At 58.5% G+C, this 115,343-nt stretch carries 105 protein-coding genes and 3 tRNA genes (1 of these 108 only partly in view); 31 read left to right on the forward strand and 77 right to left on the reverse strand.

The window, feature by feature from the left end; all coding sequences use genetic code 11:
- Positions 1-157: 157 nt before the first annotated feature.
- The 3 genes from flgA to HGHM_RS09005 all read left to right on the forward strand — a co-directional run bounded on the left by flgA (position 158) and on the right by HGHM_RS09005 (position 1,795).
- Positions 158-862: a flagellar basal body P-ring formation chaperone FlgA gene (gene flgA / locus HGHM_RS08995; RefSeq protein ID WP_019141195.1), complete on the forward strand. Its 705-nt coding sequence runs from the start codon at positions 158-160 to the stop codon at positions 860-862.
- A gap of 130 nt (positions 863-992) precedes the next feature.
- Entirely contained in the window at positions 993-1,295 is a 303-nt protein-coding gene (gene flgM / locus HGHM_RS09000; protein ID WP_019141196.1) for a flagellar biosynthesis anti-sigma factor FlgM, read from the forward strand.
- Between the two features lie 23 nt (positions 1,296-1,318).
- Complete coding sequence (locus HGHM_RS09005; protein ID WP_019141197.1) at positions 1,319-1,795, forward strand: flagella synthesis protein FlgN; 477 nt, start codon at positions 1,319-1,321, stop codon at positions 1,793-1,795.
- Between the two features lie 260 nt (positions 1,796-2,055).
- On the opposite strand, the gene motD is transcribed toward HGHM_RS09005, so the two are convergent.
- The 22 genes from motD to flhD form a co-directional block, all read right to left on the reverse strand.
- Complete coding sequence (motD, locus tag HGHM_RS09010) at positions 2,056-2,829, reverse strand: flagellar motor protein MotD (RefSeq protein WP_019141198.1); 774 nt, start codon at positions 2,827-2,829, stop codon at positions 2,056-2,058.
- An 8-nt stretch (positions 2,830-2,837) separates the two neighbouring features.
- Positions 2,838-3,575: a flagellar motor protein gene (locus HGHM_RS09015; protein ID WP_019141199.1), complete on the reverse strand. Its 738-nt coding sequence runs from the start codon at positions 3,573-3,575 to the stop codon at positions 2,838-2,840.
- On the reverse strand, positions 3,557-4,288 hold the full coding sequence (locus HGHM_RS09020; RefSeq protein WP_019141200.1) for an RNA polymerase sigma factor FliA: 732 nt from the start codon (positions 4,286-4,288) through the stop codon (positions 3,557-3,559). The genes HGHM_RS09015 and HGHM_RS09020 overlap by 19 nt, the downstream gene beginning before the upstream one ends.
- 7 nt (positions 4,289-4,295) lie before the next feature.
- On the reverse strand, positions 4,296-5,117 hold the full coding sequence (locus tag HGHM_RS09025) for a MinD/ParA family ATP-binding protein (protein WP_019141201.1): 822 nt from the start codon (positions 5,115-5,117) through the stop codon (positions 4,296-4,298).
- Positions 5,110-6,375 (reverse strand): flagellar biosynthesis protein FlhF, encoded by a 1,266-nt coding sequence (gene flhF, locus HGHM_RS09030; protein WP_019141202.1) that lies wholly within the window; start codon positions 6,373-6,375, stop codon positions 5,110-5,112. The genes HGHM_RS09025 and flhF overlap by 8 nt, the downstream gene beginning before the upstream one ends.
- Complete coding sequence (gene flhA, locus HGHM_RS09035; protein ID WP_019141203.1) at positions 6,372-8,456, reverse strand: flagellar biosynthesis protein FlhA; 2,085 nt, start codon at positions 8,454-8,456, stop codon at positions 6,372-6,374. The genes flhF and flhA overlap by 4 nt, the downstream gene beginning before the upstream one ends.
- Entirely contained in the window at positions 8,453-9,619 is a 1,167-nt protein-coding gene (flhB, locus tag HGHM_RS09040; protein WP_019141204.1) for a flagellar biosynthesis protein FlhB, read from the reverse strand. Before flhB ends, flhA begins: the two co-directional genes overlap by 4 nt.
- 170 nt (positions 9,620-9,789) lie before the next feature.
- The gene (locus HGHM_RS09045; RefSeq protein WP_019141205.1) at positions 9,790-10,995 is read right to left on the reverse strand and encodes an EAL and HDOD domain-containing protein; all 1,206 of its coding nucleotides are present in this window, start codon (positions 10,993-10,995) and stop codon (positions 9,790-9,792) included.
- Positions 10,996-11,099: 104 nt separating this feature from the next.
- Positions 11,100-11,495, reverse strand: a complete 396-nt coding sequence (cheY, locus tag HGHM_RS09050; RefSeq protein ID WP_019141206.1) for a chemotaxis response regulator CheY — start codon at positions 11,493-11,495, stop codon at positions 11,100-11,102.
- 198 nt (positions 11,496-11,693) lie between these two features.
- Positions 11,694-12,770, reverse strand: a complete 1,077-nt coding sequence (locus tag HGHM_RS09055; protein ID WP_019141207.1) for a protein-glutamate methylesterase/protein-glutamine glutaminase — start codon at positions 12,768-12,770, stop codon at positions 11,694-11,696.
- Between the two features lie 45 nt (positions 12,771-12,815).
- Positions 12,816-13,424 (reverse strand): chemoreceptor glutamine deamidase CheD, encoded by a 609-nt coding sequence (gene cheD, locus HGHM_RS09060; protein ID WP_019141208.1) that lies wholly within the window; start codon positions 13,422-13,424, stop codon positions 12,816-12,818.
- Between the two features lie 3 nt (positions 13,425-13,427).
- On the reverse strand, positions 13,428-14,303 hold the full coding sequence (locus tag HGHM_RS09065) for a CheR family methyltransferase (protein ID WP_034348920.1): 876 nt from the start codon (positions 14,301-14,303) through the stop codon (positions 13,428-13,430).
- A gap of 448 nt (positions 14,304-14,751) precedes the next feature.
- Positions 14,752-16,470 carry a methyl-accepting chemotaxis protein gene (locus HGHM_RS09070; protein ID WP_026075846.1) on the reverse strand — a complete coding sequence of 573 codons (1,719 nt, stop codon included), beginning with the start codon at positions 16,468-16,470 and terminating at the stop codon, positions 14,752-14,754.
- A gap of 88 nt (positions 16,471-16,558) precedes the next feature.
- Complete coding sequence (locus tag HGHM_RS09075) at positions 16,559-17,071, reverse strand: chemotaxis protein CheW (RefSeq protein ID WP_019141211.1); 513 nt, start codon at positions 17,069-17,071, stop codon at positions 16,559-16,561.
- Between the two features lie 9 nt (positions 17,072-17,080).
- The gene (gene cheA, locus HGHM_RS09080) at positions 17,081-19,198 is read right to left on the reverse strand and encodes a chemotaxis protein CheA (RefSeq protein WP_019141212.1); all 2,118 of its coding nucleotides are present in this window, start codon (positions 19,196-19,198) and stop codon (positions 17,081-17,083) included.
- A 46-nt stretch (positions 19,199-19,244) separates the two neighbouring features.
- Positions 19,245-19,610 (reverse strand): response regulator, encoded by a 366-nt coding sequence (locus HGHM_RS09085; protein ID WP_026075848.1) that lies wholly within the window; start codon positions 19,608-19,610, stop codon positions 19,245-19,247.
- A gap of 62 nt (positions 19,611-19,672) precedes the next feature.
- Positions 19,673-20,221 carry a hypothetical protein gene (locus HGHM_RS09090; protein ID WP_019141214.1) on the reverse strand — a complete coding sequence of 183 codons (549 nt, stop codon included), beginning with the start codon at positions 20,219-20,221 and terminating at the stop codon, positions 19,673-19,675.
- Positions 20,222-20,271: 50 nt separating this feature from the next.
- Positions 20,272-21,267 (reverse strand): flagellar motor protein MotB, encoded by a 996-nt coding sequence (gene motB / locus HGHM_RS09095; RefSeq protein WP_019141215.1) that lies wholly within the window; start codon positions 21,265-21,267, stop codon positions 20,272-20,274.
- 36 nt (positions 21,268-21,303) lie between these two features.
- Positions 21,304-22,164 carry a flagellar motor stator protein MotA gene (gene motA / locus HGHM_RS09100; RefSeq protein WP_026075849.1) on the reverse strand — a complete coding sequence of 287 codons (861 nt, stop codon included), beginning with the start codon at positions 22,162-22,164 and terminating at the stop codon, positions 21,304-21,306.
- Between the two features lie 185 nt (positions 22,165-22,349).
- A complete protein-coding gene (locus HGHM_RS09105) occupies positions 22,350-23,102 on the reverse strand; it encodes a class I SAM-dependent methyltransferase (protein WP_019141217.1) in 753 nt (250 codons plus the stop codon).
- An 80-nt stretch (positions 23,103-23,182) separates the two neighbouring features.
- Positions 23,183-23,740, reverse strand: a complete 558-nt coding sequence (gene flhC, locus HGHM_RS09110) for a flagellar transcriptional regulator FlhC (RefSeq protein ID WP_019141218.1) — start codon at positions 23,738-23,740, stop codon at positions 23,183-23,185.
- 48 nt (positions 23,741-23,788) lie between these two features.
- Positions 23,789-24,106 (reverse strand): flagellar transcriptional regulator FlhD, encoded by a 318-nt coding sequence (gene flhD / locus HGHM_RS09115; RefSeq protein ID WP_019141219.1) that lies wholly within the window; start codon positions 24,104-24,106, stop codon positions 23,789-23,791.
- 1,185 nt (positions 24,107-25,291) lie between these two features.
- On the opposite strand from flhD, the gene HGHM_RS09125 reads away from it, so the two are divergent.
- Together HGHM_RS09125 and HGHM_RS09130 are read left to right on the forward strand one after the other, a co-directional pair.
- Entirely contained in the window at positions 25,292-25,786 is a 495-nt protein-coding gene (locus HGHM_RS09125) for an arsenate reductase ArsC (RefSeq protein WP_034348468.1), read from the forward strand.
- Between the two features lie 322 nt (positions 25,787-26,108).
- A complete protein-coding gene (locus tag HGHM_RS09130) occupies positions 26,109-26,369 on the forward strand; it encodes a hypothetical protein (RefSeq protein ID WP_019141222.1) in 261 nt (86 codons plus the stop codon).
- A gap of 360 nt (positions 26,370-26,729) precedes the next feature.
- Here HGHM_RS09130 and HGHM_RS09135 read toward each other — a convergent pair.
- The 6 genes from HGHM_RS09135 to cysS all read right to left on the reverse strand — a co-directional run bounded on the left by HGHM_RS09135 (position 26,730) and on the right by cysS (position 32,853).
- A tRNA-Ser gene (locus tag HGHM_RS09135) sits at positions 26,730-26,824 on the reverse strand.
- Between the two features lie 104 nt (positions 26,825-26,928).
- On the reverse strand, positions 26,929-28,179 hold the full coding sequence (locus HGHM_RS09140) for an aspartate kinase (protein WP_019141223.1): 1,251 nt from the start codon (positions 28,177-28,179) through the stop codon (positions 26,929-26,931).
- Between the two features lie 139 nt (positions 28,180-28,318).
- Positions 28,319-29,782 (reverse strand): tRNA lysidine(34) synthetase TilS, encoded by a 1,464-nt coding sequence (gene tilS, locus HGHM_RS21070; protein WP_245549191.1) that lies wholly within the window; start codon positions 29,780-29,782, stop codon positions 28,319-28,321.
- Positions 29,783-29,785: 3 nt separating this feature from the next.
- Complete coding sequence (locus HGHM_RS09150; protein WP_019141225.1) at positions 29,786-30,760, reverse strand: acetyl-CoA carboxylase carboxyltransferase subunit alpha; 975 nt, start codon at positions 30,758-30,760, stop codon at positions 29,786-29,788.
- Between the two features lie 39 nt (positions 30,761-30,799).
- Positions 30,800-31,450, reverse strand: a complete 651-nt coding sequence (locus tag HGHM_RS09155) for a DNA-3-methyladenine glycosylase family protein (protein WP_026075852.1) — start codon at positions 31,448-31,450, stop codon at positions 30,800-30,802.
- Between the two features lie 5 nt (positions 31,451-31,455).
- Positions 31,456-32,853 (reverse strand): cysteine--tRNA ligase, encoded by a 1,398-nt coding sequence (gene cysS / locus HGHM_RS09160; RefSeq protein WP_019141227.1) that lies wholly within the window; start codon positions 32,851-32,853, stop codon positions 31,456-31,458.
- A 393-nt stretch (positions 32,854-33,246) separates the two neighbouring features.
- On the opposite strand from cysS, the gene HGHM_RS09165 reads away from it, so the two are divergent.
- The 3 genes from HGHM_RS09165 to HGHM_RS09175 are packed head-to-tail and all read left to right on the forward strand — an operon-like array spanning position 33,247 to position 35,180.
- Entirely contained in the window at positions 33,247-33,825 is a 579-nt protein-coding gene (locus tag HGHM_RS09165) for a peptidylprolyl isomerase (RefSeq protein WP_075111704.1), read from the forward strand.
- 30 nt (positions 33,826-33,855) lie between these two features.
- Positions 33,856-34,344 carry a peptidylprolyl isomerase gene (locus HGHM_RS09170; RefSeq protein ID WP_019141229.1) on the forward strand — a complete coding sequence of 163 codons (489 nt, stop codon included), beginning with the start codon at positions 33,856-33,858 and terminating at the stop codon, positions 34,342-34,344.
- A 26-nt stretch (positions 34,345-34,370) separates the two neighbouring features.
- Entirely contained in the window at positions 34,371-35,180 is an 810-nt protein-coding gene (locus HGHM_RS09175) for a UDP-2,3-diacylglucosamine diphosphatase (RefSeq protein WP_019141230.1), read from the forward strand.
- 33 nt (positions 35,181-35,213) lie between these two features.
- On the opposite strand, the gene HGHM_RS09180 is transcribed toward HGHM_RS09175, so the two are convergent.
- The 4 genes from HGHM_RS09180 to rnr all read right to left on the reverse strand — a co-directional run bounded on the left by HGHM_RS09180 (position 35,214) and on the right by rnr (position 39,967).
- Positions 35,214-35,915 carry a YceH family protein gene (locus HGHM_RS09180; RefSeq protein ID WP_019141231.1) on the reverse strand — a complete coding sequence of 234 codons (702 nt, stop codon included), beginning with the start codon at positions 35,913-35,915 and terminating at the stop codon, positions 35,214-35,216.
- A 10-nt stretch (positions 35,916-35,925) separates the two neighbouring features.
- Positions 35,926-36,675, reverse strand: a complete 750-nt coding sequence (gene cysE / locus HGHM_RS09185) for a serine O-acetyltransferase (RefSeq protein ID WP_019141232.1) — start codon at positions 36,673-36,675, stop codon at positions 35,926-35,928.
- 125 nt (positions 36,676-36,800) lie between these two features.
- Positions 36,801-37,541 carry a 23S rRNA (guanosine(2251)-2'-O)-methyltransferase RlmB gene (gene rlmB, locus HGHM_RS09190; protein WP_026075853.1) on the reverse strand — a complete coding sequence of 247 codons (741 nt, stop codon included), beginning with the start codon at positions 37,539-37,541 and terminating at the stop codon, positions 36,801-36,803.
- Positions 37,542-37,543: 2 nt separating this feature from the next.
- Positions 37,544-39,967, reverse strand: a complete 2,424-nt coding sequence (gene rnr, locus HGHM_RS09195) for a ribonuclease R (protein ID WP_019141234.1) — start codon at positions 39,965-39,967, stop codon at positions 37,544-37,546.
- 164 nt (positions 39,968-40,131) lie between these two features.
- Here rnr and HGHM_RS09200 point away from each other — a divergent pair.
- A tRNA-Leu gene (locus HGHM_RS09200) sits at positions 40,132-40,218 on the forward strand.
- Between the two features lie 214 nt (positions 40,219-40,432).
- Here the strand turns inward: HGHM_RS09200 and HGHM_RS09205 are convergent.
- The 17 genes from HGHM_RS09205 to ndk form a co-directional block, all read right to left on the reverse strand.
- Entirely contained in the window at positions 40,433-40,969 is a 537-nt protein-coding gene (locus HGHM_RS09205; RefSeq protein WP_019141235.1) for a phosphoribosyltransferase, read from the reverse strand.
- A gap of 23 nt (positions 40,970-40,992) precedes the next feature.
- Positions 40,993-42,306, reverse strand: coding sequence for an adenylosuccinate synthase (locus HGHM_RS09210; RefSeq protein WP_026075854.1), 1,314 nt, complete (start codon positions 42,304-42,306; stop codon positions 40,993-40,995).
- 3 nt (positions 42,307-42,309) lie between these two features.
- Positions 42,310-43,461, reverse strand: a complete 1,152-nt coding sequence (locus HGHM_RS09215; RefSeq protein ID WP_019141237.1) for an ATP phosphoribosyltransferase regulatory subunit — start codon at positions 43,459-43,461, stop codon at positions 42,310-42,312.
- A gap of 18 nt (positions 43,462-43,479) precedes the next feature.
- Complete coding sequence (locus HGHM_RS22635; RefSeq protein ID WP_075111705.1) at positions 43,480-43,674, reverse strand: DUF2065 domain-containing protein; 195 nt, start codon at positions 43,672-43,674, stop codon at positions 43,480-43,482.
- A 12-nt stretch (positions 43,675-43,686) separates the two neighbouring features.
- Complete coding sequence (gene hflC, locus HGHM_RS09220; protein WP_019141238.1) at positions 43,687-44,577, reverse strand: protease modulator HflC; 891 nt, start codon at positions 44,575-44,577, stop codon at positions 43,687-43,689.
- Positions 44,577-45,860, reverse strand: a complete 1,284-nt coding sequence (hflK, locus tag HGHM_RS09225) for an FtsH protease activity modulator HflK (RefSeq protein ID WP_020693835.1) — start codon at positions 45,858-45,860, stop codon at positions 44,577-44,579. Before hflK ends, hflC begins: the two co-directional genes overlap by 1 nt.
- A 49-nt stretch (positions 45,861-45,909) precedes the next feature.
- A complete protein-coding gene (gene hflX, locus HGHM_RS09230) occupies positions 45,910-47,031 on the reverse strand; it encodes a GTPase HflX (protein WP_019141240.1) in 1,122 nt (373 codons plus the stop codon).
- Between the two features lie 27 nt (positions 47,032-47,058).
- Positions 47,059-47,295, reverse strand: coding sequence for an RNA chaperone Hfq (hfq, locus tag HGHM_RS09235; RefSeq protein ID WP_019141241.1), 237 nt, complete (start codon positions 47,293-47,295; stop codon positions 47,059-47,061).
- A 116-nt stretch (positions 47,296-47,411) separates the two neighbouring features.
- Complete coding sequence (gene der, locus HGHM_RS09240) at positions 47,412-48,758, reverse strand: ribosome biogenesis GTPase Der (protein WP_019141242.1); 1,347 nt, start codon at positions 48,756-48,758, stop codon at positions 47,412-47,414.
- A gap of 7 nt (positions 48,759-48,765) precedes the next feature.
- Positions 48,766-49,920 (reverse strand): outer membrane protein assembly factor BamB, encoded by a 1,155-nt coding sequence (bamB, locus tag HGHM_RS09245; RefSeq protein WP_019141243.1) that lies wholly within the window; start codon positions 49,918-49,920, stop codon positions 48,766-48,768.
- Positions 49,921-49,940: 20 nt separating this feature from the next.
- Positions 49,941-50,591 carry a YfgM family protein gene (locus tag HGHM_RS09250; RefSeq protein ID WP_019141244.1) on the reverse strand — a complete coding sequence of 217 codons (651 nt, stop codon included), beginning with the start codon at positions 50,589-50,591 and terminating at the stop codon, positions 49,941-49,943.
- A gap of 10 nt (positions 50,592-50,601) precedes the next feature.
- Positions 50,602-51,942: a histidine--tRNA ligase gene (hisS, locus tag HGHM_RS09255; RefSeq protein WP_019141245.1), complete on the reverse strand. Its 1,341-nt coding sequence runs from the start codon at positions 51,940-51,942 to the stop codon at positions 50,602-50,604.
- A 30-nt stretch (positions 51,943-51,972) separates the two neighbouring features.
- On the reverse strand, positions 51,973-53,250 hold the full coding sequence (gene ispG, locus HGHM_RS09260; RefSeq protein ID WP_019141246.1) for a flavodoxin-dependent (E)-4-hydroxy-3-methylbut-2-enyl-diphosphate synthase: 1,278 nt from the start codon (positions 53,248-53,250) through the stop codon (positions 51,973-51,975).
- Positions 53,251-53,252: 2 nt separating this feature from the next.
- Positions 53,253-54,251: a RodZ domain-containing protein gene (locus tag HGHM_RS09265; protein WP_026075855.1), complete on the reverse strand. Its 999-nt coding sequence runs from the start codon at positions 54,249-54,251 to the stop codon at positions 53,253-53,255.
- On the reverse strand, positions 54,244-55,020 hold the full coding sequence (gene pilW, locus HGHM_RS09270; RefSeq protein WP_019141248.1) for a type IV pilus biogenesis/stability protein PilW: 777 nt from the start codon (positions 55,018-55,020) through the stop codon (positions 54,244-54,246). The genes HGHM_RS09265 and pilW overlap by 8 nt, the downstream gene beginning before the upstream one ends.
- A 17-nt stretch (positions 55,021-55,037) precedes the next feature.
- A complete protein-coding gene (gene rlmN / locus HGHM_RS09275) occupies positions 55,038-56,207 on the reverse strand; it encodes a 23S rRNA (adenine(2503)-C(2))-methyltransferase RlmN (RefSeq protein WP_019141249.1) in 1,170 nt (389 codons plus the stop codon).
- A gap of 67 nt (positions 56,208-56,274) precedes the next feature.
- Complete coding sequence (gene ndk / locus HGHM_RS09280; RefSeq protein ID WP_019141250.1) at positions 56,275-56,700, reverse strand: nucleoside-diphosphate kinase; 426 nt, start codon at positions 56,698-56,700, stop codon at positions 56,275-56,277.
- A 219-nt stretch (positions 56,701-56,919) separates the two neighbouring features.
- Here ndk and HGHM_RS09285 point away from each other — a divergent pair, with 219 nt between their 5' ends.
- Entirely contained in the window at positions 56,920-57,612 is a 693-nt protein-coding gene (locus HGHM_RS09285) for a Bax inhibitor-1/YccA family protein (protein WP_019141251.1), read from the forward strand.
- Between the two features lie 68 nt (positions 57,613-57,680).
- Here the strand turns inward: HGHM_RS09285 and rlmD are convergent, their stop codons facing one another.
- The 6 genes from rlmD to surE all read right to left on the reverse strand — a co-directional run bounded on the left by rlmD (position 57,681) and on the right by surE (position 63,526).
- Positions 57,681-59,024: a 23S rRNA (uracil(1939)-C(5))-methyltransferase RlmD gene (gene rlmD, locus HGHM_RS09290; RefSeq protein ID WP_019141252.1), complete on the reverse strand. Its 1,344-nt coding sequence runs from the start codon at positions 59,022-59,024 to the stop codon at positions 57,681-57,683.
- A gap of 69 nt (positions 59,025-59,093) precedes the next feature.
- Positions 59,094-59,882: a 3'-5' exonuclease gene (locus HGHM_RS09295; RefSeq protein WP_019141253.1), complete on the reverse strand. Its 789-nt coding sequence runs from the start codon at positions 59,880-59,882 to the stop codon at positions 59,094-59,096.
- Positions 59,879-60,907, reverse strand: coding sequence for an RNA polymerase sigma factor RpoS (gene rpoS, locus HGHM_RS09300; RefSeq protein ID WP_019141254.1), 1,029 nt, complete (start codon positions 60,905-60,907; stop codon positions 59,879-59,881). Before rpoS ends, HGHM_RS09295 begins: the two co-directional genes overlap by 4 nt.
- Positions 60,908-61,864 (reverse strand): peptidoglycan DD-metalloendopeptidase family protein, encoded by a 957-nt coding sequence (locus HGHM_RS09305; protein ID WP_026075856.1) that lies wholly within the window; start codon positions 61,862-61,864, stop codon positions 60,908-60,910.
- Positions 61,865-61,922: 58 nt separating this feature from the next.
- Positions 61,923-62,792: a protein-L-isoaspartate(D-aspartate) O-methyltransferase gene (locus tag HGHM_RS09310; protein ID WP_019141256.1), complete on the reverse strand. Its 870-nt coding sequence runs from the start codon at positions 62,790-62,792 to the stop codon at positions 61,923-61,925.
- Positions 62,789-63,526, reverse strand: coding sequence for a 5'/3'-nucleotidase SurE (surE, locus tag HGHM_RS09315; RefSeq protein WP_019141257.1), 738 nt, complete (start codon positions 63,524-63,526; stop codon positions 62,789-62,791). The genes HGHM_RS09310 and surE overlap by 4 nt, the downstream gene beginning before the upstream one ends.
- A gap of 112 nt (positions 63,527-63,638) precedes the next feature.
- Here surE and HGHM_RS09320 point away from each other — a divergent pair, with 112 nt between their 5' ends.
- Positions 63,639-64,619 carry an NADPH:quinone oxidoreductase family protein gene (locus tag HGHM_RS09320; protein ID WP_019141258.1) on the forward strand — a complete coding sequence of 327 codons (981 nt, stop codon included), beginning with the start codon at positions 63,639-63,641 and terminating at the stop codon, positions 64,617-64,619.
- Between the two features lie 55 nt (positions 64,620-64,674).
- On the opposite strand, the gene HGHM_RS09325 is transcribed toward HGHM_RS09320, so the two are convergent.
- Together HGHM_RS09325 and HGHM_RS09330 are read right to left on the reverse strand one after the other, a co-directional pair.
- A complete protein-coding gene (locus HGHM_RS09325; RefSeq protein WP_026075857.1) occupies positions 64,675-66,672 on the reverse strand; it encodes an ATP-dependent DNA helicase in 1,998 nt (665 codons plus the stop codon).
- Between the two features lie 50 nt (positions 66,673-66,722).
- Positions 66,723-66,923: a YdcH family protein gene (locus tag HGHM_RS09330; RefSeq protein ID WP_019141260.1), complete on the reverse strand. Its 201-nt coding sequence runs from the start codon at positions 66,921-66,923 to the stop codon at positions 66,723-66,725.
- A 301-nt stretch (positions 66,924-67,224) separates the two neighbouring features.
- On the opposite strand from HGHM_RS09330, the gene HGHM_RS09335 reads away from it, so the two are divergent.
- Positions 67,225-68,031 carry a PP2C family protein-serine/threonine phosphatase gene (locus HGHM_RS09335; protein ID WP_019141261.1) on the forward strand — a complete coding sequence of 269 codons (807 nt, stop codon included), beginning with the start codon at positions 67,225-67,227 and terminating at the stop codon, positions 68,029-68,031.
- 50 nt (positions 68,032-68,081) lie between these two features.
- Here the strand turns inward: HGHM_RS09335 and HGHM_RS21075 are convergent, their stop codons facing one another.
- The 13 genes from HGHM_RS21075 to HGHM_RS09405 form a co-directional block, all read right to left on the reverse strand.
- Positions 68,082-68,831, reverse strand: a complete 750-nt coding sequence (locus HGHM_RS21075) for a hypothetical protein (protein WP_019141262.1) — start codon at positions 68,829-68,831, stop codon at positions 68,082-68,084.
- On the reverse strand, positions 68,828-69,925 hold the full coding sequence (zapE, locus tag HGHM_RS09345; RefSeq protein ID WP_019141263.1) for a cell division protein ZapE: 1,098 nt from the start codon (positions 69,923-69,925) through the stop codon (positions 68,828-68,830). Before zapE ends, HGHM_RS21075 begins: the two co-directional genes overlap by 4 nt.
- Before the next feature lie 190 nt (positions 69,926-70,115).
- The gene (locus HGHM_RS09355; protein ID WP_019141265.1) at positions 70,116-70,511 is read right to left on the reverse strand and encodes a hypothetical protein; all 396 of its coding nucleotides are present in this window, start codon (positions 70,509-70,511) and stop codon (positions 70,116-70,118) included.
- A 10-nt stretch (positions 70,512-70,521) separates the two neighbouring features.
- Positions 70,522-71,949 (reverse strand): dihydrolipoyl dehydrogenase, encoded by a 1,428-nt coding sequence (gene lpdA, locus HGHM_RS09360; protein WP_019141266.1) that lies wholly within the window; start codon positions 71,947-71,949, stop codon positions 70,522-70,524.
- Between the two features lie 76 nt (positions 71,950-72,025).
- Positions 72,026-73,285, reverse strand: coding sequence for a 2-oxoglutarate dehydrogenase complex dihydrolipoyllysine-residue succinyltransferase (gene odhB / locus HGHM_RS09365; RefSeq protein ID WP_026075858.1), 1,260 nt, complete (start codon positions 73,283-73,285; stop codon positions 72,026-72,028).
- A 60-nt stretch (positions 73,286-73,345) separates the two neighbouring features.
- Positions 73,346-76,201, reverse strand: coding sequence for a 2-oxoglutarate dehydrogenase E1 component (locus HGHM_RS09370; protein WP_019141268.1), 2,856 nt, complete (start codon positions 76,199-76,201; stop codon positions 73,346-73,348).
- A gap of 222 nt (positions 76,202-76,423) precedes the next feature.
- Complete coding sequence (gltA, locus tag HGHM_RS09375) at positions 76,424-77,737, reverse strand: citrate synthase (protein WP_019141269.1); 1,314 nt, start codon at positions 77,735-77,737, stop codon at positions 76,424-76,426.
- Positions 77,738-77,807: 70 nt separating this feature from the next.
- Positions 77,808-78,077: an FAD assembly factor SdhE gene (locus HGHM_RS09380; protein WP_019141270.1), complete on the reverse strand. Its 270-nt coding sequence runs from the start codon at positions 78,075-78,077 to the stop codon at positions 77,808-77,810.
- 161 nt (positions 78,078-78,238) lie between these two features.
- Entirely contained in the window at positions 78,239-78,949 is a 711-nt protein-coding gene (locus HGHM_RS09385; RefSeq protein ID WP_019141271.1) for a succinate dehydrogenase iron-sulfur subunit, read from the reverse strand.
- Positions 78,950-78,960: 11 nt separating this feature from the next.
- Positions 78,961-80,739, reverse strand: a complete 1,779-nt coding sequence (gene sdhA, locus HGHM_RS09390) for a succinate dehydrogenase flavoprotein subunit (RefSeq protein WP_019141272.1) — start codon at positions 80,737-80,739, stop codon at positions 78,961-78,963.
- Positions 80,740-80,741: 2 nt separating this feature from the next.
- A complete protein-coding gene (gene sdhD / locus HGHM_RS09395; RefSeq protein ID WP_019141273.1) occupies positions 80,742-81,107 on the reverse strand; it encodes a succinate dehydrogenase, hydrophobic membrane anchor protein in 366 nt (121 codons plus the stop codon).
- Positions 81,108-81,518 carry a succinate dehydrogenase, cytochrome b556 subunit gene (gene sdhC, locus HGHM_RS09400; RefSeq protein WP_019141274.1) on the reverse strand — a complete coding sequence of 137 codons (411 nt, stop codon included), beginning with the start codon at positions 81,516-81,518 and terminating at the stop codon, positions 81,108-81,110. It lies immediately after the preceding gene.
- 139 nt (positions 81,519-81,657) lie between these two features.
- Positions 81,658-82,449, reverse strand: coding sequence for a GntR family transcriptional regulator (locus tag HGHM_RS09405; RefSeq protein WP_019141275.1), 792 nt, complete (start codon positions 82,447-82,449; stop codon positions 81,658-81,660).
- Between the two features lie 289 nt (positions 82,450-82,738).
- Between HGHM_RS09405 and HGHM_RS09410 the strand changes: the two genes are divergently transcribed.
- The 5 genes from HGHM_RS09410 to HGHM_RS09430 all read left to right on the forward strand — a co-directional run bounded on the left by HGHM_RS09410 (position 82,739) and on the right by HGHM_RS09430 (position 89,640).
- A complete protein-coding gene (locus tag HGHM_RS09410) occupies positions 82,739-83,728 on the forward strand; it encodes a malate dehydrogenase (protein WP_026075860.1) in 990 nt (329 codons plus the stop codon).
- A 94-nt stretch (positions 83,729-83,822) separates the two neighbouring features.
- Positions 83,823-84,791 (forward strand): HpcH/HpaI aldolase/citrate lyase family protein, encoded by a 969-nt coding sequence (locus HGHM_RS09415; protein ID WP_026075861.1) that lies wholly within the window; start codon positions 83,823-83,825, stop codon positions 84,789-84,791.
- A gap of 47 nt (positions 84,792-84,838) precedes the next feature.
- Positions 84,839-85,300: a hypothetical protein gene (locus tag HGHM_RS09420; RefSeq protein WP_034348927.1), complete on the forward strand. Its 462-nt coding sequence runs from the start codon at positions 84,839-84,841 to the stop codon at positions 85,298-85,300.
- 106 nt (positions 85,301-85,406) lie between these two features.
- Positions 85,407-88,118, forward strand: coding sequence for an aconitate hydratase AcnA (gene acnA, locus HGHM_RS09425; protein ID WP_019141279.1), 2,712 nt, complete (start codon positions 85,407-85,409; stop codon positions 88,116-88,118).
- A 271-nt stretch (positions 88,119-88,389) separates the two neighbouring features.
- A complete protein-coding gene (locus HGHM_RS09430; RefSeq protein WP_019141280.1) occupies positions 88,390-89,640 on the forward strand; it encodes a DUF2863 family protein in 1,251 nt (416 codons plus the stop codon).
- A gap of 15 nt (positions 89,641-89,655) precedes the next feature.
- On the opposite strand, the gene HGHM_RS09435 is transcribed toward HGHM_RS09430, so the two are convergent.
- Together HGHM_RS09435 and HGHM_RS09440 are read right to left on the reverse strand one after the other, a co-directional pair.
- The gene (locus tag HGHM_RS09435; RefSeq protein ID WP_019141281.1) at positions 89,656-90,120 is read right to left on the reverse strand and encodes a CYTH domain-containing protein; all 465 of its coding nucleotides are present in this window, start codon (positions 90,118-90,120) and stop codon (positions 89,656-89,658) included.
- Positions 90,117-91,250 carry a M14 family metallopeptidase gene (locus HGHM_RS09440; RefSeq protein ID WP_019141282.1) on the reverse strand — a complete coding sequence of 378 codons (1,134 nt, stop codon included), beginning with the start codon at positions 91,248-91,250 and terminating at the stop codon, positions 90,117-90,119. Before HGHM_RS09440 ends, HGHM_RS09435 begins: the two co-directional genes overlap by 4 nt.
- A 120-nt stretch (positions 91,251-91,370) precedes the next feature.
- Here HGHM_RS09440 and HGHM_RS09445 point away from each other — a divergent pair, with 120 nt between their 5' ends.
- The 6 genes from HGHM_RS09445 (at position 91,371) to HGHM_RS09470 (ending at position 100,113) form a co-directional block, all read left to right on the forward strand.
- Positions 91,371-92,333 carry a Bug family tripartite tricarboxylate transporter substrate binding protein gene (locus tag HGHM_RS09445; RefSeq protein ID WP_019141283.1) on the forward strand — a complete coding sequence of 321 codons (963 nt, stop codon included), beginning with the start codon at positions 91,371-91,373 and terminating at the stop codon, positions 92,331-92,333.
- A gap of 61 nt (positions 92,334-92,394) precedes the next feature.
- Positions 92,395-92,471: transfer RNA gene (locus HGHM_RS09450), tRNA-Pro, on the forward strand.
- Between the two features lie 1,199 nt (positions 92,472-93,670).
- Positions 93,671-94,819, forward strand: a complete 1,149-nt coding sequence (locus HGHM_RS21080; protein WP_281004496.1) for a patatin-like phospholipase family protein — start codon at positions 93,671-93,673, stop codon at positions 94,817-94,819.
- Positions 94,820-94,912: 93 nt separating this feature from the next.
- Entirely contained in the window at positions 94,913-96,862 is a 1,950-nt protein-coding gene (locus HGHM_RS09460; protein ID WP_019141285.1) for a gluzincin family metallopeptidase, read from the forward strand.
- A gap of 9 nt (positions 96,863-96,871) precedes the next feature.
- Entirely contained in the window at positions 96,872-98,473 is a 1,602-nt protein-coding gene (locus HGHM_RS09465) for a ComEC/Rec2 family competence protein (protein ID WP_148415455.1), read from the forward strand.
- A gap of 461 nt (positions 98,474-98,934) precedes the next feature.
- Positions 98,935-100,113, forward strand: coding sequence for a glycosyltransferase (locus HGHM_RS09470; protein WP_019141287.1), 1,179 nt, complete (start codon positions 98,935-98,937; stop codon positions 100,111-100,113).
- Here HGHM_RS09470 and hpnA read toward each other — a convergent pair.
- Complete coding sequence (gene hpnA, locus HGHM_RS09475; protein ID WP_019141288.1) at positions 100,101-101,096, reverse strand: hopanoid-associated sugar epimerase; 996 nt, start codon at positions 101,094-101,096, stop codon at positions 100,101-100,103. The genes HGHM_RS09470 and hpnA overlap by 13 nt on opposite strands.
- 344 nt (positions 101,097-101,440) lie before the next feature.
- On the opposite strand from hpnA, the gene ispH reads away from it, so the two are divergent.
- The 6 genes from ispH (at position 101,441) to HGHM_RS09505 (ending at position 108,240) form a co-directional block, all read left to right on the forward strand.
- A complete protein-coding gene (gene ispH / locus HGHM_RS09480; protein ID WP_026075864.1) occupies positions 101,441-102,391 on the forward strand; it encodes a 4-hydroxy-3-methylbut-2-enyl diphosphate reductase in 951 nt (316 codons plus the stop codon).
- A 16-nt stretch (positions 102,392-102,407) separates the two neighbouring features.
- Positions 102,408-103,562: an adenosyl-hopene transferase HpnH gene (hpnH, locus tag HGHM_RS09485; RefSeq protein WP_026075865.1), complete on the forward strand. Its 1,155-nt coding sequence runs from the start codon at positions 102,408-102,410 to the stop codon at positions 103,560-103,562.
- A gap of 100 nt (positions 103,563-103,662) precedes the next feature.
- A complete protein-coding gene (gene hpnI, locus HGHM_RS09490; protein WP_019141291.1) occupies positions 103,663-104,799 on the forward strand; it encodes a bacteriohopanetetrol glucosamine biosynthesis glycosyltransferase HpnI in 1,137 nt (378 codons plus the stop codon).
- A gap of 81 nt (positions 104,800-104,880) precedes the next feature.
- A complete protein-coding gene (gene hpnJ, locus HGHM_RS09495) occupies positions 104,881-106,302 on the forward strand; it encodes a hopanoid biosynthesis associated radical SAM protein HpnJ (protein WP_019141292.1) in 1,422 nt (473 codons plus the stop codon).
- Between the two features lie 106 nt (positions 106,303-106,408).
- On the forward strand, positions 106,409-107,227 hold the full coding sequence (gene hpnK / locus HGHM_RS09500; RefSeq protein WP_075111742.1) for a hopanoid biosynthesis-associated protein HpnK: 819 nt from the start codon (positions 106,409-106,411) through the stop codon (positions 107,225-107,227).
- The gene (locus HGHM_RS09505; protein ID WP_019141294.1) at positions 107,224-108,240 is read left to right on the forward strand and encodes a lysylphosphatidylglycerol synthase domain-containing protein; all 1,017 of its coding nucleotides are present in this window, start codon (positions 107,224-107,226) and stop codon (positions 108,238-108,240) included. Before hpnK ends, HGHM_RS09505 begins: the two co-directional genes overlap by 4 nt.
- 81 nt (positions 108,241-108,321) lie before the next feature.
- Here HGHM_RS09505 and HGHM_RS09510 read toward each other — a convergent pair whose 3' ends face one another.
- Positions 108,322-108,933, reverse strand: a complete 612-nt coding sequence (locus HGHM_RS09510) for an MlaC/ttg2D family ABC transporter substrate-binding protein (RefSeq protein WP_019141295.1) — start codon at positions 108,931-108,933, stop codon at positions 108,322-108,324.
- Between the two features lie 218 nt (positions 108,934-109,151).
- On the opposite strand from HGHM_RS09510, the gene hpnN reads away from it, so the two are divergent.
- Together hpnN and HGHM_RS09520 are read left to right on the forward strand one after the other, a co-directional pair.
- Positions 109,152-111,764, forward strand: a complete 2,613-nt coding sequence (hpnN, locus tag HGHM_RS09515; protein ID WP_019141296.1) for a hopanoid transporter HpnN — start codon at positions 109,152-109,154, stop codon at positions 111,762-111,764.
- 67 nt (positions 111,765-111,831) lie between these two features.
- Positions 111,832-112,665: an MlaA family lipoprotein gene (locus HGHM_RS09520; RefSeq protein ID WP_161603776.1), complete on the forward strand. Its 834-nt coding sequence runs from the start codon at positions 111,832-111,834 to the stop codon at positions 112,663-112,665.
- Positions 112,666-112,711: 46 nt separating this feature from the next.
- On the opposite strand, the gene HGHM_RS09525 is transcribed toward HGHM_RS09520, so the two are convergent.
- The 3 genes from HGHM_RS09525 to shc form a co-directional block, all read right to left on the reverse strand.
- On the reverse strand, positions 112,712-113,653 hold the full coding sequence (locus HGHM_RS09525) for a hypothetical protein (RefSeq protein WP_148415459.1): 942 nt from the start codon (positions 113,651-113,653) through the stop codon (positions 112,712-112,714).
- A gap of 318 nt (positions 113,654-113,971) precedes the next feature.
- Complete coding sequence (locus tag HGHM_RS09530) at positions 113,972-114,700, reverse strand: phosphorylase (protein ID WP_075111706.1); 729 nt, start codon at positions 114,698-114,700, stop codon at positions 113,972-113,974.
- Positions 114,700-115,343, reverse strand: the 3' portion of a protein-coding gene (gene shc / locus HGHM_RS09535; protein ID WP_245549197.1) for a squalene--hopene cyclase. 1,309 nt of this gene lie beyond the right edge of the window; only the last 644 of its 1,953 coding nucleotides appear in the window; its start codon lies beyond the right edge, outside the window; the stop codon is at positions 114,700-114,702. The genes HGHM_RS09530 and shc overlap by 1 nt, the downstream gene beginning before the upstream one ends.

A 115,343-nucleotide genomic window follows, 5' to 3' on the forward strand; every position in this document is an offset into this window, starting at 1 on the left:
GAGGCCGGGCCTCATGCCGATAAGGGATTCATCCGGATCATAGCGAAGCCCCCTTCCCCGGCATCGCATGATAAGAACGCGATTCCCGGGCCTGTTTGCTGGTTTGGATTGACGGCCGCCGTTTAGGATTCATCCTGGCGTCAATCCATCTGTGACCATGAAAACATTTTCCCGAGCCCTGTTTTCCCTCCTCCTTCTGGCCGTCGCGCATGGCGCGGCTGCACAGGAGTCGAGCGCACGCCAGGAGCATGACGCGCTGCGCCGGGTCGCGGAACAGTTCCTGCGCACCCAGTCGGCGGGCCTCCCGGGACAGGTCAACATCCGGGTCGGACAAATCGACAGCCGCCTGCAGCTCGCGGCCTGCGCGGCGCCGGAAGCCTTCCTGCCGCCCGGCAGCAAGGTCTGGGGCAAGACCACCATCGGCCTGCGCTGCGCGGCACCTTCTCCATGGACCGTGTATGTCGGGGCTACTGTCCAGGTGATCGGCGAATATCTCGTGACTGCCGCTCCGCTCGTCCAGGGGCAGCAGATCGGCAATGAACATCTGGCGAAGGTCAAGGGCGACCTGACCGCCCTGCCCCCCGGCATCGTCACCGATGCATCACAGGCGCTCGGCCGCTCGCCCGTGATGTCGCTGCGCGCCGGCATGCCCTTGCGCCAGGACATCCTGCGCAGTCCTTCCGTGGTACAGCAGGGACAGGTGATCCGCGTGGTGTCCGGCGGCCCCGGATTCCAGGTGACAGCCGAGGCGCGGTCATTGACGAATGCGGCGGCAGGACAGGTGGCGCAGGCCCGCACGGCTTCCGGGCAGGTGGTCAGCGGCATCGCCAGGGCGGGTGGCGTGGTCGAGGTTACATATTGAAACCCTGAGCCCCCTGCTTTTACAATTGAAGCTTCTAAAGTTTCCGGCAATTGCGTCGATAACGAGCATGACAAGTGGCAAAAACCGACGCAAAACCAACGTAAACTGATGACCAGACAAGGAAAATGCCGTGAAAATTGACGATTCGATCAAAAAAGCTGCCGGCCTGAGCGTCGGAACCACCTCGACCCGTTCCAGCAAGAGTGCCGACAAGGCCGGCGCTGTCAGCCAGCCGGCATCCGACAGCGTCAAGCTGTCACCCCAGCTGCAAGCCCTGTCCGGCCAGCTCGCCGATACCACGGTGTTCGACTCGAAGAAAGTGGAAGAAATCAAGGCCGCGATTGCGGAAGGCCGCTTCCAGGTCGATCCCGAAAAAGTCGCGAATGGCTTGCTCGACACCGTGACCGATCTGCTGCGCTCCCGCAAATCCTGAACCACCCTAAGAGTTCCACCGCCATGTCATCACGCACCCCAAGCCCGGCAAGCCATCTGAGCGAAGAGCAGCAGGCCGCACGCGCCCTGCTGCAACTGCTGCAACAGGAAGAGGCTTGCCTAGTGGAGTCGGACGCTGATGGTTTGGCAAAACTGACCGGGGAAAAGGCCCAGGCGGTTGCGCGCATGGCGGAACTTGCGGCACGCCGCTACGATCTGCTCGAAGCCGCCGGCTTCGAAGGCAAGGAAGCCGGCATGGAAGCCTGGCTGGAAATTGCCGCCTCCGGCGAAGCGGCCAGGAATGCCTGGGCGGACCTGCTGGCAGTGGCAAGATCGGCCAAGGAACTCAACCGTACCAATGGCCTGATGATCGGCCAGCAGCTGGCGCGCAACCAGAGCGCGCTCAACATCCTGCAAGGCGGCGGGCAAGGCGCCAGCCTCTACGGCCCGAATGGCCAGACCACCACCAGGACATCCAGCCGCGGCCTGGCCGTCGGCTGATTTTTTCTGCCCCATCTCCAGAAAGTAGGGTGCGCCATGCGCACCGTGCAATTTTGGTGCGCGCGGCGCACCCTACTTCCCGCGAAAAATGCTGCGGCGCTGAACAACTTCGGCGTCTGTATTCCAGTGACAGGCTGAGCACGCAATTCTGGCAGCATGCTGCCCGCCTGCGAAGCGGATTGCGCCTTCAAGGGGAGCGTCGGATGTGGGGTGCGCCGTGCGCACCATGCAATTCCGGGGCGCACCGCACCCTGCTCCCCTTATTGAATTGACGGCGCCTCCACCGGAACTTCCCTCACCACATCCGGCAGGCTGGACATGATGGTGACCGTGACGCGCCGGTTGCGTTGCCGTCCTTCCGCGGTATCGTTGGTTTCGGCAGGCTGGGTCGGTCCGTGGCCGACTGCAGTGAGGCGGGTTTCCGCCACGCCGCTGTCGACGAACAATCTCACTACGCTGCTCGCACGCACCGCCGACAATTCCCAGTTCGAGGGAAAGGCGGCATTGTTGATCGGAATGCTGTCTGTATGGCCTTCGACCTGGATCGCATGCCCGTCATCCTTCAGCACCTCGGCCACTGCCTTCAGCGCCGCGCTGCTCTCTTCCGTCAGCTTCGCTTCGGCGGGCGCGAACAGCACGCTCGCATTGATCTCGACGCTGACACCGCGGCTGGTCTGGGTCACGCGCACCTTGCCCTGGCTGACCAGCGGCGCCAGCGCCTTCATGATGTCGCGCGCGATGCCGGTCATCCGTTCCTTTTCGCGGCGCAGAGCTTCTAGGGCGCGCCGCTGTTGCATAGGTATCAGCTTCGGCTGCTGCAACTGCATGGGCGGCGGCTCCTCGCTGCGAATGGCGGGGGCATTGCCGAAGGCTGCGCCCAGGGACTCGGACAATGCCTTGTATTTGCTTTCATTGAGCGACGACAGCGCATACATCACGACGAAGAAGGCAAACAGCAGCGTGATGAAGTCGGCGTAGGAAACGATCCAGCGCTCGTGGTTCTCTGGTTCTTCCTCGTAGCGCTTGCGAGCCATGGGCTGCCTTATCGGTATGCAGACATCTTTTCCTGGATCACGCGGGCATTGTCGCCACCTGCGATCGAGAAAAATATGTCGGCCAGCATTTCGCGCCGGGAGACTTCCTCGGCCACGATGGCCTTGAGCTTGTTGGCGATCGGCAGGAATACCAGGTTGGCGAGGCCAACGCCGTAGATCGTCGCCACGAAGGCCACGGCGATGCCGCTGCCGAGCCTGGCCGGCTCCGACAGGTTCTCCATGACATGGATCAGGCCGAGCACGGCGCCGAGGATGCCTATCGTCGGCGCATAGCCGCCGGCGGCTTCCCAGATCTTCACCGCCTGCCTTTCCTTACGCTCATAGGAAGAGATGTCGACTTCGAGGATTTCGCGGATCTTGCCCTGCTCGGCACCGTCGACGATGAGGCGCAGGCCCTTTGCAACGAAGGGGTCGCGCGCGCTTTCCTGGAAGCGTTCCAGGCTGAGCAAGCCTTCGCGCCGGGCGGTCGCGCTCCAGGCCTGGATTTGCAGGCTGGCGGCGGCAAAGCCATCCTTCGGGGGCGCAATGATCCAGCGCGCCATGGCCACCCCGCGCAGGAAATTTCCCATGCCGCTTTGCAGCAGGACCGCGCCGACAGTGCCGGCGAAGACGACCACGAAGGCGGCGGGCTGCAGCAGCGAGCCGACATGACCGCCCTCCAGGTGCTGCCCGAGCAGAAGCGCGGACAGCCCGAGGAAAAGACCGCCTAGGCTAGCCCAGTCCATGCCTTCTCCTTCAGCCTGGTGCGCAGGCGCGCGATCGCCTGGCTGTGCAGCTGGCAGACCCGCGATTCGGACACGCCCATGACGGCGCCGATTTCCTTCAGGTTCAGCTCCTGTTCATAATACAAGCCCATCAGGATCTTTTCCCGTTCCGGCAGGTTCTCGATCGCCTCGATCACGGCGGCGCGGAAACCGCCGGCCAGCAGGCTTTGCAAGGGATCGCTCTTGTCGTCGACGCAGTAACGGTCGAGGAAGTGGTCGTCGCCTTCGCCGCCGTGGAAATCCTCGTAGTAGATCAGCTGGTGGCCGCTGCCATCGGTGAGCATTTCCTGGTATTCCTTCAGCGAGACCTTGAGTTCCTTCGCGATCTCCGCTTCCATCGGCATCCTGCCCAGGCGCTGCTGCAAGTTGTTCATGGCCTCCTCCACCTTGCGCATGTTCTGGCGGATACTGCGCGGCAGCCAGTCGCTGCTGCGCAATTCATCCAGCATCGCACCCTTGATGCGCTGAACCGCATAGGTTTCGAACTGCGCCCCGTGATGGTCTTCGTAACGATTGGCCGCATCCAGCAGCCCGATCATGCCGGCCTGGATCAGGTCGTCCACTTCCACGCTGGGCGGGAGCTTGGCCTTCATCTGGTGCGCCAGCCGCTTGACGAGCGGTGCATGCTCTTCCAGAAGGTTCTTCTTTTCCGATTTTCCGCTGACGGTATACATAAAAAACTTAGATTCCGAGATTCGCGCGCTGCACAGGCATTCCGGGCAGCGCAAACCGTCCGGCCAGCTGGCGGAAGGCGACGGAGGCATTTGCCAGCGGGAAGGCATCGATCACCGAGCGGCCCAGATGCGCCGCCCGCTTCAGGTGGTCGTCGGCCGGCACCGATCCCAGCGAATGCAGCTTGACGGCAAGGTAGCGGTTGGCAGCCAGCGCCATGTTGCGAAACACCTGCTGCGCCTCCTTGTCCGATGTGCCGGTGACGAGGATGCCGAAGGGCCTGCGGCCGAGCCTGCCGTTCAGACGCTTGATGAGGGAGTAGGCGGCGGTGATGGACTGCGGATTGTTCGCGACTTGCACCACGATTTCACCCTCGGCAACCGAAGGAAGCGCAAAGGCGTCCTGCCGGTCGAGTTCCGCATCCACGATCAGGATGTCGGCGCGTACGGCCAGCGCGGAAAATGCCGTCTCCACCCGGCGCTGCTCCTGCGGATCATCCGCGCCGGCACGCGGGCCGCGCGAGACCGTGACCACGCCGAAACCCTGCGACATCGGCTGGATTGCTTCATCGAGGGCGCGCTCCTGGCGCGCCACCTGCAGCAGTGTCGCACCGCGCACCATGTCCATCCGCGAAGCGATGCCTTGCGTTTCCATGCAGGCGTCCACCAGCAGCACATCGCTGCCCGAACGGGCGAGCGATGCCCCGAGATTCACCAGCATGGCCGCCTTTTCCTCGCCGGAAGTCGCGGACAGGATGGTGAACACGCGCGGCTTGGGGCCGGCGACCATGCGCCGCAAACCTTCGGCCTGGTCGAAATCGAAACTAGCCAAGGCTCACCTCGCGCAGCGACTTGTCATTCATGGTGCGCGCCGTGTTGGCGATCACCACGGGCAATTCATCTTCCTGGAAGCGGAACGGCGCGGTTTCGCGCTTGAGCTTGAAGGCACGGTCGATCAGGTAATGGCGGTTGGCCAGGTGCAGGTCTTCCGGCACGCGCTGGCCGTTCGCGACGTAATACAGGTTCAGTTTCTGACGGATCACGACATCGAGCGCGCTGCCGATGGTAGCGGCTTCATCGAGCTTGGTGATGATGGCGCCGGCCAGGCCGTCGCCCTGATAGGCGCGCACCACTTCATTCAACGTCTCGCCAGTGGAGGTCGCGGAGAGGCACAGGAGGCGCTTGACCTTCGTTCCGGCGCCCTGCAGCATCGCGACCTGCTCGGCCACCATCCTGTCGCGCTGGCCGACGCCGACGGTGTCGATCAGGACCGTGTGCTTGTTTTTCAGTTCGTCGAGGGCGATACGCAGGTCGGTTTCGTCCTTCACCGAATGCACCATCACGCCGAGGATCTTGCCGTAGATGCGCAACTGCTCATAGCCGCCGATACGGTAGCCGTCGGTGGTAATCAGTGCCAGCTTGCCCGCGCCGTGGCGCATCACGCAACGCGCCGCCAGCTTGGCGGTGGTGGTGGTCTTGCCGACGCCTGTCGGGCCGACCAGGGCATACACACCGCCCTTGTCGAGGATCTCGTTCTCGTTCTCCATCACGCCGATGTTGCGCGACAACACCGACTTGACCCACTTGATGCTGTTTTCCGGCTTCTCGTTGGCAGGCAGTTTTTCCAGCAGGTAGCGCGCCAGGCTGGCGGAGAATCCGGCGGCGAGCATCTCGCGCAGGATCACTGCCTTGAACGGCTCGCGTTTCTGCTGCGTCCCCCAGGCGATCTCGGCGAGCTGCGACTCCAGCATCCCGCGCATGGAGCGGATCTCGCCCATCATGGCGTTAAGTTCCTGCAGCGAGATTTCCCTTTCCCTCGCCTGTACTGCATCGAACTTTTCAGCCTGGGCCGCTGCCGGCACGTTGTGAACGCGTTCGGGAGCAAATAGGTTCGGTGCCGTTTTCGGCAGCGCTTCCTTCTCGACCGCGGGCTCGGCGAGCGAGGACACGTCGTCGCCGGCCAGCGCCAGGATTTCGACTGCGCCGTTGACGGTGCGGTTGGACAGGATGACGGCATCCGGGCCGAGCGCCTCGCGCACCAGGCGCCATGCCTCGCGCGAAGTGTTCGCGGTGAATTTCTTGACATTCATGCTTGGCCTCCAACTAGGCTGGTAACTCTAATCGTCTTGGAATCGGGCAGTTCTGCATGCGACAGAACCTTCAATTGGGGAATCGTCCGGCGCAGGAAGCGCGAGAGCAAGGCACGCAGGGGCGCCGGCACCACCAGCACCGGCGTCAGGCCGAGCTGCTCCTGATGGCGCGCCGCCTTTTCCGCCTGCATAGCGAGCGTGTCCGCGAGTCCGGGTTCGATGCCTGCGCCATCAGGCCCGCCGTTCTGCAGGGCTTGCATCAGCAGGCGTTCGAGCCGGTTGTCGAGGGTCATCACCGACAGCTCGTTCGCGGACGGGAAAATCTGCTGCACGATGGCGCGTCCCAGAGCCACGCGCACCTGCGCCGTCAGCTCATGCGGATCCTGCACTTGCGGCGCATGCTCGGCGATGGTCTCGATGATGGTGCGCATGTCGCGGATATGCACGCCTTCCGACAGCAGGTTCTGCAAGACCTTCTGCAAGGTGCCGAGCTGGATAGCCTTCGGCACCAGGTCTTCGACCAGTTTCGGCGATTCCTTGGCGAGGTGGTCGAGCAGTTGCTGCACTTCCTGGCGGCCGAGCAGTTCTGCCGCATGGGTGGTGATCAGGTGGTTCAGATGGGTCGCGACGACCGTGCCGGCATCCACGACGGTGTAACCCATGGCCTGCGCCTGGTCGCGCATGCCGGTGTCAACCCAGACTGCCGGCAGGCCGAACGCGGGATCGGTGGTAGCCGGACCGGGCAAGGCGCCGCTCACCATGCCGGGATTGATCGCGAGGAACTGGCCGACCTGCGCCTCGCCGCTGCCGACTTCGACGCCTTTGAGCGTGATGCGGTAGGCGCTCGGCTTGAGTTCCAGGTTGTCGCGGATGTGTACCGGCGGCGACAGGAAGCCGACTTCCTGCGCAAACTTCTTGCGGATGCCCTTGATCCGCCGCAGCAGTTCGCCGCCCTGCCCCTTGTCCACCAGCGGAATGAGGCGATAGCCGACTTCCAGCCCGAGCGTGTCGACCGGCACGATGTCCTGCCAGGTCGCTTCTTCCATTTCCGGAGCGGCCACTGCCGCTTCCGGCGTGGCTGCCTCGCTCGCCGGCGTCTGGGCACGCTGTGCCAGCAGGTAGGCGGCACCGGCCAGGATCGCGGCCAGCAGGATGAAGGCGACGTGCGGCATGCCGGGAATCAGGCCCATGCCACCGATGATGCCGGCGGTAATGTAGAGCACCTGCGGCTTGGCGAACAGCTGCCCGAGCAGCTGACCGCCAATGTCCTGATCGCTCGCCACGCGAGATACCACGACGCCGGCCGCCGTGGAGATGATCAATGAAGGAATCTGCGCCACCAGGCCGTCGCCGATAGCCAGCAGGGTGTAGTTCTTCAGAGCACCCGAGAAATCCAGGTCGTGCTGCAACATGCCGACGATGAGACCGCCGACGATATTGATGAGGGTGACCATGATGCCGGCCACTGCATCGCCGCGCACATATTTGGAGGCACCGTCCATCGCGCCGTAGAACTCGGCTTCCTGCGCCACCTCGGTACGGCGGCGGCGCGCCTCCTGCTCGCCAATCAGGCCGGCGTTCAGGTCGGCGTCGATGGCCATCTGCTTGCCCGGCATCGCATCGAGGGCGAAGCGCGCGCCGACCTCGGCGATGCGGCCGGCACCCTTGGTGACGACCGTGAAGTTGATGATGGTCAGGATCACGAACACCACGATACCGACGGTGTAATTGCCGCCGATCAGGAAGTGGCCGAAAGCTTCGATCACCTTGCCTGCCGCGTCCGCACCGGTGTGGCCTTCGGTGAGCACGACGCGGGTGGAAGCCACGTTGAGCGACAGGCGCAGCATGGTAGATACCAGCAGGACCGTCGGGAACACCATGAAATCCAGCGGCTTGACGGTGTACAGGCTGGTAAGCAGCACGATGACCGAAAGCGCGATGTTGAAGCTGAAGAGGATGTCGAGCACGAAGGCCGGCAGCGGCAGCACCATCATGGCCAGCATCATGACGATCAGGATGGGCGCAGCCAGTGCCTTGCCGGACGGGCCGGCCAGCCATGCGGGAATCTTCACGCTGTTCATCGCGCAGCTCCGGATTCAGCCGATGCCGCAGCGTTGAGCGGATCGAGTTGCGGCGGCACGTCGAGCTGGCGCGGTGCTTCCGGGCGCATGCCGCCATGCTTGTTATAGGCGCGCAGCTGGAATACATAGGCGAGCACTTCGGCCACCGCGGTGTACAGCGTCGGCGGGATCTCGTCGCCCAGTTCGGTATGCTTGTAGAGTGCGCGCGCCAGCGGCGGCGCTTCCAGCAGCGGCACCTTGTTCTCGGCGGCGATCTCGCGGATCTTTGCCGCCAGCTCGTCTGCGCCCTTGGCCACCACTTTCGGTGCGCGCATGGCGCCGTCGGTGTACTTGAGCGCCACTGCAAAGTGCGTCGGGTTCGTTACCACAACGTCGGCGTTCGGGATCTCGGCCATCATGCGGCGCCGCGCCATTTCGCGCTGCAGCGAGCGGATCTTGGCCTTGATATGCGGATCGCCTTCGGATTCCTTGGCTTCCTGTCGCAACTCCTCGCGCGTCATCTTCAGCTTGTTGGCGTAATGCCAGAGCTGGTACGGCGCATCGATGACTGCGATGAGAACGAGCCCCCCGGCCATCGCAATGAAGCTGGTCCACAGCAGCGATGCGAGGTGCGCGCCGCCGGACTGAAGCGGCTCCACGCTCAGCATCAGCATGGATTCGAACTTGTTCGATACGACGACCCAGGCGATGCTGCCGACCACGACGGCCTTGATGATGGCCTTCGCCAGTTCGATGCCGGCGCGCGCAGAGATCATGTTGCCCAATCCGTTCATCGGGTTCAGGCGATCGAATCTGGGCATCAGCGCCTTGGTGCTGAACAGCCAGCCGCCGATCAGCATCGGGGAAACCAGTGCCGTCAGGATCAGGAGCACGGCGAGCGGCAGGAATGCCAGCAGCACATCGCCGATTGCGGCGGCCAGATGGGTAAGCAGCAGGCTCGGGTCGAAAGCGAGTTCGCGATCGAAGGACAGGCCGGAAGACAGCAGCCGGTTCAGGTGCCGGACCACGCTCTCGCCGGAAAACCAGAGACCGCCTCCTGCCGCCAGCAGCATGGTGCACGTAGCCAGCTCCCGCGAACGGGGGACGTCGCCCTCTTCGCGTGCCTGGTCCAGCCGCCGCTGCGACGCTGGTTCTGTCTTTTCGAGATCGCTTCCTTCGGCCATCGCCGACTCCTGTCAGGGGCAAGGCTCGCGTCCGGTACGACGCAATACGCCCAATCAGGATGGATTATTGGCCAGCTGGAGGAAGGAGTATCGGCGGAATAGCCGCCGAAAGTCCCCGCTATTCGCGGGGACGTCCGGTTTTCGGTTTACGGCAGCAAGTGCCGGGAACTTTAGAGCTTGATGCTCTGGACCCAGGCCAGCGCCGCCAGATGCGCCTGGTTGACCTGGCCCGTACCAATGCAGAGGGAAGTCGCCATGGCTTCCACTTCCGGGCTGTTCAGCTCGCATGCCTCGGCAAGCGCCAGGAAGGGACCGTAGATGCCTTCGCGTGCCAGGAGGGCATGCGTGACTTCTTCCGGAAGCTGGATTTTCTCCAGCACATCTTCCATCGGCACGCCGAGCAGCCGGTCCAGCAGGGAAAACATGCCGGCGACGAACAGATTGTCCGCTTCGGTCTTGGGCAGGAATTCGCGGCCGAGCAGTTCCGAGAAACGGCCACGGATCACCGCATTCTGCAGCAGCACGGGCGAGTAGCCGGTGGTGCTGGCGCTCGCCAGCAGCAGCGACAGCCAGCGGTACAGCGGCGAATAGCCGAGCAGCGAAACGGCGTGCTTGAGCGACTGGATTTCGCATCCGAGACCGAAGCCGGCCGAGTTGATGTACCGCAGCAGCTTGTAGGAAAGCGCGGCGTCGCGCTTGAAGATCGATTCGAGCTGGCGGATGTCGGCATTCTTCCGCACCAGGTCCATCAGCTGCAAAATCATGGTTTGCGCCGGGTTCAATCCCTTGGAAACCGTTCCCTGGCGCGGCGACAGGTGCAACTGCCCCACGAAGGCATCGATACCGCGCCCAGCGCAGGCATCGAACTCTTGCCAGTTGCCCGCCTGACGGGCAGCCAGGCGCAGCGAGGACAGGCCGAGGGCACGATGGTGCTCCACCTGCGCACTGAAATCCGTGGCCGACGCCCCGATCTCGAAGTGGGTAACGGAAGCCAGTATTGCCTTGTCGATGCTGGCGAGGTCGCCGCCCCGCAGGGAAATCCCGTATCCCCTGCCCCGCAGTTCCCGGATCGCCTCCAGGGCATCCGCATCCACATCCGGTGCCCGCAAGGCAAGTACGGTGCCCTGCGCCGGCAATGCGGCAACCGCATCGCTCATCAGCAGTTGCGGAAGTACTTCCAGAAACAGCACCTGGTCGCCCAGCAATGTGCCGGACGGCCCGACGGTGAGATGTTCGGCAACGCAATTCAGCAGCTGCTCGACGTCCGCCTCGCTTGGCGCGGCACTGCCGGTGTGCTGCCACTTCACTTCGTAGCCCAGCACCCGCTCTTCAGGGTTGAGCAACGGTTCCCGAACAATGAAACCCAGGTCTTGCATAGTCAATCCGCGATTTATTCTTACGTTTGCTGCAAATGCCGGTTCTGGCAATCATGGCAAGGCCATATGCCGGCCCTGCATCGTATACGAAAAGGCTGCTGGCCTTAACCTGCCGTCCCGAGCTTTTCGAAAATCTTGGTCAGCTTTTCATCCAGCGTCGCTGCGGTGAAAGGCTTGACCACATAGCCGTTTGCGCCCGCTTGCGCGGCGGCGATGATGTTTTCCTTCTTGGCCTCGGCTGTCACCATCAGGACAGGAAGCTTGGACAACGCGGCATCGGCCCGGATGTTCTGCAGCATGGTCAGGCCGTCCATGACCGGCATGTTCCAGTCGGAGATGACGAAGTCGAACTGCTCGCTCTTCAGCTTCGACAGCGCCATTGCGCCGTCTTCCGCCTCGTCGACATTGGAATATCCCAGTTCCTTGAGCAGGTTGCGCACGATGCGGCGCATCGTCGAAAAATCGTCTACAACCAGGAATTTAGTATTCGGATCCGCCATGAATTGCTCCAGTGATTCTATAAACCGTTATCAGCTTTAACGGCAGCTGACATGCAAACTTGAATGTTGAATGGCCAATTTTTTTGCTCGCTATTATGCACGCACTCCCGTAGGCATAGACCCCTCGCCTGGCAAATTGACGCGAATTTCGCACATGCGCGCACGTCAGCGACACCAATATTTATCTTCTGATAATCACTACACCCGCAGCGCGCGGCTGCTGTTCGCCGCCAGATGTTCGAGCACCATGCCGGGCAATGCGTTCAATGCGCCGACTTCATGCACCGCGCCGACCGCGATCGCTTCGCGCGGCATGCCGAAGACCACGCAGCTCGCCTCGTCCTGGGCGAAATTCTGCGCGCCCGCGGCCTTCATCTCCAGCATTCCCGCTGCGCCGTCCTTTCCCATGCCGGTCAGAATCACGCCGACCGCATTCTTGCCCGCGCATTTCGCGGCCGAGCCGAATAGGACATCGACCGACGGACGGTGCCGGTTCACCGGCGGCCCCTGGTCGAGCTGGGTAATGTAGTTTGCACCGCTGCGCGCGAGAAGAAGATGGGAATGCCCCGGCGCGATGAATGCGTGCCCCGGCAGCACCCGCTCTCCGCCCGCGGCCTCGCTGACGGAAATCTTGCACAGGCTGTTCAGGCGCTGGGCGAAGGAACGGGTGAAACCCTCCGGCATATGCTGGGTGATCAGGATGCCCGGGCAATCGGATGGCATCTGCATCAGGAATTCCCTGATCGCTTCCGTGCCGCCAGTCGACGCGCCGATAATGATCAGCTTTTCGCTACTGGTCAGAGGATTGCGGATCTGGGGCAGCACGCCGTGGCCGGCTGCTGCGGAACCCGCTTGCGCTATCGTGCGCGCCCTGACCCTTGCCTTCGCCGCCGCCCGTATCTTGTCGGTGATCAGCTCGGTGTACTCGCGCATCCCGCTTGCTATCGACAGCTTGGGCTTGGTCACGAAATCGACCGCGCCGAGTTCGAGCGCACGCAGCGTGATCTCCGAGCCGAGCTCGGTCAGCGACGACACCATCACCACCGGCATCGGCCGCAGCCGCATCAACTTCTCGAGGAAATCCAGACCATCCATCTTCGGCATTTCCACGTCGAGCGTGAGCACGTCCGGGTTGGTTTTCTTGATCAGCTCGCGCGCAACGATCGGGTCGGGAGCGGCACCGACCACTTCCATGTCGGGTTGCTTGCCGATGATTTCGGTCATGACGCTGCGGATCAGCGCCGAGTCGTCGACGATCAAAACCTTTATCTTCATCGTAGGTATTTCCCGTATTCTTTTCTTCTTGCCGCCAGCTGTCGATCAAAACAATTCGACCGCACCCGCCACCGGCGTGGCGCTGAGCTGGTTCGCATAATCCTGCTCCCGGTTCACCAGCGTATTGTTGTTGAGCTGCTTGAGTTTCTTGACCAGCACCTTTCCGCTGCGCGGGAAGAAATACACCTTGCGCGGATAGATGTCGTTCAGGTCTTCGGCCAGGATGCGAATATTCTCGGCGCGCAGGTACTCGCGCACGAACTGGGCATTGCGCGCACCCACGTTCATTGCCACGAAGCCGCGCAGCACATTGCCGCCGCCGAACACCTTGGCCTCCAGATTCTCGCGGCGCGCGCCGGCCTTCAGCAAATCATTGATCAGGATTTCCATGGCATAGGTCCCGTAGCGCATGGATGCCGAAACCGGGCTGTCCCCGTCCGGCCCGCTGTCCGGCAGCATGAAATGGTTCATTCCGCCGATGCCGGTCACCCGGTCGCGTATGCAGGCGGATACGCATGACCCGAGCACCGTCACGATCAGCATGTCCTTGCAGGTGTGGTAATACTCGCCCGGCAGGATTTTCGCCGCGTCGCAGTCGAACGTCCGGTCGTAGTAGACGTTCGTGGCGAAATGCTTCTCTAATACATAGCTCATGGTTTATTTTTCGGGCGGGTGCTGCGCGGGCCGAGACGCCGCGGCATACTGCGGCGCGAGCTGGTAAACCGTCTTGCCTTTCAGCCTGAATGCATCGGACACATAGGAAAAGTTTTCCGAATGCCCGGCAAACAGGAGCCCATCCGGCTTCATCAGAGGCACGAAACGCTCGAGTATCCTGGCCTGGGTCGGCTTGTCGAAGTAGATCATGACATTGCGGCAGAAGATTGCGTCGAACGGCCCGCGTACCGGCCATTGGCCGGACAGCAGGTTAAGCTGCCTGAAACTGATCATGTCCCGCAGCTCCGGCCGCACCTTGGCATATCCTTCGTGCCTGCCCTTGCCTTTCAGGAAAAAGCGCCGCGCCCGTTCGGGCGCCAGCTTGTCCAGCCGCTCCATCGGATAAACGCCGGCCTCCGCTGTCGCCAGCACATTGGTATCGATGTCTGTGGCGATCACTTGCGCAGGCGGCGTCAGGGTATTGAATGCCTCGCACAGGGTCATGGCGATCGAATACGGCTCTTCACCGGTTGAACTTGCGGCGCACCAGATGTGGATCGGTTCCCTCCGTTGCCGCACATGCCCGGCCAGAATGGGAAAATGATGCTCCTCCCGAAAGAAGGATGTGAGGTTCGTGGTCAGGGCATTGGTGAATGCTTCCCACTCTGCATCTTCGCCGCGCTGCTCCAGCTGGTCGAGATACTCCTGGAACGAACGCAGGCCGGTCGCCCGCAGCCGGCGGGCAATCCGGCTGTACACCATTTCCCGCTTGCTGTCGGCAAGCGCGATGCCAGCCCGCTGGTATATCAATCCGCGAACACGCTCGAAATCCCGAGTGGTGAACTCGAATTCCTTGGATGTATCCAGCACAATTTTCAAACCTGATTCCGCCACAACCCGCTTTTCCTGTTTCTACCGATCGGCCCATGCCCTCGGCCCTCGCATTCGCGCCACATCGACATGAATGCCGATCTGGCTTGGGCCGCATGAGGCATGTTCGGCTTGCGTGGTTCCCATTCCGGCGACTTGGGAACCGGCAGGCCTTTGCCTTCTCAGCATCTTTCTCTATCGGCACCGGCTGACAAAACTTGAGTTCCGAAGAGGGCTTTTATCGCAGTCACCGCAATTTCGGCACCTTCCGAAGGCATTATGGGCTTGGATCTGCGAGACCGATCGCCTGAACAGACCCCTCTTATCCTGCCATTTACGACAAAAGGCGCGCCGCTTTCACAGCACGCCTTTTTCTCAGGGCACCTGTTCTGCCCGTTTCATGTCTTTCGGCTCTCCGGAAGCGGCGGGAGAAACGAAGCGGTATCGGCTTTCGCCGCTAAAACTCTTCCCAGCCCTCCGTGCTTGCGCGCGTGGCTGCAGCAGATTGATCCATCCGGCCCAGCTTGGCCCTTCCGGCGGCATGAAGGGCCGATCCGGAAGCAAGCTGCGGCGCCTGCCTTCCAACAGCGGGCAAGCCCAAAGGCGCATCGTGCTGCGAAGCATGTTCGCGCGCCTTGAGCTTGAATATCGCAACCGCGCGCGCAAGAATCTCCGCCTGCTCCTGCATGCTGCGCGCAGTGGCGGCAGCCTGCTCTACCAGCGCGGCGTTCTGCTGGGTAATTTCATCCATCTGGGTAATGGCCTGGTTGACCTGCTCGATGCCGCTGCTCTGTTCCTGGCTGGCGGCTGTGATTTCACCCATGATGTCGGCTACGTGCCTGATGGAATTGACGATCTCGTCCATGGTCTTGCCGGCTTCATCGACCAGTTTGCTGCCGGCATTGACCTTGTCCACGGAATCATCGATCAGCGACTTGATTTCCTTGGCGGCCCCATGCGAGCGCTGTGCCAGATTCCGGACTTCCGCGGCCACCACCGCAAAGCCTTTACCCTGCTCGCCGGCGCGCGCCGCTTCCACCGCTGCATTCAGCGCGAGGATATTGGTCTGGAAGGCGATACCATCGATCACGCCGATGATGTCGACCACCTTGCGCGAGCTTTCCCTGATCGAACCCATGGTATCGACAACCTGGCTGACCACCTGCCCACCCCGTGTCGCGATATCCGATGCCGAAGCCGCAAGCTGGTTTGCCTGTCGCGCATTCTCCGCATTCTGGCGCACGGTGGAAGTCAGTTCTTCCATGGAAGACGCTGTTTCTTCGAGCGAGCTTGCCTGCGCCTCGGTACGCGTCGACAGATCGGCATTGCCGCTTGCGATCTCGCGCGAGGCCTGGCTGATCGTGTCGGTTCCCGTACGCACGTTCCCCACCACTTCATCCAGGCTCTGGTTCATCCGGCGCAGCGCGTCCAGCAACTGGCCGATTTCATCGGATGTCCTGCTTTCTATGCGCGAAGTCAGGTCTCCCTCAGCGACGCGGTGCGCGACCCTGACCGCATGCCGCAATGGTCCGGTAATGCTGCGCGTGATCGTCCATGCCAGCCCGCCGCCGATGACAGTTGCGACCGCACCGAGCGCAAACAGAAGCAGGGTCAGACGGGTGTCGTCGGCGACCGACCCGGCCAGGAGCTCTCGGGATGCGACGTGCTGCATCTCGACCAGCTTGTCCATGTCCGCCATGATCTTCTGGCTGATGGGATTGATCTGTTCATTGATGACTCTTGCCGCTCCTTCGGTGCTGAGCATCAGGCCGAGATTGATGGCTTCCTTGACGGGCCCTTCCATTTCCGCATCCAGCCGGGAGATGTCAGCCAGGATAGTTTTTTCGGCGTCGCTCAGAGGAAGCTGCGACAGCTTGTTCTTCGCATCCGTGTATGCCTGGCTCTGGGCCTTGACCTTCGCGGCTTCGCTTTCCATTCCGCCAAGATCCGACTGCAGGCCGATGTTGCGCATGGCCATGCCGCCCTGGAGCGAAGCGCTTTTCATCGTCGCAACCAGCAGGGATTTCTCGCTGGCGGCCTCCAGGCCTTCGACGAGCTTCCGCTTGTTCTGCGTGTTGAGCACGGTGCAGATCACCACCACCAGGGCGAGGATCGCCAGGATGATGCCGAAGGCGCCGCCAAGCCGCACGCCAATACGTAAATTACGCAGTTTCATGCTTCTCCTCCCCAAATTTTTATAATGTGTCGGTGGCGGGAAGTCCCGCCTCCAGCCGGGCAGCCTCTGCGGGCCGCTTTCCGGCGGACTACGCTGCGACCTTGTCGAGCAGGCCCATCTCTTCCGATGTCATCAGCTTGTCGATGTCGACCAGGATCAGCATGCGCTCGTCGATCGTGCCCAGCCCCACCAGGTAATCGGTGTTCAGCGCCGTGCCCATGGCCGGTGCCGGCTTGACTTGCTCCAGCGTCAGCGTGATCACGTCCGAGACACTGTCGACCACCATGCCCACCACCCGGCTGCCCAGGTTGAGGATGATGACCACCGTGAACTGGTCATAGGTCGGGGTGCCGAGATTGAACTTGATGCGCATGTCGACGATCGGCACGATCACCCCGCGCAGGTTGATCACGCCCTTGATATAGTCCGGCGCGTTGGCAATCCGGGTCACCGCTTCATAGCCGCGGATTTCCTGCACCTTCAGGATGTCGATCCCGTATTCTTCCTTGCCCAGGGTGAAGGCAAGGAATTCCTGGCCGGCGCTGTCATTCGCACCGCTCTCGGCCACTGCGAGGATGTTGTTCTGGACGACTTGATTCATGGCAGTTTCCTATTCGATAAAAACGGATTCGTCGTTGAGCTGCCGGCTGGAGCGCAGCAATGCAGCGACATCGATGATCAATGCAACACCGCCATCGCCAAGGATGGTGGCACCGGAGATGCCGGCCACCTTGCGGTAATTCGATTCGAGGTTCTTCACCACCACCTGCTGCTGGCCGACCAGCTCATCGATCAGCAGCGCTGCTTTCCTGCCTTCCGATTCGAGGATGACGATGATGCCCTGCGATGGATCGGTAAAGCGCGGCTCGATGCCGAAAATCCGGTAAAGCGGGATCAGTGGCAGATATTCGCCGCGCACCCGCACTACCCGTCCCTGGCCGGAGATATCCTTGATGTCGTCGGGCGCCGCCTGCAGGGATTCCGCCACGTACGCCAGCGGCAGGATATAGATCTCTTCCCCGGTCTTGATCGACATGCCGTCGAGGATGGCGAGCGTGAGCGGCAGGGATATCGAGATGGTCGTGCCCTGCCCCTTCGCCGAGCGGATGTCGACAACTCCCCCCATCGCAGTGATGTTGCGCTTGACGACATCCATTCCGACGCCGCGTCCCGAAACGTCGGTGACGACTTCCGCCGTCGAGAAACCGGGTGCAAAAATGAGCTGCCACACATCCGCGTCGGACATGCCGTCCGATACGGGCAGGCCCTGCTGCCGGGCTTTGGCGAGAATCTTTTCGCGGTTCAGTCCGGCGCCGTCGTCGCTCACCTCGATGACGATGTGCCCGCCCTGGTGGCCGGCCGACAGGGTCAGCTTGCCCGCCTCGCTCTTGCCTGCGGCCCTGCGCGCTTCCGGCATCTCGATGCCATGGTCGATGCTGTTGCGGACCAGATGCGTCAGCGGGTCGACGATGCGTTCGATCAAGCCCTTGTCGAGTTCGGTCGCCGCACCTTGAGTCACGAATTCGATGCGCTTGCCGAGCTTGCTCGCGAGGTCGCGCACCATGCGCGGAAAGCGCGAGAAGACGTAATCCATCGGCATCATGCGGATGGACATCACGGCTTCCTGCAGGTCGCGCGTGTTGCGGGTAAGCTGGCTGACACTGTTGAGCAGGCGTTCGTGGAGGATAGGGTCGAGCGTGCTGGTGCGCTGCTCGATCATCGCCTGCGTGATGACGAGCTCGCCCACCAGGTTGATCAGCTGGTCCACCTTTTCTATGCCGACGCGAATCGATGTGGATTCCTGGCTGGCCGTGAATTTCTCCGGCTCGCGCCTTGCGGCCTTTCGTTCCTGCGGGGGCTGGCCCGGATTCGACACTGCCTGCGCCTGCGCTGCAGCGGCATGCGCCGCCGGCTGCAGCGGTTCGAAGAAGCCGTAGCCCGGATCTTCCCTCACCTGTCCTACCGGCTCGAAGAAGCCATACCCCAGCTCGTTTTCCACCTCCGCCTTGGCAGCGGCGGTCAGCTCTTCGACGGTCGGGCCGACTTCCTCGGTAATCTTCAGGTCATCCGGATCGAGGATGAAGGAACAGATCGCAACGATGCTGTCCGTTCCTTCATTGGTCATCAGATGGAAGGCGGTGCGCTGGTCGTCCAGCGTAGCGCGGCGTATGTCGCCCAGCAGGCCCAGCTCGGCCGCCAGCGCATCGACGTCGCGCTGCGACACCTGCGGCAGTTCGATGCGGAAGTAATGGATGGCCTCCGCCTTTGCCTGCGTCGGCACAGCTTCGATCGGCCTCAGGCTGACCTCGAGCGAAGCAGTCGGAGCAATCGCCGGAACCGCCCCCTGGGACAGGGACTGCAGCATCATGCGCGCGTCCCCCACCGCATCCTGGTCCACGGGCGTATGCAAGCGGTGCCCATCCAGCAGCATCTTCAGGATGTCCTTCGCCACCAGAAAAGCATCGATGTGCTCTGCGGTGAGTTCCATCTCGTGCTTGCGGATCTTGTCCAGCAAGGACTCGAGCACATGCGTCACCTCGGTCAGGTCGTTCAGGCCGAAAGTGCCGGCGCCACCCTTGATGGAATGGGCTGCACGGAAAATTGCATTCAGGTCTTCGGGATCGGGCGCCGACACGTCGACGGCCAGCAAAAGCTTTTCCATTTCAGCGAGAAGTTCTTCCGTCTCGTCGAAAAAGACCTGGAAGAACTGGCTCATATCAATGGTCATGATGAAACTCCGTGACTAACGGCTGGATGGATGTGGGAATGCGGTGCTAGCCGATGACTTTCCTGACCACCTCGGTCAGGCGCTGCGGGTCGAAAGGCTTGACCAGCCAGCCATTGGCGCCGGCTGCCCTGCCCCTGGATTTCATTTCCTCGCTCGATTCGGTGGTGAGCATCAGGATGGGCACCTTCTGGTAATTCGGGATGTCGCGCAGCGAACGGATCAGGGACAGCCCGTCCATGCCCGGCATGTTCTGGTCTGTCAGGACCAGGTCGAACACCTGCGCATTCGCCTTATCCAAGCCGTCCTGGCCGTCGACCGCTTCCGTCACCTGATAACCGGCAGCCTTGAGGCTGAAGCTGACCATTTGCCTGAGCGATCCGGAGTCATCTACCGCCAGTATTTTTTTTGCCATCTTGTTGCTCCTGATTTGTCGTTTGCGGGCCGCAAGCCCGGTCATCACCCGTTTGTAATACGTCAGAACAGTTCGATTTCGCCGCTTTCCAGATGCGTCTGGGCCACAGCCTTGCGCAAGGTGCTATCCAGGCCGGCGCTGCGTTCTTCCAGCGTCAGATTGATGGCGCTCAGCGCTGCCGTCAGCGTCTGCGTGTTGCATGCGCTCTGTATGGCAGCGCTGCCGGTTCCGACTGCGCCCAGCAGTGCACGCAACCCTGCAACCCGTCTCGCGGTGCGGTCAATCAGCTGATTCGTCATGTCCTGAAACTGCAGGCCGGTCACTGCTGCTCGCACGTGCCGGCCGATTTCCGACTGCTTGTCCTTCAGGACCTGCCTGATCTCTTCCGGCGACGCGCTCCCCGCGAGCAATTGCTCGACCGCAGCCTGCTGTGCCTCGGTGGCCTCGTTGAGCGCCAGGAAGCTCGCTGCAAGCTTTTCGATGGCTTCGCACAGCAGCAGGTTGGTCTGGGCCAGATCGATCTCGGCCTCGGTCAGGTGCCTGCTGCCGTGATCCGACAGGATGGACAGCAGATGCTTGACTTCCGGTGCTGGCGATTTCTTATCCGGCATGAAGATATCCTGTCGTCGGTCCTTGACGTCTCATTCGTTCCCGCCTGCGCTCATCTCGCCTGTGTATCCGCCGGAACGGTGGCTGGCACGGGAGCGGCCCCGGGAGCCGGTGCCGAGGCCGGCGTCAGCTCGGCCCTGACCTGTGCCTCGTTCGTAACCTCGATGGTTCCGCCGTCCTTGAGCGCGGTTCGTTCCGCCCTCTTGTTCATCACGATGATGCTGATGCGCCGGTTGACCGGATTGAGCGGATCCTGCTTGTCGAACGGCACTGCCGAGGACAGCCCAACCACCCGCAGCACCTTGGTGTCGTCCATTCCGCCCGCGATCAGGGCGCGGCGCGATGCATTGGCGCGGTCGGCCGACAGTTCCCAGTTGCTGTAGCCTTTTTCGCCGCTCGCATAAGGCGCGGCATCGGTATGTCCCGACAGGCTGATCTTGTTCGGCACGTCGTTCAGCACGCGCCCGATTTCGTACAGGATTTCCTTGGTGTAGCTCTGCAACTCGGCCTTCGCCAGTTCGAACATTGGCCGGTTCTGCTCGTCGACGATCTGGATGCGCAAACCTTCGGTGGTGATATCGAGCAGCAACTGCTTGCGGAACTGTTTCAGTGAGGGCCGGGCATCAATGGCAGCCTCGATGCGCTGCTTCAGGATGCGCAGGCGCGCCATGTCGGCGCGTTCGAGCTCTTCCTGCGCCGCCTTTAGGTCGGCGACCGTCGGGGTGTGGGTCTTTCTTACGGTCGGCTCGTCGGCCTTGTTGATCTGCCCATCCTTGCGCGTGAGGTCGCGGCCGCCGCCCTGGATCACGCTCGAACTGTCGCCGCTGCCGGATCCGCCCGACATCGCAACCTTGAGCGGCGTCTTGAAATATTCGGCGATCCCCTGCAGGTCACCCTTGGCAGTCGATCCGAGCAGCCACATCAGCAGGAAGAAGGCCATCATCGCCGTGACGAAGTCGGCGTATGCGATCTTCCACGCGCCGCCATGATGGCCGCCTGCGGGCTTCTTCACCCGCTTTACGATAATGGGCCGGGCTTCGTCAGCCATGGTGCCTTTCCGCTTGTGCTTTCATCGCCGGACCGCCTATTTGGTCTTCGACTGCTTGATATGGTCTTCGAGCTCGCTGAAGGACGGCCGCTCGGTCGAGAACAGTACCTTGCGGCCGAACTCTACCGCGAGCGCCGGGGCGTAGCCGTTCAGGCTGGCGAGCAGGGTCACTTTCACGCATTCGAACATCTTTGACGACTCATGCAGCTTCTGCTCCAGCAGGCTGGCGAGCGGCCCGACGAAACCGTATGCGAGCAGGATGCCAAGGAAGGTGCCGACCAGCGCGTGCGCAATCAGCATGCCCAGCTCGGACGGAGGAAGACCGACCGATTCCATGGTGTGTACCACGCCCATCACCGCTGCCACGATGCCGAATGCTGGCAGGCCGTCACCGATCTTGGCAATGCAATGCGCCGGGATCTCGCCTTCGTTGTGGTGGGTCGCGATCTCGTTGTCCATCAGGTTTTCGATCTGGAACGCATCCATGTTCCCCGACACCATCAGCCGCAGGTAGTCGGTCATGAATTCGACGATGTGATGGTCGGCGAGGATGGCCGGATACTTGCTGAAGATCGGGCTTTCTTCCGGGCTCTCGATATCGCCCTCAATCGACATCAGGCCTTCCTTGCGTACCTTGCTCAGAATCTCAAAGAGCAGCGTCATCAGCTCCATGTAGAGCGACTTGGTGTATTTCGAGCCCTTGAACAGGCTGGGAATCGCCTTGAACGTCGCCTTGATTGCCTTGCCGTTGTTGCCGACGAAAAAAGCGCCGAAAGCGGCACCGCCGATCATCAGCAATTCCAGAGGCTGGAACAGTGCAGCCAGGTGTCCTCCGGCAAGGGCAAAGCCGCCGAACACCGAGGCGCAAACAACGATATATCCGAGAATGACTAGCAAGGATCTGTACTCCGGTCGTCAAAATGGGCGAGGTCACGGCCCTCGATTGGCCAATTCGCGGCCAGCATATCAGCGGGTTTGCAGCCGCAAACAGCCGAATAGCGGCGCGAAAACCGCTTTCCATTGAATTACGGCCAAAAAACAGGGAACTTGAGGGAAACGGCAGCGACTTTCGGCAGGTGGGGCTACATGTGCCAGCCGAACAGGGAGGGACGACCTGCGGCGCCGGGAATGATCAGGCTCGGCTCAACGCCGGGAATCGGGAATTCATGACTGAGCAGCAGCGTGCCGGGGCGCATTTCTGCACGAGCCTTGGCCCACAAAGCCGGCATCGCCGCCGGCGACAGGTAGGCGAACACCACATCGAAGCCGGCGAAAGCCAGGCGGTCATAGTCGCCGCGGATGAAGCGCCCCCGGCTGCCCGCAAGACGCGCACGCAGGGCGCTGATAAGCCATGGAAGTGGCGCGACTTCGATCCCGCTGAACTCGCCTTCCGGCCGCAGCCTTGCAAGATGAAGAATCAGGCCGCCGAGCCCGCTGCCGACGTCCACAACACGGACCCCTTCCTTTTCCGGCAGCAGCCCGGCGACTGCGTGCCAAGTTGCCGGACCGGACGGAAAGAACGGAACCTGGGTGCGGAAGGTGGTCCAGTACAAACAAGTCAGAGCCAGGAATGCGGCGAGAAACAGCCAGGACGGCAGGCGCAAGGCATGCACCGTAAGCAGCGCCACCGGGAAAATGAACTGGATCGGAAACCACCACGCCGCGAGGCGCCGCCAGTATGAAATCAGCGCAGCCGCCGCGCCATGAACCAGCGCGGCCGAAAGGATATTGAGATCGGTGCCGGCGAAGGTGCGCAGACCAACTGCCAGCAGCAGGACCAGAACGAACGCAGCCAGCTGTATCAGCAGCGCGTGGATGGCGGGTGTGCGCATCATCTGTCGGACTTGCACTCTGCCCATAGCGGGTCGACCCATCTCCGTCACTGCGCGCGGGATATCTGCAAGCAGCCTGCCGCTTATACGCTCGCAAGCGCTGCCTGGGCTGCCTCTTCCCTGGCCTTCTTGGTCTTGCCGGCACGCGAAGGCATGTGACACAGGCCGCAGGTGTAGTCGTTGTTCAGGTCGAGCTGGTGGACCACATAGTCGCCGCCGCATTTGCCGCAGCATGCAGTCGTCAGCATCTTGCTTTCGAAAAAGCGCACCAGGGTCCAGGCGCGTGTCAGCGAAAGAACCGGCTCTCCGTCAGGGCCCGGCCCTACTTGCTCGAGATAGAGTTTGTACGCCTTGATGATGGCCTGAATACCTGAAATCCGGGCGTGCTGAATCAGGTATTTGTAGATATTGATGAACAGCGAAGAATGGATATTCGGCTGCCAGGTGATGAACCAGTCGGTCGAAAACGGCAGCATGCCCTTGGGAGGCGACACACCCTTGAGTTCCTTGTAGAGCTTCAGGAGGCGTTCGCGGGACAACTTGGTTTCCGATTCCAGCAGTTGCAGGCGCGCACCAAGGTTGATGAGTTCGATCGCGAGCTGGATTTCCTGGGCTTCCGTAATTACGCTCTTCTTCGTCATGTTCGGACCTTTGCGAGTTTCTGGCTTCGTTGATAGCGGGTCGGTCAGTCAGGCGATGTCTTCAACCGGCTGGCAAGCCATCAGGATGGCCGCATGCGAATGCGCCAGTTCCCGGTCCTTGTGGTAATTGGTAAGCATGCCGAGAATTGCCCCGTCATCGAAACGGAAGCGCGCCAGCATCATGTTGCTGGTCGCAAGCTTGAGGATTTGTGCATTGTTCAAGCCCTCCAGCAGATCAGCGATTTCGGCGCTGATGCCGAGACGGAAAATCGCGGTCGCCTTGTCGGAACGGATCATCTGCTGGGCCAGCATCAGATAGCTCAGATTGGCATCACGAATCTCAGCCATCATGTCATTTTTGTTCATGTGAATCTCCCTATTGCGGTCGTCTGGCTTATCGTTTGCGTTGCCAGTGAAGCCATTCTGAGTTGGCTGACTGCGGGGAGAAAATAGGCGCCAGTCGGTTTTTGTCGTCGGCGCCAATAGCGCCGCCGTGTAGGAATTTGTCCTACACGAACACGATGATGATGGGGGCGCACTGACTGGAGAGCGCGGGAAATGGCTTGGCGTCTGGGTTTGCGGACGATGAGGAGCATCGTCCTCGGTCACGGATTTACTTGCTCATAAGCAATTTTTTTATGTGTTTTTTGTATCTATTTGTATCTACTTCCAACAACCAAAAACCTTAAAAGTGTTGCAGCAACGCAATACTTTCATCGCCTTCAGATGCTATATCGGCAGCATTTTTCCCAACTTTAGGGTTTCACAATAAATTTTTTCCTAATTTTTTCTTCTGTTTTTGCTTCTGCAGTTGTTTCCAAACAGAAATTATTCATAAGACTATTCCTGATAGGAAAAGTTCATTCTGATAAGCATCAAACCTTTGCACTGCGCTTCCCGCGAGAAATATCCGGTAGATTTGGGAACGGCAAGACCCGCCCTCTTCTGCAGGCTGACTGTCTCAGGTGCTGAACGGTCGGGGCTTGGAATTATCCGACGTTCTTTTCGACGGAGTGATTGGCGTTGAATTCGGCTTCTTCTGCCGCCGATAAGGCGTGGGTAAGAAATATGGAGCCACTGTCGCCGAACAATTCGAGCCCGCAGTGCGGGCAAGTGATCTTTCCACGTTCCCTGGAGGTTGAAAATTTCGGCCCGAACTGATTGATCTGGAACGGGCGCCTGCAGGTCGAGGATGGGCAGCGCTTGATTGGCATTTTTACAACCTCACTCTCAGAAAGGTTGAGATGAAAGAACACCCACGAAACCGAATTTTGTTTTGCCCTGCTAACTCTTTCTAAAGAAACACTGATGAATTTTCGACAATAACAAGAATGCGCCTATAATTACGCGATGTCTTGTCAGACAGAATATTGATAAATTACAAATAACACAAGTGTTAACGGATTTCTTGAAACAAATGGTTACCCACAAATATTTACCTTAAGTTCCGCTGAGTTTGTAGTTAGTTAATATCAAAGAGTTTTATTGCGGTTAACAGCATTCCAGAATCGGCCTCGCTAGCAACTCCGACACATTCATAGTGCGCTTTCAATGACAATCCGTAATGTCCTTTTCATCTGTACTGGAAATTCCGGCGGCAGTCTCATCGCGGAAGCCTTGGTTACAGTACTAGGAAAAGGAAAATTCAAGGGATTTAGCGCCGGAACCCGTGCTGCTGGATTGATTAATCCATATGCACTGGAGCAGATCCGGAAAATCGGTTATCCCTTGGAAAACCTGCGCAGCAAGAGTGTTAACGAATTTGCGTCACTGAATGCGCCGCAGATCGACTACGTCATTACCGTATGCGATTACGCAGCAGCCGAACTCTGCCCTGTCTGGACTGGTAACCCGCTTTCAGGCCATTGGCGAGTTGAACGGGCACTGGCGATGGCCGGCTCCCACGAAGAAAAGCGTGCGTCCTTCGAGAAGCTTTTCAATCAACTCCACGCGCGGGTAGAAGCTTTTGTGCGATTGCCGCATCAAAGCACCGATCGGCACGCACTGCAACAAGCAACGAAGTCGATCGACGACATGCTGGCCTGACACAGTCCCGCTTATCTTCTCGTATTCGCGCCTGCCGGCGAACTTCCTACCCTCCCCCGCCCAGACACCGGCCTCCGCATAGACATTAAAGACTACCAGGCCTCAATCGGACATACAGCTCCACCACTGCCTCATGGATCGCCTTCAGAGCACGGCTCTATAGGGCGTGTTAAGCATCATTGACGCCGGTCAATATGCGCGTTGCCACCTAGCCCAACATTAGACATTGTTCTTAATGCAACAAATTCTTTCCGGAACGGTCTAGCGGATGCCCTCTGCTCTCGTGGCTTACGGCCCAATCCGGACACGGACTTGAGGGGTGATGATCATGCGTTTTTTCGTGGACAGGAATTTCGTCGAGACCGACGCGAAGGTTTACGAATTTTCCACCTCAGCGCAAGCTGAAAATTTCATCAATTGCCTTATGGCTGAAAACGAAGTCTATTGCAGCCTGATTGTCAGGCCACTCAAGATTCATCCCAAGCCATCCGTTCTTCCCTTTACTTTTTGGGGCAAACTGCACCGATTCGTGCGCTATCTGCCGACCCGCTTTAACCTGCAAGATAAGCAGCACGCAGGCTAAACCGACTAGAGGATTGGCGCAGCCGCCTGCGCCGGTTCTCGACCTGATACAAAGGCTCTTCGCAGCACACGTCGGCAGCCCGATTCAGCACCCTAGAACTGGCCGAGTATTGGTAGCGTCATAATGGATTGCGCCCCACTTCCGATCATCACTTCACCTGATTCGCAGTACGCTCCCTTCCCGCACGATCAACACGATTCACGGCCTGCGGGCTTCATACGTCAGCATAAATACCTAGGGGAGAAATTCGACGCCACCTTGAGAGCTCGCGCGCAAGCCACTCTCCTCTCTTTATACCGACCGCGTAATGCGATTGCGCCTCCAAATGAAAAAAGCCCCTTACGGGGCTTTTTGCATTCCTGGCGGAGACGGAGGGATTCGAACCCTCGATACAGGTTTAAAGCCCATATGCTTCCTTAGCAGGGAAGTGCCTTCGACCTCTCGGCCACGTCTCCACACATTAGAGCGGCATTACTGCAAGTCCGCTCTAGTAAAGCTTGGCATGATAACTTCTCAGGGTAACTTGGTCAATGGAACTATGCACCCAAGTTTACTTTGATCAAGCTTTTTCCAGATCAAACGCCTTATGCAGCGCACGTACTGCCAACTCCATGTATTTTTCGTTGATCAATACGGAAATCTTGATTTCGGAAGTCGAGATCATCTGGATATTGATGCCCTCTTCCGACAAGGTCCGGAACATTTGCGAGGCGATGCCAACGTGGCTGCGCATGCCGACGCCGACGACTGACACTTTCGATACCTTGGTGTCACCTACGATGCTGGCTGCGCCGATATGTGCCTTGACGCTCTTCTCCAGGATTTCCATGGCTTTCACGTATTCGCCGCGTGCGACCGTGAAGGTGAAATCAGTTTTGCCGTCGACCGACTGGTTCTGGATGATCATGTCGACTTCGATGTTGGAATCGGCAATGGGTCCCAGAATCTGGTAAGCGATGCCAGGCTTGTCGGGCACGCCGAGCACGGTAATCTTCGCTTCGTCGCGGTTAAAGGCGATGCCGGAGATGACGGCTTGTTCCATGTTTGTATCTTCCTCAAACGAAATCAGGGTGCCGGAAGCAGCTTCTTCTTCCAGCGGAATCATTGGGTCGGTCAGCGATGACAGCACACGGGTCGGCACCTTGTAATTGCCGGCAAATTCCACTGAGCGGATCTGCAGCACCTTGGAACCGAGCGATGCCATTTCCAGCATTTCCTCGAACGTGACTGTCTTGAGGCGGCGTGCTTCGGAAACGACGCGGGGATCAGTAGTATAGACGCCGTCCACATCTGTGTAGATCAGGCACTCCTGCGCTTTCAGTGCGGCTGCAACAGCAACAGCCGAGGTGTCTGACCCGCCCCGCCCGAGTGTGGTGATATTGCCGGCATCGTCCACGCCCTGGAAGCCGGTAATGATAACGATCTTGCCTTCTGCTAAATCCTTGCGCACGCGCGCATCGTCGATCGACTGGATGCGCGCCTTGGTGTACGCGGAATCGGTTTTGATGGGCACCTGCCAGCCTGCATAGGAAACTGCTTTCTTCCCTGTCATCTGCAACGCCATCGACAGCAGCGCAACCGATACCTGCTCGCCGGTGGAAGCCAGCATGTCAAGCTCGCGTGGGTCCGGTTGCGGCATGATTTCCTTCGCAAGCGCAATCAGTCGATTGGTTTCGCCGGACATGGCGGAAGGAACAACAACGATTTGATGGCCGGCGTCATGCCATTTGGCGACGCGCTTGGCGACATTTTTGATGCGCTCGGTCGAGCCCATCGAGGTACCGCCGTATTTGTGAACGATTAAAGCCATGGGGGTTAAGGAACTGGGCTTGGAGATTAAGAATTTTGAAAAAAATCAACCCTTTACTTTACCTGTTGCAAGGCAAGATGACAAGGCCATAATGGCAAAAAGAAGGACGCAAGCCGGAATAAATTCAGAAAAAGAGGCTTTAGCTGGAGGTGCTTGTCCAGATGAAATGAATGCCTTGCTCAGCCCTCTTCTGGTTCGCAGACCAATTCATTCCTATTCCAGCCGCAAACAGCAAATCATCCGAGGCAGTCACAACAAGCGGCAATCGTTCACGCTCCCAGGCGGGGACATTCAAAGCCTGGTAATGCTGCTTCAGACTTCTCGTCGGCCGGTTTGCCGCCAGTTTCAGGCGCTCCCCTCCCTGCCGGAGTCGGATCACCATGTCTTCCCCACGCAACCAGTCAGGGTCGACGCCCCCCGCAGCCGATTCAACATGCAGGGTGCCGCCGAAATCCTCGAAATGCAAGCGGGCTTCACCATTCCAACGGAACATCACGGGAGCAGGAGTCGATACTTCGGCGAAGCTGCGAGGCGTGAGGAAGATTCGGTTGCGATGTCGCCGGATCTCGCAATCTGCGTGCGTGATACGGATGCGCGCATCTTCCCTGGCATTGAGCAACTGGACCCGCATCTCGGTCAACCATGCCGTGCTCGGCATGCGACTCCCGTGCAAATCAAGCCAATGGCGCAGAAGGTTATCCATCCTGTCTGCGTCAAGTCGTTTTAAGCGGTCGACAAGAATTGATTTCCCGTCCACGCAGGCCACAAGATCTTGTGCCGCAAGCTGATCCAGCAGGCGCTGCGCTGCTTGTGCATGCCGGGCAGAGCGCGCAAGCCGCTGCTGAAAGCCGGGGAAATAACGGTCAAGCTCCGGCATGACGTGTCGGCGCAATGCATTGCGGGCATAACGTGGATCGGCATTCGATTCATCTTCAATGAAAGCAATGCCGCGCTCGACAATGAATGCTTGGAGGTCGCCGCGGGTCACTGCCAGCAAGGGTCGCCCCATGAGCAAATCCGGATCGCCAAGAAGCTCGGGAGCCGTATTCAGTAAATCCATACCCGAGATGCCGGCGACGCCGGAGCCACGCAGAAGCTGCAGCAGGACCGTTTCAGCCTGGTCGTCCTGCTGGTGCGCAGTCAAGAGCAAGGGCACTTTATGCTTGCGGCAAAGCGCGCCGAGTGTGGCATAGCGCCCGACGCGCGCCGCCTCCTCCAAGCCGCTCCTGTCGCGATCCTTCAGACTGATGCGATCTGCATCGAATGCGATGCCGAGCTCGCGGCACTGCCGTTCGCAATGAGCGAGCCATGCATCTGCATTCGCACTGATGCCATGATGAACGTGAAACGCAAAAAGCTTGATGCGGTGGGCAGCCGCATAATCATGCGCAAGATGCAGCAAGGCGGAAGAGTCAAGTCCTCCGCTATATGCGACCGCCATTGATAAGGAATGCTCAGCCTGACCAAATGACTCAGACGGCTTATCCGCCGTGGCGTACAAATCAGTCCGGCTGCGGCCCGCACCAAGAGAAACGCGCGTTCGGATGATTCCCAACGCGCGTTCGAATTCTTCCGTGACCGACATTACCGGCTTGGACGCCACGAATTATTCCGGAGACGAAATTTCCTTGAATTTGCCGTAACTCATGAGTTTTTCATGGCGCGCGGCAAGCAACTCCTTCGGTTTCATGCCCTGCACTTGACGCAAGCTGTCGGCGAGCGCGCGCTTGAGCAGCACGGCCATTTGTTTCGGGTCGCGATGCGCACCACCCAAAGGCTCATTGACGATCTTGTCGATCAGATTCATGGCCTTCAGACGATGGGCTGTCAGTCCGAGCGCTTCGGCCGCATCCGCAGCACGCTCCGCGGTTTTCCAGAGAATCGAAGCACAGCCTTCCGGCGAAATGACCGAATAGGTCGCGTACTGCAGCATCAGCACCACGTCGCCAACGGCAATCGCCAACGCTCCGCCCGATCCGCCTTCACCAATGATGGTGGCGATGAGAGGCACCTTCAATTCGGCCATCACATACAGGTTGTGTCCGATCGCTTCCGACTGGCCGCGCTCTTCCGCATCAATGCCGGGAAAGGCGCCGGGAGTATCAACGAAGGTGAAAATCGGCAGGCCGAATTTTTCGGCAAGCTTCATCAGGCGCATTGCCTTACGGTAGCCCTCCGGCTTGGGCATGCCGAAGTTGCGTAATGCACGCTCTTTCGTATCCCGGCCCTTCTGATGGCCGATCACCATGCAAGCTTGACCATTGAATCGAGCCAATCCGCCGACGATCGACAAGTCGTCGGCATAACTGCGATCGCCATGCAATTCATGAAAATCCGTGAAGATTTCATTCACATAGTCCATGGTATAGGGACGTTGCGGGTGGCGCGCAATCTGGGAAACCTGCCATGGAGTCAGCTTGGAGTAGATGTCCTTGGTCAGTTGCTGGCTCTTCTTCGACAGGCGATCGATTTCTTCGGAGATATCGACTGCCGAGTCATCCTGTACGAAGCGCAATTCCTCGATCTTGCTTTCCAGTTCGGCAACTGGTTGCTCAAAACCGAGAAAAGTGGTTTTACTCATCGTGGCTCCTTTGCCTCAATGCGAGTAGATATTTGTAATTCAATATGTGACAGGTGCCGGATCCAGGCTGCGCCACAAATACCAGGTAGCGACGGTGCGCCACGGCTCCCAGTTGGCCGCCACTTCACGCGCATCGCTGCGCGACACCGGTTCGCCTGAAAAATAATTGATGCTGATGCCTTTTAGCAGGCCCAAGTCATCCAAGGGCAGAACATTTGGGCGGAGAAGATTAAATATCAAAAACATCTCCGCTGTCCAGCGTCCGATGCCGCGAATCTGGATCAACTCCGCGATGACGTCTTCGTCCGCCATCTCTGCCCATTTATCGACATGGACCCGCTTGGCTTTGAAATGTTCTGCCAAATCAATGATGTACTCTGCCTTGCGCTTGGACAGACCGCACAAGGCAAGCTTCTCGTTTCCCGCCTTTAGAAACTGCGCAGGCGTGCATTTTGGACACACTTCAATAACGCGTTGCCAAACGGCATCGGCCGCCTTTACAGAAATCTGTTGTCCAACAATGGAGCGAGCCAAAGTTGTAAATGGCTCACCGCGCCCGACCAGATGCAAATCGCCAAACTGCGGGATCAGCTTGCGCATGATGCGGTCGCGCTTCATCAGCTCGCTCTTTGCATCCTGCCAATATGCAGGCACGGAAATGCTCAGCTCGGCGTGTCCGGATTTCCCCATGCCGTCTACGCCCTTCGCCACTCAGTAACACCGCCCGGCCTGTCCTCGAGGATGATTCCTTCGGCAAGCAGTTCAGCGCGGATGCGATCCGCCTCAGCAAAATTCTTTGCTTTCTTCGCCACCGTCCTTGCCGCAATCCTGTCGAGAATCGCTGCCTCATTGGTGGCCTCATTCCCGGCGCTTGCGGGACCTGCGTGGAGAAACGCTTGAGGATTGCGCTCGAGCAACCCAAGCGCGCCGGCAAGCATTTTCAGCTGGCGTGCCGCGGCCTTCGACTTGGTCTTGTTGACTTCATTTACCAGATCGAACAGCACCGCGATTGCAACCGGTGTATTGAAATCATCATTCATCGCTTCAAAAAACCGCTGCGCATGCGGCTCTTCGCGATCCAGCGGAGCTGCATCCGCATCTACCTCCTTGAGCGCCGTGTACAAGCGCGTCAACGCATGTTTTGCATCATCAAGATGCGCATCGGAATAATTGAGCGGGCTACGGTAATGGGCGCGCAGAATAAAGAAGCGCACCACTTCAGCATCGTATTCTTTCAGCACATCGCGGATCGTGAAAAAATTGCCGAGGGATTTCGACATCTTTTCATTGTCGACCCGGACGAAGCCGTTATGTATCCAGTAGTTGACGAAGGTCGCGCGATTCGCCCCTTCCGACTGGGCGATTTCGTTTTCATGATGGGGAAATTGCAAATCCTGTCCGCCGCCGTGAATGTCGAAATGCTCTCCAAGCAAGTCACAACTCATTGCCGAACATTCAATATGCCAACCGGGTCGTCCCTTGCCCCAGCGCGATTCCCACTTCACCTCATCAGGCTCGGATTCCTTCGCTGCCTTCCACAGGACAAAATCGAGCGGATCGCGCTTGCCCGTGTTCAGATCGACGCGCTCCCCGGCGCGCAAATCATCCAGCGACTTCCCTGACAACTTGCCATACCCCGGGAAATCCCGTACTGAATAATTCACGTCGCCATCTGCGGCCTGATAGGCCAGACCGTTTTGCTCGAGCTTTTCGATCATGCCGAGCATCTGCGGCACGAACCGGGTTGCACGCGGCTCATGATCCGGCTTTTGTACGCCGAGGGCTGCCGCATCTTCTTCCATCGCAGAGATGAAGCGTTGCGTCAGCTGAGAAATCGATTCGCCGTTCTCGACGGCACGCTTGATGATCTTGTCATCGATGTCGGTAATGTTGCGCACATAAGTGACTTCATAACCGGAAGCGCGCATCCACCGCTGGATCATATCGAACACCACCATCACACGCGCATGCCCGAGGTGGCAGTAGTCATACACGGTCATGCCGCACACATACATGCGCACCTTGCCGGGCTGCATGGGAATAAAGATCTGCTTTTCACGCGCAAGCGTGTTGTAGATTTTGAGCGCACTCATGAGTGATGTCCGTTTCGGCAGGAAGTTATCTCGATTGCCTGTTCATCTTCCTGAATCGAGCAAGTGAAGAAACCCAATAGGGCCGCCGCCGCCCTTTGTTCATGCTTATTTTGATAAAATGCGTCTTTTCGTTGCAGTATAACATTGATGAATCCGTGCTCTTCCTGTCAGGCAGGCAATGCGATCTGAATATGCGTCGCAAGAGCCAACCTTGGTTGGGACAGGAACGGATGCGGGGCCGGATGAAGTGCGCATCCGTTTTGCGGTCGGCGTGTTCTCATTTTGGCACAGAGAGCAATCGCCTTTTCAGCCTTCCGATCCGAACGGCGCCCGCCGCAAGGGACAGGGAAGATACACAATCAAAAATCGTCTGTAAAGAGATCAAGGATAACCATGCAACATTCCCGCCGCCGCTTTATCAATCTTCTAGCAGCCATTACCCTAGCAGGCGCCGCAGTAACGTCAGCTGCTGCGGATAATCCGCGCGTCTTGATGAAAACCAGCATGGGTGACATCGTTCTGGAACTGTACCCGGAAAAGGCACCCAAGACCGTGGACAACTTTTTGCAGTACGTAAAAAGTGGTCATTACAACGGCACGATCTTCCACCGGGTGATCGACGGTTTCATGATCCAGGGTGGGGGCTTCGACAAGGACATGAAGCAGAAGCCGACCATGGCGCCGATCGAGAATGAGGCAAAGAACGGCCTCAAGAACGACAAGTACGCGGTCGCGATGGCCCGCACTTCCGCCCCCCACTCCGCTTCCGCGCAGTTTTTCATCAACGTAAAGAACAACAGTTTCCTAGACTACCCGGGCCAGGACGGCTGGGGCTATGCCGTGTTCGGGAAGGTCATCAAGGGAACGGATGTCGTCGACAGAATCAAGACGGTCGAGACGTCGAATCAGGGAATGCACCAGAACGTTCCGGTCAAGCCGGTCGTCATTGAATCTGCAAGCGTATTGAAATAACCCATCGTCAACCAATCGACAGGAACTCCCATGGCCGTCCTCCTCACTACCAATCTAGGCAACATCAAGCTCGAACTCGATGCCGACAAGGCACCCAAAACCGTGGAAAATTTCCTTTCCTACGTTCGCTCCGGCCATTACAACGGCACCATCTTTCACCGCGTCATTGACGGCTTCATGATCCAGGGCGGCGGCTTCGAACCCGGCATGAAACAGAAGCCGACCAATGACCCGATCGAGAATGAAGCGAAGAACGGCTTGAAGAACGAGCCATACACCATTGCGATGGCTCGTACTTCCGCACCGCACTCCGCATCTGCGCAATTCTTCATCAACGTGAAGAACAACAGCTTCCTCGATTATCCGGGCCAGGATGGCTGGGGATACTGCGTGTTTGGCAAGGTAGTGGAAGGCACGGACGTAGTCGACAAGATCAAGTCCGTCAAGACGACCCGTACCGGGATGCATGCCGATGTTCCGGTCGAGAACGTGGTCATTGAGAAGGCCGAAGTGGTCTGATCCATTTGCCTGCACAATCTTCCCTCATGCTCGATTCAAGCACCACGTCTGGCAGTTCGGCGAACAGAAAAGCGCAACCGGAAACCGTTGCGCTTTTCATTTCTGACCTGCATCTGCACCCCTCCCTGCCGCGCACTACGCAGGCCTTCATGGATTTCCTGGCCAGGCACGCGATCAAGGCAAGGCAGTTGTACCTGCTGGGTGACATGTTCGAGTACTGGGCCGGCGACGATGACATTGCCGCGCCGTACAACACGCAAATCGTCGATGCCATCCGCGATGTCGCTAATGCCGGAACTCAGATTTTCTGGGTCGGCGGGAATCGCGACTTCCTGGTTGGCGAACGCTTTGCGCAGGCGGCCGCCGTCACGCTCCTGCCCGATCCGTTCATTGCACCGATTGCAGGTCAGCGCATCATCCTGACCCATGGCGATGCGCAATGCACCGACGATCACGACTATATGGTCTTCCGCGCACAGGTACGCAACCCGGCGTGGCAGCAGGAATTTCTTTCAAGGCCGCTTGAACAGCGCAAAGCCATCATCGAAGGTCTGCGGCATGGCAGCCGCGAAGCTCAGCGTGCCAAGTCTTACGAGATCATGGACGTGAACGCGGGTGCTATCGACGCCTTGTTCGACGAGTACGGCAGCACCATCCTGATACACGGCCATACTCACCGTCCCGCCGTGCATCAGCACCAACTCCACGGTGTCACATACACGCGCCATGTTCTGCCCGACTGGGATTGCGATACTGAGTCGCCGCGCGGCGGCTGGATCGCGATCGATGCCGACGGGACAATCAGGCGCTTTTCCCTGGACGAATTGGATAAATAAAGCAGGCGGGAAAGGGGCCAGGTTACGCCAGGCTCATTCGAACTGCTTCTTGAAATTTTCGAGTTGCTCGCTCAGGCCCTGCACGACCTGGCGCAGCTCGGCCACTTCCTGTTCGAGCTCTGCCAGACGATCGCTCCTTCTGGCCGTTCCCGCCGAAGAAGCGTTGATTGCCTCTCCCTCGGCGTCTGCCTGGCTCGAACCGGAAAGCAGGTGGACATAACGCGATTCCTTCGTACCGGGAGTCCGCGCAAGACGCGCCACCAGCGGCGGAAACTTGTCGATCAAAAACTGTAGCCCGGTTTCCACTTCAGCCACTGATGCAAAATCATGCAAGCGGCCGCTGCGCGCCCGGATTTCCCCGGCAGTCTGGGCACCGCGCAGCATCAGCAAGCTCAGGATGGCGAGCTTGTCCTGTTCGAGGAGCCAGACGATGCGCATCCGGTGCTCGTACTTGGCCACGCGCGCATTCGCCTGGCGCACTTCGGCCACCAGTTTTCTCCGGATCAACCGCTGCAGCACTTCCATCACCGTCTCTTCCGACAGTGACATCACCGGTTCGCGGCTCGATAACTGATTGCAGCCATTCGTCAGCGCATTCAGTGACAGCGGATAGCTGTCCGGCGTCAATGCCTCCTTTTCCGCCAACACGCCCAGCACCCTGACCTCGTTCGGATCAAGCAGCAATTGATCGCTGCCGGCTTCGCCCGCAGCCTGATTCATGTCGGAATCGCTCATCGCACTAGTTCTATTCCACCAGCCTGTTCAACTGCTCCGGATCGAACTTGTCCAGTTGGGGAAGCACATCGCAGGTAATTCCTGCCGCCTTCAATGCAGCAATGATTTTCTGCAGCTGGTGCTCCTGCGTGGCGGCCTGGTCGATCAGGCCTCGCAAGGCGGACGACAGTGGATCGTCGCCGTTCGGTGTTACGCCATAGGCGGCAAACATGCGAGCGGTCGCTTCCTCCCGCGCCTTGTTCGCATCCTTCTGCACAATGTGGGCAGGATTGCCGACCGCGGTCGCGCCCGCTGGCACTTCCTTCACGACGACTGCGTTGGAACCGACTTTCGCCCCTTCTCCGACGGTAAAACCACCCAGCACCTTTGCGCCCGCACCCACAATAACGCCGCGCTCCAATGTCGGATGGCGCTTCGTGCCCTTGCTGAGGGATGTGCCGCCGAGCGTGACACCCTGATAAATCGTGCAGTCATCACCCACCTCGGCTGTTTCGCCGATAACGACACCAAAGCCGTGATCGATGAACACTCGCCGTCCAATCTTTGCGCCAGGGTGAATTTCGATGCCGGTCAGACCGCGCGCAACATGCGAAATGAAGCGGCCAAGCCATTTCCATCCATTTTGCCAGCACGAGTGCGCCCAGCGGTGCATCACGATCGCATGCAGGCCCGGATAACAGGTCAGCACCTCCCATGCCGTGCGAGCGGCAGGGTCACGCTCAATGATGCTGGCAATGTCTTCACGAAGGCGGCTGAACATAAGGGATTCGACTGTTTACTGGGTGTGTAATGTTACTGCGTTGCACGAAGATTTGCTGGTGACAGCCGCCGCTTCGACGCCGGTAAGGCCATCTTCTGCGGCAGGCTGGGGATGGAAGAGCGCGCTCAGGACTTGGCGATACGCTGGCGGCGCGCCTCGAAAAGACAGACGCCGGATGCGACGGAAACATTCAGGCTTTCAACAGCACCAAACATCGGGATGCTGACGAGGAAGTCGCAGTTCTCGCGCGTGAGCCGGCGCATGCCCTCGCCTTCGGAACCCATGACGAGTGCAACCGGCCCGGAAAAATCCGCCTCGTACAGGCTTTTCTCGGCTTCGCCGGTCGTGCCGATCAACCAAATGTCCCGCTCCTTCAATTCCCTCAGCGCGCGTGCAAGATTGGTGACGGTAATGTAGGGAACGGTCTCAGCCGCTCCGCTTGCCACCTTTGCCGCGGTCGCATTCAGGCCCACCGCGCGATCCTTCGGCGCAATCACTGCATGGGCACCGGCGGCATCGGCGACCCGCAGGCATGCGCCGAGGTTATGCGGGTCGGTGACGCCATCCAGTACCAACAACAAGGGAGGCCCTTCGACCGCATCCAGCAATTCGTCCAGGTTGCGCGCCAGGGAAAGATCGCCCGCCTTTGCGACTACCCCTTGATGCCGCCGCGTTCCCACCATGCCGTCGAGGCGCTGGTCATCGGCATGAATGACGCGAACTTTGGCCGCTTCGGCCGCGCGCAGCAATTCCTGCATGCGTCGGTCATGGCGAGTCGCATCGATGTAAATCTCTTCGATCGATGAAGCATCATGGCGGATGCGCGCGGTTACGGCATGAAAGCCGAAAATCATTTTGCTTTTCATGGTTACCGTCTTTTCTTGCCAGGCTTCGATTGTGCTTTCGCAGTGCGCTTTCTATCCGTGTTCGCAGAGCCCGCTTTCGTACGCTTCGCCGCTCCTGACTTCCCGGAATTGGCAGCCTTCTTTGCAGCTTTCGGCTTGCTTTTCTTTTCGGTGGCCTGTTCCGCGCGCCGCGCTTCGTTTTTCAGCTGGGTCTTGATGCCCGGCTCGGATACCAGGCGCAAATCGATCTTTCGCGCATCGAGGTCTACCCGGCTGACCTGCACAGTTACCCGGTCGGTCAACTGGTAGCGAATGCCGGTGCGTTCGCCGCGCAATTCATGCCGCGCCTCGTCATATTGAAAGTAATCCGCGCCCAACTCCGTGACATGCACCAGACCTTCAATGTAGAGGGAATCGAGCTGCACGAAAATGCCGAACGAGGTGACTCCGGAAATGGTGCCAGTGAATTCCTCGCCCAGCTTGTCGCGGATGAAATAGCATTTCAGCCAGGCTTCGACGTCCCGTGAAGCTTCGTCCGCCCGCCTTTCATTGGCGGAGCAATGCACGCCCAGCGCTTCCCAGATCGCGAGATCGCCTTCCGACTTCTTCTTGCCTGCAGCCTTGTCCTGCGCCTGCATCTTGCGCGCCGCGGGTGACAGCATCGTGTTCAGCACGCTGGTATCGATGCCTTTGGGCTCGTACCGCTTGCCTTGCAGGACCGCCTTGATGGCGCGATGGGTAAGCAAATCAGGATAGCGGCGGATCGGGCTGGTGAAGTGGGCATAGGCCTCGTATGCCAGTCCGAAATGGCCGATGTTGTCCGGACTGTACACCGCCTGCTGCATGGAACGCAGCAGCATCGTCTGCAGCAGTGTCGCGTCGGGGCGATCCTTGATCTTGGTCATCAGCTCCGCATAATCCGACGCAGCCGGGTTGTCGCCGCCGGCCAGGTGCAAGCCCACCTGCTTCAGGAAAGTCCGAACCTGATTCAGCTTCTCCTTGGTTGGACCGGCATGAACGCGGTAGGTGGTCGGGTGCTTGTGACGCTCGAGCAAATCGGCAGCACAAACGTTTGCCGCCAGCATGCATTCCTCGATCAGGCGGTGCGCATCATTGCGGGTGCGCGGCAGAATCTGTTCGATCTTTCCCGCCGCATTGCAGACGATGTAGGTTTCCGTCGTCTCGAAATCAATGGCGCCGCGCTTGTGCCGCGCCGTCAGCAGCGCCTGGAACACGTTGTAGAGATTCTGCAGGTGCGGCACCAGTTCCTGGCGCCGCGCCGCCTCGATTCCCTTGGTGTTGGCAAGGATGGCCGCCACCTCGGTATAAGTCAGGCGTGCTGCCGAGTGAATCACGGCCGGATAGAACTGGTAAGCCTTGATGTCGCCTTTTCCGGTAATGACCGCGTCGCACACCAGCGTCAGGCGGTCGACATCCGGATTCAGGGAGCATAATCCGTTCGACAGCTTCTCCGGCAACATCGGAATGACCCTGCGCGGGAAGTAGACGGAAGTGCTGCGCTCCAGCGCGTCGGTATCGAGTGCGTCGCCCGGCTTCACATAATGGCTCACATCCGCAATCGCAACGATCAGGCGGAAGGCATTGCTGCGCCCGATCTTCACCGGTTCGCAGTAGACGGCATCGTCGAAATCCCGCGCATCTTCGCCATCGATGGTTACCATCGGAATGTCGCGCAAATCGACGCGGTCGGCCAGGTCTGCCTGGCGCACCTCGTTCGGCAACTTCGCCGCAAGCTTCTTGGCCGCCTCGGAAAATTCATGCGGCACGCCATATTTGCGCACGGCGATTTCGATTTCCATCCCCGGGTCATCGATATCACCCAGCACCTCGACGATCTTTCCTACGGGCTGGGTATAGCGCGATGGCTGCTCGGTCAGTTCGACGCTAACTACCTGACCGGTTTTCGCCTTCCCCGGCGAACCGGCGAGCAGGATGTCCTGACCGATGCGCTTGTCTTCCGGGGCGACAATCCAGACGCCATTTTCATTCAACAGGCGTCCGATCACCCGCGTATTCGCACGCTCCACGACTTCGACGATCGTACCCTCCGCCCGCCCTCGCCTGTCCGTGCCGGAAATGCGCACCTTCACCCGATCGCCATGCAGAACCTTTTGCATTTCCTTCTCGGGGAGAAAGATATCCTCAGTACTGTCGTCCGGGATGAGAAAGCCATAGCCTTCCCGATGGCCGCTTACCCGTCCTTCGATAAAGTTCGAGTGGTGGGCTAACTGGTAGTGACCATTGCGATTCGGCTTGATCTGGCCATCACGTTCCATCGCATTCAAGCGGCGCATCAGGCCGTCCAGTTCGTTTTGCTTCACGCCGAGAGCCGCGGCAAGGGAATCCAGGTCCTGCGGTTCCGTCGCGGTACGTAAGATGCCGAGAATCTCCTCTCGGCTGGGAATACTGTATTGATATGCGCTCAAAAGAATACTTCGATTATTTTTTTGTTGGTTCAAAAGCTAGTGTAACGGAGTACCGTAATATTTACCTAACATCTGGTTTTAGAGACAGTGCAATTGAAAGCGTTCAATTGCACGAATGAATTGACTTGGCCGTTTTTTCGGTTATAATCTCTTTCTTCTGAGATGCCCAGATGGCGGAATTGGTAGACGCACTAGGTTCAGGTCCTAGCGGTGGCAACACTGTGGAGGTTCGAGTCCTCTTCTGGGCACCAAGTTTATGAAATAAAGGCTCGCTTTGCGAGCCTTTATTTTTTCGGCTCAGAAAGCAGTTGGTTTCACCGTTGACTTAGATTCAAAAGGCACGCTTGCAAGTCCAAGCCGTGCACTCCATGAAACTGGGACTGCTTCCTCAAATATCTAAAAAGCCCGTCGATTCCTCGGCGGGCTTTTTTTTTGCGCTCCGGTTTCACTAATTGAAGTGGTGAATCAGTCCGCTTTTCCTTTCTTGATCCAGGCAGCAAGCTGGTTCGGACGCAGACTGTCATATTCCTCGAACGGCTGATGGATCCAGGGATTGGTCGGAAGATATTGCAAGTAATAATCCGGACGCAGCGCCGAACAAGCCTTGCACCAGATGACGGCAGATCTGACCTCGGTCACGGCCGGGAAATTCTCTTTCAGATGATGCTGAACCTTTTCCAGAGTGACTCCGGAATCAACCAGGTCGTCTAGCAGAAGCACCTTTCCGGAAAGCCCTCCCGAAGTCGTGGTGATGTACTTCGAGATATTCAGCTCTCCCTGCTGAGTGCCCGCCTCCTCCCGATAAGAACTCGTGGACAAAATCGCCAGCGGAACGTCGAAGATCCGCGAAAATATGTCTCCCGGCCGCAGCCCGCCGCGAGCCAGACACAGCACTTGGTCGAATTTCCAGCCCGACTCATGTACCAGCGCCGCCAGTCCTTCGATGGCACGATAGTACTCGTCCCAAGATACCCACAGGTGTTTGTCGTTCGACACGTTCATGATCTCTGTTTTCCTGGCGATTCTTATTTGAATGGATGACGCAAAACAATGGTTTCTTCCCGGTCGGGTCCGGTGGAAACCATGTCAATCGGGACGCCAACCAGCTCTTCGATGCGCTGAATATAAGCGCGGGCATTGGCAGGCAGTGCCCCCATGGATTTTGCGCCAACTGTCGATTCCTTCCACCCAGCCATCTCTTCATAAATTGGCTGGCAGCGTGCCGCGTCTTCTGCTCCTACCGGGAATATGTCGACCTTTTTACCGTCCAGCATATAGCCAGTGCAAAGCTTGAGGGAGTCCAGCCCGTCCAGTACATCGAGCTTGGTTAAGCACATCCCGGATACGCCATTGATTTGCACTGAGCGGCGCAGCAATGCCGCGTCAAACCAGCCGCAGCGGCGCGCGCGGCCGGTAACCGTGCCGAACTCATGTCCAACCGTTGCCAGATGCTTGCCTACGCCTTCACTGGTAGCCAGTTCCGAGGGGAATGGGCCGGAGCCAACCCGAGTCGTGTACGCTTTGGTGATGCCGAGAATGTAGTGCAGCATGTTCGGCCCCACCCCCGAGCCGGCGGCTGCATTCCCGGCAACGCAATTGCTCGAAGTAACGTAAGGATAGGTGCCGTGATCGACGTCGAGCAGGCTGCCCTGCGCGCCTTCGAACAGCAGCTTCGCACCGGCATTGTGCGCGGCATACAGGGCACTCGACACGTCCGCCACCATCGGCTTGAGACGGACAACTGTAGCCAGCGCGTCATCGAGAGTCTTTTGACAGTCGACTGCAGGTGCCTTCAGATACTGGGTAAGGACAAAGTTGTGATAGTCCAGGTTCTCCTGCAATTTCTCGGCAAAGCGCGTTTCGTTTAGCAGGTCGGCGACACGGATGGCGCGCCGCGCCACCTTGTCTTCATAGGCTGGTCCGATTCCTTTGCCCGTAGTGCCGATCTTGGCCGCACCGCGCGCGGCCTCGCGTGCAGCGTCCAGCGCAGTGTGATATGGCAGGATAACAGGACAAGCTTCGGAGACCTTCAGGCGGGAGACCACCTCGACACCGCTTGCCTGCAGCTTGTCTATTTCGCGCAGCAGGTCAGGCACGGACAGCACGACGCCATTGCCGATATAGCAGGCGACACCGGCACGCATGATGCCGGAAGGAATTAGTTGCAGTGCCGTTTTCTGCCCGCCAATCACCAAAGTATGGCCGGCGTTATGTCCGCCCTGGAAGCGTACGACGCCCTGCGCATGATCCGTCAGCCAATCGACGATCTTCCCTTTTCCTTCGTCGCCCCATTGCGTACCTATGACGACCACATTTTTGGCCATGCTATTGTGTGACATTGCTTAATCCAAGTTTTTTAGAATCCAGTTTCCATTCTCGAAAGCGAGAGTGCGGTCACAATCGAATTCGTCCTGATCGTTTTCGTGGCCGGGCAGGCTTTGGATCACTATTTCACCGCCCCCCCGCAATTCAGCGATTTTCGCACGCAAATCAGCATCGGTTCCCCATGGCGCCAGGATGGCACGCTTGCGTCCCCCTCCCTGAACCAGGCGCGCCAATTCGCGCAGGTCCATGGAAAATCCTGTTGCCGGTCGCGCACGGCCGAATGCTTCGCCTACGTGGTCATACCGGCCGCCGCGCGCTACTGCGTTTGGGAGACCTGGCACATAGGCAGCAAACATCGCGCCGCTATGGTAATGATATCCCCGCAAATCAGCCAGATCGATCGTCACGTCCGCCGGGCCGGCAAAACTTGCCAATGCCTGCAATTCATCGAGCGCCTGTGCGACGCCCGGCAGTTGCGGAAGGATGCTGCGCGCACGGTCAATCGTCTCGACATCCCCGTACAGGGTGGGAAGCGCCATGAGGGCTGCCCGGGTGGCAGGTTCGAAATTCGAAGTGATGGCCCGCAGGCCCGGAATATCCTTGGCCTCGAGCAAGGAAAACAATTCATCTTCCCGCTTGCCTGCATTCTGGTCCCGGGCAAGGATGGCGCGCAAAACACCGACATGGCACAAGTCCAGGCGCACCTGTGAAATCCCGGCCAGGGCCAGCGAGGCCATCGCCAGCTCTTGAATCTCGGCGTCGGCCTCGAGCCCGGCATGTCCATAGATCTCGGCACCGATCTGCAACGGTTCGCGTGTCGTATGGAAGCCGGACGGACGGGTATGCAACACGCTGCCGGCATAGCAAAGCCTGGTGACGGAATTGCGGTTGAGCAAATGCGCATCGATGCGGGCCACTTGCGTCGTCATGTCCGCGCGCAGCGCCATCGTTCGCCCCGACAACTGGTCGATCAGGGTGAACATCCGCAAATCCATGTCTTGTCCCGCTCCGGTCAGCAAGGACTCGCGGTATTCGAGCAGCGGAGGCATGACAAGCTCGTACCCGTACAGGCGGAAATTATCCAGCAAGGCACGGCGCAACTCTTCGATCTTGCGCGCCTCGGACGGCAGGACATCGGCGATATTTTCAGGAAGGAGCCAATTCGGCATGACTAGAAAGGCGATACTTCAGGACAGAAGGTGAACCAGGGCCAGGATTGCCGCTCCAGAGAGCAATGTTGCCAACCCCACGAAACGGATTTGTCCGTCGGACAAGCGGAGAAGGCGGCTAAAAGTCTCCCGCCATTGCCTGGGAAAGAAAAAAGGAACAGCCCCTTCCAGCAGCAGCATTAGTCCGAGCGCGACTATCCAGGAGCCATTCACGGTATGGACAGGTCATTTCTTGGGATTGACGGGTCCCGAAGCCGGATTCCTGAAGTACTTGAAGAATTCGGAGTTAGGGTCGACAACCATCATATCGGAGCGATTCTTGAAGCTCGCACGATAAGCTTCCAGGCTTCGGTAGAATCGGAAAAACTCGGGATTCTGTCCGAAAGCCTGCGCATAGATCTGTGATGCTTTTGCATCGCCTTGGCCACGGATATTTTCGGCTTCGCGATAAGCCTCGGCAAGAATAACCGTCCGCTGCCTGTCGGCGTCCGCGCGTATCTTCTCAGATTCGGCAGCACCAGTCGAGCGCAATTCATTGGCAACGCGCATGCGCTCTGCCTTCATCCGCTCATACACTGAATTATTGATCTGTTCGACATAGTCGACGCGCTTCAGACGGACATCGATGATTTTCACGCCGATCTGCTGTGCCTCATCGGCGACCTTCTTCCCGATGGCATCCATCACCTTGCTGCGCTCCCCGGAAATGACTTCCCTCACAGTGCGCTTTGTAATCTCTTCGTTCAGTGCGGCCTTGATGATCTGCAGCATACGATCATGCGCCCGGCGCTCATCGCCACCGAAGCTCACGAAATAAAGCTTGGGCTCGACGATTTGCCATTTCACGAAAGCGTCAACCAGGATGTTTTTCTTCTCGGCGGTGATGAACCGGTCAGCATCAGGTGTGTCCAGCGTCAAAATTCGCTTATCCAGAAATACCACGTTCTGGAATGGCGGCGGCAGCTTGAAATGCAGCCCTGGTTCGCTGATGACCTTCTTGACTTCGCCGAGGGCGAATACGATCGCGTACTGGCGCTGGTCAACGATGAACAACGTCGAAAAAAGTACCGACAGTGCGATGAGAGCAACGATTGCAAGCGAGATCAACCGGTTCATTATCTCGTCTCCCGTTCACGGGAATCGCGGCCATCCCGATTCCTTCCATCCCTTTGCCTCTCCGAGTCCGCCGATGGCAAGGCATCAGATTGATTCGTTGCCGGAGCCGATACGCCGCTATTTGCCCTTCCAGCTACTCCAGGTTCGCCCGATGCTGATTGGGCAATCAGCTTATCCAAAGGCAAATAGATCAGGCTGTTGCCCGCTTTCGCATCCACCATGACTTTCGTCGCGTTCGAAAAAATCTGCTGCATGGTTTCGATATACATGCGGTCGCGCGTGACGGCAGGCGCTTTCTGGTATTCGGTGAGCACCTGCTTGAAACGCGCGGCATCACCTTCGGCATTGGCGATCACCCGCGCCCGATAAGCTTCGGACTCCTGCAACAGGCGCGACGCCGAGCCGCGTGCTCTGGGAATGACATCGTTAGCATAGGCCTGGCCTTCATTCTTTTGGCGCTCCCGGTCCTGTCCCGCCTTGACTGCATCATCGAAGGCAGCCTGAACCTGTTCGGGCGGTTGCACGCCTTGCATGGTCACGTTGGTAATTTGCGCACCGGTCTTGTAGCGGTCGAGGATTTGCTGCATCAGTTGCGCGACATCGAGCGCCACCTTCTCACGGCCTTCGTAGAGCACGAAGTCCATTTTGCTGCGGCCGACGATTTCGCGGATCGCAGTTTCAGCCACCTGCCGAACGGTCTCTTCCTGGTCTCGGTTATTGAATACCCAGTCGGACGCATTCTTGAGCTTGTACTGCACGGCGAACTGAATATCGATGATGTTCTCGTCGTCGGTGAGCATCAGCGACTCTTTCGGCTGCTTGTTGCGAACATTTGAACGGTAACCAACTTCCACTGTACGAACCTGGGAAACGTTAACCACTTCATGGCTCTGGATTGGAAACGGCCAGCGCCAATTAAAGCCCGCTGGCGTCATGTGGCTGTATCTCCCGAAGGTCATGACCACGCCGGTCTGTCCTTCCTGGACAATGAAAAATCCACTGATGAGCCAGAGAAAAAGGATGACGACTGCGATCGCGCCAATTCCTAGACCGGCACCGCGCATGCCGGAATTGTCGCCACCGCCATTCCTGCCACCGGTTTTATTGCCGAGCAGGCGGTTGAGCTTTTGATTGAAATCTCGCCAGAGTTGATCAAGATCAGGCGGGCCGTCGTTTGGCTTTTTTCCTTCCTGGCTTTGATTGTTTTCCTGCGAACCTCGTCCCCAACGGGGATCGTTCAATGAAAGCTTGACGCCTATTTTTTCTAGTATGGGAACGAGCATTCTGTCGCTATCCGGCTTTATGTATTTGGTTGGAATGCCAGTTGATCTATCATGTTCGCGCGTCATGGATTTGCCCGGCTGATATAGGGGGAACGTCAGGCATTCCATCCGCTTTCGCGTATTCCGCTATGGCTTCACGCAGAAAATCCAGACCGGATCCAGCCTGCGCGCTGATAAAAACACGCCGGATTTTATCATATTCATCACGTTCCACTGCGGGCTCCAGGCCGGCGGCATCAATCTTGTTCCAGACCAGAATCTGCGGGATATGGTCGGCGCCAATTTCTCTCAGGACTTCATTCACCTGCTCGATCTGCTCCATGCGTACCGGGCTTGCAGCGTCCACCACATGCAGCAGCAGGTCGGCATGGATCGTCTCTTCAAGCGTGGCCCGGAATGCTGCAACCAGCTGGTGCGGCAATTCCCGGATGAATCCAACCGTGTCCGAAATAACGATGTTTCCGGCCTCACCCAGATAGATACGCCGCGAGGTTGTATCCAGCGTCGCGAATAGCTGATTGGCGGCATACGCGCGCGCCTTGGCAAGAGCGTTAAACAATGTCGACTTCCCCGCGTTGGTATAGCCGACGAGGGAAACGGAAAAAGCATTGTTGCGTCCCCGGGCACGACGCTGCGTCTCGCGCTGGCGCTGCAACTTTTCGAGGCGGGACCTCAAGGCCTTCACCCGGTCTCCCAGCAATCGACGGTCGGTTTCGAGCTGGGTTTCACCAGGGCCTCGCAAGCCGATGCCGCCCTTCTGGCGCTCCAAGTGAGTCCAGCCACGTACCAGGCGAGTGGAAAGATGCTGCAACTGAGCCAACTCGACTTGCACCTTACCCTCATGACTCTGGGCACGCTGCGCAAAAATATCGAGGATCAGGCTGGTCCGGTCAACCACCCGAGTCTTCAAATGTCGCTCAAGATTTCGTTGCTGGGCGGGCGATAATGCGTGATTGAAGATCACGATATCGATTTGATTTTCCGCGATAGCTGAGGCGATTTCCTCTGCCTTGCCGGAACCCACGAAGAGGGCCGCGTCCGGACTGGAGCGCTTGCCCGTGACCGTGGCCACTGGCTCGGCCCCCGCAGATTTTGACAGCAAACTTAATTCTTCGAGGCTCGCAGCAAAGTCGCCTTTGCCGAAATCGACGCCGACTAACGCAGCGCGCATGGGAGAGACGAGCGGAGTAACGATACCTTATTCCGCTTCAGATTCAAGGTTGAGATTGACGGCACGTGCCGGAACCACTGTAGAGATGGCATGCTTGTAAACCATTTGCGTAACGGTGTTACGCAGCAGAACGACATACTGGTCAAATGATTCGATATGCCCTTGCAGCTTGATCCCATTGACCAGGTAAATTGAAACGGGGACATGCTCTTTGCGTAAGGCATTGAGGAACGGGTCTTGTAACAGTTGCCCTTTATTGCTCATGGCAGCTCCATTGTGTAGTTGTGATTAGGAGTTGGAGACGACTTGGAAAATTTCAAGCGCCTTTGTGCAGTACAGTACGAATGTAATCGATTTTTGCGTTTCTTGCCACGAAAAAACTAGCTTTCCCCTTTGGCGAAAGGGTTCTTGCTCGAGCGCAGTTCGATACGTAATGGAGTTCCGACTAATGAAAAAGTTTCACGAAAATGCTTTTCCAGATAGCGCTTGTAGTTTGCGTCAATGGCTTCCAAAGAGTTGCCATGGATAACGACAATCGGCGGATTCTGTCCACCCTGATGGGCATAACGCAGTTTCGGCCTTACGCTACCCTTGCGGCGCGGCTGCTGATGCTCGACCGCCTCGGCCAAGGCTCGCGTCAGCTTCGGTGTCGGCAGTTTTGCCATTGCGGCGGCATACGCTGCATCAACCGACTTCATCAAGGGACCAATTCCGGTGGATTTCAATGCTGAAATGAAATGGAACTTGGCGAAGGACAGGAAATTCAGTTTCCGTTCCAGATCCATCTTGATCTGATCACGTTTGTCCGAATTCAATCCATCCCATTTATTGACCCCCACGACCAATGCCCTGCCGGACTCCAGAATGAATCCCGCGATGTGGGCATCCTGTTCCGATACATCCTGCTGAGCATCAATCAGGAGCACCACCACATTCGCCTCGGAAATCGATTGCAGTGTTTTGACGACCGAAAATTTTTCGATCGCCTCGAACACTTTTCCTCGGCGCCGTATGCCAGCCGTATCGATCAGAGAATATTGCTTGCCGTCGCGCTCGAAAGGAATTTCAATCGAATCGCGTGTCGTGCCAGGCATATCGAATGCGATCACGCGCTCTTCACCGAGCAAGGTATTAACCAGCGTCGATTTGCCCACGTTCGGGCGGCCGACGATGGCGATCCTGATCCCTTTGCCGGGAGCCTCGTCAGGAATTTCCTCGACAGCCGGCCGCTGTGCTGCAACCGAGTCAAGCGCCTCACCGACCAGGTCCGCTACTCCATCGCCATGAGCGGCAGAAATTACATATGGATCGCCGAGACCTAGTTCATAGAAATCCGCGGTGACCGCGGTGTATCTCATGCCCTCCGCTTTGTTGACCACTAGCATCACAGGACGCCCGGATTTTCGCAAAAAGTCCGTAATGGTCTTGTCATGCGGCGTCAGGCCCTGACGTCCGTCAACGATGAACAGGACCACATCCGCTTCAGCCACGGCCTGCCTGGTCTGCTTGGCCATTTCATGCATGATGCCTTCTTTGGCGACCGGCTCGAAACCGCCGGTATCAATCACGAGAAATGGCCGTTCCCCAATGCGTCCCTCACCGTAATGGCGGTCACGCGTCAGCCCCGGCATATCAGCGACGAGCGCATCCCGCGACCGGGTCAGCCGGTTGAATAAGGTAGATTTGCCGACATTCGGTCGGCCTACAAGTGCAATTACCGGCTTCATCAACTTATTACTCGGTCGTCAGAGCGACCAGTTTTCCTGCCTGGGTTTGAAAGATCAGATTGGAACCGGCAATCAAGGGCGAAGCCGGGATAATGGGACTGCCATCCGTACGGGCACGAGCAAGAAACGAACCATCTTCGCGGGAAAGGAAATGGACAAATCCCTGCATATCACCGACTACGACCGCACGTCCAAAGGAAACCGGCACCGACAAACGGCGGTTTGCCAATTTATCGTTCCGCCATACGCCGGTGCCTGTATCCCGGGTGAAAGCATTGACGGCGCCTCGGTCATCGGGAACGAATACAAAGCGTTCATCGACGGCCAGACCAACATCGCTGGAAAGCTCCCTTGCCCAGCGCGGCGTGCCGGTAACTGCATCAAAGCAGGCAACGCGCCCCTGATAGGCAACTGCACATACATCCCGGCCTGCCGCAACGGGCGCACCGGACACGTCTGCAATGCGTTCTAGCTCCGTCGTGCCGCGCGGATCCCCAACGGCAGCCTCCCAGCGCGCGCCTCCGTTGGAAAGCGCCAAGGCCACCAATCTGCCACCCGGCAGCGCAACAAAGGCGCTCGGGCCTGCAATTGCGATTCCCGGCGCAGTCCGCAAGGTCAGGGGCGGAGTGCTTCGTTGCACCACCCAGCGGCGTGTTCCGGTGTCTGCATCATAGGCAGCGATGCGATTGTCGACGCTGCGCACAATGACCAGCCCTTGCCCGACTGCCGGTGCAGACAGGATTTCGCTGGAGGCCTGGGCTTTCCAGCGTAATTTCCCCTCGGCGTCGAACGCCAGCAGCACTCCCTTCTCACCGGCTACGGCGACGGTAAGGCCATCGCTGCCCACTCCCGCAGAAAGTCGCGTACCGGCATTGATGCGCCAGATTTCATTTCCGCTGGCGGGATCCACGCGAATCAATGTCCCATCCGCACCGGCAGCAAACAGGTTGCCGTTGGCAAACGCTGGAGAAAAGGTAAATGCCCTGGCCTTGGCAACCGGAACAGTCCATGCAGTGCGTACTGCAAGTGTCGGCTTGAAATCGACCAACGGGGCAGGAGGATTACGCTCTTTATCGGCAAAGGGATTCAGCGATGACAACGCCGAACAGCCACCGAGCAGGACGGACATGCCTATCCATGCGAGTTTTACCGCAGTACGCATCTATTCCCCTTCCCTGACGATCAGCCTACGGATTTTGCAGAAGTTCCGCCGATGGCATCCAGCTTCAACTGGATCAATTGACGGGCCGGATCATTCGTATCGGATTTATCCAGCGCCAGTTGATATGCGGACCGGGCTTCCTGCACCTTGTTCTGCGCAACCAGAATATCGCCCTTCCGGTCTGCGACAGCGCCTGCAAACGCCGCAGGGACGTCGCCAGAAAGTACCTTCAGGGCTTCATCGTAGGCTTTCTCATCAAGCAGCACGCCTGCGAGCCGGATCCTTGCAATCGCCTTGTATTCTTCATCGCGGCCATTGCTGACGACCCATTGCAACTGCGCTCTAGCGACTTTCAGGTCGTTCGCATCGAAGGCGGATTTGGCAGCCGCCAGCGCGCCCATTTCTGCATAGGCAGTACGACCGAACTTGTCGGTCAGGTCCGTCGCTGCGCGCTGCACTTTAGCAGCGTCTTTTGCCGTGACCGCTTTCTGCAGTTCCTCGTACAACTGCCCGGCTTGCGCTGCCTGGTTGCGCAGATAGTAATTCCATCCGGACCATCCGGCATAAGCGGCGAGCACGATGATCAGGACCCAGCTGATCAGGTTGCCGTACCGATTCCACCATGCCTTCAAGCTAGCCAGTTGTTCCTGTTCTTCGTGATCGTATGCCATGTTGATGCCTTCAGTGATGATGTTCAGGATGATCGCAATCGTCGCCGCAAGTAATCTGGTCAACGATGTAATCCACCACGGTATCGAATGCGACGCTGTGTTGATTGTTTTCAGTATCGGCCGAGCGCATGGCCTTCACGGTCGCCACGCCCTTGGCAACTTCATCTTCCCCAAGGATGACCGCAAAGCTGGCACCACTGCCATCGGCTCGCTTCATTTGGGATTTGAAGCTACCGCCTCCGCCCGCCGCCGCGCAATGTAGCACGACATCCAGTCCGGCATCCCGCAAGCGCTCAGCGATGACGAAAGCATGCATCTGCGCCTCATTCCCCTGGTGCACGATATAGACATCGCATTGGTTCGGCGCGAAATGATCGCCGTTTGCTTTCATCAGTTCCAGCAGACGTTCGACGCCCATCGCAAAACCGCATGCCGGAGTGGGCTTGCCGCCGAACATTTCGATCAGCGGATCATAGCGCCCGCCACCGCACACCGTTCCCTGGGAGCCCAGCTGATCGGTGACCCACTCAAATACAGTGCGGTTGTAATAGTCCATGCCGCGGACCAGGCGCGGATTGATGGAAAACGGGATATTGTTGTGCCGCAGGATCTTCTGCACGCCTTCAAAATGAGCGCGCGATTCTTCGCCGAGATAGTCGAGCAGCTTGGGCGCCCCGTTGACCATTTCCTGCATGGTCGGATTCTTGGTATCCAGAATACGCAAGGGATTGGAATACAGGCGGCGCTGCGCATCCGTATCCAGAACGTCCTTGTGGCGCTCGAAATACGCAACCAGGTCAGCGCGATGCCGGTTGCGCTCGTCCGCATTGCCGATCGAGTTGAGTTCGAGCCGAACATCCCGCAGGCCGAGGTCATCCCAGAGCCGCTGGCACAACATGATCAGTTCAGCATCGATGTCCGGCCCGGTAAACCCGAGTGCTTCGGCGCCGACCTGATGGAACTGACGATAGCGGCCGCGCTGCGGACGTTCATGACGGAACATCGGACCAGCGTACCAGAGGCGCTTGGGGCCATCGTAGGTGAGATTATGTTCCAGCGCGGCGCGCACCACGCCAGCCGTGCTTTCCGGGCGCAGCGTGAGCTGGTCGCCATTCATCGAATCGACGAAGGAATACATTTCCTTTTCGACGATATCGGTCACTTCTCCGAGGCCGCGCGCGAACAATGCCGTCGGCTCGACGATGGGCGTGCGGATCTGCTGGTAGCCGTAGCTCTTCAGCACGGACTGCACCGTGTTCTCGAACAGTTCCCACAAAGGCGCATCGGCGGGAAGAATGTCATTCATTCCCTTCACGCCGGCGATCTTTTCTACTCTCTTGTTTTCTGACATTCTCTTCTGAGGACAGGCACGCGGGCGCGATCAGACCGCCGCCTTCTCTTTTCCATAACGGGTTTTCACATAGTCCAGCACGATGGCCTGGAATTCCTCTGCGATGCGCTCGCCGCGCAGGGTCACTTTTTTCTCGCCATCCACGAATACCGGTGCCGCAGGCGATTCGCCAGTTCCCGGAAGGCTGATGCCGATGTTGGCGTGTTTCGATTCCCCCGGTCCGTTGACGATGCACCCCATCACGGCGACATTCATGTTTTCCACGCCAGGGTATTGCTTTTTCCAGACCGGCATCTGGTCGCGCAGGTAGGTCTGGATCTTGTCCGCCAGATCCTGGAACACGGTCGATGTGGTACGACCGCAGCCAGGGCAGGCAATGACCATGGGCGCAAACTTGCGCAAGCCCATGGTCTGCAAAATTTCCTGGGCCACCACGACTTCCCTGGTGCGGTCGCCTCCGGGTTCCGGCGTGAGCGAAATGCGGATCGTGTCGCCAATTCCTTCCTGCAGCAAGACGGCCAGCGCGGCCGTCGATGCCACGATGCCCTTGCTGCCCATGCCCGCCTCGGTCAGACCGAGATGGAGCGGATAGTCGCAACGACGAGCAAGCTCGCGGTAAACGGCAATCAGGTCCTGTACGCCAGAGACCTTGCATGACAGGATGATGCGGTCGCCGCGCAGCCCCAATTCCTCCGCGCGCTGCGCATTTTCGATCGCCGACGTTACCAGGGCTTCGTACATGACCGCTTGCGCATCCCACGGCTGCGACCGCCGCGCATTTTCATCCATGATGCGCGCCAGCAGCGCCTGGTCGAGGCTGCCCCAATTGACGCCAATGCGCACCGGCTTTTCGTACCTGCACGCCGCTTCAATCATTTGCGCGAACTGGGTATCGCGCTTGGCACCCTGCCCGACGTTTCCGGGATTGATCCTGTATTTGGACAGCGCCTTCGCGCACTCCGGAAAATCATTCAGCAATTTGTGACCGTTGTAGTGGAAGTCGCCCACCAGCGGCACATCAACGCCCATCCGGTCCAGCTGTTCCCGAATCGCCGGCACAGCAGCGGCCGCTTCAGGATTGTTGACGGTGATACGCACCATTTCCGAACCTGCGCGCGCAAGGTCCTTTACCTGGATCGCCGTACCGATGGCATCTGCAGTGTCGGTATTGGTCATGGACTGGACAACCACCGGCGCACTGCCACCAATGACAATCTCGCGATCCTGGTAACGAACTGCCACCTGGCGCGTCACATGACGGGTGAGCGGTCCGGATACGATCGGGGCATCGGTTGTAGGCTTGTTCATGATCATTTCAGGTCCAGTCGGACCACGTTGCTCTTTGTCCCTGTTTTCAACGCGAGTGGCGCACCACGCCAAGTTGCATCTACCCCCGCGGCATTGCCGATTACCAGGGATACCGGGCCGGAAATCTTGACTGTTTCGGTCGAGCCTGCCTTGGCCAGCCGAGCAAGTAGATATTTCCCATCAGCACGCTTGATTTCTACCCACGAATCCTCTCGGAAATTCAGTACGAGCGCATCCTTTGCAACTGCTGCATCGTCACGCCCCGGAGCATTTTCCTCCTTGACGGGACTGTTTGCAGCATCGGACGACGAAGATGGAACTGGCGTCTCGGGTGTTGAGCGCGCAGGCTGCACGACAGTGCTGGCCACGTTCTGCTCGTCATCCGCATGCGGCTGCAATGGAGGCGGTGTCTCCGCAAGCGTTTCCGCTGCGCTTTCCGGAGCAGATGGCGCCGGCTGGATTCTCTCCTTCCCTTTTACAAAAGCCAGAGCCCTTTCTGCCTGGGTCGAGATGGCCACCGGAATGGCAGACAGTTCCCCGCGATTCAAGAACGCCGCCAGCGCGACAAGCACAATGACAAGCACCAGAACTTCCGCCTTCCAGTACCTCGTAAAGCTGCGCTCCTCCATGGGAGAGCCGAAACGCGGTTCCTGGAATGGCGTATCCAGGGCGCTCCGCTTCGGAGTCGGATCACTCGCCGCGGTCGGTTCACCCGGAAGTGCGGCGAGCAAAGGCGTCGGATCGAGCTTGAGGAGCTTCGCATAGGCGCGCATGAAACCGCGCGTGATTGCCATTCCGGGCAACGCAGCGTAGTCGTCGGCCTCAAGCGCTTGCACCTGCCTTACGGCAAGGTTGAGTTGGCCGGCAACGTCTTCAACCGTCCAGCCCTTCGACTCGCGGAGTGCAGCAAGCTGTGCACCCGGGCTCTGGGCCGGGGCCTCCGGCTCTTGCGACGCCGCCTCTGCCCCCGTCAGTTCGCTCGCTTCCAAATCCTTATTCATCAAATGCTCCACGCTGGTAAGTCGCGTATTCACGTGAATTGGGGTGTCGCCTGCGCAGCTGGGTTGCAAGGCTGGTCTCGGTCAAGCCATCCCCCTGCTTATGCGCGGTCCTGATCGCAAGCCACAGCACTTCCGGAGTCATGATCTCCGATTTCAGCACGCGATTGATATAAAAGCGCGCCCTCTCATAATCACGTCGCTCGTAATAAATCTTCGCGAGATTGGTATTCGTGACCGAATTGGCTGGATCGAGTTGAAATGCCCGGCTCAAATACTGCTCTGCGGCCGCCATGTTCTTCAGCTTCAGGGAGCAAACGCCTGCATTGTTCAAGGCCTTGGCCGGAGACTGATAGGCACGGTTCTTCAGCACGGCCTCGAAATAATCGATCGACTGCCGCTCACGCCCGGTCTGACACAAGAACCAGCCGTAATTGTTATTGAAATCCGGGTTATTCGGCATTAGTTTGAGCGCCTGCTGAAAGCTCTCTTCCGCCAGCCTGTTCTCGCCCATGTCCATGTAGATCAAGCCGCGCATGCTGTGTGCGTCGGCCGAGTCCGGGTCTGCCTGCAGCGCCTTCTTGACTTCATCGAGAGCAATTTCCAGTTGATGTTGCTCGTAGTAGCCTACCGCCAATCGCAGGCGAATGCGGGCAAGCTTCTGATTTTCCGTCTGGTCGGAACTGGTTTTCAACTCGCCTTGCGAGCCAGCCGATGGATAGGATGCACATCCTCCCAGCAGCACGAAAGAACAGACCGCAGCAACTGCCAAGCCTTGCCGGATTTTCCTCACCTAGGCACCTCCACAATACGCCCGAAATTCTTTCCGAATTTTTTCTGATATTCCGCCATTTTTTGCATCCGCTCCTGCACACGCGTGCGGTCCTGTACTTCGCCCGCAAGCTGCCCGCAAGCTGCATCGATATCGTCACCCCGGGTTTTTCGGATGGTCGTGACAATGCCGGCATCCATCAGGATCTGGGCAAATGCCTTGATGCGCGGATTCTTGGATCGGGTCAAGCCCGACTCCGGGAATGGATTGAAGGGAATCAGGTTGAATTTGCACGGAACTGTATTCTCCCCGCCCTGTACCAATTCCACCAACTCGCGAGCATGGGCGTCGGTGTCGTTCACGCCATCGAGCATGCAATATTCAAAGGTAATGAAGTCGCGCGGCGCGAATTCCAGGTACCGCTTGCAAGCCGCCATCAATTCGGAGAGTGGGTATTTCCGGTTCAAGGGCACCAGCCCATCGCGCAACGCGTCGTTGGAGGCGTGCAGCGATACTGCCAGCGCGACCGGGCATTCCTGGGCCAGTCTGTCGATCATGGGCACCACGCCGCTGGTGGAAACCGTGACGCGCCGCCGTGACAGCCCGTAGGCGTTGTCGTCGAGCATGAGCCGCAATGCGGTGACCGTTGGCTCGAAATTCAGCAGGGGTTCGCCCATGCCCATCATCACCACATTGGTGATCTGACGCTCACCCTTGGGCCCAGGCTCGATGCCCTTGGACTTGCGCAGCTCGAATTCCGCCATCCAGAGCTGGCCGATGATTTCACCGACTGTCAGATTGCGACTGAATCCCTGCTTGCCGGTAGAGCAGAAACGGCAGTTGACTGCGCAGCCGGCTTGAGTCGAGATGCACAGCGTGCCCCGGTTCTCTTCAGGGATGAAGACGGTTTCGACCGCGTTACCCTGTCCGACATCAAGCAGCCATTTGCGTGTGCCATCGGCCGAGGTGTGGTCGCTGATCACCGCCGGAGCGGCAATCGTCGCGCGGGTCTTTAATTTCTCGCGCAGTGATTTGGCAAGATCCGACATCGCGTCAAAATCGCTGACGCCGAATTGATGAATCCAGCGCTGAAGCTGTTTGGCGCGAAACGGTTTCTCACCCAACTCGCCGCAATAGGCAACGAGTTGTGCGGGATCGAGGTCCAGCAAATTGGTGAGAGACGTCATAGCAATATTTCATCAAGCCATTCATCCTTGAAGCAACATACTGCGCACAAGGAGAATGGCAATTCAATCAGCGGGAATAAACATTCAATGCCGGGAAGAAATAGGCAATTTCAACCTTGGCAGTTTCGGGGGCATCCGAGCCATGGACCGCGTTGGCATCGATGGAGTCGGCAAAATCGGCACGGATAGTGCCTTTCTCCGCTTTCTTCGGATCGGTGGCGCCCATCAGTTCACGGTTTTTGGCGATCGCATTTTCGCCTTCCAGAACTTGCACCATCACCGGCCCGGAAATCATGAAATCCACCAGGTCCTTGAAGAACGGACGTTCGCGATGCACGGCATAAAAGCCTTCTGCTTCAGCACGCGACAGTTGCGCCATACGGGCGGCCACGATTTTCAGTCCTGCATTTTCAAAGCGGGAATAGATCTGACCAATCACATTTTTTGCGACAGCATCAGGCTTGATGATTGACAGGGTGCGTTCGATTGCCATCTGTAAAAACTCCAATAAAAATAAAGGGTTAAGATAAGGAATGAAGAATTAAACTAACCTTCTATTCTAGCATGAAACACCTTCCGTACGGCAGGGAACCGAAATCCACCATCCGGAGATTCGGAACCCCGGCATGCTCCCGCTGCTCTGACGTGGAAGTGGTCATGTTATTCTTTCGGAACGCAATCTTCTCGTAAAACCTCGGATTGGAGGCCCAATATGGACCAAAACCTGCAGCGTGCCTACGGCACAAGCACTGAATCGCTCGTCGTACGCAACCGGGTACTGCGCAATACCTACTGGCTGCTCGCGATCTCGATGATTCCCACGATCCTGGGCGCCTGGCTTGGGGTGCAGTTCAGGTTCTCTTTCTTCCAGGGGAGCCCTGTTGTCGGATTCATGCTTTTCCTTGCGATTGCATTCGGATTCTTCTATGCGATCGAAAAAACGAAAAATTCCGGACTGGGCGTCGCTATCCTGCTTGGCTTCACCTTCTTCATGGGGCTGATGCTGTCCCGTCTGATCGGCCACATCCTTGGCTTCACGAACGGTGCGGCGCTCATCATGACGGCGTTTGGGGGAACGGCTGGAATACTGGGCGTGATGGCCACGATCGCCACCGTTTCGAAGCGGGATTTTTCCGGACTCGGGAAATGGCTGTTCGCCGGCGTGCTAGTGATCCTGGCGGCTGCCCTGGCAAATATCTTCCTGCAATTGCCGGCGCTGTACCTCGTCGTATCGATCATGGCGATCGCCATCTTTTCCGCCTACATCCTGTTCGACGTGCAGCAAATCATCAATGGTGGAGAAACCAACTACATTTCCGCCACGCTGAACATCTATCTGGACGTCTACAACATTTTCGCCAATCTGCTGGCCCTGCTCGGCATTTTTGGCGGCAGCCGCGATTGAAGCGATTGAAGCTCTAGAGAGGTAAAAAAAGCCGGCCCGCGGGCCGGCTTTTTTGTTTCCAGGCTCGGCTAATTTGCCAGTTCGAATACCGCAATCGATTCCACGTGGGCCGTGTGCGGAAACATGTTGACCACGCCCGCCTGTTTCAGGACATATCCTCCCAAATGGACTAGCACGCCGGCATCGCGCGCCAGCGTCGCCGGATTGCAGGACACATAGACAATGCGTCTCGGCTTCATGTCAGGATGCGCTTCCCCCAGACCCACGACGGCCTGACACACTGCGATCGCACCTTCACGCGGAGGATCGATCAGCAAACGGTCGAATTTTCCGAGCGCGACCAGGTCTTCGGTCGTCGCTTCGAACAAATTGCGGCAATGGAAGCTGGTCTTTTCCGCCAGGCCGTTGGCCCTGGCATTTTCCAAGGCGCGCTCCGTCAGCGTTGTGCTACCTTCAATGCCGACCACTTCGCGTGCCTGAGTCGCGAGCGGCAGCGTGAAATTCCCGAGACCGCAGAACAGGTCTGCCACCCGTTCGTCCGGCTGCACTTGCAACAAGCGCAAGGCGCGCGCCACCAGCACTCGGTTGATATGGTGATTCACTTGGGTAAAGTCGGTCGGCTTGAACGGCATCCTGATGCCGAATTCGGGCAAGGTGTAAGCCAGCTCAACATCAATCGGATAAAAGGGGTGGACAGTATCCGGCCCTTTGGGCTGCAGCCACCACTGGATCTGGTATTCGTCCGCAAACGCCCTCAGCTTGTCCTGATCCTCCTCTGTCAGCGGCGCCATGATCCGTAACACGAGCGCTGTCACCTTGTCGCCGACGGCCAGTTCAATCTGCGGCATCTGCTCAAAAATGGTGAGCGATTCCACGAGGCGTCGCAGCGGCACCAGCATCGCCGAAACATGCGGGGGCAGGATTTCGCAGGTCTCCATGTCGGCGATGAAAGAGGATTTCCGCTCATGAAAGCCGACCAGCACGCCGCCCTTCTTCCTGACATTGCGCACTGACAGTCGTGCGCGGTAACGGTATCCCCAAGTGGGGCCATGGATCGGGCGCAGGATAGTCTCCGCGCGCACCTTTCCGATGTGCCAGAGGTTGTCTTCCAGCACCCGCTGCTTGATCGCGACCTGCGCTCCCGCTTCCAGGTGCTGCATCGCGCAGCCGCCACAGATACCAAAGTGCCGGCACTGGGGCTTGGCCCGCAGCGAAGACTCGCTGTGCAATTGCGTCAGGACGGCAGCCTCCCATTTTGGCTTCCTGCGGAACGACTCGAAGCTGACACGTTCGCCAGGCAGCGCTCCCTCCACAAAAATCACCTTGCCTTGCGTGCCGTCTTCGTTCTGCAGATGGCCCACGCCTCTGCCTTCCATGTCCAGGGATTTGATTTCGATGATGTCGTGCTGCATAAGGATATGAATTGCCGGAGCGGCGTTCGTCCGGGTCCGGGTATGAAAAAGAAAATTCTCGCCGTGAATTCAGGGCCGAGCTTGCGGCTGCCAGGCAGCCAGATATTCCTTCCAGTGGGCCCCATCGAGTGCGGAAAGCGAGGATCGCACCAGGTCGATCTCCGCGTCATACGCAGCGCGTGTCAGGGCGCCACGCATGAGCTGGTAGCGGCAATAGACGAGGTAGGTATTGACGACGTCAGTTTCGCAGTAATTGCGGATTTCTTCGAGCCGCCCTTCCTGGAACAGGGGCCATACCTGCGATCCGTCCACGCCCAGCTTGCCGGGAAAGCCGCACAGTTTGGCAAGTTCATCCAGCGGGGCATTTGCGCGGCCCGTATAAAGCGCAAGCATATCCATCAAATCAAGATGACGGGTATGAAAACGGTTCAGGTAATTGTTCCACTTGAAGTCGCGGTCGTCGTCGCCCATTTCCCAGTAGCGCGACGCGCACACGCCGTTGACCATGGCACGGTAATGCAGGACCGGCAGATCGAAGCCGCCTCCATTCCACGAAATGAGCTGCGGGGTGTACTTGTCAATGATACGAAAGAAGTCTTGTACCAGCTTCCCTTCCTGGTCCTGCAGGCTTCCCAGAGAACGCACGCGAAAGCCCTCGTCATCGCGGAAGACGCAGGAAATCGCCGCGACACAATGCAGGTGATGCTGCAAGAATTCCGATCCCGTCCTTTCACGGCGCGCGTCGAATGCAAGCGCAGCAACTTCGCTATCCGTCATGGATTCCGGATGCCCGTTCAAGGCGCGCAAGCCAGCAACATCGGGAATCGTCTCGATGTCGAATACCAGTACCGGAATCACAACAAGGCATCCTTTCCGACTCCGCGCGCGGTCAGTGCGCGCTTGAGCTTGACCAGGGCTTCCTGCTGGATCTGCCTGACGCGCTCCCTTGTGACGCTCATTTCTGCCGCCAGTTCTTCGAGGGTGGCCGGATCGTCGTTATCAAGGCCGAAGCGCCGGATCACCACGAGGCGCTGCTTGTCCGGCAATTTCTTCAGCCAGTCACGCACCAGCACCGTCATCTCATGCGTCTCCGCACGGGAATCCGGCGAGTCGTCGGAATCACCAGGCAGCATGTCCATCAGGCTGGCCTGCGGATCATTGTCGAGCGGCGCGTCGAGCGACGTCGCATGTTCGGACAAGGCGAGAATGTCCTGCACGTCTTCCACCGGCCGATCCACCAGATGCGCGATGTCCTCCACGCTGGCGTCCTTGCCGTCATGGTGCTGTGCCTCCAGGTGATACTTGGCGCGCAGGATCTGATTCAATTCGCGAACCATGTGTACCGGCAGCCGCACGGTGCGCGCCTGGTTCATGATGGCGCGCTCGATGCTCTGCCGGATCCACCAGGTCGCATAGGTAGAAAAACGGAAGCCGCGCTCCGGCTCGAATTTGTCGATCGCACGCATCAATCCGAGATTGCCTTCCTCGATCAAATCCAGCAGCACCACACCGCGGTTGATGTAATGCTTGGCGATCGATACCACCAGGCGCAGATTGTGCTCAATCATCTTCTGCCGGGCTTCGAAATCACCCTGCTTCGCCAAGGTGGCGAAACGGATCTCCTCTTCGGCCGACAGCAGAGGGCGAGCCCCAATCTGGTTCAGGTAATGCTGCGTGGTGTCGGTGGACAGTTCAGCCGCAAGCACCGTCTTCAATTCATCCACCGGGTCGACCGTGGCCACGTTGGGATCGGCGGGGTCGACTTCGCGCAAGTCGTCAATCAGCGCAGCCCCTGTTTCCTCCGCGCTGCCAAGCGACATGTCGTCGGACAGGTCGTCCGAAGGCGTTTCATCTTCCAGAGGCTCTCGGTGGTTGCGTGTCATTTAACGATCCGGCAGATATTTCGAGGGATCAACCGGCTTGCCTTGCTGGCGAATCTCGAAATGGAGTTTCACAGCGTCAGTGTCGGAATTTCCCATTTCGGCAATTTTTTGCCCTTTGCTGACGGTTTGACCCTCTTTCACCAGGATGGTTTTGTTATGCGCATAAGCGGACAACAGATTATTGGAGTGTCTTAAAATCACCAAATTTCCGTACCCGCGCACGCTGCTGGCGTACATCACCTTTCCCGCACCTGCTGCCAGCACCGGCTGCCCGATTTTTCCGGCAATATCGATGCCCTTCTTGCCTTCGCTAAAGGCGCTGACGACCTTGCCTTCGGTTGGCCATACCCAGCTGAGTCCCTCGGTATCGGCATTGGAAGCAGGAGGCGTTTCCGGTCCTTTTTCCGACGCTTTTGGCTCCTCGCCCTTGTGCGCATCCGGCTTGATCGATGCGACCTGCGACGAGTTGGTGGTGTCGGGCTTTTGCAGCTCTGCCAGCGACTTTTCCGAATATGGACGCTTGTCGCCGCGTGGAACACTCTTATTGGGGGCGCTGGCATGGGCGGCTGCGCCCGCAGCCCCCAGAGGCCTCACCTCTACTCCAGAATTTGTGGAAACGCTGCCCACCTGAGTGCCGCCCGCGCCAATTCCCGGCTCGGGAGGCGCAACCCGCAACATCTGGTCGACCTTGATGTCGTTCGGATCTGCCAGATTGTTCCACGCAACCAGGTCGCGATAGTTTTGGCCGAACTCGAGCGCGATCTGGATCAGCGTATCGCCTTTCCTGACGATGTAATAACCACGTTCGGCCTGCTTGGCTGGTGCCTGCGCTGTCGAACCGGCTGCCGATCGTGCAGTGGAAGTCCGGTCCACGACTGGCGCAGGATGGCGTGGTGTCATGCAGGCCGCAATTAGGCTAGACAACATCGCGACGGATACTAAACGTGCTGTTTTCATTCTCATGCAATCAATTATCTTGTGGCGGCAGCGATGCCCGATCAGAAGTGGAGCGATGTCAGATCACGCCGGAGCGCAGCGGCACAAAATGGCAATCTTCCAGTGTGGCCGTCGTCCACTCGAATTTGCTGACTCGTTCGATCAATTGAAGCACTTGATGCTGCGCACCTACTGGCGCGACCAGTCTTCCCCCGATACTCATTTGCTCCAACAGGGTCTGCGGGACTTCCATTCCGGCGGCGGCCAGAATGATACCGTCGAATGGCGCCACCTGGGGAAGTCCAAGCATACCATCTCCATAGTGCAAGCGAATATTGGCAATGCGCAGCGGCCTCAAGTTGGCCTTTGCCAATTCATGCAAGGGCTTGATGCGTTCAATCGAATACACCTCTTTCGCGACCAGCGACAGGACGGCTGCCTGGTAGCCGCAGCCCGTGCCGATCTCAAGTACGCGGTTCAGCGTTCCGCCATTGCCGTTATCGCGCATGACTTCAATCATGCGCGCCACAATATAGGGTTGTGAAATCGTCTGGTGATGCCCGATCGGCAAGGAGGCGTCGATATAGGCTTGACTGGCAAGCGCCGGTTCCACGAAGAGGTGGCGCGGCACGGCTTCCATGGCCGCCAGTACTTTCGCATCCTTGACTCCCTGCTTCGCGACGCGAGCCACCATCGCCTTCCGGACTGCATCGGATACCAGCGATGCCGAACGATCAGCCGGTGGTCCAGGGGGATTGATCCGTGGCTCGGTCGATGTTGCCAGATTCGCGCCGGAGGCAGCACGGCTTAGATTTTGCAATGCATTCTGCGTCGCGGTTTGCGGTGTCGCAATCTTGACGATAGCGGAGAGTTTTTCCGGCACCGTCTTTGGGGCTTTTTCAACAACAGCAGACAATGACAGCGGAAAACGCTTGCTCTTGCCAGTCATAGCAATCCCCTCCTGAGCGCATCCAGTTGTTCCCTATGTGTCAGATCCATCTGCAAAGGCGTTATTGATACATAGCCATGCGCCACCGCATGAAAATCGGTACCTTCTCCGGCATCTTTCGCTGCTCCCGAAGGGCCGATCCAGAAGATCTCGCGGCCGTGAGGATCCTGAGTTTTGATGACCGGTTCGGATGGATGCCTTTTGCCCAGTCGGGTTGCCACCATGCCCTTGATCTCGTTGTATGGCAAGCTTGGAATATTGACGTTAAGTAAATACGGCTTGCTCAGCAATTCCGCCTTATGCTCGACAATGTCTCGCGCCACTCGTGCCGCCGCATCCAGGTGCGCCCATCCCTTCTCCACCTGGGAAAATGCGATTGCCGGAACGCCGAACAGAAATCCTTCGGTTGCAGCGGCCACCGTTCCTGAATACAGGGTGTCATCTCCCATGTTCTGGCCCTGGTTGATGCCAGAAACCACAAGGTCTGGCTTGAATGCGAGTCCGCCGGTCAAGGCCACGTGCACGCAATCGGATGGTGTGCCATCGACGAAATAGGCGCCGCTTTCCGATCGATAAACCGACAAGGGCCGGTTAAGTGTCAAGGAATTCGAACTGCCGGACCGATTGCTGTCCGGTGCGACGACCACAATATCTGCAATCGGAGCAAGGGCATTGGCCAGAGCAATGATTCCAGGCGCCAGATAGCCGTCGTCGTTACTGACAAGAATTTTCATAAGGCGCGATTTTACCCGAAGCAAACTTTGCTTCTCATCTGAGTCCGACCATTTTGAGGCATAATCGTAAATTCAAACGACCGTTCGTTTTTCCAAATAAAGAGGAGACTTCATGAAAGCCATCGTTTGCAAGACTTGGGGACCGCCCGATTCGCTTCGAGTCGAAGATTTGCCCGATGTGGTTCCCGGCCCAGGCCAAGTCTCCATCGATGTCCAGGCAGCAGGCGTCAACTTCCCCGACGTGCTCATCATCCAGAACAAGTACCAGTTCAAGCCTGAACTGCCCTTTACCCCGGGGAGCGAACTTGCAGGCGTGGTGCGCGCGGTGGGCGAAGGCGTGACGCAATTCAAGGCGGGCGATAAAGTGATTGCCTTCGTCAGCACAGGCGCGTTTGCGCAGCAAATCGCCGCCCCGGTCCAGGCCCTGATGCCGATGCCGCCAGGTCTCGATTTCGATACCGCCGCCGCCGTCACCCTCACTTACGGCACGTCGCACCATGCTGTGGTCGACCGGGCGCAGTTAAAGGCCGGCGAAACCATGCTGGTGCTCGGCGCGGCCGGCGGAGTGGGTCTAGCGGCAATCGAGATCGGCAAGGCACTGGGCGCACGCGTGATCGCCGCCGCCTCGACCGACGAGAAGCTCGAAGTGTGCAAAGCCCATGGCGCCGACGCGACGATCAACTACAGCACACAAGACTTGCGCGAGGCGATCAAGGCCGCGACCGAAGGCAAAGGCCCCGATGTGATCTACGACCCGGTCGGCGGCGTCTATGCCGAACCGGCATTCCGCTCCATCGCGTGGCGCGGACGCTACCTGGTGATTGGCTTTGCCAATGGCGAGATTCCCAAGCTGCCCTTGAATCTTCCGCTGCTCAAAGGCGCTTCGCTAGTTGGCGTATTCTGGGGCGAATTTGCCCGGCGCGAGCCGAAGGCCAATCTGGCCGCGATGCGCGAGCTGATGGGCTGGATGGCCGAAGGCAAGATCAGGCCGCATATCTCGCACCGCTACGCCCTGGCTGAGACGCCGCAAGCCCTGAACGACATGGCGGCGCGCAAAGTCACCGGCAAGGTCGTCATCCAGCCGCAGAGATAATCAAGGGCTCAACCCTTCGAAACGCCCTTGTTCCCGCTGCGGAGCAAGGGCGTTTTCATTCCGCCTCGCGCGGGGAGAAGAATGCCTTCGCCACTTCCGCATCCCTCGTCCGCTTGAATGGCGGCAGGCTCTGCCAGATGCGCCTCCCATACGGCTTGGAGATCAGGCGGGGATCGCAGATCATCAGGACGCCGCGGTCGCTCTCGTCCCGGATCAGCCGCCCTGCTCCCTGCTTCAGATTGATGATCGCTGCCGGCAACTGGTGATGGACGAAGCCGTTCAATCCCTTCTTTTCCAGTGCCTCAATGCGCGCGGCCAGCACCGGATCATCCGGCGGCGAAAATGGCAGTTTGTCGATGATTACCAGGGACAGCGCCTCTCCCCGCACATCCACGCCTTCCCAAAAACTCTGGCTTCCGATCAGCACCGCATTGCCGGCGGCGCGAAAGCGATCAAGCAATTCGGTACGTCCTGCCTCACCCTGCACCATCAGCGGAAAAGGCAGCTTGCGCTTTTCGAATTCCTCGCGCAGGCGTTCCGCGGCGCGATTCACGGCGCGCAGCGTCGTGCACAGCAGGAAGGCACGGCCGCCAGACGCCTCGATCATAGGCAAGGCGGCATCGATGACTGCATCGGTATAGTCATAGGAATTTGGTTCCGGAAGATTGTCCGGCACATAGAGCAAACCCTGTTGCCCGTAGTCGAACGGACTGGGCCATGCCTGCGCCGGCTCGTTCCACAAGCCCATCTGCGATGCGTAATGGTTGAAATCGTTTTTGACCGCGAGCGTCGCCGAAGTGAATATCCACGCACGTGGCGCACCTTCGCGCTGCTTGCTGAAAATCGGCGCAATCGATAGCGGTGTCTGGTGCAATTGCAGGGAAGATGTAAATGCCTCGATCCAGAACACCCGGTCCTGGCCCGCCGCGGAACTGCCATCCTCGCCTGCCGCATTCCATTTTTCAAGCTTGGCAACGATATCGACAGCGCGCGTCCGGCATTGCTCGATGGTTTCCGCACGCTCTGCCTGCTTTTCCAGGACAGCAACCATGCCTTCCAGTTCATCCTTCAGCTTTTCCAAGGCAGGAAAGAACGGACTGGATGGGGCAATCTGATTGACGGCGAGACGCACCAGGTCCTGCGGAAAGGCCAGACGCAGATCCCGTGCCGCACGTTCCACCGGAGCGACGACTTTCGGCCACTCCGCGCCATCCCGCGCATGCGCCAGGCCTTCCGCCAGGACGTCGCGACACAGTTCCAGCACTTGCGACGTCGAGACGGTTTCTCCGAAAAACAGCGTGGCGGTTTCCGGCAGTTGATGTGCTTCGTCGAAGATGATCGTATTCGCAGACGGAAGCAACTCGGCCACACCGGTGTCCTTGAGAGCCACATCGGCAAAGAACAAATGGTGATTGACCACCACGACATCGGCCTGCTGTGCCTCGCGGCGCGCCTTCATGACGAAACAGTCCTGGTAGTACTGGCATTCCGCACCGAGGCAGGTATCGCGGGTGGAGGTAACGAGATTCCATACCGTTGCCGACTCCGGCACCTTCGACAGTTCCGCCTTGTCGCCGGTCATCGTGGTCTTCACGAAGCGCGATATTTCCCGCAAATAGCCCACATCTTCCCGCGCAGTGAGCCTCCCATTCTGCAATGTCCGTTCAAGGTGGAAATGGCAGACGTAATTGGCTCTTCCCTTCAGCAGGGACACGGAAACCGGCGCATGGAGCGCCTTGCGCACGGTAGGAATATCGCGCAGGTAAAGCTGATCCTGGAGGTTCTTGGTGCCGGTCGAGACGATCACCTTGCCGCCCCAGAGAAGCGCAGGCACCAGATAGGCAAACGTCTTGCCGGTCCCGGTGCCCGCCTCGGCGATCAGGGTCTTTTGCTGTGCGATTGCATTCGCGATCGCCTTGGCCATTTCGGTTTGTGACTGCCGTGGCCGAAAGCCTGCGACTGCCTGACTCAAGGCGCCATTTACGCCAAACAGTTGCTCGATATCGCCATCATGTGTGGCCGGTACAGGTGAAATAGAAGCGTTTTCGGTCAAAGCGTCGACAATCTTGGAAGGATGCTATACATACCCATACGGGGAGGATTTCAGGCAGGAACGTCGGGCACGAGTTGCATCTTCAGCAATGTGATATGGTCCTTCAGCTGCAGCTTGCGCTTTTTCAGGCGCCGCAACTGCAATTCGTCATGCAGAGGATCGCGCGCGAGCACTTCGATCACCATGTCCAGATCACGGTGTTCGACTTCGAGTTCGACGATGCGTCGCCGTATCTCTTCCTGATCGACCATAATTCGTTAAGGAAGGCTATTTATGAGATATTGTAGGACCGCTCGGGCTGGTGTAAAACCGTCACTACGCCCTTCGCACGTTTCCCGGTCACTGCAGTGCAAATTGCCTTTCCAGTGCCGGCATACAATTCGCACAAGGCTCGCCGCTTCAACCAAGCAAGTGGCTCGCAGCCTTTCAAAGCTCTCCCGGTTCTCGGCGCAGGATTATCGGATTAATGTAACAAAAGCCAACAAAGCGGATGTTGAAATTTTCCACATGCAATAATCCGTCGCCAGCCAGAAGTGTAATCCACCCGGACTTATGAGCCAATACAAGATAGAGGCAGCGACAGGCCAGCATATTGGCGATCGGCAAGAACAGCAGGATCGCGTTGCCCTGTTCGCTTCCCCGCGCGCTCCCGGCTACATGATGGCTGTCGTCGCAGACGGCATGGGTGGATTGAGCGGCGGCACCCTGGCTGCGGAGCAGGTCATCAGTACCGCGAAGCAGGCATTCGAGGGATTCTCTCCCAAGACGGACAGCGTCGAAGCCATGCTGACATCGATCGTGCAGGAAGCCCATACCGTCATCAAGCTTACTGCCATTTCCTCAGACAAGAAGCCGCACAGCACGATGGTCGCGTTGGTGCTGACCCCCGAAAAGAGCGCCTACTGGGTACATGTCGGCGATTCGCGCCTGTATCGCTTCCAGGGGGCAAACTGTATGGAGCGCACGGCCGATCATTCCTACACCGCTCAGCTTGCGCAGGAAGGGAAGCTGAGCCGCAAGCAAGCGGAAAATCATCCGCTGTCGAACATGCTGGTCAACATGCTCGGCTCCGATTACATCGAGCCGCAAGCCAGTCTGGGCCGTCATGATCAGCTCAAGGCGGGGGATGCATTCCTGCTCTGCTCGGACGGTCTCTGGCACTACTTTTCGGATGCCGAATTAGGGGTCGCGGTGGCGATGAATTCGCCGCGCCACGCATCGGAGATGCTGATCAACAAAGCGCGCGAACGTGCGACCGGCACGTCCGCGGATAACTGCACACTAGCGATTGTCAGGCTGGTCGAGGCGCCGGAAGAAGCCGCAAGCGCCGCTGCCAGAAAAACCCGCCGAACAAGTTGATCCTCGAGCGCCGTCAGGCCTCCCCGACAGTCTGGCCCGTACACCGGTCGTCATGGATTGCGTGCAGCTTCCTTGTCAGCCCGCTTCTTGTTCTTCTCCGCCTTCCTTGCTTCCACTTCCCGCTGGTGTTCCTGAATCTTGCGGATCTTTCTTTCATAGGCGGCGACATTTTCCGCGCGCTTCTTTGCCTCCGCGGCCACATGGTCAGGATCAGGTTCCGGCATTGATTTGTGGGCGCGGCTATGCTGCGGCTTGCTTGGTTCCTGGCCCCTTTCCTTGGCATCAGTCTCGGTAGCGGCACCTTTTCCTGCTTCAGACGGACCGGGGGCAGAATCGGTCCGCGCAGAATTTCCGCTCTGGTCCAACGGATTCGCTCCCCCATCCTGTGCCTGTCGGTTGGCCAGTGCCTGATCGCGTGCATCTACCTTGGCCTGGCGCTTGAAAGCATTGGCTTCGATTTCCACCGGACGTATCCGCGCAAAGGCAGCACGCCGCCTTTCCTTGGCATCGTCAATGCATGCGCTCGCAAAGAAGCGCCCGTAGCAGGCACGTTCCTCCTGGGTGTAGCGCTCCTTGACCGCAGCGCGCGCCTTGCCCGCTTCCGCCAGCGCCTGGTCTGCGGATTCGACGGTACGGATCGAGCCTGCTGGATAAGCCGATGCGACCCTCGCGGCAGGATCGGCATTTTGTGCCATTGCAGATGACAAGAGCAGTAAGGCGGCGATGGCCGCGACAGCGCCCGGCAATTTACGTTGGCCGGAAAGACGTGCCGTGTCGGGGCTTAGCAATAAGTTCATCATGCCAGTCTGTCCGCGATGTCGCGGCGCTCGGATTCCATGTATTCGGACGATTGCATCTCGATGATTCGCGAAACCGTTCGGTGAAACTCGTTTGAAAGCGTGCCCTCAGTATACAGTTCATCCGGCTCCACTTCGGCCGACATCAGCAGCTTTACCCTGTGGTCGTACAACACATCGATCAGCCAGGTAAAACGGCGTGCTTCGGACGACATGGCCGCCGACATGCGGGGCACGCCCGACAGGATGACGGTATGGAACAGGCTGGAAATCTCAAGATAGTCATTCTGCGAGCGCGGCCCGCCGCACAAGGTGGCGAAATCGAACCAGACCACACTGCCCGCGCGCCGCAAGGCCCTGATCTCGCGCGCTTCGATATGTATGCGCGGATCTTCGTCTTCGGTCTCCGCAAGCTTGGAAAACGCGGCGCGCAGCGCACGGTCGGATTCCGCATTCAATGGCGTATGATAGGCCGCCACCTGTTGCAAGACCCTCTTCCTGTAATCGATCCCGGCGTCGATGTTCATCACGTCCAGCTTCTCCTTCAGCAGAGCAATCGTCGGGAGCATGCGGTCCCGATGCAGCCCTTCCGGGTACAGCCCGTCCGGATGATAGTTGGACGTCATGATGAATGACACACCGTTGTCGAACAATGCCTTCAGGAGGTTGTAGAGGATCATTGCATCGGCGATATCCGACACATGGAATTCGTCGAAGCAGATCAGGCGATACTTCCTTGCCACACGTCGTGCAACTTCATCCAGCGGATCGGCGCGCCCCTTCAGTTCGTCCAGCTGGTGATGCACTTCACGCATGAATTCATGGAAGTGCAAGCGCGTCTTGCGCACCACCGGCACGACCGAATAGAAGCTATCCATCAGAAAGGACTTGCCGCGCCCGACGCCGCCCCACATATAGACGCCGCGCGGCACCTCCGGACGGCTGATCAGGCGCATCAGCTTGCTGGACCGCTGGGACTTGAAACGCACCCAATCGTCGTATGCCTGCTGCAAGCGTTCCACTGCCGCGCGCTGCGCCGGATCGGCCTTGAAACCGCGCTCCGACAGCGCATGTTCGTAATACTCCCGGACGTTCATGTCGTTCTGCTCGTTTGTTGAATTCTTGCTTTTCAGCTCTGCTGAGTGAGCTGCATGAAGTGCATGTCGCCGATCAGGCCAAGGACGAAAAAATGGGCGAGACTGCGCTCGCCCATGGAATTGCTGATCTCCGACAAAGCAGCTCGATCCAGCTTCTGATCCGGTTGATTTGCTGTTGCCGATCGGCGGCTTACTGCGAATTCATTTCGATCGTCACGCGCGAAGGATAGCCTCCGCCACCCAGCCGCACCGGCACGCTCAAGCCCACACCCACGCCCACATTGCCGCCGCCACCGCCTACGCCCAGGCCAACGCTCGATCCATACGCACCGGAGGGGCGGAAAATCATTTCGGACGTGCGGTAGCCTTCCTTGTTGCAAACGACATGCAGGTCGCCATTCGCCGGCCCCACCGCTACCGAACCAGGCGTCGTGACGGCCCAGTTGCCGCTGTTGGTGCTCACGCTGCAACTGGCACCCGGAATCGCCTGCCCCTTGCTCGCCGTGTCGACCTCGACAATGCCACCCGATCCTGTCGTTGCGCAAGCTGCAAGTGCAATCGGCAACGCCAGGATCAGGGTGCGCATGTCCGACTCCTCAGAAATTGAGCGAGCGCTTGTCAACCGCGAGCGCCGCTTCCTTGGTCGCTTCAGCCAGCGAAGGATGAGCGTGGCAGATGCGCGCGATGTCTTCTGCCGATGCCCGGAATTCCATGGCCACGACAGCTTCGGAAATCAGTTCGGACACCATGGGGCCTACCATGTGCACGCCCAGGATTTCATCCGTCTTCGCATCCGCCAGGAATTTGACCATGCCGGAAGTGTCACCGAGCGCGCGGGCACGTCCGTTGGCCATGAAGGGGAAGGTGCCAGCCTTGTAGGCGACGCCTTCGGCTTTCAACTGCTGCTCGGTCTTGCCGACCCAGGCAATTTCCGGAGAAGTATAGATGACCCAGGGAATCGTGTTGAAGTTGACATGCCCATGCTGGCCGGCGATGCGCTCGGCAACCGCGACACCCTCTTCTTCTGCCTTGTGGGCCAGCATCGGGCCGCGCACTACGTCGCCCACCGCCCATACGTTCGGAAGATTCGTCCGGCAATCCCCATCGACAGAAATGAAGCCACGATCGTCCAGCTTCAATCCAATTCCTTCGGCATTCAAGCCGTTGGTGTTCGGCACCCGTCCAATGGAAACGATCAGCTTGTCAAACACCGCCTTTTGGGCATTGCCCTTCTCGTCGGTGTATTCCACGCTGACATTGTTCTGCCCAGGCGTGATTGCACCGATCTTGACGCCAAGCTGGATCGCCAGACCCTGCTTGGTCAGCAGCTTGTGCGCTTCCTTGGCGATCTGCTCATCGACTGCGCCGAGGAAGGTCGGCAAGGCTTCCAGAACCGTCACTTCGGCACCGAGACGGCGCCACACGCTGCCCATTTCCAGGCCAATCACGCCGGCACCGATGATGCCCAGCTTCTTCGGCACGGCCTCGATGGACAGGGCGCCGTCATTCGACAGCACCAGCTTTTCATCGAAGGCAACATCGGACAAGGCGCGCGCGTTCGAACCCGTCGCAACGATGACGTGCTTGCCGCTGATGGTTTCTTCGCCCGCCCCGGCAATCTTGATCTCGTATCCGCCGTCGGAGCTCTTCACGAAAGAACCGCGACCATGGAAAAAGCTGACCTTGTTCTTCTTGAACAGGTACAGAATGCCGTCGTTGTTCTGCTTCACGACGGTGTTTTTGCGTGCCAGCATCTTGCCAACATTCAGGCCAAGGTTCTTGACCTCGATACCGTGTTCGGCAAATCCATGCCCTGCATGCTCGTAATATTCCGACGATTGCAGCAGTGCTTTCGAGGGAATGCATCCGACATTGGTGCAGGTGCCGCCCGGTGCCGGGCCGCCCTTCTCGTTTTTCCATTCGTCGATACACGCCGTGCTGAAACCCAATTGCGCAGCGCGAATGGCCGCCACATAGCCACCGGGTCCGGCACCGATGACGATTACATCAAAATTTTTAGACATATCCTGGCCTGAAAACCGCAATTCTCTAGGGATACCGGCTGCGGCGACGAATTGTGCCGCAGCCTGGGCGCTTTACTTACAGATCCAGCAACAGACGGGCCGGATCTTCCAGCGCTTCTTTCATCGCGACCAGACCCAGTACGGCTTCGCGGCCATCGATGATGCGGTGGTCGTAAGACATGGCGAGGAAGTTGATCGGACGGATCACGATCTGACCCTTCTCAACGACAGGACGCTCCTTGGTCGCATGCACGCCGAGAATCGCCGATTGGGGAGGATTGATGATCGGTGTCGACAGCATCGAACCGAACACGCCACCATTGGAAATAGAGAAGGTGCCGCCCGTGAGTTCTTCCAGCGTCAGCTTGCCGTCCTTGGCTTTCGCGCCGAACTCTGCGATCTTCTTCTCGATTTCGGCGATAGTCATCTGATCCGCATCGCGCAGGATAGGCACTACCAGGCCGCGCGGCGAACCGACGGCGATACCGATATCGAAGTAACCGTGGTAGACGATATCGTTGCCATCTACCGAAGCGTTCAGGATCGGGTACTTCTTCAGCGCAGCGACTGCCGCCTTGACGAAGAAGGACATGAAGCCAAGCTTGACGCCGTGCTCCTTCTCGAACTTGTCCTTGTACTTGTTGCGCAGGTCCATGACCGGCTGCATATTGACTTCGTTGAAGGTCGTCAGGATGGCATTGGTGGACTGGGATTGCAGCAAGCGCTCGGCGATGCGGGCACGCAGGCGGCTCATCGGCACCCGCTCTTCCGGTCGGTTGGCAAGGCCTTTCAGGTTCACCGGCGCAGCCACTTGTTGCAGTGCAGGTTTTGCCGCAGGTGCGGGAATGGGAGCAGGCGCTGCCTTGTTTTCCAGTGCGGTGATGACATCGCCCTTGAGAATGCGGCCATCCTTGCCGCTGCCAGCAACCTGACCCGCTGCGAGATTATTATCAGCCAGCATTTTCGCGGCAGCCGGCATGGCAACAGGAGATCCTGCGTTCGATGCAGTCACTTCAGCAGTTACCGGTGCGGCGGCCTTTGCCGCAGCTGCCACGGGAGCCGCGGCGGCGGCAGGAGCGGCCGCACCAGCCTTGGCTTCGGTATCGATCTTCGCGATCACTTCGCCCGCGACAACGGTGCTGCCATCGCCCTTGATGACTTCGGTAATGACACCGCTATCCGGTGCCGGCAACTCAAGCACCACCTTGTCCGTCTCGATGTCGATCAGGTTCTCGTCGCGGGTGACTGCATCGCCCACCTTCTTATGCCACTGCAGCAGCGTCGCCTCGGCGACGGATTCGGACAACTGCGGGACTTTTACTTCAAGTATTGCCATGTAACGCTCCGTTTCGGGTTGTTCGGGCGGCATGCCAGCTTCTGACATGCCGTCGGGTCATTATTTCGTCAGCACAAAGCCCTTGAGCTTTGAGAATGCAGCATCGATCAGCGCCTTCTGCTGAGCGTAGTGCTTGTCGTAATAGCCGACGGCCGGCGATGCACTTGCGGGGCGGCCTGCGTAAGCAAGCTTCTGGCCCTCTTCCAGGTTCTCGAAAATGTTGTGCTGAATCTGGAACCATGCACCCTGGTTCTGCGGCTCGTCCTGCGTCCACACAAACTCGTTAAAGTTGGGGAATTTCTTCAGTTCGGCAGCAAGAGCCTTGTGGGGGAAGGGATAGAGCTGCTCGATGCGTACGATCGCCACTTCCGACTGGCCACGCTCCTTGCGCGCATTGACCAGGTCGTAGTACACCTTGCCGGAGCATGCGATCACGCGCTTGACCTTTTTCGGATCGATCTTCTCGTCCACTTCGCCGATCACGGTCTGGAACGTGCCCTTGGCCAGTTCGGACAGAGGCGATCCGGCATCTTTGTTACGCAACAGCGACTTCGGCGTCATGATGACCAGCGGCTTGCGGAACAGGCGAATCATCTGCCGGCGCAGCAAGTGGAAAATCTGCGCCGCGGTAGTCGGTTGCACGACCTGCATATTGTTTTCGGCACACAGTTGCAGATAACGTTCGAGGCGGGCGGACGAATGTTCCGGCCCCTGCCCTTCATAGCCATGCGGCAGCATCATGACGAGGCCGGAGGCGCGCCCCCATTTCACTTCGCCGGAGCTGATGAACTGGTCGATCACTACCTGCGCACCATTGGCGAAGTCGCCGAATTGCGCTTCCCAGATAGTGAGGGTATTCGGCTCAGCGGTCGAATAGCCGTATTCAAAACCGAGCACCGCTTCTTCCGACAGCACGGAGTCGATGACGGTAAAAGGAGCCTGGTTCTCGGAAACGTTTTGCAGCGGAATATAACTGCCTGCATCCCAGCGTTCGCGGTTCTGGTCATGCAGCACCGCGTGCCGGTGCACGAAGGTTCCGCGGCCAGCATCCTGGCCGGTCAGACGCACGGCATAGCCCGACGACACCAGGGAGGCATAGGCCAGATGTTCGCCCATGCCCCAGTCAAGATTCAGTTCACCACGACCCATTGCTGCGCGGTCGGCAAGCACCTTCTCGACCAGCGGATGCAGCTTGACATGCTCGGGTGCCGTAGTAATGCGCGCGGCGAGGCGTTTCAGTTCCGCCAGCGGCACCGCGGTATCGGCCGCATCGGTCCATTTGCGGTTGAGGAAAGGCATCCAGTCAACCGCATACTTGCTCTTGAAGTTGGAAATCACCGGATCGACGGTGTGACGGCCCGCATCCATCGCATCGCGATAGGCCTTGACCATTGCATCCGGCGTGTCGGCAGATATCGTGCCCTGCGTAGCCAGCTTGTCTGCGTACAGCTTGCGGGTGCCCGGGTGCTGGCCGATTTTCTTGTACATCAGGGGCTGGGTCAGCGCCGGAGTATCCTGCTCGTTGTGGCCCAGCTTGCGGAAGCAGACGATGTCAAGAACGATATCCTTCTTGAATTCGAGCCGGAAATCGAGTGCGATCTGGGTCGCGAAGACGACCGCTTCCGGATCGTCGCCATTCACGTGCAGCACCGGTGCTTCGATCATCTTGACGACGTCGGAGCAGTACAGGGTCGAACGGGTATCGCGCGGATCGGAAGTGGTAAAACCGATCTGGTTGTTGATGATGATATGTACCGTTCCGCCGGTGCCGTAGCCACGGGTCTGCGCAAGGTTGAGCGTCTCCATCACGACACCCTGTCCGGCAAACGCGGCATCGCCATGCACGAGAACAGGCAGGACTTGCGAGCCATCCTTGTCGCCGCGCCGCTCCATGCGGGCCTTGACCGAACCTTCGACAACCGGGTTGACGATTTCGAGGTGCGAGGGATTGAACGCGAGTGACAGGTGCACCGGTCCGCCAGGCGTGGTCAGATCGGAAGAAAAGCCCTGGTGATATTTCACGTCGCCGGCCGGCAGGTCGTCCGCATGTTTGCCTTCGAATTCGGCAAACAGGTCCTGCGGCATCTTGCCCAGCGTATTGACGAGCACGTTAAGACGGCCGCGATGCGCCATGCCGATCACGATTTCCTGGACGCCTTTTTCACCGGCGCGCTGAATGATTTCATCCAGCGATGCGATAAAGCTTTCGCCGCCTTCGAGGGAGAAGCGCTTCTGACCGACATACTTGGTATGCAGATAGCGCTCGAGTCCTTCCGCGGCGGTCAGGCGCTCAAGAATATGCTTCTTCTTTTCGGGAGAAAAATTCGGGGTGGAACGTACCGACTCCAGGCGTTCCTGCATCCAGCGTTTTTGTGCCGGGTCACTGATGTACTGGAATTCCGGGCCGATCGAGCGGCAATAGGTATCGCGCAATGCGTTGAGCAGATCGCGCAAAGAAGCGGTTTCGGAGCCGAAATAGGTATTGCTGATATTGAATACCGTGTCCATGTCGGCGTCGGCGAAACCGTAGAAGCTCGGCTCCAGTTCCGGAATGCTAGGACGCTCCTGGCGCTGCAGCGGATCAAGATTCGCCCAGCGGTTGCCGAGAAAACGATAGGCTGCAATGAGTTGGGTGACTGCAACGCGCTTGCGGCCCATATCGGGATCGGCAGTTGCAGTTACCGTGCGAATCGGGCCCTGCTTGGCACGTTCTGCAAACGAGGCGATTACTGGCGCATGAGCCACATCCGGCCGGGTTGAACCATCGACGGCAGGCACATGCTGCATGGCGTCGAAATAAGCACGCCAGTTTTCGGGAACGGAACCGGGATTGTTGAGATACGCCTCGTACAGTTCTTCAACGTACGGTGCATTTCCGCCAAACAAATAGGAATTGGAAAGATACTGCTGCATCATCTTGCTCACCTTTCTTCGCGTTTCGCGAGATTAGCGGGTTAATCTAACCTTCCGCGACACGGCCTGACCGGTTAGCGGATTGCACATCAAGTTGTGGGGGGAAGGGCTAAGTGACCTGAAGTGTTCTTACGAAATTCAGGCGCTAGCATATCATATTTGCCTCTGGCGGCAGGCGAAAAAAAAGCGAGCCACAAGGGCTCGCTTCATTACTGCAACGGGCAGTTAGCCGCGCTTGGACATCGCCGGCACTTCGCGGGGAACAGCACCCACATACAGCTGGCGCGGACGGCCGATCTTTTGCTCCGGATCGGAAATCATTTCGTTCCACTGAGCGATCCAGCCGACGGTACGGGCCATGGCGAAGATTCCGGTGAACAGCGAAACCGGGATGCCGAGCGCGCGCTGCACGATGCCGGAGTAGAAGTCGACGTTCGGATAGAGCTTGCGCTGCACGAAGTAGTCGTCTTCCAGGGCGATCTTCTCCAAAGCCATGGCAAGCTTGAACAGCGGATCGTTATGCAGGCCGAGTTCGTTCAGCACTTCATGGCAGGTTTCACGCATCAGCTTGGCGCGCGGGTCATAATTCTTGTAGACACGATGCCCGAAGCCCATCAGCTTGACATTCGAGTTCTTGTCCTTGACCTTGGCGATGAATTCACCGATACGCTCGACGCCGCCCTGGCGCTGGATGTCTTCCAGCATGTTCAGCGCTGCTTCATTCGCCCCACCGTGGGCCGGACCCCACAGGCAGGCGATGCCGGCGGCGATACAGGCGAACGGATTGGCGCCGGAGGAACCAGCCAGACGCACAGTCGAAGTCGAAGCGTTCTGCTCGTGATCGGCGTGCAGGATCAGGATGCGGTCGAGAGCGCGCACCAGCACGTCGTTCACCTTGTACTCTTCACAGGGCGTCGAGAACATCATGCGCATGAAGTTTGCGCTGTAGGACAGATCGTTGCGCGGGTAAACGAAAGGCTGGCCGACGGAATACTTGTAGGACATTGCCACCAGGGTCGGCAGCTTCGCGATCAGGCGGATCGCCGAGACTTCGCGGTGATGCGGATCGTTGATGTCGAGCGAGTCATGGTAGAACGAAGACAGAGCACCGACGGTACCGACCAGCACCGACATCGGGTGCGCGTCACGACGGAAGCCGCGGAAGAAAAACTGCATCTGCTCATGAACCATGGTGTGCTTGGTTACGGTATCGACGAAGTTCTTCTTCTGGGCCGCGTTCGGCAGTTCACCGTTCAGCAGCAGGTAGCAGGTTTCAAGGAAGTCGCAATTGACCGCCAACTGCTCGATCGGGTAGCCACGATACAGCAGCTCGCCCTTGTCGCCATCGATATACGTGATCGAGGAATTGCAGGCAGCCGTCGACATGAAGCCGGGATCATAGGTGAACTTGCCGGTGGCGTTGTACAGCTTGCGAATGTCGACTACGTCCGGGCCGATTGTTCCCTTGTAAATTGGCAACTCAAGCGACGGGGTGCCATCGGAAAACGATAGCGTGGCTTTTGAATCAGAGTTTGGCATGGCTCTTCCTTCTCTAAAGAGGTGAGTCTAATTAATGAAGTTGCAAAAAGAACAGAAATCCGAACAACAATCAGGCACTGCGCAATCTCGCCAACAGCGCGTGGACGTGCGGCAAATCTAGTTCGCCTTCCGGTTCCGTGCGCGCCAGCAGCAAATTCATCAAATCGTTGTCTGGCAGTTCCATCAACCGAGAAAATGCATCCACCTCTTCGTCGGTCAGTTCGGTTTCATGCGCATCCAGAAACCGTGTAATGATCAAGTCATTCTCGAGCAAACCTCGGCGTGCCCTCCAGCGGAGGCGGGCACGTTTGACTGGATCGGCTTGGTGGGTGGTTGGCATAGTCTCTCATTCATGTCGAAGCGCTAGGAACCCTCCCTGCCCGGCCGCCAATGACAGGCCGTTAGAAATGCGCTCGACCGCCTAGTGAATTTCCAGGCGTTGCCCGGTTGAAAGTCGCTAGTGTGCGGGAGAACAACGTCTCCCGCCTCGTGCCGTCAAAATTACACGGTGCGGCGCACCATCAGTTCCTTCACCTTACCAATCGCGCGTGTCGGATTCAAGCCCTTCGGACAAACGTCCACGCAATTCATGATGGTATGGCAGCGGAACAAGCGGTATGGATCCTCCAGGTTATCCAGGCGCTCACTGGTCGCCTGATCCCGGCTGTCGGCGATGAAGCGGTAAGCCTGAAGGAGGCCCGCCGGACCGACGAACTTGTCCGGATTCCACCAGAATGATGGGCAGGAGGTCGAGCAGCATGCACAGAGGATGCACTCATACAGTCCATCCAGCTCTTCGCGCTCCGCCGGTGTCTGTAAACGCTCCTTTTCGGGAGGAATCGACTCGTTGATCAAATAAGGCTTGATCGAATGGTACTGCTTGAAAAACTGGGTCATGTCCACGATCAGGTCGCGGATGACCGGCAGGCCAGGCAGCGGCCGCAATACGATGGGCTCGGTCAGCTCATTGAGGTTGGTGATGCACGCCAGGCCATTCTTGCCGTTGATGTTCATGGCGTCGGAACCGCATACGCCTTCGCGGCAGGAGCGGCGCAGCGCGAGGGAGTCGTCCACGTCGGCCTTGATGCGCTGCAATGCATCCAGCAGCATCTTGTCGGTGTCTTGCAGTTCGACAGTCAGATCCTGCATGTATGGCTTCGCATCCTTGTCCGGATCGTAGCGATAGATCTTGAATTTCAGAGTACGTGGCATGTTCTACCTTGTTAGAAAGTGCGTGCTTTGGGCTTGAAGGTTTCGACTGTCAGCGGCTTGGTGTTGACCGGCTTGTAGTCGAGGCGATTGCCTTCGGAGAACCACAGCGAGTGCTTCATCCATTTTTCGTCGTCGCGATTCGGGAAGTCGCGGTGGGCATGCGCGCCGCGAGATTCCTGGCGAGCGGCTGCGGACACGATGGTTGCTTTCGCCGTCTCGATCAGGTTGTCGAGTTCCAGCGCTTCAACACGAGCAGTGTTGAATACCTTCGACTTGTCCTTGAACGACACATGCTTGCGGCGCTCGTCCAATTCCATGATCTTCTGCACGCCGGTCTGCAGCAATTCATCCGTGCGGAACACGCCGCAATATTGCTGCATGCTCGAGCGAATCGCGTTGGCCACATCCTGGACACGTTCGGAGCCGGTGCTCGACTCGAGCTTCGCGAGGCGCGACATCGCCATGTCGGCGGCATCCGCCGGCAGAGGCTTGTGGCTCTTCGCCTTCAGGTTGCTTGCAACGATATGATTGCCCGCTGCGCGGCCGAACACCACGAGGTCGAGCAGCGAATTGGTGCCGAGGCGGTTGGCGCCGTGCACCGAGACGCAGGAGCATTCGCCGATGGCATACATGCCGTTGACCACTTCATTGGGATTGCCATTCTTCGGCGCCACGACCTGGCCGTGGATGTTGGTCGGAATGCCGCCCATCTGATAGTGGATGGTCGGAACGACCGGGATCGGCTCCTTGGTTGCATCCACGTTGGCAAACTTGTGCCCGATTTCCAGGATCGACGGCAGGCGCTTGCGGATGGTGTCCGCGCCGATGTGGCGCAGGTCTAGCAACACATGGTCCTTGTTCGGGCCGACGCCGCGTCCTTCCTTGATTTCCTGGTCCATGGAGCGCGACACGAAGTCGCGCGGCGCCAGATCCTTCAGGGTCGGCGCATAGCGTTCCATGAAGCGTTCGCCGTTCGAGTTGATCAGGATGCCCCCCTCGCCGCGTACACCCTCAGTGATCAGCACGCCGGCACCAGCCACTCCGGTCGGGTGGAACTGCCAGAATTCCATGTCTTCCAGCGGCAGGCCGGCACGCGCAGCCATGCCGAGGCCGTCGCCGGTATTGATGAACGCGTTCGTCGATGCCGCAAAAATGCGCCCTGCTCCGCCGGTGGCGAACACTGTCGTCTTGGCTTCGAGAATCATCACATCGCCGGTTTCCATTTCCAGCGCAACGACGCCCAGCACATCACCATCGGCATCGCGAACCAGGTCGATCGCCATCCACTCAACGAAGAAGTGGGTCCGGGCGCGCACGTTGCGCTGGTACAGCGTGTGGAGGAGCGCGTGGCCGGTACGGTCGGCGGCCGCGCAGGCGCGCTGTACAGGCTTTTCGCCGAAGTTCGCGGTATGGCCGCCGAACGGGCGCTGGTAGATCGTGCCGTCCGGATTGCGGTCGAAAGGCATGCCGAAATGTTCGAGTTCATACACGACTTTCGGAGCCTCGCGGCACATGAATTCGATCGCATCCTGGTCGCCGAGATAGTCCGATCCCTTGACGGTGTCGAACATGTGCCAGTACCAGTTATCCTCGGACATGTTGCCGAGCGAAGCGCCAATACCGCCCTGCGCAGCCACGGTATGCGAACGGGTCGGGAAAACTTTCGACAATACCGCGACATTCAGGCCGGCTTCAGCCAGCTGCAGTGACGCACGCATGCCGGAACCGCCGGCACCGACGATGACCGCATCAAAACGGCGGGAAGGAATGGAAGTCTTGATTGCTGCCACGATTAAACTCTCCAGATAATCTGCGCCGCCCATCCAGCGCAACCGATCAGCCACAGGAGTGTGGCAACTTGCAATGCGAACCGGATCGACACGGGCTTGATGTAATCCATCCAGATGTCACGCATGCCAACCCATGCGTGATAGAAGAGCGAAAGGAAAGTCACGAAGGTGGCAATCTTGAACCATTGCTGGGCAAAAAGTCCTGCCCATCCCTCATAGCTGAAATTCCTGCCCGAAAAGAATGCCACCAGGAGAATGATCGTGTAGACCGCCATCACGATGGCGGTGGCACGCTGAACCATCCATTCCTTGAGTCCGTAATGCGCGCCCACCACCAGGCGCTTTGGACCAATATTATTGTTCGCCATTTAAAACGCTCCAAACAGTTTCAGTGCAATCAGTGCGGTCAGCACCAGGCTGAAGGCAAGCACGCCTGCCGCAGTCTTGCGGGCGGAGTTCTTGTCCAATCCTACGTGGGTATCAAGCAGAAGATGGCGCAGGCCGGCGCTGAAATGATGAAGATAGGCCCAGACCAATCCAAGGAGCACCAACTTCACGAACCAGTGCGAGGCAATGCCCTTGAAGTGCTCGAAGGAAATTTCCGATGTCAGGCTCTTGTCAAGCAGATACAGGACAAAAGGCAGCAGCAGGAACATCAGGAAGCCGCTGATTCGGTGAAGAATCGAAATCAGGCCCGCCAAGGGCAAGCGGTACTGAACGATCTGCGTGATATGGATGTTACGGAACTCCCGCCGGCTTTTTTCTACGGCTTCGGACATGACAGAACCTCTCTAAGCTTAATAAACCCGTAATTTTCGCTGATTTCGCTGCCTTTGTGCAGCACGTAAATAGACTTCATTCATCGAAACCAAGCAATTCCAGCACTTCGAATACGCAACAATCACGTCACCTGCCGGCTCAGCTCAACTCGTTCTGATAGTGATGGCGAGTAGTCAGATACAGGCCTCGCCTTACTTCCACCGGCCGATCGCCATAAGTGAAAGATACTCGCTCCACGCTAAGCAATGGGGTGTTCGCCTGCACACCCAGCAGCTCGGACGTTTCCTCATCTGCGCTGACCGCTCGGATTTTTTCCGTGGCACGGATCATCCGGGTTCCGAATTCGGTTTCGAACAAGCCGTACATCGGCCCCTTGTATTCGACAAGACGCTCCGCCGTCAGCCCTTTGAAAATAACTCCCGGCAGCCACAATTCCTCGACGATTGTCGGCACTCCGTCAAATGATTGCACGCGCTTGATAAATATCACCGAGTCGCCTGATTTAATATCAAGCAGACGCGCGACTTCTGCGGGCGCGCGCAAGCGCTTCACGTCAATAAATTTGCTTTCCGCGTAATGAGGCTCGCCCGCATCCGGCATCAATCGCAGAAAACGGAACTGCGCGCGTTCTTCATGATGAGTCGCGACGAACGTTCCCTTCCCCTGGCGGCGCACGACGAGGTTTTCGGCCGCAAGCTCATCGATAGCCTTGCGCACCGTACCCTGGCTCACCTTGAACCGACTCGCAAGCTCGATCTCGCTCGGAATCAACTCGCCCGGCTTCCACTCGCCAGACTGCAGACTTTGGGTAATGAGGGCCTTGATTTGCTGATAAAGCGGGCTGAAGGTGGGAGAAGTTCCGATGGGAGAAATTCCCGCCCCTGCGTTGAAAACGCCATTGCCGGTCAAGTTGGACGGATTGGAACTCATAAATGGATATTTCACCACAAAACACCGTTTGCCGTCCAGAAAAAAGTAAGAGGTAATATGTCTTATATAAGATATAAGATAAGCATTGACAGAGTCTCTATGTGCACCTACACTCGCGAGCAACATTTTACGAAAGGCAGGAATTTGGCCAGCCACGAGAGTTTGGATATTCCGCTGTCATGGCGGTTACCTGGCTGTGCCTGAACAGGCTTTCGACGGTATCATTACAAGCTTTCGGAATCACCCCTGCAGCCCCGACACCGTTTCATCATCACTTTGGAGATTCATCATGGCTAAAGCCCCCATGCGCGTTGCCGTTACCGGCGCCGCCGGCCAAATCGGCTACTCCCTGCTATTCCGTATCGCTAACGGCGACATGCTGGGCAAGGACCAGCCGGTCATCCTGCAATTGCTCGAGATCCCTGACGAGAAAGCGCAAAAGGCGCTGAAGGGCGTGATGATGGAGATCGACGATTGCGCATTCCCGCTGCTGGCCGGCATGACTGCTCACAGCGACCCGATGACCGCGTTCAAGGATGTCGATATCGCCCTGCTCGTGGGCGCTCGTCCGCGCGGCCCGGGCATGGAGCGCAAGGACCTGCTCGAAGCAAATGCAAAGATCTTCACGGTACAGGGCAAGGCCCTCGACGCAGTCGCTTCGCGCACTGTCAAAGTGCTGGTCGTCGGCAATCCGGCGAACACCAACGCCTACATCGCGATGAAATCCGCTCCCAGCCTCCCGGCCAAGAACTTTACCGCGATGCTCCGCCTCGACCACAACCGCGCGCTGTCGCAGGTCGCTGCAAAAATCGGCAAACCGGTTTCCTCGATCGAGAAACTGTGCGTGTGGGGCAATCACTCTCCGACCATGTACCCGGACTACCGCTTCGCGACTGTCGACGGCAAGTCCGTCAAGGACACGATCAATGACGAGGAATGGAACAAGAACGTGTTCCTGCCCACTGTTGGCAAGCGTGGTGCGGCCATCATCGAAGCGCGCGGCCTGTCTTCCGCCGCATCGGCAGCGAATGCCGCCATCGACCATGTGCGTGACTGGGTGCTCGGCACCAACGGCAAGTGGACCACCATGGGCATCCCGTCCGACGGCTCGTATGGCATCCCGAAAGACACGATGTTCGGCTTCCCGGTCACCACTGAAAACGGCGAATACAAGATCGTCCAGGGACTGGATATCGACGCATTCTCGCAAGAGCGCATCAACCTCACTCTGAAGGAGTTGATGGAAGAGCGCGAAGGCGTCAAGCATCTCGTCGGCTGATCCTGAGGATGGGACAAGTGGCACATACTGGTGAAACCGGAATTTGCCGCTTGTCCCTCCGCTCAGGCCATTTCAACTGAAGCATCCGTCGCACATGCACCCTTCCGAGGTCTTATTCCAGGGCACCCGTCAGCCCGTATCAATTCCGGCATGCGATCACTACGCCGGTTCAGAAAAATTGATGCGCAAGTCGATTGCCCTGCAACAAGAGCTTGGTCCTGTTTTCGATATCACCTTCGATTGCGAAGATGGTGCCAGTACCGGCAATGAAGAAGCCCACGCAAAGCTGGTGGCGTCCATCATCGGCAGCGAAGACAACCGCTTCAACCGTATCGGCGCCCGCGTCCATGACGTGACCCACCCCGGTTTCGAACAAGACGTTGCGATCATCTGCACCCAGGCTGCGCGGCTTGCCTATCTGGTGCTGCCCAAGGTGGACGGCCTGGACGACGTGGTACGTGCCATCGGCCTTGTCAACCAGTACGCTGCCAAGGCCGGACGCAAGGATCTTCCCATTCACGTGCTGATCGAATCCCACGGCGCCCTCGCCGCTGTGCGTGAAATCGCAGCACTGCCGCAGGTGGAATGCCTGTCGTTCGGCATCATGGACTTCGTATCTGCGCATTACGGCGCCATTCCCGGCAGCGCCATGCGCTCCCCCGGCCAGTTCAGTCATCCTCTCGTGGTTCGCGCAAAGCTCGAAGTCGCTGCGGCATGCCATGCGCATGGCAAGGTCCCCTCTCACAATGTCACGACCGACATCAAGGACATGGCTGTGGTCGCCGGCGACGCCAGGCGGGCTGCCAGCGAATTCGGCTATTCCCGGATGTGGAGCATTCACCCGAACCAGATCAGGCCGATCGTTGAAGCACTGGCCCCAAGCATGTCGGAAGTCCAGGAAGCCAGCGATATCCTGACCGCGGCACGGGACAACCAGTGGGGGCCAATTCAGCACAAGGGCACGCTGCACGACCGCGCCAGTTACCGTTATTACTGGACGATCCTGCAGCGGGCAAAATCGAGCGGACTGGCTTTGCCGGATTCCGCTCTTGAATTACTGTAATGATGCGCGACCGTCACGATATCGTGTCCGCGCACGGAGAAGAACTTATGAAAAAGCTGCCTGTATTGTTTTTCCTGGCTGTCAGTATTGCGGCAGGAACGCCGGCGTTGGCAGCAGAGTCGGCACCACAAGCAAGCCATACACAGAAGAAGCCTGCAACGAAAAAAGCAGCCTCTTCGAAAAAACGCGCTGCAGCGGCGAACAAAGACGATCAGACGCCAGATATCAGCGCTTCGCAACCTGTCGAGTACGACTGCGAGCTCGGCAACAAGCTGACCGTTTACCGCCAGGCAGATAATGACCAGCAGATCACAGTCCGCTGGAAAAAGCGGCTGCTGCGCTTCGAGCGCGTACCGACGACAACTGGCGCGAACCGGTTCGAGAACCGCAAGAATGGTTTGGTATGGATCGATATTCCGGCCAAGGGTATGCTGCTCGATGCCAAGAAGGGTCGTCAGCTGGCCAACGAATGCCGGAACGCCGATCAGCTAAAAGCACAGGCGATGTAAAGCCTGAGAACACAGATACAGAAGAAGAACCGTCCAACGGATATTCGCCTGTCGCAGCACGATTTGAAGTATTTTTCATCAGTTGAATTGCACCCAAGGAGAGGTCATGTCACGCAACACACTGAACACGCTGAAGGAATTCAAGATTTCGGATTCCAAAAAAGGCAAGTTCTACTCGCTTCCCGCCCTGGAGAAAAAACTCGGCGTCAATATTTCGCGCCTGCCAGTATCGATCCGTATCGTCCTGGAATCGGTGCTGCGCAACTGTGACGGCAAGAAGGTCACCGAAGAGCATGTCACCCAGCTGGCGAACTGGAGCCCCACGGCTGCACGGGTCGATGAAATCCCGTTCGTGGTGGCGCGAGTCGTGCTGCAAGACTTTACCGGCGTTCCCCTGCTGGCCGACTTGGCTGCCATGCGCGGCGTCGCTTCCAAGATGGGCAAGAAGCCGAAGAACATTGAACCGCTGGTGCCGGTTGACCTGGTCGTCGACCACTCGGTGCAAATCGACCACTTCCGCGAACCCAAGGCGCTCGACCTCAATATGAAACTGGAATTCCAGCGCAACAACGAGCGCTACCAGTTCATGAAATGGGGCATGCAGGCATTCGACACCTTTGGCGTGGTGCCTCCCGGCTTCGGCATCGTGCACCAGGTGAACCTTGAGTACCTGGCACGCGGCGTGCACCTGAAGGACGGCGTGTACTACCCGGACACCTTGGTCGGAACCGACTCCCACACCACGATGATCAACGGCATCGGCGTCGTCGGCTGGGGCGTCGGCGGCATCGAAGCTGAAGCGGGCATGCTCGGCCAGCCGGTGTACTTCCTGACCCCTGACGTGGTGGGCGTGAACCTGACCGGCCAGCTGCGCGAAGGCGTCACCGCAACCGACCTGGTGCTGACCATCACCGAACTGCTGCGCAAGCACAAGGTCGTCGGCAAGTTTGTCGAGTTCTTCGGCGAAGGCACCGCTTCGCTCTCGACCACCGACCGTGCGACGATCGCCAACATGGCACCGGAATACGGCGCCACCATGGGCTTCTTCCCGGTGGACGAAAACACCATCGAATACTTCAAGGGCACCGGCCGCAGCAAGGCGGAAATCGACGCGTTCGCAAACTATTTCAAGGCCCAGAATCTGTTCGGCATCCCGAAAGCCGGCGACATCGATTACTCGAGCGTAGTGGAACTGGATCTCGGCTCGGTCGCACCCTCGCTGGCCGGCCCGAAACGTCCGCAGGACCGCATCGAAATCGGTAACGTCAAATCGACCTTCACCGACCTGTTCTCCAAGCCGGTCGCGGAAAACGGCTTCAACAAGAAAGCGGAAGACCTGAATGCCGCCTACGAGACGGCCGACGGCGTGCAACTGAAGAACGGCGACGTGCTGATTGCCGCAATCACTTCCTGCACCAACACCTCGAATCCGAGCGTACTGCTGGCCGCTGGCCTGCTGGCGAAGAAAGCCGTCGAGGCTGGCCTGAAGGTCGCGCCGCACATCAAGACTTCGCTCGCGCCCGGATCGCGCGTCGTGACCAAATACCTGGAAGCGGCAGGCCTGCTGCCCTATCTGGAAAAGCTTGGCTTCGGCGTGACGGCCTACGGCTGCACCACCTGCATCGGCAATGCCGGCGACCTGACCCCGGCCCTGAATGACGCCATCGTGAAGAACGATGTGGTCGCTGCTGCCGTATTGTCCGGCAACCGCAACTTTGAAGCGCGCATCCATCCGAACATCCGCGCCAACTTCCTGGCATCGCCGCCGCTGGTAGTCGCTTACGCGATCGCCGGCAATGTCACGAAGGACCTGATGACCGAGCCGGTCGGCAAGGGCAAGGGTGGCCGCGACATCTACCTCGGCGACATCTGGCCGAGCTCGCGTGAAATCGAAAAGCTGATGAAGTTCGCGATGAACGCGAAGACCTTCAAGGAAAACTACGCCGACGTGAAAGGCGCCCCAGGCAAGCTGTGGGAGCAGATCAAGGGCGTGGCACAGGGCGAGGTCTACAACTGGCCCAAGTCGACCTACATCGCTGAACCGCCGTTCTTCCAGGACTTCGATATGCAGCCGAAAGCAGCGGCAGCCGGCATCACCGGCGCTCGTGCACTCGGCATCTTCGGCGATTCGATCACCACGGACCACATCTCCCCGGCCGGCTCCATCAAGGAATCCAGCCCGGCAGGCAAGTGGCTGATCGAGAACGGCGTCATGAAAGCCGACTTCAACTCCTACGGCTCGCGTCGCGGCAACCATGAAGTGATGATGCGCGGCACCTTCGCCAATGTTCGCATCAAGAACCTGATGATCCCGCCCAAGGCCGACGGTTCGCGGGTGGAAGGCGGCGTGACCGTTTACCAGCCGAGCGGCGAACAGATGTCGATTTACGATGCAGCGATGAAGTACATCGACGCGGGTGTGCCTACCGTGGTGTTCGGCGGTGAAGAGTATGGCACCGGCTCCTCGCGTGACTGGGCTGCCAAAGGCACCCAGCTGCTCGGCATCAAGGCCGTCGTCGCCCGTTCATTCGAGCGCATCCACCGCTCGAACCTGGTTGGCATGGGCGTGCTGCCGCTGCAATTCCTCGGCGACGACAGCGTGCAATCGCTGGGCATCAAGGGCAATGAAACCTTCGACCTGAAAGGGATCGAAGGCGAGATCAAGCCGCAGCAAAAGGTCACGCTGGTCATCAACCGCGCCGATGGCAGCAAGCAGGAAGTTGCGCTGCTGCTGCGTATCGACACGCCGATCGAAGTCGACTACTACAAGCATGGCGGCATCCTTCCCTTCGTTCTGCGCCAGTTGCTGGCAGCCTGACCGCGGAATCATGCCGGCCCAGCCGGCATGATTTGTCGCAACACAGTCGCGAGAGCACGCAGGTATTCTTGCGGATAAAAAAACGCCGGGTTTTCCCGGCGTTTTCTTCTTTGTCTTCCACCATAGAAGGACAAGTGCGAGCACATGCGACATTTCCTGCTTCAATCCTGTCCGGCGAGAAACGTCTCCACACACGAACAGGTGTTCAAGATATCTTGATGCTTGTCGAATCCACTACAATACGAGTTCCAGGCTTCATTCCTATCCTGCCATGCGCCGCCCGTCGAAAGCTTCTTCCCGCAAACATTCTGGCGAAAGCCAGCGTCTGATCACCCTGATCGAGGGGCAGATCCTTGCCGCGAGCCGGCTTGAGGAGCGCACATGGGAACGCAACGTCGATTCCCAGCTGAACAAACTCCTGAAAAGCGGCTACCAGGATGTGATCGACGCAGCGTTGGACCAACTGTTCAAATCTGACCTGGAAGCCTACGATGTGCTGATGGAAGCGGTCGAGGCGGCAAGCGAATCCTGTGTCGTCGAACATGATGGCGTGCAGTATGAAGGCTTGCTGATCGCCGCCCCTATCCTGGCCTGGACGCGCTTCTCCATCCCATCCGGCTCCATCCCGGCGGACATGGTGGTAACTTTGTCTGCCCATCTGCATGGCCACTTGCTGGTGCCCGGCGCTCACCTGGCCTTGGCTCCGACGCTGTTTTCAATCGACCAATTGCCACGCAGCCATGTCGAACTGTTTGCGATCACGCAGCGCATGGTGCAGGCGGCAGTGAAAAACACTCCCCTGCGCCCGCTCGCACACGCGCCGGAAACAGCGCCATTCCTCGCTGACACGCGCTACCTGCTGGCCGCCGTGGCCGCTCCCGCAGGCGAGCCGCTGTTCCGCTGGCAGGCCAGCCTGTCTCCATCGGAGCGCGATGCCGCATTGAGGCAATGGCGGACGCAGGCGATGCCTAACGTGATGAAACTGCTGCCAGGATGCGGTGTCGAGTTGCTGCTGCCGGAGGCCTACTACGTCGCCTGCCGCGAAGCGGACAAGCTGATCCGCCCTGCTTCGATCCGCGCCGCCGTGCATTTCCTGACTCACACGCTAGGCGTCGAGGCGTCCGGGCTGCGCGCTATCATCGGGGACTTCAGCGAGGATCCGCTTGGAGGCCGGGTTGACGAATACCGCATCAGCTTCACTCTGCGCCATAGCGAAGAAGTGCTGTATGGCGTGGTTTGGCCGCTCTATGGAGACGAGGACGACGAGGAGTCGGCCAAGGTGATGGCAGGCTCCCCTGCCAGCCCGGACATCATGACGACAAGCGTTCGCAGCTCACCGATCGAGGAAGTTCAAGCACTGCTGAAGGAATGCGGCATCGTCCACATCAAGTACCATACTGAGCGCTTTCCGATGGAATTCTGCGACGATTGCGGCACGCCGATGTACCCGGATCTGGAAGGGGACCTGGTACATCCCGAGATGCCGGAGGACGTACCGGCCGGCAGCGGCCATTTTCACTGAAAGACGACTGCATCCCTACCACCTCGAGTAGGGATGGCGCAGCAGGTTGGCATTGAAATAGCGCGCGTCGTGCGTGACTTCTTCACCAACCCATTCCGGCCTGGCAAACGCCTGATCTTCGCTCTGCAATTCAACCTCGGCCACCACCAGGCCGGCGTTCTCGCCGAGGAATTCGTCGACCTCCCACACCATGCCCTCGTGCGAGATCCGGTAGCGGTATTTTTCGATGATCGGCCGCTCGCACAACCCATCCAGCAAGGCTTGCGCATCTTCGGGCGGAATCGGATATTCCCACTCCCCGCGCGTCGCTCCTTGCGTGCGGCCCTTGATCGTCAGCGTCGCCGCTGTTCCTTCGACGCGCACCCGCACTACCCGGTCCGGATGCGAAGACAGGTAGCCCTGGCGCAGCAATACACCCTGCCCCAGTGCCTTCCACCGCTCGTCGCGCACCAGGAACTTGCGCTCGATCTCGACGCTCATGCCCGGCTTCTTTCCAGTGCACGAAGAATAGGCTGAAGGATGGCCTCGCCCAGCTTCGCGCTGCGCGCGCCACTCCAGCCGACACGGGCATCAGGCAGGAGCGCGTTGTCCTTGAAAGGCATTTCCAGCGTCAGCGACAGGCATTTGAAGGTGTGGCCAACGTATTTCGATGCGAGGCTCAGCATGTCTTCCCGGTACTTGGTCGCCTCATAGCCGTGTTCCGCCTGAAAATCCGGGCTGGCAGCCTTGAAATCCTCGATGAACGCCTGCTGCTGCGCCATCTGTGCCTCCGTGAAGCCTTCGAGCATTTCCGATCCGGCGACAAATACGTAAGGCAGACTTTCATCGCCGTGGATATCGAAAAACAGGTCGCATCCGGTCTCGTGCATTTTCTTCCGGACGAACAAGACTTCCGGGCTTTTCTCGATCGACGGCGACATCCATTCGCGATTCAAGTTGGCGCCCGCAGCGTTGGTGCGCAGATTGCCGCGCACCGAGCCATCGGGATTCATGTTTGGCACGATATAAAACACTGCCTGCAGCAGCAGGCGCCGCGCAACCGGGTTCGCGCTGTCGGTCAGCGCATCCACCATGCCTTCGACAAACCATTCGGCCATGGTCTCGCCCGGATGCTGGCGTGCGATCACCCACACTTTTTTCGCCGCAGCCGGATCGCCGATCACCAGCAGGTCAAGATCCCGCCCGTCCACGGTGTTGCCGAGGTCGGTCAGGCATGCTTCCGGAAAGGCTTGCGCCCGACCCAGCATCTGCAAATGGCGCTCCCAGGAATACGGCTCGAAATAGGCGTAATAGATGCTGTCGTGCTCCGGCACGTGCCGGATCGTCAGCACGCCGCCGTCGTACTCGGTCGGCACCCGGAACCATGTCTGCCTGTCATAACTGGCAACTGCTTGGTAGTTGTCCCAGCCGTGGGGAAAGGCTGCCTGCGCGGCATTCAGGAAGCGCATTGCGCACGGCGTATTGCGTGCGCCCTGCAGGCGGAAATAAAACCACTGAAGAAAGTCCGCATGCGAATCCTTGCGGATATTGAGTTCGATGGCCTGCGGGTCCTCGGCGCGCACCACTTCAATGGCGCCGGCGTCGAAATGGGAACTGATCTTGATTGACATGGATGAGAATGCTGAAGTTGTGCGTGTAACGGGAGAAATGGCGCGGGCCGGCATGCTACGTAACCGGGCGCTGGCATGGATGCTATTCTGCGGCTTTTATCGATTCCGGCAAAGTCTCTGATGAAATTCCTCGCCTTATTGTCAGCATTGACATTCAGCGTCGCCACCAGCCTCGCTCATGCGGATACATGGCCGTCCAAACCGATCCGCCTGGTCGTGGCAGCGCCCGGCGGTTCCTCCCTCGACATCATTGCGCGCACCATCGGCGACAAGCTGAAAAGCCGCCTGGGCCAGGCCATCGTCGTCGACAATATCCCTGGCGCGTCGGGCACGATTGCCACCGCCAACGTCGCCAGGGCGGCACCCGATGGCCACACCCTGCTCATGTCCTACAACGGCCCGCTCTCATCCGCGCAATTCCTGGCGAGACTGCCCTACGACCCGCAGAAAGACCTGGCTCCGGTCATCCTGACGAGCTCGCAGCCGAATGTGCTCGCGGTGAACCCCGACGTGCCGGCAAAGAATGTCCCCGAATTGATTGCTTACGCAAAGGCAAATCCCGGCAAGCTGAATTACGCCTCGGTCGGCAACGGTTCGTCCTCGCACCTTACGATGGAGCTTTTCAAAACCATGGCCGGCATCGATGTGCTGCATGTCCCCTACAATGGTGCCCCGCCAGCCGCCATGGCAACCGTTGCCGGCGAATCGCACATGCTCTTCGGAGTGCCTTCGGTCATCCTGCCCCAGGTCAGGAACGGCAAGCTCAAAGCCATCGCCGTCACCAGCGCCAACCGCTTCCCGCTCCTGCCGCAACTGCCCACGATGTCGGAAGCCGGGTTGCCCAAATTCGAAGCGCTGGCCTGGAACGGAATTCTCGCTCCCGCGCGGACGCCCGCCGGCATCGTCAGCCGACTGAATCGCGAGATCGACAGCATCCTAAAAATGCCGGACGTGAAAGCACGCCTGAACAATGTCGGACTGGAGCCCGCGGGCGGCTCGCCCGAATCCTTCAAATTGCTGATGTCCTCCGAAGCCCAAAAATGGTCCGAAGTGATTAAAAAAACCGGTGCCAAGCTCGATTAAGCAATTTGTTGGCCGCTGCGTAGCGGAAATCATTATCGCTCTGCTATAATACGCGGCTCGTCGGGGCGTAGCGCAGCCTGGTAGCGCACTTGCATGGGGTGCAAGGGGTCGCGAGTTCGAATCCCGCCGCCCCGACCAATAGAATCAAAGACTTACGAAAAGCCGCCTTGTGCGGCTTTTTTTTGCCTTGGATTTGGTAAGAAATCTGATAAGAAAGAATCCAAGTACGAAGCGAACGATCGAGAGTCCCGTTCGCAGTTCGGTGCCGCACTAGTTCGTCAAAAATTCCTTTGCGAAAATACCAACCAATACGATTGGCCTTTTATTCTCGGAACCAGATACATCCCTATCCAACCTATTCCCTTGGAATTCACTTCAGGTTCGCGCCTCTTCATAAGACACATCGACCAAATTTTCCAAATTTTTCAACGTGCACGCGGCAATAGGATGTAACGTTTCGCCGCCCACGATTCACTTTGGCTCAAAGCGCCACCACTCAGCATTTTTCCATTAGCGTTCGAGCAATCAAATAGCGCCTGCCGGATTTCCCTAGCCACAGCGGCTCGAAACAGGACCGCTTGCGAAGTGTTTGTTAGGAGCGCGCGGATGTACCTCGCTCATGGCGTATTTAACCTGCGGTCCGCCGTTGGCAATTCGTTATCGTTGTCCGCAAAGAACACCTTGTTTCGCAGTTAAATTCAATAACACCAGCTGCTAACAGGATCAGGCTGATCTAGTACTTAGGCATTTTTAGAGCGACCATTCACACGTCATTAGGTCTTCCATCATGTTCACAAAGTGCGAATATGAATCGGACTTAAGCCGGTTTGCGGTATCGGCCAATAACTAAAGAAGCGTCACGTAAGAAAGAAACAGTACCGCATGGGTGATGTGCGAAGAAGCCTTTCATCATTGATCACCCTCAAACACCGCCTTCAATTCGGTGGATTATGTGGCCAATCGTTTTTACTGTAATAACTAGTCACTGTTTCAATGGGATTGCTGTAATAAATAGTCACCATCTCAATGAGAATTACGCTCTAACGCTAAATGGCACTTTGGAATGGCAAGCCGGCCAATGCAGTAGAAAGGCATTCTCACTCTTCGACCACTCAATGACATTAGTGCACACGCAGTAGATGCTTATGCCGCACTATTCCGAGATTAGTGTGAGTACCCATATGACTTATGCCGTTAATCACGTCAAACGACGGGGCGAGGCGATTCAAGGCCAACAGAGAATGCCTCCACTCATCCTCTGAAGGACGGAATAGACAGGATCCTTCAGATACGACATAGCGCATCGCAGAGGTGATTAGCATCAACGAGGAGGTGTCGTGGTTACACCCAATATACCCCTAGAACGTAGCCTCGCCCCCGTTCATGAGTTAGGTGATCGAGCACCTCAACCGGGAATTGGCCTATGTCTCTCTGGAGGGGGTTATCGGGCGATGATTTTCCATTTGGGAGCACTCATTCGGCTGAATGAAGCCGGCCTACTTTCTCAATTAACACGCGTTTCCAGCGTTTCCGGCGGCTCAATTACGGCTGCCGTGTTAGGTATGAAATGGCAGAACCTTCGATTCATAAATGGAATCGCGTCAAATCTCATTCGCGAAGTAATCGATCCGATCCGGCGCTTCGCCCAGCATACAGTTGATATTCCGTCGATAATTACTGGCACCCTCTTGCCTGGCACTGCTAGCGATAGAGTGGCACGGGCTTACAGTGAATACCTATATGGCGATGAAACACTGCAATCGCTGCCAGATGACCCACCCCGCTTCGTTATTAATGCGGCGAACATCCAAAGCGGGGCGCTCGTAAGGTTTTCAAAACCCTATATCCGGGATTATAAGGTGGGCGAAATACGTAACCCCGCCGTTTCGTTGGCCATGGCGGTCACAGCCTCTTCCGCCTTCCCGCCCGTGCTATCCCCTGCTGTAATGAAGTTCACCCCCAATGCTTTCAGTCCCGTCAATAACGAAATGCTGGCAAGCGAAGAATTCCGTAAACAAATGGTGCTAAGTGACGGGGGCGTTTACGACAATCTTGGGTTGGAAACCGTATGGAAACGGTTGGACACGGTGCTGGTATCCGATGCTGGTATGAAATTCGCCCCGGATCATCACCCTGCCGAGGACTGGGTGCGGCATAGCAGGCGTGTGTTGGAACTAATTGACAACCAAGTGCGCGGCCTGCGCAAAAGGCAATTGATCAGCGCATTTCAAGCCGGCCTGCGTCGAGGATGCTACTGGGGAATTGGAACAGACATCAATAGTTACGGGCTGGATGATGCACTGCCCTGTCCTCCGGATCGCACAGATGAGCTTGCCCATGAGCCTACCAGACTGGCAAAACTTCCGGATGAAGTACAGGAGCGGTTGATTAACTGGGGGTATGCCGTATGTGACGCGGCAGTGCGACGTTATCTGGATCCTTCCCTGGCACCGCCGACGCAGTTTCCTTATGCATCGGGAGTTTGAGTCGTTTACGTACAGTTAGCGCTATTTCAATTTGACAGTACATGGTAATTCCGGATTGGCCATTGACTGCCGAATCAGTTAGGAGGAAGGCTCATGTTCCCGAACACCAGCAAGGAATACCGCGAAGAGCCGGCTGACCATCTACCCAATCTACCGCCGTTTCGACGGCTCAAGGCGTACGCGTTCGACCCAAGCCTATCCCTTCGCCTAGAAACAGCGGCAATCAACCACACGACCTTTGAAATACCGTGGGACAGCAAATTAAAACCCGGGCCACGAGGCGACTATATTGAAGTGGTGGACTATGATCCAGCGAGCGGGTGCTGGTATGACCCCGTCGACTTGAATGCGACGCATATCCTTGCCCAGGACGGTCTCCCGCCGTCGCAGGGCAATCCACAGTTTCACCAACAAATGGTCTATGCCGTGGCTATGAACACGATTTCAAATTTTCAACGTGCACTTGGGCGGCAAGTCATGTGGTCATCGCGCGACGTCCCTGCATCAAAAGCCACGGGGGCCCAGCGCGATCAATATGTGCCAACTCTGCGTATCTATCCCCATGCATTGCGCGCAGCTAATGCCTATTACAGCCCGAAAAAGAAAGCCTTGCTCTTTGGTTATTTCCAGGGCCCGACCGGCACCGTATTTTCATGTTTATCACAGGATATTGTCGTACATGAGACGACGCATGCTCTGCTTGATGGAATGCATCGAAGGTACGTGGAGGACAATCACCCCGATACGTTGGCCTTCCATGAGGCGTTTGCAGATCTGGTCGCCCTGTTCCAGCATTTCACGCTGCCTGAAGTCCTTAAGCATCAGCTGGAACGGACACGCGGCAACCTCGAGGCGCATACATTGTTAGGCGAGCTTGCTCAGGAATTCGGGGAAGCGACGGGTCGCTACGGGGCCCTGCGCAGTGCTATTGGAGAAATTGGGCCTGATGGCGAGTGGCACCTTATCAAACCGAATCCCAGGCGCCTGCATGAGGCCGCAGCTCCGCATGAGCGGGGCTCAATTTTAGTGGCCGCCGTGTTCTCGGCCTTCCTAGCCATTTACAAGGCACGGACGAAAGGCCTACTTGCTATTGCAAGCGCGGGGTCCGGGAAATTACCTGAGGGCATACTTCATCCTAGCCTGATCGAAGCCCTTGCCCTCCAGGCTACGAAAACGGCAAGGCACTTTTTATATATGTCGATTCGCGCGCTAGATTATTGCCCGCCGTTCGACATTACATTTGGTGACTATCTGCGCGCACTGATCACTGCAGACTATGACATGGTTCCCAATGACAAATACGGGTACCGGGTGGCCTTGATTGAATCGTTTCGCCGTTGGGGCATTGTGCCGGAAGGGCTCAAAACGCTGTCAGAAGAGCAGTTGCGCTGGCCCTACGCCAAGCTCGAGTATGAACATGGTTGGAATGCGCTCGCGGCGGTGGCCGACAATTTAAAAGAACTCATAAGTAATGCGCTGTATGTCGACGAACGCAAAAATGTATTCGACTACTTGAAAGATGCGCGAATAAAAACGCATGAGTTTTTGCGTGGCGCGCTGACGAGAAAGGAAGAACAAGCTCAACGCGAAGCGTTCATGAAAGTGACAGGACTAAATTTGTCGCCTGAGATAAAAGAGGTCGCAAGCCAACTCTATCGTCGACCAGAAAAAGCTGTGGAGCTACCTTCTTTTGAAGTGCATTCAGTATTGCCTACGCTGCGCGTTACCCCTGACGGGGAGATTAAAAAACAATTGATCATTTCGGTAACCCAGAGGGTCGCCGCGGACATTAATCGTGATGATCCAAGCTGCGGGACATTCGATTTCCGCGGTGGAAGCACGCTTATCTTTGATATGGACGGCGATCCGACCCTGCGGTATGCCATCACCCGTCCGATTGGCGATCAAAAGCGCCTGGAGGCGATTCAAGCCTATAAAAGTGCCCGCAGCGAAAAGCGCTTTTCACTGCGGGAGACCTACTTCAGCGGTCTTTCGCTGTCATTGGAAGAAGAACCATTTTGTTTCTTGCATGACGAGTACTAGGAGATCGAAATGGCTCCAAGGACAAGAAATGCGCCAGGGAAAAAACCATTGGAACATCAAACCGTTTCCGGTCGCCGCAGCACAGACCAGAAAGGTGATAACCCAATCGCGGAAACTCCACGCTTGCGTATCCGCATGTACCGACATGGCTTGGGAGATTGTCTCCTGCTCCGCTTTGCGCAATCTTCCGACCGCACATTCAATATCGTCATTGACTGCGGCTTAATCGGCGTCGCACGAAACCCGAAAGAGACAATGGCAAGGGTAGTGCAAGATATATCAACCGCTTGCGACAAGCACATCGACGTCGTGGTGATGACGCACGAGCACTGGGACCATGCTTCCGGATTCTCGGCTCAGCAAGCTAGAGAGATATTTAGCCAGATCACGATCGGCGAAGTTTGGTATAGCTGGACGGAAGATCCATTGAACGCCCTCGGCATCAAGTTGCGTCAGGAGCGTGCTGATAAAGTAGCCGCATTGGCACAAGCAGTGCGTTCTCTCTCGGAACTGACTGGGGAGGAAATTGCTGCCGAGCGATCAAGAGACTTGACTGCGATGCTCGGTTTTTTTGGAGTGGAATCGCCAGAAGATTTAGATGAAATGCTAGATGCGCCCGACGGCGGGTTCGGTCTGGCAGGACGTCCTAAGGCAATCGGCAAGACTCGGGATGCGTTCGAATATCTGAAGAACAGCAAGACGGTCAAGACACGGTTTTGCTACCCGGAACAGCCGCCTTTCTCACTCTCAGGTGTGAAAGGCGTTCGTGTGTATGTCCTTGGACCACCACAGGATGAAGCATTGATTAAAAAAAGTGCGCCAACGAAAACGGGACGTGAAGTATACGAAATGGCATCTGAGTGCAACTATGCATGCAACCTTGCCACCGCCTTTTCGCGATTAGGCGCGGATAGCGCCATACAAATGAGTAACAGTGATGACTGCCCATTCGATGTCATCCATCGACGAATACCAGGATGCAATGACCATGACTCTCCGGAACTCGGCGAACTGATTCACGACACCTGGGCGGATTCGGAGCAGGAGTGGCGCAAGATTGAGTACGATTGGACCCAGGCGGCCGAGACATTAGCACTCAACTTGGACACCCATACCAACAATTCTTGTTTAGTACTTGCATTCGAATTCATCGATACCGGAGACGTGTTTTTATTCCCCGCAGACGCGCAAATCGGTAATTGGATGTCATGGCAAAACCTGCAGTGGGAGATCCGAACCTCATCAGGACCATCAATAGTGACCGGCCCTGACCTTCTGAGACGAACGGTGTTTTATAAAGTCAGTCACCATGGAAGCCACAATGCGACGTTACGTGCTTTAGGCCTTGAACAAATGACGAGTGACGATCTAGTTGCCTTTATTCCTGTAGTCAGGGAAGACGCGCAAAAAAACCGATGGATGGGCATGCCGTTTGAACCTCTCGTCAAACGGCTCAAAGAAAAGACGGGCGGACGGCTACTACGTTCCGACGACGCGGAACCACCGAACGCGGAAGACTTGGCGAAGCTCCCGTCAAGGGCACAAGATACTTTCCTTAAAGCGATAGAAATCGGCCCTGATAAACTTTATTTTGAATACCGCTATCAATGAATCCGAACAGGATCGAGAGTGATGCTAACCGAGCACTGCCATTTCCAGTTCGTGCAGCCGTAGCTTGGTGCGGGCGAGGACTGCGCTCCGTCATTTCTCTCTATCAGAGAATGCGATCGTCGCCCGCTGTTTCCGTATCCGTTATAGCTCGTTGCGTCTACCGATCACTCACAATCATTCACAGAGAAATGGCGAGTAAACAAACGGCCTGATTTACTCGTCAAATTGACCGAAAGGACATACTAGACGACTTCTAAGCGTACTCACCAGAGAGTCTACGCAATTTCTCCGCCCAATTACAAAGTGCGGTTTCTACTATAAAAACGGGTTCGAGGGTGCTATCGCCTCGTGAACATCTCCGATATCCGACAAACGTGGCACGATGCATGGGAATGTTGGATGTATGGCACGCCATCACAATGCTCCTGTTGCACTACTCCTCAATCAAGGAATAAAGAACCATGTTCGAAGGAATAGTCTTTGCGCTGGCCTCCGCTTCCCTACTGGCCTGGATAGTCCTGACGTTGTGGCACGGCAGTTTCTGGCGGATTCGCTTCCCTCGACCATGTGCCGAGCCGCGCCGCTGGCCCACCGTCGTCGCAATCGTGCCGGCACGAGACGAGGCCGACGTGATCGACGCAACTCTGGAAGGCCTGTTGCAACAGGAATATCCGGGCGCCTTCCATGTCATCCTTGTCGACGACCATAGCACCGATGGGACGGCATCGGTCGCTGCGGCCGCTGCTAAAAAACTGTCCCAGGAAGCGCGCCTGACGATCGTCACCGCACGAGACTTGCCTGCCGGATGGGTTGGCAAAGTCTGGGCGCAGTCCGAAGGTCTGGCGGTACAGCAACAGAATTTTCCCGAAGCCCGCTATGTGCTGCTAACCGATGCCGATATCGGCCACGACCGGCAGGCGCTGAGGCGTCTGGTTGCGCGCGCCGAAGCCGAGCAGCGTGTATTGACCTCGCTGATGGTGCGTCTGCAATGCGCATCGCCGGCGGAAAAGGCATTGATTCCCGCGTTCGTATTCTTCTTTACGATGCTGTACCCATTTTCCCGCGTGAACGATCCATGTAGCCGTGTGGCAGCTGCCGCGGGCGGCTGCATGCTGGCGCGAGTCGACACATTGATGGAAATCGGAGGCTTTGCCGCAATCAAAGATGCGCTGATCGACGATTGCGCATTGGCCAGGCACATGAAGCGCCATGGTCCGATCCGACTCGACCTTGCACAGGATAGCTATTCACTGCGCTCATACGGCTCCTGGTCCGGCGTATGGAACATGATTGCCCGCAGCGCTTACACGCAGTTGCGTTATTCGCCTTGGCTGCTGGCCGGCACGGCGCTGGGCATGCTCCTCATGTACATGGTCCCGCCTGCGCTCACTCTGGGATTGACATTCACCGGTAGTTACCCCGTCTGGCCGGCACTCCTCGCTTGGCTGATCATGTCCGTGATCTATACACCGATGCTGCGTTACTACCGGCAATCGCTATTGTGGGCGCCGGCATTGCCCCTGGTCGCCATGTTCTATCTGGGTGCCACTGTTGCCTCCGCCTGGCGATACTGGCGGGGCCGAGGGGGTCAATGGAAGCAGCGCTCACAGGCGATCCGGCAACCGCCCTACCTGAGATAACCCTCGCGGCCGAACCACTCGAGCGCGGCGCGCAGGGCCGGCAGGTGCGGTCCTGGCCGATAACCCAGATCGCGCTCGGCTTTGGCCGACGAGAAAAACATCCGGTTCTCCGACATCTTCAGGCCATCCACCGTTACGAAAGGCTCCTTGCCGGTCAGGCGAGCCACGGCTTCGGCGGTTCGTGCAAGCGGATACAAGGGCCATACCGGCAATTTCATGCGAGGCGCGCGCCGCCCCGTCATCTCGGCGATTTCGCCGAGCAAATGCTGCAGGGTGACATTGTCGCCGCCGAGGATATAGCGCTCTCCGATCCGCCCATGCTCCAGTGCCAGAAGATGGCCTAGCGCCACATCTTCCACATTGACCAGGTTCAAACCGGTATCCACGAAGGCGGGCATCTTGCCGGTCGCTGCTTCGATAATGATGCGTCCGGTCGGCGTCGGTCGGATATCTCGGACGCCGATCGGCGTAGATGGATTGACGATGACCGCCGGCAGTCCGCAACGAGTGGCCATCTGTTCAACCAACCGCTCGGCCAGGACCTTGCTGCGCTTGTAGGCGCCAATCGCCTCGTGCACTGCTACCGGCTCATCTTCGGTTGCCGCAATAGTGCTCGGGCCGACTCGCAGCGTGGCAACACTGCTGGTATATACCACGCGTTCGACGTGATGCGCGAGCGCCGCCCGCATGACAGCGCCCGTGCCCTCGAGATTGTTGCGTTCGATTTCGCCAGGGTCGCGTGCCCACAGCCGATAATCTGCTGCCACATGGAACAGGTAGCGCACGCCTTCGAGCGCGCGGCTGACGCATGCCTGGTCTCGCATGTCGCCTTCCACAATCTCCGCATCCAGTCCGTCCAGGTTGCGTCGGGGACTGCTGGGGCGAACCAATATGCGCACGTGGTAGCCGCGCTGTTGCACTGCCCGCGCCACTGCTGACCCGACAAAGCCGGACGCGCCTGTAATGAGTACCCGGTCTGGCATAGACATGCCTCATCTCTGTGTTTGCAAATAATCCGAAACACCCTCAAGAACATATTCCGCCAAGCCTTAAAGTTCGGCCTTGATCGGTTTCGCAACATGTGTCCAGATTGGCGCAACACGTGTTGCGCAACAAAAACTCCGTGCCGCCGGGCCAGATGATTGCGCCGGCATATCACCACTATTCAGTACGGCAACCAGGTGCAACACCGTGCTGCTGTCTTCATCTCGGTAGCGCAGGAACAGAACGAACCTGATCCGATCGAATCAATCTAATTTGTTTTTCATGCAAGGGGAAGGCCATGTCACCCCAGGAAGCCAAGGACGTTGCCAAGGCCAAGGTCCCGCTGCGGGTCATTCTTGCCCAGCCGCGCGGATTCTGCGCCGGCGTCGTTCGTGCCATCGAAATTGTCGAAAGATCGCTGCGAAGGCATGGCACTCCCGTGTATGTCCGCCACGAAATCGTTCACAACAAGGCGGTGGTCAACGACCTCAAGGACAAGGGCGCCATATTTGTCGAGGAACTGGATGAAATCCCGAAGGATGCAGTAGCCATCTTCAGCGCCCATGGCGTAGCCCGAACGGTCGAAGCCAACGCCAAAGACAGAGGCTTGCATGTCCTCAACGCCACCTGCCCGCTGGTAACAAAGGTCCATATCCAGGGCCGGCAATATGCTACCCAAGGGCGGGTCGTGATCCTGATCGGGCATGCCGGCCATCCGGAAGTCGAAGGCACGATGGGCCAGATCGACGGCCGGGTGCTACTGGTGCAGAACGAGCGCGAAGCCGAACTGCTGGACCTGCCCGCCGATACGCCGCTGGCCTACGTAACCCAAACCACGCTGAGCGTGGATGACACCCGCGGAGTCATTGCCGTACTGCACCGGCGTTTTTCCAATCTCGTCGGCCCGGACACCCGCGACATTTGCTATGCCACGCAAAACCGCCAAAGCGCGGTGCGCGATTTATGCAAGCAAGTGGATGTGCTGCTGGTCGTCGGTGCCAAGAACAGTTCGAACTCGAATCGCCTGCGCGAGATTGGTACCGAAGCCGGGATCCCCAGCCATCTGCTAGCAGATGGCAGTGAACTCGACCCGGCCTGGGTACGTGATGCCCGTGCAGTCGGCATCACTGCCGGCGCATCGGCGCCGGAAGCAATGGTCGCGGATGTGATCAATGCCTTGCGCAAGCTGGGAGATGTCGAAGTTTCGACGATGGATGGGCATGAGGAACATGTCGAATTCCGTCTGCCTTCCGAGCTATCGGAAGAAGTGTCTACCGCGCCCGGTGCGCCCTGATGACGAGGAGCTTGATTTGGCTATTCCCATATTGCAAAAAGCGGTGGTAGGTGCGTATATCCTTCGCAAGCATGTGTCCGGGCAGAAGCGCTATCCGCTCGCCATGATGCTCGAGCCCCTGTTTCGCTGCAACCTCGCGTGCTCCGGTTGCGGCAAGATCGATTATCCGGACGACATTCTGAATGAGCGCCTGTCCTTGCAGGAATGTCTGGAGTCGGTCGATGAATGCAATGCACCAGTCGTGTCGATCGCAGGCGGGGAACCACTCCTGCACAGGGAAATGCCGCAAATCGTGCAAGGCATTATTGCCCGCCGCAAGTTCGTCTACCTGTGCACCAATGCTCTGCTCATGGAGAAGAAGCTCGATCAATACAAGCCGAGTCCCTTTTTCGTCTGGTCGGTCCATCTCGACGGCGACAGGCAGATGCATGACCGCTCGGTCTGCCAGGAAGGCGTGTATGACCGCGCGGTCGCGGCAATCAAGCTGGCAAAGGATCGCGGCTTTCGCGTCAATATCAATTGCACCTTGTTCAACGATGCGCAGCCGGAGAAAGTCGCCGCATTCTTCGACACCGCCAAGGACATGGGCATTGACGGCATCACGGTTTCGCCCGGCTATGCCTATGAGCGCGCGCCGGAGCAGCAGCACTTCCTGACGCGCAGCATGACCAGGCAATTATTCCGCGACATACTGAAGCTCGGCAAGGGCGGCCGGAATTGGGCCTTCAGTCAATCCAGCCTGTTTCTCGATTTTCTCGCCGGGAACCAGACTTACCACTGCACTCCCTGGGGCAATCCGACGCGCACCGTGTTCGGCTGGCAGCGGCCGTGCTATCTGCTTGGCGAAGGGTATGCCAGGACTTTCAGGGAATTGATGGAAGAAACCGATTGGGATGCATACGGCACGGGCAACTACGAAAAATGTGCCAACTGCATGGTCCATAGCGGCTACGAAGCGACCGCCGTCATGGATACGGTGAAGCGCCCCCTTGCCGCACTCAAAGTCGGCTTGAAGGGCGTGCGCACCGAAGGCGCAATGGCGCCGGATATTCCGCTTGATAAGCAGCGGCCGGCGCAGTATGTCTATTCACGTCAGGTGGAGATCAAGCTGACTGAGATTAAAGGACGCAAGGCGACCGCAACTGAAATCAAGGCCGCCAGAACGCATTAACAACAATTGCGGGATATGAGGAATCGCAGCATGGCAGTCATGGCAGCTCGAACTTGAACCGCTGATTCCGTGGATGTCCCATCTTCTTGCCGGTGGGCTTATGTCGACATTATTGACAGGCGCGGGATACGCCCTGACACTTCTCGCTTCGCTTTATGCGTTCGTCGCGCTGTTCTGTCACGCGCGTACCTATCGCATCGACGCAGCCGGCCGCCGTGACCTGTCTCCTTCCCGCTTGCCGGTTACCGTACTCAAGCCATTGTGCGGCCTGGAACCCCGGCTGGAAGAGAACCTCGCCACACTGTGCGAGCAAACCTATCCTGTCTATCAATTGCTGTTCGGTGTGCGCGATCCGCAGGATCCGGCGATCGCAGTGATAGAACGCCTCAAGGTCCGCTTTCCGATGCAGGACATCCAGCTGGTCCTGGACACACGCATACATGGAAGCAACCTCAAGGTCAGCAACCTGATCAACATGATGCAGGCCGCGCGCCATCCCTGGCTGGTGATTGCCGACAGCGATATCGCGGTACGGCCTGACTACCTGGAAAAAGTCGCGGCGCCGCTGGCCGACCCTGCCGTCGGCATCGTCACCTGCCTGTACCGCGGGCGTTCGCTCGATACCTTCTGGAGCCGGCTGGGCGCGCTGTTCATCGACACCTGGTTCACGCCTTCGGTGCGCGTGGCCAGCGCTTTCGGCAGCAGCTCCTTCGGCTTCGGCGCGACCATCGCGATGCGCGCCAGCATGTTGAGCGCGATAGGCGGCTTCCATGCCATCCGCAATCGCCTCGCCGATGATTACTGGCTCGGCCAGCTGAGCCGCGATCTCGGCCATAAGACGGTCGTATCCGAGGTGTGCGTGACGACCGATGTGACGGAAAGCGACTTCCCGACGCTGTGGTCGCGGGAGCGGCGCTGGATGCAAACCATACGGGCGATCAACCCGATGGGTTATGCGTTCACCTTCGTGACATTCACCTTCCCGATGCTTGCAGTCGGTTTGTATCTGGCACCTACCGCATGGAACTGGGCCTTTTCCCTGTCTGGCGTGGCAGCCAGATTAGGTTTGCATCTTCGCAAACCCGCTCCCGATCTTCCCGCGGCTGGCCTTGCTCATTACGCGCCCCTGCGCGATGGCTTGCTGTTCCTGACCTGGGTGAGCGCATTCTTTGGTGACACCGCGCAGTGGCGCAAACAAACGGTGCCGATCGACGATCCCGCGGAACCGGCAGCCTAGGAGGCTATTCCGGAGTCCGGCACGGCGAGCGATTTGGCGGAAATTTGAATGGTTTGAATTTCATTTAGACGGCAGATACCAATGAAAACTCTATTCCTGCAAGCGCCCTCTTTCGAGGGCTTCGATGGCGGTGCCGGCTCCCGGTACCAGGCCAAGCGCGAAATCAAGTCCTTCTGGTATCCCACCTGGCTGGCGCAGCCGGCCGCGCTGGTGCCGGGCAGCCGATTGCTGGATGCTCCTGCCGACGATCTGAACGTCGAACAGACGCTCGCGATCGCGCAGGATTATGAACTGGTGATCATGCACACCAGCACGCCATCCTTCCCGACCGATGCGAAATTTGCCGAATTGCTCAAGGAGCGCAAGCCCGGAATCATGATCGGCATGGTGGGTGCCAAGGTTGCAGTCGATGCCGAAGAGTCCTTGCTGGCCAGCGATGCCATCGATTTCGTGGCTCGGGAGGAATTCGACTACACCTGCAAGGAAATTGCCGAAGGCATGCCGCTCGACCAGGTGCTGGGCATCAGCTACAGGCAAGCCGACGGCAGGATCGTGCACAATCCTGCACGGCCGATGATCGAAGACATGGATGCGCTTCCGTTTGTCGCGCCGATCTACAAGCGAGACCTCAACATCAGGAATTACTTCATCGGCTACCTGAACTACCCGTACGTATCGATCTACACCGGGCGCGGCTGCCGTTCGCGATGCACCTTCTGCCTGTGGCCGCAGACCGTGGGCGGACACCGTTACCGTACCCGATCCCCCGAGAGCGTGCTCGCCGAAGTGAAATGGATCAAGGAGAACATGCCCGAGGTCAAGGAAATCATGTTCGATGACGATACCTTTACCGATTTCCGGCCGCGTGCTGAAGAAATCGCCCGAGGCCTCGGAAAACTCGGCGTGACCTGGTCGTGCAATGCGAAGGCCAATGTACCGTACTCGACCCTGAAGATCATGAAGGAAAACGGCCTGCGACTGCTGCTCGTCGGCTATGAATCCGGCGATGACCAGATCCTGCTGAATATCAAGAAGGGTTTGCGTACCGATATCGCGCGCCGCTTTTCCGACGATTGCCGCAAGCTCGGCATCATGGTGCATGGCACCTTCATCCTCGGGTTGCCAGGTGAAACACATGAAACGATTGCAAAGACCATCGCCTTTGCGAAGGAGATCAATCCCCATACGATCCAGGTGTCGCTCGCCGCACCCTACCCTGGCACGCGACTGTATGAACAGGCGGTGGAGAACAACTGGATTCCTCCGAACAAGACTATCCACCTCGTGAATGAAAGCGGCGTGCAACTGGCCGCCATCAGTTATCCCCATTTATCCAGCGAAGAGATTTACCACGGCGTCGAAGCTTTCTACAAAAGCTTCTACTTCCGGCCCAGCAAGATCTGGGAAATCGTCCGTGAAATGCTAGGCAGCTGGGACATGACGAAGCGCCGGTTGCGCGAAGGCGTGGAGTTTTTCCGCTTCCTGCGGGCGCACGGTGCCTGATGTTGAAAATTGGTCATCACAACAGGGAGTGGCACGCCAGCCGCGCTCGAGTGATTGCCGATTCCAGATCGGGCAAGGAAGCAGCGTGACGAAGCGCGCACCGGGCCTGATCATCACAGCCGACGATTTTGGTCTGCATGCGAGCGTCAACCTGGCGGTCGAACGCGCTCACCGCGAAGGCGTGCTCAGTGCCGCCAGCCTGATGGTGGCAGCGCCCGCAGCCGCCGATGCAATTGCACGGGCGCATGCCTGCCCCAAGCTGCGCGTCGGCTTGCACCTGGTACTGGCCGACGGTCACGCGATATTGCCGCCCCATCTGATCCCGGACCTCGTCGATGCCCATGGCCGCTTTGGCGACCGCATGGCCTATGACGGCGCGCGGTTTTTCTGCATGCCTTGGGTGCGGCGCCAGCTTGCCGCCGAAATCCGCGCGCAGTTCGAAGCCTTTGCCGCCACCGGATTGGCGTTGGATCACGTCAACGCCCATAAGCACTTTCACCTGCATCCCACCATCCTCTCGCTGATCATCGCCATCGGACGGCCCTTCGGCTTGCGCGCGGTGCGCCTGCCGCGCGAAGCGGGCACGCCTCTGTTGCTCAGACCCTGGCTGGCACTGCTGCGGCGCAGGCTGGCTGCAGCCGGCATCGCGCACAACGACTACATGGTAGGCATCCGGCACTCCGGAAAATTCGATGAGGCAGCCTTGCTCGACACGCTGGCCCGGCTGCCGGGACAAGGCGTGGTGGAAATCTACCTGCACCCGGCGCTGGAATCCGGCGCCGCGATCGGCGCATCGATGCCGGATTACCGGCATGCGGATGAGTTTGCCGCCCTGATTTCACCGCGCGTGCGCCAGGCGCTGGAGCAACTGGGCCGGCACGGTGTGCGCCTGGGTGGTTTCACGGACCTGCTTGCGTCGACATGAAACGGCTTGCCTACCTGAGCGGTCTGGCTGGCCTGTTGCTGCTGATCATACTGGTCGTCCGCGAGGGATGGCCGGAAATGCTGGCAGCCTTCAGGCGCGCGGGCTGGCCCTTGCTGCTGCTGCTGCCGGCGCATCTCGTGCCGCTGGTCTTCGACACGCAGGCTTGGCGCGTGCTGCTGGAGCCGGTGGATCCGAAAAGAATTGCCGGATTTCCCTTTCTGCTGTGGGTCGCCGCTATCCGCGAGGCGGTCAACCGCTTGCTGCCGGTGGCAAACATCGGCGGGGAAATCGTGGGCGTGCGCCTTGGCCTCCTGCGCATGTCTGATACAAATGCAGTCACCGCGACCGTAATCGTCGAGGTGCTCGTGACTATCGTGGTGCAATACCTGTTCTGCGGCTTGGGCATCGTGCTGATGATGCATATCGCTGCCGGCATGAACCAGGTCTGGACAATAGCCGCCGGCCTGCTGCTGTCATTGCCGCTGCCCGTGCTGATCTACCTGCTGCTGCGCCATGGCGCGGTGTTTGAACGCCTGGAAGCCTGGGCCGACCGCCTGCTAGGCGAATACAACCGTTTTTCCCTGGGCCTGGACGGCGTGAAGCTGGATGCGGATATCCATCGCCTCTTTGCCGATCCGTGGCGCCTGATACGTGCATTGGCCTGGCAATTGGCCGGCTATCTGGTCAGCACGTTTGAAACCTGGTTTGCACTGACCTTGCTCGGCCATCCGGTGAGCCTGAGCACTGCCCTCGCCATCGAAGCGCTGACCCAGGCGACCCGTCATGCCGTCTTTATCGTCCCGGCCGGGCTCGGCATACAGGAAGCAGCGGTGATGCTGTTTGGCCATCTGGCCGGTGTCGGCAGTGACGTGTCTCTGTCGCTGGCGCTGATCAAGCGGGCACGGGAGATTCTGTTCGGCGTGCCGGTGCTGCTGTGGTGGCAGTGGGTGGAGGCACGCCAATTGCGCAAATCGAAATCGCCTCCTGATACCGGGATTTCCGATTCAGCATGACCATCGATCCTGTTCGATGGAGCGAGCCTTGGCCAAGGCTACGATCGGGCGACATGGACCGGATGAAGCACCAGTTCCCCGCTATCGTTCATTGTGCGCCTGCAGGAATTTGATCAGCCCGTTGATGCCGCCCTTGGCAATCTGGTCGGCGAACTGCTGGCGATAAATTCCGATCATCCAGGCGCCCATCATGTTGATGTCATAGATCTTCCAGCCCGCATCGCTCCTGTTGAGCCGGTAATCGATATTCATCGTGTCGCCGTTGTTGTTGACGATGGTCTTGACCACGGCATCCGTCGCATTGGAAGGCAGCGACGCCGTCGGCTGGAACTTGAATTGCATGTTCTGGCCGCTAACCTGGGCGAGCTGGGTTGCATAGGTATGTACCATCAGGGTCTGGAATTGCTTGAACAATTCATCCTGCTGGGCCGGCGTGGCCTTGGACCAGGCATTGCCGACCGCGAAGCGGGTGGAGCGCCGGAAGTCGGTGTGCGGCAGGAATTTCTGCACGACCACGCGATTAAGCGCATCCGGGTCGCCTGCGCTTGCAGCGGGATCGGTCTTGATGGACGACATCACGTCTTCGATCGCGCGCTTGACCACCGTGTCCGGGCTCTGGCTGTTGGCTTGTTGTGCATAAACATAGGGCGCGGCAGTCAGCACGATCAATGGCGCCCAGAAAGATGGATTCATTTGCATTTTCCTTTGCAAACGGCTGGTTGACAGAAATCGACGGCCGAATCGGCAAATCACTTTCGTCAGAAAAGAGTCGGGAACGTCATGGACAGAAAAGCAATCAACACTAGCGTCTCGTCCGCACGTCCTTTTGCCGGAAGGAAAATGCGTGTTGCCGACGCTGGCCTGTCCTGCATCCGTAAACGATATACATGAGATAGTAAACCACGTAACGCATGCTCACTGCCGCCATCGCCAAGACCGTCGATTTTTCAGTTCGCCACGCATGGCGGGTGATCGGCGTGTCGGTGTTGCTGGTGCTGGTCTGCGCCGTGTATGCCGGCCGTCATTTCGCAATCAATACCGATGTCGGCCGGCTGCTCGACACGGACGCGCCCTGGGCACAACGCGAAGAGGCGCTCAGCAAGGCGTTTCCACAGCGCGGCGACGTGACGCTCGTCGTCGTGCACGCTCCGGCACCCGAGTTCGCCGCGGAAGCCGCCCGCGAACTTGCGGCCCGCCTGCAGCAGCAATCCGGTTTCTTCCATTCGGTGACGCTCGCCGACGCCGGTGATTTCTTCACGCGCAACGGCTTGCTCTTCCTCGACCTGAAGGACGTCAGCGACCTTGGCAATAAATTGACCGAGGCGCGCCCCCTGCTGAACTCGCTCGCGCGGGATCCCTCCTTGCGCGGTCTGTCGAATTTGCTCGCGGTGACATTGCTCGTGCCCCTGCAAACCGGCCAATTGCATCTACCCGACATGGCACCCTTGCTGGCCCACAGCGCCGACGCGGTAGATGCCGCATTGGCCGGCCGCCCGGGGGCTTTATCATGGCGCACGCTTGTCGACCCGGGCGAAACGGGCAACGGGAAAGGCCGCAGCTTCATCGAGGTCAGGCCGGTTCTGAATTACAACGATCTCGAACCCGGCGCAGCATCGGCGGATGCCATCCGTGCGACAGCGGCGGATTTGCAACTGGCCCGGCGCTACGGCGCCAGCGTCGCACTGACCGGCGCTGTCCCCTTGTCGGATGAAGAGTTCTCTTCGGTGCAAGAGGGAGCCGTGCTCAGCGGGATTGTTACGCTGATACTGGTCCTGCTGATCCTGTGGTTCGCCCTGCGTTCAATGAAGCTGGTGGCCGCGGTATTCCTGACCATGATCGGCGGGCTCGTGGTGACGGCAGCGCTCGGCCTCCTGATGGTCGGCGCGCTCAACATCATTTCCGTCGCGTTTGCAGTGATGTTCGTGGGAATAGGCGTCGACTTCGGCATACAGTTCGGCGTGCGCTTCCGCGAGAAGCGCTACCACGAACAGAATGTGCGGGATGCGCTGGTGGAAGCCGCGCACTCGATCGCTTTTCCGCTGACGCTCGCGGCCACTGCCACGGCGGTCGGTTTTCTGGCGTTCCTGCCCACCGATTATCGCGGCGTGTCGGAGCTTGGCCAAATCGCGGGCGTCGGCATTTTGTTCGTGGCCTTCCCCTCATGCATGACCTTGTTGCCGGCCTTGATCGCCGTCCTGCATCCGAAAGGCCGCGAGGTCATGCCGGGCTATGCCTGGCTGGGGCCGGTCGACCACCTGTTCCAGGCGCACCGCAAGCCTCTGCTGTTCGGCACGATCGCGGTGATTCTCGCCGGACTACCCTTGCTGCGGCATTTGCATTTCGACTTCAATCCCCTGCATTTGAAGGACCCCAACAGCGAGTCGATGGCCACCCTGCTCTCGCTGGCCGACTCCCCGCAAGCCGGGATGGACAATCTGAATGTGCTGAGCCCGTCGCTGGCCGCCGCGCAGACGCTTGCCGCCAGGCTGGAACAGCTTCCGCAAGTGGCCAAGGTCATGACCCTCGCCAGCTTCGTGCCGGACCGGCAGCCGGAAAAACTGCAACACATCGCGAAAGCGGCGGGCAGCTTGCTGCCGGTGTTGCAGCAAAAACCTGCCGCCGACGCCAGCGATGTGCAACGGGTAGCGGCGCTGCGCCGTGCCGCCCGTGCCTTGCGCAACGCCGCCCTGGACCACGAAGGCCCGGGTGCGCCCGAAGCGCGCCGCCTGTCTGCAAGCCTGACGGCACTGGCGCAAGCCGATGCTGCTGCGCGCGACCGCGCGGAAACGGCGGTTGCGCTGCCGCTCAAACTGGCGCTGGCCGATTTGCAGAAAGCCTTGCAGCCCCAGACAATTACTCTGAACAATCTTCCTCCCGAATTGATCCGCAACTGGATCACGTCCGACGGCCGGGCGCTGGTCGAGATTGCACCGAAAAAAGCCGCCGCTACGGAGTCGAGGGATGGTGCGCAACTGCGGGATTTCACGCAGGCAGTATTGAAGGTTGCGCCGGACGCGGCCGGCGGACCGATTACCGCCCAGGGATCCGCCGACCTCATCATTCGCGCCTTCATCCATGCAGCCGCACTGGCGCTGGTCGCGATCACCCTGTTGCTCTGGGCCGCCTTGCGGCGTTTCGACGACGTATTGTTCACCGTGGTCCCGCTGCTGGTGTCCGGACTGGTCACGCTGGAACTTTGCGTGGTGTTCGGCATTTCCCTGAATTTCGCCAATATCATCGCGCTGCCCTTGCTGCTGGGTATAGGCGTGGCGTTCAAGATTTACTACGTCATGGCCTGGCGCAGCGGCGAGGGAGAGCTGCTGAAGTCCGGCCTGACGCAGGCGATCATTCTGAGTGCGACAACGACCGGCACTGCCTTCGGCAGCTTGTGGCTGTCGGCGCACCCGGGCACATCCAGCATGGGCAGGCTGCTGGTCTTGTCCCTGGTGTGCACCTTGATCGGCGCAGTATTTTTTCAGCCCATCCTGATGGGCAAGCCGCGCCACGCTGCGGGATCGGCATAAGCGAATGCCGGATTCGGAACGGAACCCGGTATCGCGCATTCATCACAAGAACATCGCGGAGATGACCATGTATCGAACACAGCGTCCGAGAACAACGAAGAGCATTCCGGCCCTGGCAATGTCGATCGCCGTGCTGAGCGCCGTCAGCGGCTGCGCCACCGGCCCTGACAGCAACCCCAATGATCCGCTGGAACTTCTCAACCGCAAGACATTTCAGTTCAACGACGCGGTCGACCAACGGGTGGCAATACCGATTGCAAAACGATACAACGAGTACGTCCCGGGGCCGGCCCGAACCGCGGTCAGCAACTTTTTTTCGAACATCGGCGACGTGACGGTGATGGCGAATAACTTTGCACAAGGGCGTGGTGCCGACGGCCTTTCCGACATGATGCGCATCCTGACCAACACATTCTTCGGAATCGGCGGCCTGATCGATATCGCCACCCCCGCCGGCCTGCCGAAGCACGACCAGGATTTCGGCTTGACGCTTGGGCACTGGGGGGTGCCGGCCGGCCCCTACCTGGTATTGCCGCTGTTCGGGCCGAGCAGCTTCCGCGATTCAGCCGGTTTTGCAGCGGACCAGCAGATCAATCCGACCAACTATGTCGAGGGGGGCCCACGCTATGGTTTATGGGGAACGAATTTTGTCAGCACGCGCGCGCGCTATCTTGGCGTGACCAACCTGCTGGAGGCGGCTGCGCTCGACAAGTATTCCTTCGTCCGCGATGCCTATCTGGCGCGGCGAAAATCCCGGGTGAACGAGGGAAAGGAGGAATCCTTGCCGAACTACGACGGCGAGGAGGTGCCGGCCGATAAGGGCACGGACGAAAAAAATCCGGCCGGCGAAGCCGGGACGAAGGGCGCTCCGCCGCAACTGGGACCAGCCACTGGACAGTGATCGCGAACAACCGGCACGCCACGAAAACCGGATGCGCGGCCCGGCGCTATCCGCCGAACTGCTTCATCACCCCAATTCGGAACAGATCCCGGTCATTCTTTTCCCTGAACGTCTGGACGCGGCTGAAGCTCGCATAGACCTTCACACTGTGGGAGAGAAGCCGCTCGGCCTGGAACGTCAGCAGCCCATCCACACGGAAATTATCATCCGATGCGCGTTCATTCCTTGCAAGATAAGGTCCTACCCCGGCGCTGACGCTCCATTTATCGGTGAGCGACTGGACATACCATCCTTGCGCCGCGATACCGTACCGGTTCACACGGGAACCGTCGTCGCCCTCGGCCAGTGCGGAAACGGATGCGGCCCATTGCCCCCAATACCGCTTGCCTTCGAGCGAAATTCCGTACGTCATGTCGGTCATTGTTTGGTTGGTTTTCGAACTGCCGGTGGCTACACCGAGCCAGAACGGATGTGGCCCGGAGCCCTCGTCGGGATAGGCCGGCGCTGCGTCGAAATACTTGCCGATTCCCGCCATCAATGCGGTGGATGAATGCGCATCATGCACGACCGCATGATTGATGCCGATGCGCAGGTGCAGGCCGGGAGAATACTGGTCCAGTCCTACCCTCAGCGCAGCGGAAATCAGGCCGCCCCAGTGGGATTCGTCGATCTCACGGCCATCTATCGTAGTGGTATTCATGTTCAGATACGGCCCGATGCCGAATTCCACGGCGAGATTCCTGCGGAAGCGGTTGGCGTAGACCAGCTGTGCGGCGAAGCCGTCCCGGTGATTGTTGTTCGGGTGGCCCTCGTTGTAATACACCATGTCTGCACGCAGCTTCTCCCGGTCGGACAAGAGTGACGCTGGGTAAAAGAACGAGGGAGAGAGATCTCTGCCGAAACGCACATCCATTGCTCGCCAATGCACGGTCGTGTCGCTGCCCACATTTTTCCCGTAGGCTTTGCCATTCCCGAAAATGGCCGACACATAAGCTCCGTTCCCGTCGGCTAGCGCTGCCTGGACGGAAGTGCCCTCGTCTGCAACGAAATGCGAACGGGAGGATTCAGCAGTGCCGGCCAGAGCATCGAACGTCCAAGGCAGGCAAGCGAAAAGACACAACACGGACAATTTCATGGCTCGCGGCAAAATGAAATTCGGCAGGCCGTGTTGCCGCTGCGCCGGCCCTGAAATGACAGACTAGCTTACGCATTGCGAAACACAATGATGCGCCTGCGATTTTTCCTGCCGCCCCTGATCACGCACAGCATGTGATGCCGTGATCCAGAATGACAGCGCCGCAATGCGTCAACAGGACTTACGTTGCTGTAACGGCATGGCAAACGCCAGGCCGGTGCGCAAGCGGACGGTCCGCAATGTCCGTTTGGCCGCACCGGCATCGGCCGTCAGCTGCATCAGTTTCGGCAATTGCCCCGGATGGCGGATCAGGGACCGCAGAATGCGCATGAGCGCAATCCTGCCGTCGTCGCGCAAACCAGCCACGGCAGCGGGCGGCAGGCTGCGCTGTGCCGGGTCGACAATCACCCGGCACGCGGCAAACGGCAGCCCAAACCGTTGCGCAATGCGTGCCGAGTGATGGGATTCCATATCCACTGCGCAGGCGCCGCTGCTTGCACGCAGACGAGCCTTGTCGGCTGCATCCAGCACAGGTCGGTCCGTGCCGGCAAGCGTACCCCGAATCGCCTGCGGCAGGCAGGCATGCAAGGCACTCTGCCAGGTGGACTCGACAGGAAAGCGCCGATCCGGTGCCGCGATTGCGTCGGCAACCACGCAGGTGCCCGACGGCAGCGCAGGATCGAGGCCGCCGGCCGTGCCGAAACTGATAATGCCTCGGCACCGCTTGCCTTCCCGCATGACCAGCTCTTCCAGTCGCATTGCAAGCCGACCCGAGCCGAGCCCGCACAGCGTCACGACGCCGGCTCCCGAGGCGATTGCCGCTTCGGACGCCATGCCGCATACCGCGATCACACACGATGCGCCAGTGCCTTCACTCGAGGGTTGCAGGGGGCGAGGCATTACATCCCTACGTCTACCTTGCGTCGGCCCTGCTGATTCAGGTTGCGATAGCGCGCCAGTGCCCACAAGGGAAAATACCTGCAGTAACCGTAATAGCGCAGGTAAAACACGCGGGGAAAGCCTGTCGCGGTGTAGTGCGGTTCGCACCACAGGCCGTTGCTGTCCTGCTGGTCGACCAGCCAGGCGATGCCGCGCGCGACTGCGGGATGCTCCACCGCCCCGGCAGCCATGAGACCCAGCAAAGCCCATGCCGTCTGCGATGCGGTGCTTGGCGCCGGTTCATAGCCCTGGTAGTCGAGTTTGTAGCTCATGCCATCCTCGCCCCAGCCGCCGTCCGCGTTCTGGATTGTCGCCAGCCAGTCGGCGGCGCGTCGCATCACGGGCGAGTCGTGCTTGAGACCCGCCGCATTGAGTGCGCACAAGACAGTCCAGGTGCCGTAAATGTAGTTCATGCCCCAGCGCCCATACCAGCTGCCATCCTTTTCCTGGCCGGCCAGAACATAGACCAGCGCGCGAGCCGCCGGAGAACCATCATCCGGCACGACCGGCCTGCCCGACAACTGCGCCAGCATCGAGAGGCAGCGCGCCGAGACATCGACGGTCGGCGGATCCAGCAAGGCGCCGTGGTCCGCAAACGGGATAT

Source organism: Noviherbaspirillum massiliense JC206 (assembly GCF_000312045.1).
GTDB classification, from domain to species: Bacteria; Pseudomonadota; Gammaproteobacteria; order Burkholderiales; family Burkholderiaceae_D; genus Noviherbaspirillum; species Noviherbaspirillum massiliense.

Excerpts from the sequence above, each read along its gene's own strand:
- HGHM_RS09180 (WP_019141231.1), bottom strand. The coding sequence starts at position 35,915 with ATGAGCGATTCCGACATGAATCAGGCTGCGGGCGAAGCCGGCAGCGAT.
- HGHM_RS09305 (WP_026075856.1), bottom strand. The coding sequence starts at position 61,864 with ATGAAAACAGCACGTTTAGTATCCGTCGCGATGTTGTCTAGCCTAATT.
- sdhD (WP_019141273.1), bottom strand. The coding sequence starts at position 81,107 with ATGGCGAACAATAATATTGGTCCAAAGCGCCTGGTGGTGGGCGCGCAT.
- HGHM_RS09505 (WP_019141294.1), top strand. The coding sequence starts at position 107,224 with ATGAAACGGCTTGCCTACCTGAGCGGTCTGGCTGGCCTGTTGCTGCTG.
- HGHM_RS09175 (WP_019141230.1), top strand. The coding sequence starts at position 34,371 with ATGCTCGATTCAAGCACCACGTCTGGCAGTTCGGCGAACAGAAAAGCG.
- hpnI (WP_019141291.1), top strand. The coding sequence starts at position 103,663 with ATGTCGACATTATTGACAGGCGCGGGATACGCCCTGACACTTCTCGCT.
- motD (WP_019141198.1), bottom strand. The coding sequence starts at position 2,829 with ATGGCTCGCAAGCGCTACGAGGAAGAACCAGAGAACCACGAGCGCTGG.
- flhB (WP_019141204.1), bottom strand. The coding sequence starts at position 9,619 with ATGGCCGAAGGAAGCGATCTCGAAAAGACAGAACCAGCGTCGCAGCGG.
- odhB (WP_026075858.1), bottom strand. The coding sequence starts at position 73,285 with ATGGCAATACTTGAAGTAAAAGTCCCGCAGTTGTCCGAATCCGTCGCC.
- HGHM_RS09370 (WP_019141268.1), bottom strand. The coding sequence starts at position 76,201 with ATGATGCAGCAGTATCTTTCCAATTCCTATTTGTTTGGCGGAAATGCA.
- HGHM_RS09215 (WP_019141237.1), bottom strand. The coding sequence starts at position 43,461 with ATGCCGAATTGGCTCCTTCCTGAAAATATCGCCGATGTCCTGCCGTCC.
- rlmN (WP_019141249.1), bottom strand. The coding sequence starts at position 56,207 with ATGACGTCTCTCACCAATTTGCTGGACCTCGATCCCGCACAACTCGTT.
- flhD (WP_019141219.1), bottom strand. The coding sequence starts at position 24,106 with ATGAACAAAAATGACATGATGGCTGAGATTCGTGATGCCAATCTGAGC.
- HGHM_RS09435 (WP_019141281.1), bottom strand. The coding sequence starts at position 90,120 with ATGAGCGTCGAGATCGAGCGCAAGTTCCTGGTGCGCGACGAGCGGTGG.
- HGHM_RS09320 (WP_019141258.1), top strand. The coding sequence starts at position 63,639 with ATGAAAGCCATCGTTTGCAAGACTTGGGGACCGCCCGATTCGCTTCGA.
- HGHM_RS09085 (WP_026075848.1), bottom strand. The coding sequence starts at position 19,610 with ATGGCAAAAAAAATACTGGCGGTAGATGACTCCGGATCGCTCAGGCAA.
- motB (WP_019141215.1), bottom strand. The coding sequence starts at position 21,267 with ATGGCTGACGAAGCCCGGCCCATTATCGTAAAGCGGGTGAAGAAGCCC.
- HGHM_RS09265 (WP_026075855.1), bottom strand. The coding sequence starts at position 54,251 with ATGAATAAGGATTTGGAAGCGAGCGAACTGACGGGGGCAGAGGCGGCG.
- HGHM_RS09335 (WP_019141261.1), top strand. The coding sequence starts at position 67,225 with ATGAGCCAATACAAGATAGAGGCAGCGACAGGCCAGCATATTGGCGAT.
- HGHM_RS09445 (WP_019141283.1), top strand. The coding sequence starts at position 91,371 with ATGAAATTCCTCGCCTTATTGTCAGCATTGACATTCAGCGTCGCCACC.
- zapE (WP_019141263.1), bottom strand. The coding sequence starts at position 69,925 with ATGAACGTCCGGGAGTATTACGAACATGCGCTGTCGGAGCGCGGTTTC.
- gltA (WP_019141269.1), bottom strand. The coding sequence starts at position 77,737 with ATGCCAAACTCTGATTCAAAAGCCACGCTATCGTTTTCCGATGGCACC.
- flhA (WP_019141203.1), bottom strand. The coding sequence starts at position 8,456 with ATGAACAGCGTGAAGATTCCCGCATGGCTGGCCGGCCCGTCCGGCAAG.
- HGHM_RS09070 (WP_026075846.1), bottom strand. The coding sequence starts at position 16,470 with ATGAAACTGCGTAATTTACGTATTGGCGTGCGGCTTGGCGGCGCCTTC.
- HGHM_RS09415 (WP_026075861.1), top strand. The coding sequence starts at position 83,823 with ATGCACCCTTCCGAGGTCTTATTCCAGGGCACCCGTCAGCCCGTATCA.
- hpnA (WP_019141288.1), bottom strand. The coding sequence starts at position 101,096 with ATGCCAGACCGGGTACTCATTACAGGCGCGTCCGGCTTTGTCGGGTCA.
- der (WP_019141242.1), bottom strand. The coding sequence starts at position 48,758 with ATGAAGCCGGTAATTGCACTTGTAGGCCGACCGAATGTCGGCAAATCT.
- HGHM_RS09420 (WP_034348927.1), top strand. The coding sequence starts at position 84,839 with ATGAAAAAGCTGCCTGTATTGTTTTTCCTGGCTGTCAGTATTGCGGCA.
- HGHM_RS09055 (WP_019141207.1), bottom strand. The coding sequence starts at position 12,770 with ATGAAGATAAAGGTTTTGATCGTCGACGACTCGGCGCTGATCCGCAGC.
- ispG (WP_019141246.1), bottom strand. The coding sequence starts at position 53,250 with ATGAACAAGCCTACAACCGATGCCCCGATCGTATCCGGACCGCTCACC.
- acnA (WP_019141279.1), top strand. The coding sequence starts at position 85,407 with ATGTCACGCAACACACTGAACACGCTGAAGGAATTCAAGATTTCGGAT.
- rlmB (WP_026075853.1), bottom strand. The coding sequence starts at position 37,541 with ATGAAAAGCAAAATGATTTTCGGCTTTCATGCCGTAACCGCGCGCATC.
- hpnN (WP_019141296.1), top strand. The coding sequence starts at position 109,152 with ATGCTCACTGCCGCCATCGCCAAGACCGTCGATTTTTCAGTTCGCCAC.
- flhF (WP_019141202.1), bottom strand. The coding sequence starts at position 6,375 with ATGAATGTCAAGAAATTCACCGCGAACACTTCGCGCGAGGCATGGCGC.
- HGHM_RS09250 (WP_019141244.1), bottom strand. The coding sequence starts at position 50,591 with ATGGCATACGATCACGAAGAACAGGAACAACTGGCTAGCTTGAAGGCA.
- HGHM_RS09090 (WP_019141214.1), bottom strand. The coding sequence starts at position 20,221 with ATGCCGGATAAGAAATCGCCAGCACCGGAAGTCAAGCATCTGCTGTCC.
- cysS (WP_019141227.1), bottom strand. The coding sequence starts at position 32,853 with ATGAGTGCGCTCAAAATCTACAACACGCTTGCGCGTGAAAAGCAGATC.
- HGHM_RS09380 (WP_019141270.1), bottom strand. The coding sequence starts at position 78,077 with ATGCCAACCACCCACCAAGCCGATCCAGTCAAACGTGCCCGCCTCCGC.
- HGHM_RS09130 (WP_019141222.1), top strand. The coding sequence starts at position 26,109 with ATGATCATGCGTTTTTTCGTGGACAGGAATTTCGTCGAGACCGACGCG.
- HGHM_RS09460 (WP_019141285.1), top strand. The coding sequence starts at position 94,913 with ATGTTCCCGAACACCAGCAAGGAATACCGCGAAGAGCCGGCTGACCAT.
- hflX (WP_019141240.1), bottom strand. The coding sequence starts at position 47,031 with ATGCGCGCTGCGTTAGTCGGCGTCGATTTCGGCAAAGGCGACTTTGCT.
- HGHM_RS09440 (WP_019141282.1), bottom strand. The coding sequence starts at position 91,250 with ATGTCAATCAAGATCAGTTCCCATTTCGACGCCGGCGCCATTGAAGTG.
- cysE (WP_019141232.1), bottom strand. The coding sequence starts at position 36,675 with ATGTTCAGCCGCCTTCGTGAAGACATTGCCAGCATCATTGAGCGTGAC.
- hisS (WP_019141245.1), bottom strand. The coding sequence starts at position 51,942 with ATGTCAGAAAACAAGAGAGTAGAAAAGATCGCCGGCGTGAAGGGAATG.
- flgA (WP_019141195.1), top strand. The coding sequence starts at position 158 with ATGAAAACATTTTCCCGAGCCCTGTTTTCCCTCCTCCTTCTGGCCGTC.
- HGHM_RS09330 (WP_019141260.1), bottom strand. The coding sequence starts at position 66,923 with ATGGTCGATCAGGAAGAGATACGGCGACGCATCGTCGAACTCGAAGTC.
- lpdA (WP_019141266.1), bottom strand. The coding sequence starts at position 71,949 with ATGTCTAAAAATTTTGATGTAATCGTCATCGGTGCCGGACCCGGTGGC.
- HGHM_RS09520 (WP_161603776.1), top strand. The coding sequence starts at position 111,832 with ATGTATCGAACACAGCGTCCGAGAACAACGAAGAGCATTCCGGCCCTG.
- surE (WP_019141257.1), bottom strand. The coding sequence starts at position 63,526 with ATGAAAATTCTTGTCAGTAACGACGACGGCTATCTGGCGCCTGGAATC.
- HGHM_RS09285 (WP_019141251.1), top strand. The coding sequence starts at position 56,920 with ATGGACCAAAACCTGCAGCGTGCCTACGGCACAAGCACTGAATCGCTC.
- cheD (WP_019141208.1), bottom strand. The coding sequence starts at position 13,424 with ATGAGCTATGTATTAGAGAAGCATTTCGCCACGAACGTCTACTACGAC.
- HGHM_RS09005 (WP_019141197.1), top strand. The coding sequence starts at position 1,319 with ATGTCATCACGCACCCCAAGCCCGGCAAGCCATCTGAGCGAAGAGCAG.
- rpoS (WP_019141254.1), bottom strand. The coding sequence starts at position 60,907 with ATGACACGCAACCACCGAGAGCCTCTGGAAGATGAAACGCCTTCGGAC.
- HGHM_RS09105 (WP_019141217.1), bottom strand. The coding sequence starts at position 23,102 with ATGATGCGCACACCCGCCATCCACGCGCTGCTGATACAGCTGGCTGCG.
- HGHM_RS09385 (WP_019141271.1), bottom strand. The coding sequence starts at position 78,949 with ATGCCACGTACTCTGAAATTCAAGATCTATCGCTACGATCCGGACAAG.
- cheA (WP_019141212.1), bottom strand. The coding sequence starts at position 19,198 with ATGACCATTGATATGAGCCAGTTCTTCCAGGTCTTTTTCGACGAGACG.
- HGHM_RS09015 (WP_019141199.1), bottom strand. The coding sequence starts at position 3,575 with ATGGACTGGGCTAGCCTAGGCGGTCTTTTCCTCGGGCTGTCCGCGCTT.
- HGHM_RS09465 (WP_148415455.1), top strand. The coding sequence starts at position 96,872 with ATGGCTCCAAGGACAAGAAATGCGCCAGGGAAAAAACCATTGGAACAT.
- HGHM_RS09205 (WP_019141235.1), bottom strand. The coding sequence starts at position 40,969 with ATGAACGTGTCGAACGACAAACACCTGTGGGTATCTTGGGACGAGTAC.
- cheY (WP_019141206.1), bottom strand. The coding sequence starts at position 11,495 with ATGGCGGATCCGAATACTAAATTCCTGGTTGTAGACGATTTTTCGACG.
- flhC (WP_019141218.1), bottom strand. The coding sequence starts at position 23,740 with ATGACGAAGAAGAGCGTAATTACGGAAGCCCAGGAAATCCAGCTCGCG.
- HGHM_RS09150 (WP_019141225.1), bottom strand. The coding sequence starts at position 30,760 with ATGAGTAAAACCACTTTTCTCGGTTTTGAGCAACCAGTTGCCGAACTG.
- hfq (WP_019141241.1), bottom strand. The coding sequence starts at position 47,295 with ATGAGCAATAAAGGGCAACTGTTACAAGACCCGTTCCTCAATGCCTTA.
- hpnJ (WP_019141292.1), top strand. The coding sequence starts at position 104,881 with ATGAAAACTCTATTCCTGCAAGCGCCCTCTTTCGAGGGCTTCGATGGC.
- HGHM_RS09355 (WP_019141265.1), bottom strand. The coding sequence starts at position 70,511 with ATGCGCACCCTGATCCTGGCGTTGCCGATTGCACTTGCAGCTTGCGCA.
- HGHM_RS09530 (WP_075111706.1), bottom strand. The coding sequence starts at position 114,700 with ATGCCTCGCCCCCTGCAACCCTCGAGTGAAGGCACTGGCGCATCGTGT.
- HGHM_RS09430 (WP_019141280.1), top strand. The coding sequence starts at position 88,390 with ATGCGCCGCCCGTCGAAAGCTTCTTCCCGCAAACATTCTGGCGAAAGC.
- hflK (WP_020693835.1), bottom strand. The coding sequence starts at position 45,860 with ATGCTCGTTCCCATACTAGAAAAAATAGGCGTCAAGCTTTCATTGAAC.
- HGHM_RS09020 (WP_019141200.1), bottom strand. The coding sequence starts at position 4,288 with ATGTATACCGTCAGCGGAAAATCGGAAAAGAAGAACCTTCTGGAAGAG.
- HGHM_RS09155 (WP_026075852.1), bottom strand. The coding sequence starts at position 31,450 with ATGGGGAAATCCGGACACGCCGAGCTGAGCATTTCCGTGCCTGCATAT.
- HGHM_RS09410 (WP_026075860.1), top strand. The coding sequence starts at position 82,739 with ATGGCTAAAGCCCCCATGCGCGTTGCCGTTACCGGCGCCGCCGGCCAA.
- HGHM_RS09075 (WP_019141211.1), bottom strand. The coding sequence starts at position 17,071 with ATGAATCAAGTCGTCCAGAACAACATCCTCGCAGTGGCCGAGAGCGGT.
- HGHM_RS09125 (WP_034348468.1), top strand. The coding sequence starts at position 25,292 with ATGACAATCCGTAATGTCCTTTTCATCTGTACTGGAAATTCCGGCGGC.
- HGHM_RS09045 (WP_019141205.1), bottom strand. The coding sequence starts at position 10,995 with ATGCAAGACCTGGGTTTCATTGTTCGGGAACCGTTGCTCAACCCTGAA.
- ndk (WP_019141250.1), bottom strand. The coding sequence starts at position 56,700 with ATGGCAATCGAACGCACCCTGTCAATCATCAAGCCTGATGCTGTCGCA.
- HGHM_RS09210 (WP_026075854.1), bottom strand. The coding sequence starts at position 42,306 with ATGTCACACAATAGCATGGCCAAAAATGTGGTCGTCATAGGTACGCAA.
- bamB (WP_019141243.1), bottom strand. The coding sequence starts at position 49,920 with ATGCGTACTGCGGTAAAACTCGCATGGATAGGCATGTCCGTCCTGCTC.
- HGHM_RS09140 (WP_019141223.1), bottom strand. The coding sequence starts at position 28,179 with ATGGCTTTAATCGTTCACAAATACGGCGGTACCTCGATGGGCTCGACC.
- HGHM_RS09310 (WP_019141256.1), bottom strand. The coding sequence starts at position 62,792 with ATGACTGGCAAGAGCAAGCGTTTTCCGCTGTCATTGTCTGCTGTTGTT.
- HGHM_RS09510 (WP_019141295.1), bottom strand. The coding sequence starts at position 108,933 with ATGAATCCATCTTTCTGGGCGCCATTGATCGTGCTGACTGCCGCGCCC.
- HGHM_RS09405 (WP_019141275.1), bottom strand. The coding sequence starts at position 82,449 with ATGAGTTCCAATCCGTCCAACTTGACCGGCAATGGCGTTTTCAACGCA.
- hflC (WP_019141238.1), bottom strand. The coding sequence starts at position 44,577 with ATGAACCGGTTGATCTCGCTTGCAATCGTTGCTCTCATCGCACTGTCG.
- HGHM_RS09470 (WP_019141287.1), top strand. The coding sequence starts at position 98,935 with ATGTTCGAAGGAATAGTCTTTGCGCTGGCCTCCGCTTCCCTACTGGCC.
- rlmD (WP_019141252.1), bottom strand. The coding sequence starts at position 59,024 with ATGCAGCACGACATCATCGAAATCAAATCCCTGGACATGGAAGGCAGA.
- HGHM_RS09165 (WP_075111704.1), top strand. The coding sequence starts at position 33,247 with ATGCAACATTCCCGCCGCCGCTTTATCAATCTTCTAGCAGCCATTACC.
- HGHM_RS21075 (WP_019141262.1), bottom strand. The coding sequence starts at position 68,831 with ATGATGAACTTATTGCTAAGCCCCGACACGGCACGTCTTTCCGGCCAA.
- sdhC (WP_019141274.1), bottom strand. The coding sequence starts at position 81,518 with ATGTCCGAAGCCGTAGAAAAAAGCCGGCGGGAGTTCCGTAACATCCAT.
- HGHM_RS09170 (WP_019141229.1), top strand. The coding sequence starts at position 33,856 with ATGGCCGTCCTCCTCACTACCAATCTAGGCAACATCAAGCTCGAACTC.